General features: G+C 46.6%; 77 protein-coding genes and 1 tRNA gene (1 of these 78 running past the window's edge). 43 read left to right on the top strand and 35 right to left on the bottom strand.

All coding sequences use genetic code 11. The annotated features are described in order from the left end of the window. The 7 genes in view from HXW94_RS01605 to HXW94_RS01575 are tightly spaced (at most 59 nt apart) and all read left to right on the top strand, a layout consistent with a single transcriptional unit that may run on beyond the window. Window positions 1-204, top strand: partial view of a glycosyltransferase family 4 protein gene (locus tag HXW94_RS01605; RefSeq protein WP_178365156.1) — the end only. The gene continues 756 nt to the left of window position 1, outside the view; 204 of the gene's 960 nt are visible here — the last part of the coding sequence; its start codon lies off the left edge, out of view; it ends in the stop codon at window positions 202-204. Next, window positions 201-1,040, top strand: a complete 840-nt coding sequence (locus HXW94_RS01600; RefSeq protein WP_178365155.1) for a sulfotransferase family 2 domain-containing protein — start codon at window positions 201-203, stop codon at window positions 1,038-1,040. Before HXW94_RS01605 ends, HXW94_RS01600 begins: the two co-directional genes overlap by 4 nt. Before the next feature lie 6 nt (window positions 1,041-1,046). After that, window positions 1,047-1,814, top strand: coding sequence for a WecB/TagA/CpsF family glycosyltransferase (locus HXW94_RS01595; protein ID WP_178365154.1), 768 nt, complete (start codon window positions 1,047-1,049; stop codon window positions 1,812-1,814). Further along, window positions 1,814-3,397 carry a VPLPA-CTERM-specific exosortase XrtD gene (gene xrtD / locus HXW94_RS01590; protein WP_178365153.1) on the top strand — a complete coding sequence of 528 codons (1,584 nt, stop codon included), beginning with the start codon at window positions 1,814-1,816 and terminating at the stop codon, window positions 3,395-3,397. Before HXW94_RS01595 ends, xrtD (HXW94_RS01590) begins: the two co-directional genes overlap by 1 nt. Before the next feature lie 59 nt (window positions 3,398-3,456). Beyond that, on the top strand, window positions 3,457-4,989 hold the full coding sequence (gene xrtD / locus HXW94_RS01585; protein WP_178365152.1) for a VPLPA-CTERM-specific exosortase XrtD: 1,533 nt from the start codon (window positions 3,457-3,459) through the stop codon (window positions 4,987-4,989). Window positions 4,990-4,992: 3 nt separating this feature from the next. Then, entirely contained in the window at window positions 4,993-6,633 is a 1,641-nt protein-coding gene (locus HXW94_RS01580) for a glycosyltransferase family 4 protein (protein WP_178365151.1), read from the top strand. Further along, window positions 6,630-8,840 (top strand): tetratricopeptide repeat protein, encoded by a 2,211-nt coding sequence (locus HXW94_RS01575; RefSeq protein ID WP_178365150.1) that lies wholly within the window; start codon window positions 6,630-6,632, stop codon window positions 8,838-8,840. Before HXW94_RS01580 ends, HXW94_RS01575 begins: the two co-directional genes overlap by 4 nt. Window positions 8,841-8,933: 93 nt before the next feature. Here HXW94_RS01575 and HXW94_RS01570 read toward each other — a convergent pair whose 3' ends face one another. The 4 genes from HXW94_RS01570 to surE all read right to left on the bottom strand — a co-directional run bounded on the left by HXW94_RS01570 (window position 8,934) and on the right by surE (window position 12,664). Beyond that, a complete protein-coding gene (locus HXW94_RS01570; protein WP_178365149.1) occupies window positions 8,934-9,725 on the bottom strand; it encodes a hypothetical protein in 792 nt (263 codons plus the stop codon). Window positions 9,726-9,825: 100 nt separating this feature from the next. Beyond that, the gene (locus HXW94_RS01565) at window positions 9,826-10,731 is read right to left on the bottom strand and encodes a DUF4438 domain-containing protein (protein ID WP_178365148.1); all 906 of its coding nucleotides are present in this window, start codon (window positions 10,729-10,731) and stop codon (window positions 9,826-9,828) included. 10 nt (window positions 10,732-10,741) lie between these two features. Next, window positions 10,742-11,911 carry an MFS transporter gene (locus tag HXW94_RS01560; protein WP_178365147.1) on the bottom strand — a complete coding sequence of 390 codons (1,170 nt, stop codon included), beginning with the start codon at window positions 11,909-11,911 and terminating at the stop codon, window positions 10,742-10,744. Then, window positions 11,912-12,664 carry a 5'/3'-nucleotidase SurE gene (gene surE, locus HXW94_RS01555; protein ID WP_178365146.1) on the bottom strand — a complete coding sequence of 251 codons (753 nt, stop codon included), beginning with the start codon at window positions 12,662-12,664 and terminating at the stop codon, window positions 11,912-11,914. 164 nt (window positions 12,665-12,828) lie between these two features. On the opposite strand from surE, the gene HXW94_RS01550 reads away from it, so the two are divergent. Further along, window positions 12,829-13,449, top strand: coding sequence for a TetR/AcrR family transcriptional regulator (locus HXW94_RS01550; RefSeq protein ID WP_178365145.1), 621 nt, complete (start codon window positions 12,829-12,831; stop codon window positions 13,447-13,449). A gap of 54 nt (window positions 13,450-13,503) precedes the next feature. Here the strand turns inward: HXW94_RS01550 and HXW94_RS01545 are convergent, their stop codons facing one another. Further along, window positions 13,504-14,418 carry an AEC family transporter gene (locus HXW94_RS01545; RefSeq protein ID WP_178365144.1) on the bottom strand — a complete coding sequence of 305 codons (915 nt, stop codon included), beginning with the start codon at window positions 14,416-14,418 and terminating at the stop codon, window positions 13,504-13,506. Window positions 14,419-14,528: 110 nt separating this feature from the next. On the opposite strand from HXW94_RS01545, the gene HXW94_RS01540 reads away from it, so the two are divergent. Together HXW94_RS01540 and HXW94_RS01535 are read left to right on the top strand one after the other, a co-directional pair. Then, complete coding sequence (locus HXW94_RS01540) at window positions 14,529-16,664, top strand: HDOD domain-containing protein (RefSeq protein WP_178365143.1); 2,136 nt, start codon at window positions 14,529-14,531, stop codon at window positions 16,662-16,664. After that, a complete protein-coding gene (locus HXW94_RS01535; RefSeq protein ID WP_178365142.1) occupies window positions 16,661-18,472 on the top strand; it encodes a nucleotide-binding protein in 1,812 nt (603 codons plus the stop codon). The genes HXW94_RS01540 and HXW94_RS01535 overlap by 4 nt, the downstream gene beginning before the upstream one ends. Before the next feature lie 172 nt (window positions 18,473-18,644). Here HXW94_RS01535 and HXW94_RS01530 read toward each other — a convergent pair whose 3' ends face one another. Beyond that, the gene (locus HXW94_RS01530; RefSeq protein WP_178365141.1) at window positions 18,645-19,196 is read right to left on the bottom strand and encodes a hypothetical protein; all 552 of its coding nucleotides are present in this window, start codon (window positions 19,194-19,196) and stop codon (window positions 18,645-18,647) included. A 336-nt stretch (window positions 19,197-19,532) separates the two neighbouring features. On the opposite strand from HXW94_RS01530, the gene HXW94_RS20050 reads away from it, so the two are divergent. Together HXW94_RS20050 and HXW94_RS01520 are read left to right on the top strand one after the other, a co-directional pair. Further along, window positions 19,533-23,765 carry a PEP/pyruvate-binding domain-containing protein gene (locus tag HXW94_RS20050; protein WP_178365140.1) on the top strand — a complete coding sequence of 1,411 codons (4,233 nt, stop codon included), beginning with the start codon at window positions 19,533-19,535 and terminating at the stop codon, window positions 23,763-23,765. A gap of 17 nt (window positions 23,766-23,782) precedes the next feature. Continuing rightward, on the top strand, window positions 23,783-25,033 hold the full coding sequence (locus HXW94_RS01520; RefSeq protein WP_178365139.1) for a type I glyceraldehyde-3-phosphate dehydrogenase: 1,251 nt from the start codon (window positions 23,783-23,785) through the stop codon (window positions 25,031-25,033). Window positions 25,034-25,048: 15 nt separating this feature from the next. Here HXW94_RS01520 and HXW94_RS01515 read toward each other — a convergent pair whose 3' ends face one another. Continuing rightward, window positions 25,049-26,569, bottom strand: a complete 1,521-nt coding sequence (locus tag HXW94_RS01515) for a sigma-54 interaction domain-containing protein (RefSeq protein WP_178365138.1) — start codon at window positions 26,567-26,569, stop codon at window positions 25,049-25,051. Window positions 26,570-26,911: 342 nt separating this feature from the next. On the opposite strand from HXW94_RS01515, the gene cobU reads away from it, so the two are divergent. From cobU to cbiR, 9 genes are all read left to right on the top strand, one after another. Next, the gene (gene cobU, locus HXW94_RS01510) at window positions 26,912-27,487 is read left to right on the top strand and encodes a bifunctional adenosylcobinamide kinase/adenosylcobinamide-phosphate guanylyltransferase (protein WP_178365137.1); all 576 of its coding nucleotides are present in this window, start codon (window positions 26,912-26,914) and stop codon (window positions 27,485-27,487) included. Continuing rightward, entirely contained in the window at window positions 27,484-28,251 is a 768-nt protein-coding gene (locus HXW94_RS01505; protein WP_178365136.1) for an adenosylcobinamide-GDP ribazoletransferase, read from the top strand. The genes cobU and HXW94_RS01505 overlap by 4 nt, the downstream gene beginning before the upstream one ends. A 90-nt stretch (window positions 28,252-28,341) precedes the next feature. Continuing rightward, the gene (locus tag HXW94_RS01500; RefSeq protein WP_178365135.1) at window positions 28,342-29,943 is read left to right on the top strand and encodes a type I restriction-modification system subunit M; all 1,602 of its coding nucleotides are present in this window, start codon (window positions 28,342-28,344) and stop codon (window positions 29,941-29,943) included. Beyond that, window positions 29,933-31,333, top strand: a complete 1,401-nt coding sequence (locus HXW94_RS01495; protein ID WP_178365134.1) for a restriction endonuclease subunit S — start codon at window positions 29,933-29,935, stop codon at window positions 31,331-31,333. Before HXW94_RS01500 ends, HXW94_RS01495 begins: the two co-directional genes overlap by 11 nt. Beyond that, complete coding sequence (locus HXW94_RS01490) at window positions 31,330-32,460, top strand: PDDEXK nuclease domain-containing protein (protein ID WP_178365133.1); 1,131 nt, start codon at window positions 31,330-31,332, stop codon at window positions 32,458-32,460. Before HXW94_RS01495 ends, HXW94_RS01490 begins: the two co-directional genes overlap by 4 nt. Before the next feature lies 1 nt (window position 32,461). Continuing rightward, window positions 32,462-35,680 carry a type I restriction endonuclease subunit R gene (locus tag HXW94_RS01485; RefSeq protein WP_178365132.1) on the top strand — a complete coding sequence of 1,073 codons (3,219 nt, stop codon included), beginning with the start codon at window positions 32,462-32,464 and terminating at the stop codon, window positions 35,678-35,680. Then, complete coding sequence (locus HXW94_RS01480) at window positions 35,677-36,765, top strand: threonine-phosphate decarboxylase (protein ID WP_178365131.1); 1,089 nt, start codon at window positions 35,677-35,679, stop codon at window positions 36,763-36,765. The genes HXW94_RS01485 and HXW94_RS01480 overlap by 4 nt, the downstream gene beginning before the upstream one ends. Before the next feature lie 2 nt (window positions 36,766-36,767). Further along, on the top strand, window positions 36,768-37,727 hold the full coding sequence (cbiB, locus tag HXW94_RS01475; RefSeq protein ID WP_178365130.1) for an adenosylcobinamide-phosphate synthase CbiB: 960 nt from the start codon (window positions 36,768-36,770) through the stop codon (window positions 37,725-37,727). A gap of 1 nt (window position 37,728) precedes the next feature. Further along, window positions 37,729-38,547: a cobamide remodeling phosphodiesterase CbiR gene (gene cbiR, locus HXW94_RS01470; protein WP_178365129.1), complete on the top strand. Its 819-nt coding sequence runs from the start codon at window positions 37,729-37,731 to the stop codon at window positions 38,545-38,547. A 76-nt stretch (window positions 38,548-38,623) separates the two neighbouring features. On the opposite strand, the gene HXW94_RS01465 is transcribed toward cbiR, so the two are convergent. Together HXW94_RS01465 and HXW94_RS01460 are read right to left on the bottom strand one after the other, a co-directional pair. After that, a complete protein-coding gene (locus HXW94_RS01465; RefSeq protein ID WP_178365128.1) occupies window positions 38,624-39,850 on the bottom strand; it encodes an FprA family A-type flavoprotein in 1,227 nt (408 codons plus the stop codon). Window positions 39,851-39,931: 81 nt separating this feature from the next. Next, window positions 39,932-40,771 (bottom strand): glycosyltransferase family 2 protein, encoded by an 840-nt coding sequence (locus HXW94_RS01460; RefSeq protein ID WP_178365127.1) that lies wholly within the window; start codon window positions 40,769-40,771, stop codon window positions 39,932-39,934. 240 nt (window positions 40,772-41,011) lie between these two features. Here HXW94_RS01460 and HXW94_RS01455 point away from each other — a divergent pair, with 240 nt between their 5' ends. From HXW94_RS01455 to HXW94_RS01440, 4 genes are read left to right on the top strand one after another with little or no spacing between them, the layout of a single operon-like run. Beyond that, complete coding sequence (locus HXW94_RS01455) at window positions 41,012-41,224, top strand: 4Fe-4S binding protein (protein WP_178365126.1); 213 nt, start codon at window positions 41,012-41,014, stop codon at window positions 41,222-41,224. A gap of 3 nt (window positions 41,225-41,227) precedes the next feature. After that, a complete protein-coding gene (locus HXW94_RS01450) occupies window positions 41,228-42,379 on the top strand; it encodes a 2-oxoacid:acceptor oxidoreductase subunit alpha (protein WP_178365125.1) in 1,152 nt (383 codons plus the stop codon). A 1-nt stretch (window position 42,380) separates the two neighbouring features. Next, window positions 42,381-43,205, top strand: coding sequence for a 2-oxoacid:ferredoxin oxidoreductase subunit beta (locus HXW94_RS01445; protein ID WP_178365124.1), 825 nt, complete (start codon window positions 42,381-42,383; stop codon window positions 43,203-43,205). Between the two features lie 5 nt (window positions 43,206-43,210). Continuing rightward, complete coding sequence (locus tag HXW94_RS01440; protein ID WP_178365123.1) at window positions 43,211-43,750, top strand: 2-oxoacid:acceptor oxidoreductase family protein; 540 nt, start codon at window positions 43,211-43,213, stop codon at window positions 43,748-43,750. Window positions 43,751-43,862: 112 nt separating this feature from the next. On the opposite strand, the gene HXW94_RS01435 is transcribed toward HXW94_RS01440, so the two are convergent. The 3 genes from HXW94_RS01435 to HXW94_RS01425 all read right to left on the bottom strand — a co-directional run bounded on the left by HXW94_RS01435 (window position 43,863) and on the right by HXW94_RS01425 (window position 52,765). Next, window positions 43,863-44,678 carry a response regulator gene (locus HXW94_RS01435; RefSeq protein WP_178365122.1) on the bottom strand — a complete coding sequence of 272 codons (816 nt, stop codon included), beginning with the start codon at window positions 44,676-44,678 and terminating at the stop codon, window positions 43,863-43,865. Window positions 44,679-44,699: 21 nt separating this feature from the next. Beyond that, window positions 44,700-49,211, bottom strand: a complete 4,512-nt coding sequence (locus HXW94_RS01430) for an ABC transporter substrate binding protein (protein ID WP_178365121.1) — start codon at window positions 49,209-49,211, stop codon at window positions 44,700-44,702. Window positions 49,212-49,297: 86 nt separating this feature from the next. Beyond that, the gene (locus tag HXW94_RS01425) at window positions 49,298-52,765 is read right to left on the bottom strand and encodes a pyruvate carboxylase (RefSeq protein WP_178365120.1); all 3,468 of its coding nucleotides are present in this window, start codon (window positions 52,763-52,765) and stop codon (window positions 49,298-49,300) included. Window positions 52,766-53,124: 359 nt separating this feature from the next. Between HXW94_RS01425 and HXW94_RS01420 the strand changes: the two genes are divergently transcribed. The 3 genes from HXW94_RS01420 to HXW94_RS01410 are packed head-to-tail and all read left to right on the top strand — an operon-like array spanning window position 53,125 to window position 58,725. Beyond that, a complete protein-coding gene (locus tag HXW94_RS01420) occupies window positions 53,125-54,330 on the top strand; it encodes a THUMP domain-containing class I SAM-dependent RNA methyltransferase (RefSeq protein ID WP_178365119.1) in 1,206 nt (401 codons plus the stop codon). Between the two features lie 37 nt (window positions 54,331-54,367). Then, window positions 54,368-57,388: a PEP/pyruvate-binding domain-containing protein gene (locus tag HXW94_RS01415; RefSeq protein WP_178365118.1), complete on the top strand. Its 3,021-nt coding sequence runs from the start codon at window positions 54,368-54,370 to the stop codon at window positions 57,386-57,388. Next, window positions 57,385-58,725: an HDOD domain-containing protein gene (locus tag HXW94_RS01410; RefSeq protein WP_178365117.1), complete on the top strand. Its 1,341-nt coding sequence runs from the start codon at window positions 57,385-57,387 to the stop codon at window positions 58,723-58,725. The genes HXW94_RS01415 and HXW94_RS01410 overlap by 4 nt, the downstream gene beginning before the upstream one ends. 107 nt (window positions 58,726-58,832) lie before the next feature. Here HXW94_RS01410 and HXW94_RS01405 read toward each other — a convergent pair whose 3' ends face one another. Continuing rightward, window positions 58,833-61,049: an NADP-dependent isocitrate dehydrogenase gene (locus HXW94_RS01405; protein ID WP_178365116.1), complete on the bottom strand. Its 2,217-nt coding sequence runs from the start codon at window positions 61,047-61,049 to the stop codon at window positions 58,833-58,835. 421 nt (window positions 61,050-61,470) lie between these two features. Between HXW94_RS01405 and HXW94_RS01400 the strand changes: the two genes are divergently transcribed. From HXW94_RS01400 to HXW94_RS01385, 4 genes are all read left to right on the top strand, one after another. After that, window positions 61,471-62,430, top strand: a complete 960-nt coding sequence (locus HXW94_RS01400) for a D-2-hydroxyacid dehydrogenase (protein ID WP_178365115.1) — start codon at window positions 61,471-61,473, stop codon at window positions 62,428-62,430. A 233-nt stretch (window positions 62,431-62,663) separates the two neighbouring features. After that, entirely contained in the window at window positions 62,664-64,862 is a 2,199-nt protein-coding gene (locus tag HXW94_RS01395) for an acetate--CoA ligase family protein (protein WP_178365114.1), read from the top strand. Between the two features lie 29 nt (window positions 64,863-64,891). After that, complete coding sequence (gene panB, locus HXW94_RS01390) at window positions 64,892-65,683, top strand: 3-methyl-2-oxobutanoate hydroxymethyltransferase (RefSeq protein WP_178365113.1); 792 nt, start codon at window positions 64,892-64,894, stop codon at window positions 65,681-65,683. 2 nt (window positions 65,684-65,685) lie between these two features. Continuing rightward, window positions 65,686-66,573, top strand: a complete 888-nt coding sequence (locus HXW94_RS01385) for a Rossmann-like and DUF2520 domain-containing protein (RefSeq protein ID WP_246293686.1) — start codon at window positions 65,686-65,688, stop codon at window positions 66,571-66,573. A 154-nt stretch (window positions 66,574-66,727) separates the two neighbouring features. Here the strand turns inward: HXW94_RS01385 and HXW94_RS01380 are convergent, their stop codons facing one another. Next, window positions 66,728-69,709, bottom strand: a complete 2,982-nt coding sequence (locus HXW94_RS01380) for an insulinase family protein (protein ID WP_178365112.1) — start codon at window positions 69,707-69,709, stop codon at window positions 66,728-66,730. A gap of 41 nt (window positions 69,710-69,750) precedes the next feature. Further along, entirely contained in the window at window positions 69,751-70,116 is a 366-nt protein-coding gene (locus tag HXW94_RS01375; protein WP_178365111.1) for a hypothetical protein, read from the bottom strand. Window positions 70,117-70,561: 445 nt separating this feature from the next. On the opposite strand from HXW94_RS01375, the gene rsmA reads away from it, so the two are divergent. Beyond that, a complete protein-coding gene (rsmA, locus tag HXW94_RS01370; protein ID WP_178365110.1) occupies window positions 70,562-71,413 on the top strand; it encodes a 16S rRNA (adenine(1518)-N(6)/adenine(1519)-N(6))-dimethyltransferase RsmA in 852 nt (283 codons plus the stop codon). Here rsmA and HXW94_RS01365 read toward each other — a convergent pair whose 3' ends face one another. Beyond that, the gene (locus HXW94_RS01365; RefSeq protein ID WP_178365109.1) at window positions 71,414-72,352 is read right to left on the bottom strand and encodes a ribose-phosphate diphosphokinase; all 939 of its coding nucleotides are present in this window, start codon (window positions 72,350-72,352) and stop codon (window positions 71,414-71,416) included. 466 nt (window positions 72,353-72,818) lie between these two features. Between HXW94_RS01365 and HXW94_RS01360 the strand changes: the two genes are divergently transcribed. Together HXW94_RS01360 and HXW94_RS01355 are read left to right on the top strand one after the other, a co-directional pair. Further along, window positions 72,819-73,385 (top strand): YeeE/YedE thiosulfate transporter family protein, encoded by a 567-nt coding sequence (locus tag HXW94_RS01360; protein ID WP_178365108.1) that lies wholly within the window; start codon window positions 72,819-72,821, stop codon window positions 73,383-73,385. Between the two features lie 10 nt (window positions 73,386-73,395). Further along, window positions 73,396-73,950, top strand: a complete 555-nt coding sequence (locus HXW94_RS01355) for a DUF6691 family protein (RefSeq protein ID WP_178365107.1) — start codon at window positions 73,396-73,398, stop codon at window positions 73,948-73,950. A gap of 181 nt (window positions 73,951-74,131) precedes the next feature. Here HXW94_RS01355 and HXW94_RS01350 read toward each other — a convergent pair whose 3' ends face one another. From HXW94_RS01350 to HXW94_RS01335, 4 genes are all read right to left on the bottom strand, one after another. Next, window positions 74,132-74,686 carry a hypothetical protein gene (locus HXW94_RS01350; RefSeq protein WP_343054531.1) on the bottom strand — a complete coding sequence of 185 codons (555 nt, stop codon included), beginning with the start codon at window positions 74,684-74,686 and terminating at the stop codon, window positions 74,132-74,134. Next, window positions 74,683-75,303 (bottom strand): recombination-associated protein RdgC, encoded by a 621-nt coding sequence (gene rdgC / locus HXW94_RS01345; protein WP_178365106.1) that lies wholly within the window; start codon window positions 75,301-75,303, stop codon window positions 74,683-74,685. Before rdgC ends, HXW94_RS01350 begins: the two co-directional genes overlap by 4 nt. Before the next feature lie 265 nt (window positions 75,304-75,568). Then, a complete protein-coding gene (locus HXW94_RS01340) occupies window positions 75,569-76,438 on the bottom strand; it encodes a nucleotidyl transferase AbiEii/AbiGii toxin family protein (protein WP_178365105.1) in 870 nt (289 codons plus the stop codon). After that, complete coding sequence (locus HXW94_RS01335) at window positions 76,431-76,925, bottom strand: hypothetical protein (RefSeq protein WP_178365104.1); 495 nt, start codon at window positions 76,923-76,925, stop codon at window positions 76,431-76,433. Before HXW94_RS01335 ends, HXW94_RS01340 begins: the two co-directional genes overlap by 8 nt. 414 nt (window positions 76,926-77,339) lie before the next feature. Between HXW94_RS01335 and HXW94_RS01330 the strand changes: the two genes are divergently transcribed. From HXW94_RS01330 to HXW94_RS01310, 5 genes are all read left to right on the top strand, one after another. After that, a complete protein-coding gene (locus HXW94_RS01330) occupies window positions 77,340-80,618 on the top strand; it encodes a PAS domain S-box protein (protein WP_178365103.1) in 3,279 nt (1,092 codons plus the stop codon). Further along, the gene (locus tag HXW94_RS01325; protein WP_178365102.1) at window positions 80,596-81,999 is read left to right on the top strand and encodes a sigma-54-dependent transcriptional regulator; all 1,404 of its coding nucleotides are present in this window, start codon (window positions 80,596-80,598) and stop codon (window positions 81,997-81,999) included. Before HXW94_RS01330 ends, HXW94_RS01325 begins: the two co-directional genes overlap by 23 nt. A gap of 249 nt (window positions 82,000-82,248) precedes the next feature. Next, window positions 82,249-84,339: a hybrid sensor histidine kinase/response regulator gene (locus tag HXW94_RS01320; RefSeq protein WP_178365101.1), complete on the top strand. Its 2,091-nt coding sequence runs from the start codon at window positions 82,249-82,251 to the stop codon at window positions 84,337-84,339. 116 nt (window positions 84,340-84,455) lie between these two features. Next, window positions 84,456-86,453 (top strand): methyl-accepting chemotaxis protein, encoded by a 1,998-nt coding sequence (locus tag HXW94_RS01315; RefSeq protein WP_178365100.1) that lies wholly within the window; start codon window positions 84,456-84,458, stop codon window positions 86,451-86,453. 398 nt (window positions 86,454-86,851) lie between these two features. Further along, window positions 86,852-88,561: an AAA family ATPase gene (locus tag HXW94_RS01310; RefSeq protein ID WP_178365099.1), complete on the top strand. Its 1,710-nt coding sequence runs from the start codon at window positions 86,852-86,854 to the stop codon at window positions 88,559-88,561. 35 nt (window positions 88,562-88,596) lie between these two features. Here the strand turns inward: HXW94_RS01310 and HXW94_RS01305 are convergent, their stop codons facing one another. Together HXW94_RS01305 and HXW94_RS01300 are read right to left on the bottom strand one after the other, a co-directional pair. Further along, a complete protein-coding gene (locus HXW94_RS01305; protein WP_178365098.1) occupies window positions 88,597-88,764 on the bottom strand; it encodes a hypothetical protein in 168 nt (55 codons plus the stop codon). A 27-nt stretch (window positions 88,765-88,791) separates the two neighbouring features. Beyond that, on the bottom strand, window positions 88,792-88,980 hold the full coding sequence (locus HXW94_RS01300; protein ID WP_178365097.1) for a hypothetical protein: 189 nt from the start codon (window positions 88,978-88,980) through the stop codon (window positions 88,792-88,794). 270 nt (window positions 88,981-89,250) lie between these two features. Here HXW94_RS01300 and HXW94_RS01295 point away from each other — a divergent pair, with 270 nt between their 5' ends. Then, window positions 89,251-90,678: a sigma-54 interaction domain-containing protein gene (locus HXW94_RS01295; RefSeq protein ID WP_178365096.1), complete on the top strand. Its 1,428-nt coding sequence runs from the start codon at window positions 89,251-89,253 to the stop codon at window positions 90,676-90,678. Window positions 90,679-91,027: 349 nt separating this feature from the next. Continuing rightward, on the top strand, window positions 91,028-91,591 hold the full coding sequence (gene satP, locus HXW94_RS01290) for an acetate uptake transporter (RefSeq protein ID WP_178365095.1): 564 nt from the start codon (window positions 91,028-91,030) through the stop codon (window positions 91,589-91,591). Between the two features lie 718 nt (window positions 91,592-92,309). Here satP and HXW94_RS01285 read toward each other — a convergent pair. The 13 genes from HXW94_RS01285 to carA all read right to left on the bottom strand — a co-directional run bounded on the left by HXW94_RS01285 (window position 92,310) and on the right by carA (window position 114,672). Then, a tRNA-Asp gene (locus HXW94_RS01285) sits at window positions 92,310-92,386 on the bottom strand. A 228-nt stretch (window positions 92,387-92,614) separates the two neighbouring features. Continuing rightward, a complete protein-coding gene (brxL, locus tag HXW94_RS01280; protein ID WP_178365094.1) occupies window positions 92,615-94,666 on the bottom strand; it encodes a BREX system Lon protease-like protein BrxL in 2,052 nt (683 codons plus the stop codon). An 11-nt stretch (window positions 94,667-94,677) separates the two neighbouring features. Next, entirely contained in the window at window positions 94,678-97,173 is a 2,496-nt protein-coding gene (pglZ, locus tag HXW94_RS01275) for a BREX-1 system phosphatase PglZ type A (protein ID WP_218576520.1), read from the bottom strand. A 19-nt stretch (window positions 97,174-97,192) separates the two neighbouring features. After that, a complete protein-coding gene (locus tag HXW94_RS01270; protein ID WP_178365092.1) occupies window positions 97,193-97,828 on the bottom strand; it encodes a retron system putative HNH endonuclease in 636 nt (211 codons plus the stop codon). Beyond that, a complete protein-coding gene (locus tag HXW94_RS01265) occupies window positions 97,825-99,102 on the bottom strand; it encodes an AAA family ATPase (protein WP_178365091.1) in 1,278 nt (425 codons plus the stop codon). Before HXW94_RS01265 ends, HXW94_RS01270 begins: the two co-directional genes overlap by 4 nt. 19 nt (window positions 99,103-99,121) lie before the next feature. Further along, entirely contained in the window at window positions 99,122-102,718 is a 3,597-nt protein-coding gene (gene pglX / locus HXW94_RS01260; RefSeq protein ID WP_178365090.1) for a BREX-1 system adenine-specific DNA-methyltransferase PglX, read from the bottom strand. A 41-nt stretch (window positions 102,719-102,759) separates the two neighbouring features. After that, entirely contained in the window at window positions 102,760-106,329 is a 3,570-nt protein-coding gene (gene brxC, locus HXW94_RS01255; RefSeq protein WP_178365089.1) for a BREX system P-loop protein BrxC, read from the bottom strand. Window positions 106,330-106,350: 21 nt separating this feature from the next. Further along, window positions 106,351-106,962, bottom strand: a complete 612-nt coding sequence (locus tag HXW94_RS01250; protein ID WP_178365088.1) for a DUF1788 domain-containing protein — start codon at window positions 106,960-106,962, stop codon at window positions 106,351-106,353. After that, window positions 106,959-107,561: a DUF1819 family protein gene (locus tag HXW94_RS01245; protein ID WP_178365087.1), complete on the bottom strand. Its 603-nt coding sequence runs from the start codon at window positions 107,559-107,561 to the stop codon at window positions 106,959-106,961. Before HXW94_RS01245 ends, HXW94_RS01250 begins: the two co-directional genes overlap by 4 nt. Window positions 107,562-107,762: 201 nt before the next feature. Next, a complete protein-coding gene (locus HXW94_RS01240) occupies window positions 107,763-108,758 on the bottom strand; it encodes a radical SAM protein (RefSeq protein WP_178365086.1) in 996 nt (331 codons plus the stop codon). 90 nt (window positions 108,759-108,848) lie between these two features. After that, window positions 108,849-110,300, bottom strand: a complete 1,452-nt coding sequence (gene purF, locus HXW94_RS01235) for an amidophosphoribosyltransferase (protein ID WP_178365085.1) — start codon at window positions 110,298-110,300, stop codon at window positions 108,849-108,851. 18 nt (window positions 110,301-110,318) lie between these two features. After that, window positions 110,319-113,543: a carbamoyl-phosphate synthase large subunit gene (gene carB, locus HXW94_RS01230; protein ID WP_178365084.1), complete on the bottom strand. Its 3,225-nt coding sequence runs from the start codon at window positions 113,541-113,543 to the stop codon at window positions 110,319-110,321. Then, complete coding sequence (gene carA, locus HXW94_RS01225) at window positions 113,530-114,672, bottom strand: glutamine-hydrolyzing carbamoyl-phosphate synthase small subunit (protein ID WP_178365083.1); 1,143 nt, start codon at window positions 114,670-114,672, stop codon at window positions 113,530-113,532. The genes carB and carA overlap by 14 nt, the downstream gene beginning before the upstream one ends. Window positions 114,673-115,042: 370 nt before the next feature. On the opposite strand from carA, the gene HXW94_RS01220 reads away from it, so the two are divergent. Continuing rightward, the coding region (locus HXW94_RS01220; protein WP_218576519.1) for a transposase at window positions 115,043-115,343 on the top strand (301 nt) is incomplete at its 3' end.

Here is a 115,343-nt window from a genome sequence, read left to right as displayed (position 1 = left end):
GGAAAAAACGGGCACATTTCAGAAAAGCAGACTGTAGAAAGCCTGTCTGCTGCGATTTTAGACTGCTTGAAAAATTCATCCAATTACAGTGAAAAAAAATGTTGTCAAGCAGTTACTCATTATACGCCACAAAAAGTGTTGGCACCAGTTTACGAATTTTACAGAATACATGCAAAAGCTCAAGTTACTGGAACTTTAAAATGAATGATTCACTATTTGCTTTTGTTCATATAGAAAAAGCTGCCGGTACAACATTAAATCACATTCTAAGAAAAAATTTTTTCTTTAAATTTATTGATGTAAGACCGCTTGATAAGGAATCTAACAGAGTATTTACTAAAGAAGATTACAAAAAATATAAAAAAATTAATCCTTTTTTACAATGCATCTCCGGCCATTCCGTTGTTCCCTATTCCGATATTCAGGGGATGCCAAATATCAAATTCATTACAGTTTTAAGAAATCCTGTAAACCGTTATCTATCCCAGTTTTTTTACCTGGTGAAAACCAAAAAAATGGTGGATGATTTTGAGGAATTTCTAAAATTAAGTGAACTGAACAATTTTCAGACCAAAAAACTTGCAGGAAGTGAAGATGTTGATCTGGCAAAGAGAACTTTATCGGAAAAAATGTTTCAGATTGGTCTGGTGGAAGAATTTGATACTTTTTTGTTAAGATTTAGAAAGGCTGTCTCTCCATTAAAATTTGACCCTGTATACAAAAAGAAGAATACGGCTAAAAAATCAGAAACAAAAGATATTAAAACCGAACTTTTTTCAAAATACAAAGATCAAATACTCGAAAAAAACTACCTGGATATTGATTTATATGAATATGCCGCTAATTCAATTATTCCTAGGTTAAATCAAAAATATGGTATGGAACAGCCTGACAATTTAGAAAAATTTGTTAAAATGAATCAATCATCCAGGACGTCACTGAAAAGTTATCTTGATTACATGGTTAGAAAAATTTATTACGAGCATCTCACCGGATCCATTCGGAAGAAAAATGGATTACCTGCAAAGGGTTCATATTAGGAAAAAATGAATAAAATCAATATTTTTGATTACGAAATCAGTTCAAAAGGCTGTTTTGGCGACATAGAGGCAGTCTTTGACGCAATATATTCAGGTAAAAATGGGGCCTACATGGCCTGTGCCAATCCCCACTCCCTGGTCAAGGCAGGCAGAGATCCTGTTTTCAAATCAGCACTGCACAATGCCGATGTGCTTTTACCCGATGGTAGCGGTATAGTCTTGGCGGCAAAATTGCTTAACTTGCCGTTGACCGAAAAAGTGGCCGGTAGTGATTTTTTCCGGGAGTGTAACAAAAAGGCTGATGCTACCGGTAATATCCGGTATTTTTTTTTGGGATCGAGTGAAAAGGTGTTGAGTTTAATGACGGAACGGCTCAACAGGGAATGCCCTAATGTAACAGTTTGCGGAACATATTCCCCGCCTTTCAAACCTGATTTTTCGGATAAGGACAACACAGAAATGATCAAGGCCGTCAATGAAGCCAAACCTGATATCTTATGGGTAGGCATGACTGCCCCCAAGCAGGAAAAATGGATCTATGAGAACCGGCACCGGCTTAATGTCCCGTTTTCCGGAGCCATTGGCGCGGTTTTTGATTTTTATGCCGGAACCAAGGAACGTTCCTCCCAATTTTGGATAAACCTGGGGCTGGAATGGCTGCCCCGGTTTTTAAAAGAACCCCGCCGGCTGTGGGAAAGGAATATCAAATCAACACCGATATTTCTCTGGTGGGTGCTGCTGGAGATGCTTAAACCAAAGAGGAATAAGAACTAATGTCTTCTTCTGAAAATTTGTCGATCCGTCCGTTTTACCTGAAGACGGATTTTTTAATTTTAACAGGACTTTATGGTCTGCTTCTTCTGGCCCTTTATTATTCTTCTCTGCAGTGGCTTGTCCTGAGGGACTGGGTTAAAGATGATTATTCCCACTGCATTCTCATTCCATTTATCATCGGGTACCTTGTCTGGGAAAAGCACCGATTGATCGACACGGCCGTTTCCCGGCCGAGCAAAAAAGGGTTCTACCTGTTTATTCCCGGCCTTTGTCTGTTCTGGCTGGGGGAACTGGCCGGGGAGTATTTTACTTCCTATTTTTCTTTGTGGATGCTGGTATTTGGTTTGTGCTGGATTCACCTTGGATGGAAAAAATTGAAAATTGTTTTGTTTCCCATGATTTTTTCCCTTTCCATGTTTCCTTTGCCCAATTTTATCAATAACCGGATCACGTTGGAGTTGAAACTGCTTTCCTCCAAAATCGGGGTCATGATGATGCAGGTGTACGGCATGAGCGCTTATAGAGAAGGTAATGTTATTGACCTTGGATTCACCCGGCTCCAGGTCGTGGACGCCTGCTCGGGCCTGCGGTATCTTTTTCCCATGATTGTACTGAGCATTCTGGTGGTCTATTTTTATCCGGCAAAATTCTGGAAACGGGCCATCGTGGTGGCTTCTTCCATTCCCCTGACCATATTCAGCAACAGTTTGAGAATTGCACTGACCGGGATCCTTTCCCAACGATTTGGAGCCAAAGTTACAGAAGGCTTTTTCCACGATTTTGAGGGACTCATGATTTTTATGTTCACCCTTGGGGTGCTTCTGTTTGAAATCTGGATCTTAAAGCTGATTTTTCCGGAACCAAAGCACAGGAAGTCAGATAAGGTTGAGGGTGAAGAACAGGAAAAGGTTGAAGAGGAGGCGGCTCAAGGAAAAGTCTCTTTCCTGAGAACTCCCCAGTTTATCGTTTCTATTGTTCTGCTAGTAATTACTCTTGGCCTGTCCCAGGGAATTGAATTCAGGGAAGCCATACCCATGACCAAATCTTTTGACAAGTTTCCGAAAAAGATAAAAGAATGGGAAGGGGATCGGCAGCTCATGGAACTTCGGTTTATCGAAGAACTAGACCTTACCGACTATTTTATGGCGGATTATAAAAACGACTCAGGCAAAGCCGTGAATTTTTATGTTGCCTATTACGAAAGTCAAAGAAAAGGGGAATCCATTCACTCGCCAGCGTCCTGCCTTCCCGGGGGTGGCTGGAGATTCAAACAGGCAGGGGTTAAAAAAATCAGTCTTGAAGATGGAACCGTTTTCCCCGCAAAAAGGGCATTGATCGAAAAAGCACCGGTCACGCAACTCTCCTATTACTGGTTCCCGTTCCGGGGACGGATTTTGACCAATGCATATCAGATGAAGATTTACAATTTCTGGGATGCTTTGACACGGCAGCGGACAGATGGCGCTTTGGTGCGGGTGATTACCCTGATCTATGGTAATGAAACAATTGAGGATGCTGAAAGACGGATACAGGATTTTATTTCTGATGTTCAGCCTGTGTTGAGGACTTATTTGCCGGAGTGATCCGGCTTGACCGAACGAAATGAACAGAAACTTGCAGCAGATGCCGGACCGATCAAAATATGTTAAATTTTTTTAAAATTGGTATTTATGGTTTAATTCTGATTGCTATTTATTTTTCAACTTTTACATGGTTGTTAAAAGTAGACTGGGCAAAAGGAGAATACTCTTACTGTATCCTTATTCCTTTTATCGTGGCATATCTAATATGGGAAAAAAGGAATCTGTTTAATTATACCTGTTCCAGGATTTCCTGGGCAGGCTTTTTATTATTGATACCGGGTATTATGCTGTATTGGCTGGGTGAGCTGGCCGGCGAATTTTTCATGCTCTACTTATCTTCCTGGGTGATTGTAGTCAGTCTTTTATGGATCAATGTAGGCATTAATAAGGTAAAAACAATTGCCTTTCCCCTGTTTTTTACATTAACGATGTTCCCTCTTCCCAATTTTATCAGTAGTCGAATAACCTTGTCTCTAAAAATTCTTTCAACAAAGATAGGCGTACTGATGATGCAGACATATGGCATGAGCGCCTATAGAGAAGGCAATGTTATTGATCTTGGTTTCACTCAACTTCAGGTGGTAGACGCCTGTTCCGGGCTGCGTTATTTGTTTTCAATGATTGTGTTAAGTCTTTTGGTGGTTTACTTTTATCCTGCCCGCCTTTGGAAAAGATTTATTGTTGTTTTTTCTTCTATTCCTTTGACCATCTTCAGCAACAGCCTTAGAATTGCGCTCACCGGTATCTTGTCTGAAAAATTTGGTTCTAAAATAGTAGAAGGGGTTTTCCACGATTTTGAAGGATTGCTGATCTTTATGTTCACGCTGGGAATTTTGCTGATTGAAATTAGGATTCTGAAATTGATTTTTCCCGAGCCTAAGAGAGAAAAAAGAGACGTCGGCATTGCTCAGAAGGCATCCCAGGAAAAGGCGGGCGAAGATAAAGGCGGGTCTTTGAAATCTCCCCAGTTTATTGTTTCCGTCGTTTTGTTAGGGGTGACACTTGGCTTATCTCAGGGAATTGAGTTCAGGGAAGCGATCCCCATGGCCCAGCCTTTTGATAGGTTTCCTGTAAGCTTTGGGCAGTGGAACGGAGATCAGCAATCCATGGAGCAAAAATTTATTGATACGCTGGATTTGAGTGATTATTTCATGGCTGATTATCACAAGGGGGATGGGAAGGCTGTTAATTTTTATGTGGCCTATTACGAAAGTCAGAGAAAAGGGGAGTCTATCCATTCTCCGGCTACCTGCCTCAGGGGAGGGGGATGGAACTTTAAACAGGCCGGAAGCAGTACTCTTACCCTTAAAGATGGGACACTCATGCCGGTGAACCGGGCATTGATCGAGAAGGGGCCTGTCAAACAACTTTCATACTATTGGTTCCCGAGCCGGGGACGGATTTTGACCAATGCATATCAGATGAAGATTTACAATTTCTGGGATGCTTTGACACGGCAGCGAACAGATGGCGCTTTGGTACGGGTGATTACCCTGGTATATGAGGATGAAACAATTGAGAATGCTGAGACGCGGGTTCAGGGATTTATTTCTGATGTTCAGCCTGTTTTGAAGACTTTTTTGCCTCAGTAAAATATGCATCTTTTTACCACATTTATTTTGTCAGTGTTTGTGACCATCGGGCTTGTGCCGATTTTTAAGCGAATGGCGTTCCGCATGCACCTGGTGGATGAACCGGATGCAAGAAAAGTTCATCTGTTGCCCATGCCAAGGAGCGGGGGGATTTCCATGGCCATTGGGGCTTTTCTGCCTGTGCTGATTTGGGTGCCTATGGATAATATGGTTCGGGCCATCCATCTGGGGTGCGCTATTATTGTGATCTTCGGGATTATAGATGACATCAGGACCCTCAAATACAGTCAGAAGTTGATGGCCCAGATTGCCGCAAGCCTCGTGGTGATGTTGTACGGCGGGGTAGGGATCTGTTCTCTGGGAGAAATGCTGCCGGATGGCATGGATCTGCCCCAGTTGATCTCCTTTCCCCTGACCCTGGTGTTTATTGTCGGGGTCACCAATGCCATCAACCTGTCTGACGGACTGGACGGGCTGGCAGGCGGAATCTCCATGCTCAGTTTTGTGGCTATTGGTTTTTTTGCTTTCAGGGTCGATAATATGACGATTGCGGTTATGTCCGTCGCCGTAGCCGGTGCAATTCTTGGATTTCTACGGTACAATACCCATCCGGCGGTGGTGTTTATGGGGGATACAGGCAGCCAGATGCTGGGATTCTTGTGTGTGGTGTTTACCCTGGTGCTGACCCAGGCCAACACCCCCTACAGCCAGATTACCCCTTTGTTTCTAATTGGTTTTCCTATCCTGGATACGTTAACGGTGATGGTTGAACGTATTGCCAAGGGCGGGTCGCCGTTCAAACCGGATAAGAATCATTTTCATCACAGGCTGATGAAGCTGGGCTTGTATCATTCAGAGGCGGTTCTGACGATATATCTGATTCAGGCTTTATTCATCAGTTGTGCTTTTTTCTTTAGATTTTACTCAAATTGGACAAACCTTGCGCTTTTTTCTGGACTGGCTTTCTTTATCATCCTGTTATTTCACTTGGCCAGGCAGACAGGCTTCAAGTTCAGAAGCGAAGTAACTGCCAAAGGGAAGAAGCAACTCAGTGTACTGGCCCTCTTGGCAGGTGAGCGGTTTTCCATTAGATTTTTTTTCAAAATGTTGAAATGGGGGCTGAGCGGAATGATGATATTGCAGTGCCTGATGCCGTCGCAGATGCCCTTTTATCTGTCAGCAAGCGGGGCCGTGTTTGCCGCCTTGATTGCGGTAACACGGTTTTTCCGGATTAAAAATCGCGGCATGCTGTTAAGGACGATGATCTATTTGACCATTCCTTTTTTGATATATATATCAAATAAGAATGTGGCGGACTGGGTGACGGAACAAGTGGCCATGCTGAATGTCATAGGATTTGTCGGGCTGGTGTTCTGCGTGATTGGCGTGCTGAATTTGACCAAGCGAACCAAGGGCTTTAAGTTCAATCCTCTGGATTTTCTTATTTTTGTAGTGATTATTGTATTCCCCAATTTGCCCAGTATACATTTGGGAAATTTAGGGCTTAAGGCTATGATTGCCAAGTCCTTGATTTTGTTTTTCAGTTATGATGTGCTTATGGGGGAGTTGAGAAAAGAATATAATTTTATCGATGTCAGCCTGATGGCTGTTTTTTTAACTATTGCAGCAAGGGGATTTCTATGATGGCAGCTAAGTCTTTCAAAACGCGATTTGGTCTTTTGGCGCTTGGGTTGGCATTTGTGTTGGTTGCATGCGGTACGCCGGAAGAAAAGAAGACAGCCTTTTATGAAAAAGGCAAAGCCTTTTTTGAACAGGGTGATTTTGTCAAGGCCAGGCTGGAGCTGAAAAACGCGCTCCAGATTGATCCTGAATTTGCCCAGGCCCATCATATGCTGGGGCGAACTGCCCTGGGGTTAAAAAATCCGAAAGCTGCGTTTCAGCAGTTTGCCACGGCAGTCAAACTAGACCCGGATCATATTGACGCCCGGTTGGAGATGGCCAGGATGTTTGCCGGGGCAAAGATGTATGATCAGTCCCTGGCCCAGGTGGCTGAGGTGCTGGGCCGGGATCCTGAGAATACGGAGGCGTTGTATTTGCAAGCCACCGTTTACCTGCAGCAAAAGGATACGGTTCAAGTAAAAAAAGTGCTGGACAGCTTGGGAGGGCCGGCTGGAAAAGCAGATAAATACTTTTTGCTGACCGCCGCTTACCAACAACTGAGTGGAGCGGTTAAGGCATCGGCGAAAACCCTTGAGCAAGGGCTTGAAAGCCATCCTGAATCCATGCCTTTGATTCTGGCTTTGGCCAAATACTACGGCAGCATGAAAGACCTTGAGCGGGTAGAGGAATATTTACAAAAAGCCGTTTCGGTGGCTCCGGATACTGACGGGATTAAGCTCAACCTGGCCTGGCTTTATCTGGTAAAAAAAGAGCCGGAAAAGGCCCTGTCCCAGGTGAACAATTTAGTCACTACGAATATTGAAAATGACAGGCTCAGGATTGCCGGCGCTGTGCTGCTCATGAAGGGCGGACTTAAAGATGAAGGCCTGAAGCTGATCAAAGAAGGATTGGCCATGCATCCCAAGGTGTATACCTATTACGCGGTACTCAGTGAGATCAATTTGAAAAGTAAAAAGATCAAAGACGCCGAGGCCATGCTCGAAAAATTTATTGCACTGGGCGAAGAGGCGGCCCGAAACGATATGATCAAGGCCAAGTTGAGCCTGGGTAAGCTTAAACTGCTCCAGAAACAGGTGGATGAGGCCGAGGTGCTGATTGACCAGGTGCTGGCCGATGATACCGAGAATGCAGATGCCCGCTACCTCAAAGGCAGAATCTTTCTTGCCAAAGGAGACGGCCCCGGGGCTGTGACCAAGTTCCGGTCGGTCATTAATGATTATCCGGAGCATATTGACGGGTATCTGGGATTGGCCAATGCCCATGCAATAAACAAGGATTTCGATCTGGCCCTGGATGTGCTGCAGACTGCGTTGAAAAAAAAGCCCGACGCCACGGGTATTCTCCAGGCCATGGTCCGGATAAATCTGGCCAAAAAAGATACGGCGGCGGCCGAGGAGAATTTGAAAGAGATCGTCTCCCTGGATCCATACAACCTGGGTGCCATTGCCGGGCTGGGGGATTTTTATCTGGCCATGAACCGGTATGATGATGCCCTGGCCCAGTATGATAAGCTCAAGATCCGGAAAAAGGGCGAGGCCTTAGGGATGCTTAAGACAGCCAATGCCCTGGCTCGCCAGAACAAGCTGGACCAGGCCATTGAAGAGATGACCGCCGGGTATGAGGCCAACAGCAAGTCATCGGTTTTTATCACCTCCCTTGCCCGGCTGTATATGAAGGAAGGGCGGTATAAGGCCGCCATTGAGAAATTCAAAGAAGCGGTGGAAGTTTCCCCGGACAACCGGTTTGCCTGGTTCGGTCTGGCCCAGGCCCATGAGCTGCTCAAAGATTATGCCGGCGCCATGGCGGTTTATGAGCAGATTCTTACGGTTCATCCCAAATCCTGGATGGCGGCGAACAATCTGGCATCTTATCTGACTGATTTTAACCCGACAGATGAAAGTTTGGACCGGGCCGTGAAGCTGGCTGAAGAGGCGAACAAGCTTAACCCCGGGTCTCCCCTGGTGGCGGACACGCTGGGATGGGCGTTGTTTAAAAAAGGCGACGTAAAACAGGCTGAAACGTATATCAGTAAAGCCTACGAAAAAATGCCGGACAATGGTATCGTTGCCTATCATATGGGCGCTGTCAGCCATCAACTGGGAAATCGTAAGGCGGCTGCCGCGGCCTTGAAAAAGGTGATGGCAAACGATTCGGACTTTCCGGGCCGGGATGAGGCGGTCAGCATTTATCAGCAGTTTTACGCCAATTAGAACACCTTAAAACCTGTAAAAAAAATAAAACCGGTGTGGCGTCTGCGCGTTGCAGACGCCACAGCGGTTTTTTTGCGTCCTGGTGAGTTCTTGTCATATTTTCATAAAGGCAAACACGACCATAAATGAGCCGATCAGGGCGCTTACAAGAATCATGGCCCGGATCTCGTCCGGCCTAAGTTTTCGGACCGCAGGATATTTTGCCGCCATAACGCCAAGAAACCCGATAACAATAAAAGGCAGGGCCGGCAGGTACAGATGCATGGATCTTGCCGCCACAATGGAGATGATCAGGCCAATGCCTGCCACGGGGAAAAATGCCCGGGATTTGTTCTGCGCCCGTGTTGATCCGGCAAGGCTGAATAGATTGTCGTTCATGCGGAACCGAAGCGCGCCTGCGGACAACAGGGCCACCACGACCCAGTCGGTGATGCCGAACACGGGCATAAAATAATCATTGCCGGACATGGGCATTTTGACCAGGAAAAAATCTACCAGAGGTGCTGCACCGGTCATGCCTTCCCGGTAATAATCGGAAATATTTGCTGCAAAGGTGCGGGTGGGGCCTGAAACAACACTGAATATATCGGACAGGGCGACAGCCACGCCGATGGGAATAAATTCAGAGGGGCGCTTCAGGTGGCCGGCCAGCCAGTGGCCGGCCACACAGGCTAAAAGCACCAGGGTTGCTGTGGACAGGGCTGTAATGATATTGCTTTTCAGGCCCGCCCGGCTCTCCAGCAGACAGAGAACTATAAAGATCAGCGTGCCCCCGCCTATCCAGGACAGACGCCGGGTTGCGTTTGTGCCGATGGCCGGTTCAATCCGTCTTTGATAAATCCGGGTCATCCAGGCCAGGCAGGCAATGAGCCCCACAATAATCATATAATCAAATCCGGTTCGAATTGTTTCAGGCCATATTCGTCCCAGGGCCTGGAATCCAAGTGTTCCCAGCCCCCAGACCAGATATATGCGGATTACAGCCCTAATGATGATTATTCACATTCACAGCCGCACTGCCGATTCCGAGAAGATCGGCAATATTGGCAGACGGGTCAAGTTTAGGTTCAATCTGTGGGGTTGCACAGGTCAGAAGGGTGGCGACGCCGGGACCATGACCGGCCAGCAGACAGTCAGAGTGTACCACAATACCGATGGTGACCGCCCCCTGGACATAGGCCCTGCCATAGGAATTGTCATGATCCATCAGGGCCACAAAATCCCCGAACCGGATTTTGTCCAGATGGTATTTTTTTACGGTTTCGGGGTCCGAAGTCATGACATCATAATCACCAGCCCCCACATGGGCCCGTCCGACACCTGATCCCATACAAGGTGCAGGCACGATGGTGGTTACCGGCACCTGGAGGCTTCCTGCACCGGTCTCAATAAGATTCATTTTTTCCAGCAGGTCCGGGTCCAGGTTGAACAGTTTGATCCCGGGATAATCAATCAGGGCCAGGCCCTGGCCTTTGGCCCATATTAAAATTTTGTCGTCATAACTCATCTTTTCCTTGGTTACCCGGGGGAATTCCACAATTACATGTTCGGAACCGCCGTGATGCCCCATGACCACGCCGGTTTCTCCCTGGGCGTCTCCGGAAATAATTTTAGCCTGATTGCCCACACAGGAGAACAGCTGCAGGGTGTTGTTGGGAAACTCATTGGGTTTTTCCATGTTGGCCGTGCAGGAGACCCCGGGTTCGATATGGTCACCGGCCAGGCCGAATGCCGGATCCCCGGCCTGGACATTAATGGTGATGCCGCCGATGCCGGGCAGAAGAAAAGGATTTCCTTTATGGTCCACGTTCCAGCCGGCCCCTGCCCGGGGCATGCCGGGTTTGCAGGCCAGCAACATTTCAACCACCTTATCTTTATTTGTTTTTAACATGATATCATCCTTATTTTTTTAATTTAATGAGAAACGGAATTGCCGTGAACCCTACCATAGCCGAGATGATAAACATCATGTTCATTCCGAATACATCCGCAATGGCTCCCGCCGCCACAACAGCCAGGGATCTTACGGCAAAAGAGAGCATCATGAAAAGACCGTTGGCGGCCGCGGGACTTTTCCTGGCGTTCTCCTGTACCAGGGCCAGCATTACAGGGGTCGTTGACAATACGGTAAACCCTGTTATCAGAAGTGAAAGTATCTGGATGACCCCTGTGGTTTTGGCAAACAATAAGATGGTTACAGGGGCTATGGCCAAGGCCCAGAACAGCACACGTTTCCGCCCTAATCGGTCGGACAGGATACCTGCGGAAAGGATGCCGGCAACACCTGTGGCCTCATACAGGGTCAGTGCCGTGCCCCCCAGCCATAAAGAGCCCGTGGCCTGTTCCACATACACCGTTAAAAACATGCCCATGGAGCCGTGCATCATGGCCCGGGCCACAAGCACCCCTGCCAGGGGATTGAGTACATGACGCACCTCTTTGTAAGCCTGGGCTAAAGATCCCCGCGGCTTTGCTTTTGTCGACGCCTGGGTGGGCTCCAGGGTGATGAACAGCAGCACCGAGGTGGCCAGGGCCAGAACCACAACAAAATGGAAATGGGCCAGTCCCAGAACAGATACCCCAGCCACGGCAACGATGGGCCCCAATGTCCGTGAAAGCTCGCCGCCGACCATGAAAAAACTCATGCCCCGGCCTTTGTAGTTGCCTGAATACCTTGCCACGGTTACCGGGGCAGGGACATGAAAAAGAGATACCGAGATGCCGGCAACAAATACCAGAACCAGCAGCATACCATAGGACGGGGCAATACCAATGACGCTCATGGGAATGGCGGTCAGGGTCGGGGCCAGGATTACCAGCCAGCGTGCCAGGCCTTTGTTGTCGGCAAACAGACCAATGAACGGGTTGGCCAGGGATGGGATCTGCATGACTGTGGATAAAAGACCGGCCTGGCTCAGGGTCAGGGAGAGCTTTTCAATAATCAGGGGCAGCAGGGGAGCCAGAAAGCTTGTATAAAGATCATGGACAAAGTGGGCAAATGCGATCATGGAGACCCTGGACGCTTGAAACTCGGAAGCCTGTGGTGCCGTGTTGTGATCTGATATTGTCATTTAAAGGCCGGCCTTTGCAACCACATCCATGGCTGCATGGGCGGTCATATCGCACTGCAGTGGCGTAATGGAGATAAAATTTTCAAGCAATGCACTGTTATCAGACCCTTCATCACATGGCACCTTCTGCTCCATGCCGGCGTACCAGTAATATGTCAGATCCCTGGGGTTCATGCGGCGATCAAACATATTGATCAAATTATTATCTGCCTGGGACGTTACCTTTGTACCGGCGATCCGGTCAAAGGCAATGGCGGGGGCATTGATGTTCAGAAAAACGCCCGGGGGAAGATCCAGGGTCATGGCTTTATCCAGAATGGAAGCGGCATAGGCGGCCATGCCTTTAAAGTCCATGGTATCACCGTACTGAATGGATACGGCAATGGCGGGAATTTTGTTAATGGCTGCTTCCCGGGCCGCGCCCACGGTTCCGGAGTAGTTGATGTTTAACCCGGTGTTGGAGCCGGCATTGATTCCTGAAATCACAAGATCCGGGGGGTGGTCGCAGATGTCAAACAGGGCCAGTTTGACGCAGTCGGCCGGGTTGCCGGCAACTGCATGGCCAAAGTCGTCGCGTCCCAAACGCACTTTCTGGTGTTTCAGCGGGGTGTGCAGGGTGATACCATGACCTACAGCACTTTTTTCCCTGTCCGGGGCGGCCAAAGTCACGTCATGATCTGATTTTAAGGCATTGAACAAAGCCCGGATGCCCGGAGCCTGGTAGCCGTCGTCATTTGTTATTAATATTTTCATATTTTTTTTCCTGTTGCAGATTTGCGTGCCTAAAAAATTTTTACGCTTATGTTGATAAAACATAAAAGGGGCGTCAACTGCAATAAAAATTGACAAAAAAGGCTTCACCCTTATATATTATAAATTGATTAGCGTATAAACAATAAAAATAGGCAAAATAATTTATGGGAAGAAAAAGCATATCTCATATCAGAAAACCTGAAATACTGAGACATACCTATAAGGTTGTGGAAGAAGAAGGCTTCAAGGGTATGACCATCGGTAAAATCGCAAAACGCATGGGCGTCAATTCAGGGCTGCTTATTCATTATTTCAAAAGCAAAGAAGGCCTGATCATGGAAATGGTAGATTTCCTTTATGAAATGTCCATGAACAACTATCTCAAGGAGTTGGAGACGCTCACCAGCGCCAGGGAACGCATGGAGACCCTGCTGGAAATTCTTTTTGACGCCGGTGGCACCTGGCCCCAGCGGGATGCGGTGTTCTGGTCCTGCTATGCCATGGGATTCAGGGATGAGAAAATCAGGGAAAAAATCAGGGATATGATGCTTAAATTCATTGAATTCGGCATTGAAGAGATCGCAGGCTGGGAAGAGACAGGTCTTGCCAGTGTGGAAAATAAAAAAAGAGCCTCCGCCAAAATCTTTGCTCTGTCAGAGGGCTTTGGTATTGTTAAAAATTCATTGGATGATCCGGAGCTTATTAAGGAGGTTGCCGACTTCTTTAAGAATACAACCTTGAAAATCTTAAATTGCGAACCAGCATCAACTCAAGCACAGCCCTGAATATCTTCCTGCTTTGCTGTTCCCGGCAAAGCTGTTTTACATCTTTTTTGATTTCTATAAAATAAGCGCCACAGACAGTGAAATAAAAGAGAGTAATGTTGATATCATCACTGCAGTGGATGCCAGTTCCACATCTGAATTCAACTGGGCCGACAATACGGCAATCGCCGTGGAGGTGGGCAGGCAAAAATAAATCATGCCTGTTTTGAATGCTGTATCAGACACGGAAAATAGTGTCAGCATGATATATCCTGTGATCGGAATGATAAACAGTTTGATGGCCGCAGCAGCCAGGGCATTGGGCCAATGCCTTGAAATGCCTGCAAAACTGAGGGTGCCGCCCATGGAAATCAGGGCAAGGGGCAGCGTCATGGAGGCCACCAGGGCAAGAAAATTATTGATACATGCGGGCAGACGATATCCGGAACCGGATAAAAGCAAGCCCAGGGCACATCCAATGATCAGTGGATTGGAGATCAGTGCCCGCAACAAAAGCCACAGGCGTTGACCCACGGACGGGGTGCGGCCGGAGTGCCAGATCAGCACGGCAACCGAAAGCACATTGATAACAGGAATCAGGCATCCGATAAGGATGCTGAAAAGCCTTACGCCTTCTTCGCCAAGAACGGTAAGGACGGTGGCCATGCCGATATAGGTGTTGAATCGGAACGAAGCCTGGAAAAACGATCCAGCAGACTTATCGGGCATTCTTGTTTTGCGTATGTAAAAATAAGAGAAGAGCGAAGCCAGAAATACAGTCACAAGTACGGCCGGAATAAGCGCAACTCCGGATGATTCCGTGCCGGTAGACTTGGCTGTTTTCCAGAAAAGCATAACCGGAAAAAAAATATAGTACACCAGTGTATCAAGGGTCTTTAAAAATTCGTCCGAGGTCATGCCTTGACGCTTGAGCATATAGCCCAATGCCATCATGGCCAGCAGGGGCAACAGGGTGTTGATGATTATCATTTCAGAATGGCCCTTATTAATTAAGCTTAAACTTGATTTATCCAGCCGGAATCCATATACAAAACAAATGACTGTCGCTACGTTACCGAATCCATCAACATAAATGTACCATGAAACATATTTTTGAAAAGATAAAAAGATCCGGGGCCCTGCCCCAGCTGCCCCAGGTCATGCTGCAGTTGATCCGGGCCTGCGGCAGAGAAAAGACAGATATTGACGAAGTCACGCAAATCATCTGCCGGGATGCCGCCCTTACGGCAAAACTGCTGACCATTATTGCCTCTCCCCACGTAAACCTGTCAAAACAGGTGACCACCATCAAATCAGCGGTGGTATATCTGGGAATGGATACGGTGCGTAATATCGCCATCAGTTCTTCGGCCATGCAGTTTTTTAAATTTCCCAACGTCACAGACAATTTCAACATCAACAGATTCTGGTATCATTCTTACAAATGTGCGGTGCTGGCCCAGCGCATCGCCTGTGAAGAAAACCAGGTCAATCCGGACCAATATTTCCTGGCAGGTCTTCTCCATGATATCGGCACGCTGGTTCTCATGGCAACCTTTCCCAAGGCATACAAAGAGATTGAAGCCAGGGTAAACCAGGGACAAAACGAATTTGACGCCCAGGCCGATATACTCAAGCTAGATGGGCCAACGGTCAGTGCCTGGCTGTTTAACCAGTGGCACCTGAATCCCATGGCATCGGATGCCGTGCAGTTTTTAAGTCAGCCGTTGGCACGCATTGCCGAAGAGCTTACCCATGTTAAAATTCTTTTCATGGCCAACCTCATGGCAGAACCGGAAAGCACGGATGTGGCACAGGATAGCCGCGTTCTGACGGACATGCCGGACGCCGTACTGGATGAGATTGCGATCCAGGCTGAAAACGAAGTCCATCAAATGGCCCAAAGCCTGAACCTTGTTATGGGTGCGCCGGAACAAGGATATAATCTTCTGGCAGAGGATGTTAAGGATCTTTCACTATGTTTTGGTACCCTTGACAACCTGCTCAAGGCAAAAGATGTGAAAACGGTGCTGGAGACAATCCAGCGGGGGCTGGAGATCATTTTCCATATCCCCCGGATCTTCTTTTTTCTTAAGGACAAGGAAAAAAATCTGCTCACTGGAACCTGCGCAAAAGAAGACCGCCATTACAACATCGTCACAAGCATTGCCCTTGCCATGGACAACAGTGACAGCCTGGTTGCCAAATCCGTCAAAACAGGCAAAATCACCGCCAGTATGGGCCAAGAAAATCCGGCCGTATCCGATACCCAGATTATCCGCATTCTTGAAACACCGGCTCTTTATGCCATTCCTATTCTCGGCCGCAATGGCTGTTCAGGCACCATGGTTATCGGCGTGGACAGCGATCTTACCCAAATCCTGGACAAAAACAACCCCCTGCTGGCACTTTTTTCCCGCCAGACCGGTATCTGTCTTGAAAATCTTAATTTCCATGGGACGTATGCCAAGGATATCAGTGATAAAAAAATGGTGGCGTATGCCACCCTGACAGACAAGGTTGTACATGAGATCAACAACCCTGTTACCATCATTAAAAATTACCTTGAAACCCTGAAACTCAAACTGCCGGAAAAACATCCTGCCCAGGAAGAGCTCACCGTTATCAAAGAAGAAATGAGCCGGGTGTCATCCCTGCTTGAAGGGCTCACCTCGTTTTCAAAACCCAGGGTGGGAGGGACGCTGGAAACCATTGATCTCAATCAGATGTGCCGTCGCGTGCTGGCTGTGTTGCAAAAATCCATTTTGCTGCCCAGACAGATCCGGATTCAAACGGATCTTGATGACACCATGCCAAAGGCGACCCTGGACACCAACGGATTGAAACAGGTGATTATCAATCTGGTTAAAAATGCTGCCGAAGCCCTTGAAAAGGGAAGCGAAATTCAATTTAAAACAAGGCTTGTTCCCGGCTCAGCCAAGGTATTGATAGATGAAAAAAGAAAACTTCCCGGTTTGGCGGAAATCACCATCGAGGACAATGGCCCGGGCATGCCTTCACATATCAGGGAACGGCTTTTTGAGCCCTATAATTCAAGCAAGGCCGGCGCGTCTAATTCAGGACTGGGCCTTTCCATTGTTCATGCCATTATCAAAAAAATGCAGGGGCGCATTACCTGTGACAGCAGCCGGGGCAGGGGGACCTGTTTCACCATCCTCATTCCCCTTGCCCCTGATACCGGTCCAAGGCCCCCTAAGAATGGAATCATGTCATGATAAAAACCGGGCAGATTATGATACAGGAAGGCCTGGTCGCTCCCGGAGACGTGGCGCGGGCCCTGGATATCCAGAAGAAAAACAAAGACAACGGATTTAAGGGCAGTTCCCCCCTTTTGGGCATGATACTATGCGAACTGAACCTGATCACCCCTCTGGACAATTTTTATGTACTAAAGAAACATCAAAAGTTGATGTCCGTTATGGAACGGCTCTGCGAAACAAAAACGGCGCCCCGGTCCCGGCTGGAAAAAATCAAAGCCGAGGCAGAGCGCCAGGCGATCCCGTTTATCTCTTTTCTGCTTGAAAAACAGATCATATCCAAGGCCCGGCTTCAACAGGTGCTTTTTGACCTTTTCGGCATTCCATTAAGATCCGTATCAGACATTATTTTTGACCAATCCTGCCGCAATGATCTGACCGCCGTGATAGACAGGGATATTGCCCGAACACTTGGCATCATTCCGTTACATTTGTCAGGCAACCTTCTGACCCTTGGCCTGATGGACCCGGATAGTCTGCTTTTTATACGCAAACTGGATTTAAAATTTCCCCGGTACCGATTTTTGCCGGTTTTTATTCCGTTTTCCGGGTTTAAATGGTTTTATTCCATCCTTTACCCCAACGCGCCGGCAAACGTCACCGCCCCAATTCCCATGCAAGACCCGTCCACGGAAAAAAAAGTATGTACGCCAACAAAAGGACCGACGCATGGTCATGGCAACGCCGGCCGACAAAGACCGGAAGGGAAAGAAGATAAAAAAATGACAAAGCTGCTTACCATTGCATCGGGAAAAGGGGGCGCGGGAAAAACCAGTATCAGCCTGAATCTGGCCCTGGCCCTGGCCGATGCCGATTACCGGGTCTGTCTGTTTGATGCGGATTTAGGCCTGGCCAATGTGAATATCCTGACCGGCCTTTATCCACAATCCGGCCTTGCCCAGGTGATGGAAGGCAGCCATACGCTGTCGGACATCATGATCCGTGATTTCAACGGCATTGATATCATACCCGGAAGCTCCGGTGTTGAAAAACTGGCAGACCTGACCAGTCATGAGGCCGGGCTTCTGATCCGGTCATTTCTGGAACTGCCGGATTATGACTATTTTCTGATAGATACCTCTGCGGGCATATCCGCCCAGGTACTCTCCTTTTGCAGGGCCTGTCAGGAGATGATTCTGGTGGTCACACCGGAACCCACATCCCTGACAGACGCCTATTCGTTGCTTAAGGTCCTGTCAAAAAAAGATGCCATGCCCAAAATCCGGGTGGTGGTCAACCGGGTCGGAACAGCACAGGAGGCCAAAGCAGCCTATGCAAAACTGAAAAAAACGGTTTTTAATTTTTTATCGACTCGAATTTCACCATTAGGCATTGTGGCCCGGGACACCAATGTATCCAACGCAGTTATCTCCCAGGTACCGTTTTTCATAAAATATCCGGACACCCAGGCCACCAGATGTATCAGGGCACTGATGCTTAAACTGATCAAAGATCCGGGCAAAGAGATCTCCCTTGAGGCGTTCTGGGATCAATGCCTGGCAATTCTGGGCGGAATACCGCCCCGTGCCCGGGAAGATACAGGAACGCCTTTAGTTCAAAACCATGATGGGGTAAATGATCTTAAGTCCGGCAGTGAGGCCCCGCCAAAACTCGCCGCAGCTCCGACAGACCAAGACGACGGGTACACAGCCCGGCGCCTTGCCGATATTGAAGAAAAGATGTCGCAATTACTGAGGGAAGTGACGGATTTAAAAAATTCTCTTAAGGCCCATGATCGGAATAAAATCTTCCAAAATATGGTTTAGAATTTTCATTCGTATTCAAGGCATGGCAATGGGAGCATATTGAAATATGTACCCATTGTCACAACGAAGAAGAGGGATGAAAATTTTAACCACAGGCATATACAAAATACCGAGGATTAAAATTTTCATCCAACGAAGAAATTGGACAAAAAGGCTATTTCTGGATGGAACGCTATTTGAAACTGCGCTCGAATAAATCCTGCATCGCAGCCGCAGCATCATCGGTGAGATTCCGGGTGCCTGTGCCTGCAAAGGATTTATGGTGAATCACGGGGGTGGCCATTTTCCAGTCATTGTCCACCCAGGAAAACCAGGCTTTCCTGTCCTGCTCATAGACAAATACGGGACGGTTGAACAGTTTGCCTAACTCCACAGCCCAGCCGGTGCCGCCCTTAACGGTCTTGTCCGGCAGTATCCACCCTACAACAAAAATCTGGTATCCATTATTGACCATATGGAAAATGGACTGGATAACTTTTCTGATTCTATTGCCTTTGGAAAAGGACCTGCCCAGACGCGTCGAGACAATATCCATTGAGATATTCCCCTTTTCAAGCTCTTCCTGGTTCAGCACCCGCATGCCTGTATCCCTGTCAAGCATATTTCCGTCAAAGGTAAAATTAACTTCTTTAACGCCGTATTTCGCTGCAAGTTTTCCAAATTCGGCTTCAGCGCCTCTGTGACCGCCACTATAGAGTGTAAATTGAGACGGATCATTATTCATAGTTCTTACTCCTCACATTAAATGTTCACCAAATTAAAAAAACCGGATAAATTTTAATTTCTAATTGGAGACTGTTTCGATAGATCAAAAATTTATCTTATAAAAATCGGTTAAGATAAGCAAGCAGGAACCTGTGTCAACCAGCAATTCTAAAACCTAGGTTACAAACCGGTGTAGTCATGATAAACTAAGGTGTTTTAATTTAAGAGTATAGGAATTTCCAGCACCCAGCACCCAGTACCCAGTACCCAGTACCCAGTACCCAGCACCCAGCACCCAGCACCTAACAGCCCGCCCAAAGGGCGCTAATTTAAAAAGAATAAAGAGGTTTTTTCTGTGAAATCAAAAGCCCTTGAAGTCAACCTTTCAGATACCCGCGCAGACGTCTCCATTGATGACCGGTATCTTCTGCTTCTTGAATTTTTTGAAGGATATGTCGGTATTGTCAATCGCCTGGAAATTTTTTTAAAGGAATTATCCCATCCGTACCGGAACTGGACCTTTATTGTCAATGAATCCCGGCATTTCTCCCTTCAATATTTTCATTTGTACATCAGCGAACCCGATGGGCGAAAGGTCCTTGATCTGCTCTGTGACATTTTTAATTCAGCATTTGAATCCGTATCTGATTCTGAAATCAAATCCAATGTTGCGGATAATCTTATGCAGATTCTGCATTATATCGCCAAATCCGGCACACAAGGCGTTGACGTATTCTATGCCACACTGATCCATGAAATCGAACGTATTTCAGCGTTTCGGGATTCTGATTTTTTCTTTTTTGTCTGCGCCTATTACCAGCCCGACGCCTTAGTCAAGCGGATGATACAAACAGATGCGCTCCCGGACCACCCCAATTTACGATCCGCCTTAAATAAATTTTTAATTCGCTTTTTTGACGCCTCTTTTGCATTCTGGCTTCGTCAGGATGATCCTGTGGTCTGGATGAAAAACAATATAGATGAGTGGCGGGGCGGGCCGGATATACTCACGCTTTTAGAGCCGGTAACCCGGGAGCGAATTGAAGAACAGAAACAGGCGTTAGCGCGGATAAAAGCGATGCCGTCCGATGACATGAACGCCTTATCCGCCCTCATGGAACTGACCGGACACAGAGATTATGTCAAACGGTTCAGGGACATACCCCGGCGGATTTTTTCCCAGGCCCCGGAAAAGACCTATGGAAAATATGTGAAGCTGACGTTTCTATTTTATATTATTCATTCACCCGGGCTTTCGATCATACACCGGGAAGCATTGGGTGATATTCACCGCACCCTGATCACCCTGATCGGGGAACGGGGGGATTATAAAAAAGATATGGTCATTGTTGACCAGACCTTTGCCCTGCTCAAAGAACACAAAGGCCGGTACCCGGAAACCGTGCTGGAATGCATCCATAAAATCGGGGATGCCGTATACAATACCGATGAAATCGAGCTGATCAATCATTTCATTGACCGATCCGTGGACCATGGGTTTCAGTTCCCGGATATCTCAGGAACCGGAGAAGACTGGCAGATCAAATGCAATGTGGCTCATGTGAAAAATATCCGGGTATTCCTAACCCTGGTGGCCAAACATCCGAAAAAATCCAAACGCCTGCTGTCCGCGCTGATCAGTTCATTGGCCATAGGCGGCGTGTTTATCCGGGACACGGATCTGTTTCCCCGGGACATTACCACATTTCTCAACGCGGACATCGCACCGGTATATAATCTGGTCAAACAACTGGCCCGGCTCCTGCCCACCTTTTTCAATGAGATCGGCGCAGAAGGAGAGCTTCGGGATATCTCCACCCGCCTGGATGAGTTGGTCTTCCGCAGGGACCGGCTGATCCACTTCTTACGCAAACAAAGCCACGTGGAAAGCTCATCAAGAATCTTGGACTTTATCCGGGAAGTGATGGTGTTCTGGAAAACCCTGGATAAAACACCCCTTAAAACGTATCTGCCGCCGTCCATCTATGAGAATATCCCAACCAGCGGAAAATACATAGACGGGCCCCATGCCGTTTTCCGCACCCTGGCAATGAACAAGCTGAAAACGCCGGCTGATTTTCTTGCCGTCCCCAAAGCCGACATTGAAGCCGTTATTGACAAGGCGGAAGAGACAACAGACCTGGACAGAGAACGGGTTAAACTGCTGATTCGTTTCCATGCCCTGCTCAATGAAAAATACGGCATTGAAAACCTGGATCTTGAAAGTTATGTCAACACCCATATATCCCAGGGTCTGCCCGACCCCCGAAACATCCTCCATGCCCTTGGCGAAACCGATCTGGAAAACCGAATCGGCGGACTTTTGGGCTATATGGCAGAACTTAAAAATATTATTTTGTCCAAGGAAAAATTTGCTGTAAACGAAACCATTTACCATAAGCGTCATATTGCCGTTGACATCCCGTCCATGTACGGGTCATACAGTGAGGCCAAATTTGATGCCCTGGGCATGACCTTAAGACTTGAAAGCGTCATCAATGTACTGTTCGAGGATTTGATCAACAGCATTGACCTGCGATTGATCACCAAACCCACGTTTGTAAAAATATTTTCCGTTCTGAAACTTTTCCGCCAGGCCCTGGCCCTGGACGGCATTATATCCAACAAGCTGGATACCCAGCTTGAATTCTTAAAATACGCCATTAATATCACCACCTGCTCCTTTACCCAGTACCTGGACATTTTCAAGGGATTTAACAGGGCGGTTGCCGATGCGGTAAACGACCATTTCCACAACCTGCACAGTCTGAATCTGAGCAACCTGGACAACCGCATCGGCCGGGAAAACATACTTGAAAAATACCTGCCGGAAGGGTTTGATTCCGCCACCAATATTCCCAACACACCGGCTGCCGTCAAAATGGCCAAAAAAATGGATCAGCGGATGGCGGATATTTTTTTCCGGGACCGGATTGCCACATCCCTTGGACTCCAGCAGCTGGATGTATTTTTAAACCGGATTTTAAACACCCTGTTCCGCCAGTCTGAGCGCCTGAGCCAGGATGAACTGTCAGCCCTTCTCAACTACGATCCAAAGGCAGCCATCTGCTCCATTGATGCCGGGGGGCTGTTCAGCAACAATATCATTTATCTGGGCAACAAAGGGTTGAATCTCATAGAACTTAAGCGTCTGGGGATTCAGGTACCCAACGGGTTCATCATCACAACCGAGGTGTTCAAGTGTCTGGATCTGATTGATAACTATATTCCGGCATCCAACAATTTCCGGCGGTTGGTGACCCATATGCTTACCCAGCTTGAAAAAACCGAGGGTAAAAAATTCGGGGACCCGGACAATCCTTTGCTGCTGTCTATCCGGTCGGGATCGTCCATTTCACAGCCGGGCATGCTGGATTCATTTTTAAACGTAGGCATTAATGAACAGATCGCTGAAAAGCTGGCGAAAAAATCGGGAAATCCCTGGTTTGCATGGGACTCATACCGCAGATTTATCCAGGCCTACGGCATGGTTTACGGCATCCAGAGGGACCGGTTTGATGACATTATCAAACGCCATAAGGAAACGGCCGCCATCAAATTCAAACGCTATTTTACAGGTGCGCAGATGCGCGACGTGGCCCTGGCGTACAAGCAACATTTGCTGGACCAGGGTATAAAAATCGTGGAATCTCCCATGGACCAGTTATTTTTATCCATTAAAAAGGTATTTTCGTCCTGGAACTCCAAGCGGGCCAAAAGCTACCGCAATATCATGGGGATTTCCAATGACTGGGGCACGGCCGCGACCGTTCAGGCCATGGTGTTCGGCAACCGGTCCAGGGAATCCGGGTCCGGGGTAGTGTTCACCCACAGTCCCAAACTGCCCGGCGACGCCATCCGGCTGTGGGGAGATTTTACCATTGGCAACCAGGGGGAAGATGTGGTATCCGGGTTAGTGAAAACCCTGCCCATATCCGAACTTCAACGGGAGTTGGAAGGCAGGGACGTCAAGATCAGTCTGGAAGAGCGGTTTCCTCTTGTTTATGAAAAATTGAAAACCATTGTCCTGCAGTTGATTTACGAGGAAGGGTGGAATCCCCAGGAAATGGAATTTGCCTTTCAGGGACCAAAGGGCGAAGATGTGTTTATTCTCCAGGCCAGGGACCTGTCTTTACGGGACAGAAAAAAAGTCAAACGGTTTGATGCGCCACCGGACAAGCTTGAAAAAATCCGGTTGGGCCAGGGCGTCGGTGTATCCGGCGGCGCCATGAGCGGCAGAATCGTATTCTCCCTGGAAGAGATCGACAGCTTCAGGCGGCTGGATCCGGATACCAGCCTGATTTTGCTTCGCAATGACACCGTGCCCGATGATATTCTGGAAATTGATGCGGCAGACGGTATTTTAACGGCCAGAGGGGGACTGACCTCCCACGCCGCCGTGGTGACATACAATCTTGACAAAACCTGTGTGGTGGGGTGTAAAAATCTGATCTGCAACGAAGAACAAGGCGTTTGTGAGCTCAATGGTGTGAAAATGAATACAGGGGATTTCATCAGCCTGGACGGCCAGAAAGGCATCGTCTACCAGGGACAGATGAAAATCAGCAACCATTTAACCTCAATCTAATAAAGGGCAAAGCAAATATGAATACAGACACATCAAAGATCCTGGGCATCAATGGACTTGGAAGAATTGGAAAGCTGACGTTATGGCACCATGTCGGCAGAAAATTTTTCGATGAAATCGTCATCAATGTGGGCAGAGAGGTCGGTACCGGTATGGATGATCTCGTCCATTACATTGAACGGGATTCCACATACGGCCGCCTGGAGGCATTTTTACACGGCTCCAGGGCAGAATCTGTTATAACGGATGTTGATCCCGAGTCCGGTACCCTTGTGGTGAATGGGGTAAAAATAAAGATACTGTCCACAGACCGCAATCCAAAAGATATCGCATGGGCGGATAATAATGTGGAACTGGTGGTGGATACCACGGGCCAGTTTCTTGACCCGAATCTCGAATCAGACGCGCCCAAGGGTTCCATCCGGGGACACCTTGAGGCAGGTGTCAGGAAAGTCATTGCCTCGGCACCCTTTAAATTGAAACAAGGTGCCGTGATTCCTGATGATGCCGTTACCACGGTCATGGGCATAAACGATAAAGACTATGACCCTGTGCGCCACTGTCTGATTTCCAATGCATCCTGCACCACCACCTGTCTTGCCCACATGATCAAGCCGTTGCTGGATGCCTTTGGTGTAAATCGTCTGCTGTCCGCATCCATGGCCACGGTTCATGCGGCCACCGGCTCACAGCAAGTGCTGGACCGGCTGCCCCAAGCCGGAAAAACCGATCTGAGAAAAAACCGGTCCATCATGAATAACATCATCTTGACCACCACCGGTGCGGCCAAGGCCTTGCAACAGGTTATCCCGGAAATGGCCAATATCGGTTTCATTGCCGAGTCCGTGCGTATCCCCACCGCCACCGGATCTTTGATTATTCTGGTGATCAACCTGCAGGAAGAACTGGACAAACCGCCGGTCAAAAGGGAGCTGATCAACCGGATATATGAAGACACGGCCAAGAAACAGGCCGACGGTTATCTGATCTTCACGGACAAACAGAATGTCTCGTCGGATATCATTGGTACCCCCAGGGCGGCCGCGGTCATCGAAGGCCATGAAACCCATACCCGCACGGCGTGTCTTTCCATTGACCTGGCGCACATGCAGGGCCTTGACAAAGAAATGCTGGAAAATATCAACGATCGTGTCTGCGCCATCCAGGTCACCCAGGCCGTTATTTATGGCTGGTATGACAATGAAATGGCATCTTACGTAAACATGCTGGGAGACAGAACCGTAACCGTGGCCGAGTCCATGGGATAAGGAACTCGGAAAAATCTATCGGTAATCTTTATAATTGATATTGTACCGGGCTGCCTTATAGGAAAATTTTCTGACTGTGATGTTGATCAGTTTGGCAGCCTTGTTAATATTGCCCCGGGTATTTTTCAGGGCATCCATGAGGATTTCCTTTTCAAGGCTTGCCACGGCATCCTCAAGGGACAAGGGAAGGGTCTTGGATTTGGTACCGGTCTGAAGGGTTGCCGGCAGGTGGTAGGAGTGAATGGCGCCTTCATTGCACAGAATCACGGCCCGTTCAATGCAGTTTTCAAGCTCCCGGACATTGCCCGGCCAATGGTATTCCATCATCATGTCAATGGCCGGTGTGGTGATGCGCTTAATCTCCTTGCCATGCTCTTTTCTGTATTTTTCCAGAAAATGATCGGCCAGAAGAATAATGTCTGTTTTGCGCATGCGAAGGCTGGGGATGTAAATGGGAAATACATTGAGCCGGAAATAGAGATCATCCCTGAATTTGCCTTGCTGGACCTCCTCCTCCAGGTTGGCGTTGGTGGCGGCCACGATTCTGACATCCGTTTTGATGGGCTTGTACCCGCCCACCCGCTCAAATTCCTTTTCCTGGAGTACCCGTAAAAGTTTGACCTGGGCTCCCAGTTCCATGTTACCGATCTCGTCCAGAAAAATGGTGCCCGTATTGGCGATCTCAAATTTACCTTTTTTGGTGGCGGATGCCCCGGTAAATGCCCCTTTTTCATGGCCGAACAGCTCACTTTCAATGAGATTGTCGGGAATGGCCGCGCAGTTGATCTTGATAAAGGGATTCTGGTTGCGTTCTGAGTTGTAATGGATGGAATTGGCCACCAGTTCCTTGCCTGTACCGCTTTCACCGCGGATCAACACGGTTGCGGAAGAGGATGATACCTGGGAGATCATCTGGAGCACTTCACGCATTTTATTGGAATTACCAATGATATTGGAAAAACTGTACTTGTTCTCCAGCTCTGATTTCAGCCGCAGGTTTTCGGTTTTCAGCTGCTCTTTTTCCACCCGGATGGTTTCAATGTTGATGACGTGATGGGCAACCATGGTTGCCACCACGGAGAGCAGTTTTTCACCATTTTCAAGGGAACGTTTGCCTTCATAGGGCCGGTCCGCACTGATGGCACCCACCACGCGGCTCTCTTTTTTTATGGGTACGCAGATAAAGGAATAGTCTTGCCCCTGGGTCAGATTCCTGGAATGGGTTTTATCCAGGAATAAAGGCTCTTCGCTGATTCTCGGCACCACGGCAGGTTTACCGGTCTGGATCACTTGACCGATGATGCCTTCTCCGGGCAGGTATTTGATCTGTTTGGTTTTATCTTTGGAAATGCCGTGGGCCATTTCAATGCGGATTTCCCCGGTTTCAGTATTTGTTAGAAAAATAATACCCCTTACAAGGTTCAGGGATTCAGACAGCACACTTAACACCTTGAACAGGGATTTTTTCATGTCCATGTGCTTGTTTAATGATTGGCTGATTTCGTATAACAGAGATGTTTCTTCAATGGACTTCATAAGGGGGGTTTCCGCATCAATATTTTTGCTTTTATTTTCATTAAAACTATTGTTTCTGCAGTAACTAAAATTACTTAATGCAAATACCGCTTTATGGCGTAAAAATCAAATAAAAAAATACAATTTTGAATTTTTTAATGTTTTATAAATGATACCCACACCTGACAAATTTGAGATTATTCATCTTGATTTTCTAATATGCTGATGGAATAATGCCCAATGCAATTTTAAGGTACTTTCAAATTAAAACCACGAAGTTCACGAAGAACACGAAGTTTAGAACGCTAATATCTTCGTGAACTTCGTGTTCTTCGTGGTAAAATAAAAGACACCAATAATATTATGACCGGCATAAAGCATATTCTGGTGCTTGGCGGCTGCAGGAGCGGCAAAAGCGGTTTTGCCAAGCAGGCCGCAGATCATATGGCCCGGGACAAAAAAATTTATCTGGCCACCTCTGTACCCACGGACAGGGAAATGAAAGAACGGGTTAAACACCACCAGGAGGATCGCGGCCCTGACTGGGCAACCATTGAAGAACCCATACGCATCCATGAGACCATTGACCGGGCCTGTGTCCAGGCAAAGGTGATTCTGGTGGACTGCCTGACCCTTTGGGTCTCCAACCTTTTGCTCCAGGAAACAAATGAGGCCGGTATCATGGCGGCGGTGGACCGGCTTATGGACGCGTTAAACCGGTCAACCTGCCCTGTGATTCTGGTTTCCAATGAAGTGGGCTATGGGATCGTTCCTGAAAACAGCCTGGCACGACAGTTCAGGGATATGGCAGGGCTTGTCAACCAGCGGGTGGCCCGGGCCGTTGACGAGGTTGTTGTGAGCATGGCCGGTATCCCGGTCCGGATCAAACCGAACCCAATCCAGCCGGGCCGGATTTCAGGGAACGGCGAACCTCAATGACCCGGACGGATCCCCCCGGTTTTTTTGCAGACTTACGGGCTTGCATGGCCTTTATTACCATTCTGCCCACGGGAAAACACCCGGTATATTCTCCTGTGGGCATGATCCGCTTCTTCCCCGTGGTGGGGCTGATCATCGGCGCCCTTCTGGTGATCACCGATGTTCCGGCCTCCATGCTCTGGCCGGCACCGGCCGCAGCCCTTGTTGATCTCATTTTCCTGGTGGCCGTGACCGGGGCCTTTCACCTGGACGGGCTTGGGGATACTGCAGACGGAATGTTCAGCCATCGGGGCCGGGAGCGGGCCCTTGAAATCATGAAAGATTCCAGAACCGGCATGATGGGACTGGTTGCCGTTGTTCTGGGTCTGGCTTTAAAACTTGCCGGAATCTGGTCGGTGAAAACCAATTGTTCTCCGGTTCAGGCCATGGCCATATTTTTCCTGGTGCCCTCTTTTTCCAGAGCCTCCATGATATTCGGCGTAAAATACCTCAATTACGGCAGAAAAGGCAAAGGTACGGGCAAGGATCTATTCGACCGCCCGCTTAATTCAAAAGATTTTTACCTGTGCCTGATCCCGTTGGGGTTTTCGCTGTTTCTGGGGTATAAGGGCCTCTTATTGATTTCAGGCTTTGCCCTGGGCTGTGTTGCGATTTTAAAATTTTACAAACAGAAAATGAACTGCATCACCGGAGATATGCTGGGTGCCATGACCGAAGTGATGGAAGCCTGGTTGTTCATGGTTGCCGGCATGAATATTTTATAAGAAACTAGAGACAAGATACAAGAAACAAGAAGGTGAAGCGCCTGCGGCGCCCATTTAAGGCCCATGTGCGTTTTAAAAAAAGGATTATGAATGGCCAAGAAAAAAACAGTGCCGAAAAATAATAAAAATTTTGAAGAGTCCCTGTGGGATTCGGCAAACCGTCTGCGGGGAAGCGTCGAATCTGCCGAATACAAGCACGTTGTCCTGAGTTTGATTTTCCTCAAGTTCGTTTCCGATAAATTTGAAGCGCGCCGGGCGGATCTCATTGCAGAGGGTCAGGAAAAATACATCGACATGGTGGAGTTCTACACCATGAAGAATGTCTTTTATCTGCCGGAAACCTCCCGCTGGCGTTATATCCAGCAGCACGCCAAGCAGGACGACATCGCCATCAAGATCGATTCCGCCCTGGCAGCGGTGGAAAAAAGCAACGCCTCCCTCAAAGGGGCGCTGCCGGACAACTACTTCTCCCGCCTGGGGCTGGACGGCAGCAAGCTCTCCGCCCTCATTGATGCCATCAACAACATAGATACCGTGCAGGACAAACAAGAGGACGTGGTGGGGCGGGTCTATGAGTATTTCTTAGGCAAGTTTGCCGCAGCCGAAGGTAAACTGGGGGGCGAGTTTTACACCCCCAAATGTGTGGTCAATCTCATTGCCGAGATGATCGAGCCCTATAAAGGCAAAATCTACGACCCCTGCTGCGGTTCCGGCGGTATGTTTGTCCAGTCCCTCAAGTTTGTGAAAAGCCACCACGGCAACACCAAAAACATCTCGGTCTACGGGCAGGAATACACCTCCACCACCTACAAGCTGGCCAAAATGAATCTGGCGGTACGCGGGATTTCGGCAAATTTAGGGGAAGTCCCTGCCGACACCTTTTTCAAGGATCAGCATCCTGATTTAAAGGCGGACTACATCATGGCCAATCCGCCCTTTAACATGAAGAAATGGCGGGCAGCCAACGAGCTCACCGACGATTCAAGGTGGGATGGGTATGAAACCCCGCCCGTGGGCAATGCCAATTACGCCTGGATTCTCCACATGGTCTCCAAACTGTCGGATCGTGGTGTGGCAGGCTTTGTCCTGGCCAATGGGTCCATGTCCACCAACACCAAAGGCGAAGGATTGATCCGTCAGAAACTGGTGGAGAATGACCTGGTGGACTGCATGGTGGCCCTGCCGGGTCAGCTCTTCTACACCACCCAGATTCCTGTTTGTCTCTGGTTTCTCACCAAAGCCAAAAAAGCCGACAGCGAGCGGGGGTTCCGCAGCCGTGAGGGGGAGACGCTCTTCATTGATGCCCGGAAGATCGGCGAGATGATCAGCCGAAAGCAAAAAGAGCTTACCCATGAAGATATTGACACCATCGCCGGGACCTATCACTCATGGCGGCATGATCCCGGGAACGCGGGCGTCCCGCCCGCCAATGCAGGCGAGACGCCTGCGCTCCCAGGTTACGAAGACCAGGCCGGATATTGCAAATCCGCCACCCTGGAAGAGATCCGGAAGAACGATTATGTACTCACCCCCGGACGCTATGTCGGCGCACCGCCCCTGGAAGATGACGGCATACCCTTTGAAACCAAGATGACCGAGATGAGCCGAACCCTCTATGCACAGATGGCAGAATCTGCAAAGCTGGATGCGGTGATTCGGGAGAATTTGGAGGTGTTGGGGTATGGAGAATGAATGGATTATCACAAAAATTGATGATCTAAAAGCTGACTCGAAAGGTTCAATTGCAATCGGGCCATTTGGGTCACGCATGAAAAGTGATTGTTATGTTGATAGTGGTATTCCAGTGATTCGCGGTACGAATATTACGGGTGGACCGAACTTTGAAGGAGAGTTTGTTTACATAACAGAAGAGAAAGCCGATACATTAGGTTCGAGTAATGTTTATCAAGATGACTTGATTTTTCCTCATAGGGGTGCAATTGGAGAAGTCGGTATTCTATTGTATGATAAACGCTTTGTTTTATCATCAAGTTTGATGAAAATAACATGCGATCCCCAAAAAGCATTTCCAAAATATCTTTACTATTTTTTTAAAAGTCATATTGGTAAGCATGAATTGCTAAAAAACGCTTCCCAGGTTGGAACCCCTGGAATTGGACAGCCTCTTACATCATTAAGAAATATTGAACTCAATTTACCGCCTCTCTCAGAACAAAAAACAATAGCCCACACCCTTGGCTCATTAGACAACAAAATCGAACTAAACCGCCAGATGAACGCCACCCTGGAAGGCATGGCCCAAGCCCTCTTCAAAAGCTGGTTTGTAGACTTCGATCCGGTGATCGACAATGCCCTCGCCGCCGGAAACCCGATCCCCGAAGCGTTCGCCGCCCGTGCGGAAACCCGCCGCAAAGCCCTTGCCCACGGGAGTGCCAATCGTGAGGTTGCCAAGCAGTTTCCCGCAGCGTTTCAATTCACGGAAGAGATGGGGTGGATTCCAGAGGGATGGGAGATTTCTCAGCTTCACACCTTAATTGATTTAATCGGAGGTGGAACGCCTAAGACCTCAGTTGATGAATATTGGAATGGGAGTATTCCATGGTTTTCTGTTGTTGATGCCCCAAACAACTCGGATGTTTTCGTGATTGACACAGACAAAAAGATAACCGAGTTGGGGTTAGAACAATCATCAACAAAAATATTACGTGAAGGTTCAACAATTATAAGTGCAAGAGGCACCGTCGGTAAATGTGCTTTAGTCGGTAAAGAAATGGCAATGAATCAATCTTGCTACGGTATTCATGGAGCAAACGGCATTGCTGATATATACACTTACTATACAATTCGGCAGTTTGTGTCAGATTTGCAACATCGGGGACACGGATCAGTTTTCAATACCATTACGAGAGATACCTTTCAAAGTATATATGTGCCATTTGGAAAAGTAGAATTGACACGTAAGTTTGACCAAGACGTAAATCCATTGCTGAAGCGTATTCGTTTCAATTTATGTCACAACACAGAATTAACCAATCTCCGCGACACCCTACTCCCCAAACTCATCTCCGGCGAGATCCGCATTCCCGAAGCTGAAAAAATCACAGAGGAAGCCTTGGCATGAAACCTACCGACATCCAACCCAATGCAACACCTGAATACACCCACTGGCTCCAGGAAATTAAAGCCAAAATCAAACAGGCACAGGTTCGTGCAGCTCTTGCAGCCAGTCGGGAATTGATTTTGTTTTATTGGGATCTGGGAAAATCCATCTCCAAGACGCTTCAGGAAAACACCTGGGGAAATAAGGTGATTGATCAGCTGTCAAAGGACTTGGCTTCAGAATTTCCCGCCATCAAGGGATTTTCCAGACGCAATCTTTACTATGTGAAGAAATTTTATGAATTCTTTTCAAGTTTTTCAGATTCAGAAGTAATTGTGCCCCGAGACGGGGCACAATTGGAAAATGACATCGAGCCGCAGCCCAAGGAACAAATGGCTCCCCTGATCATTAACCTGATTGGAAGTCATTTGCCATGGAGTCATATCAAAATCATCCTGGATAAAGTCAAAGATCATCGGGAAACCCTCTTCTATATCCATGAAACCATTGAAAACGGCTGGAGCCGGGATACCCTGGCATTGCAGATCAAGTCAAATCTCTACTCCCGGCAGGGTATGGCGATTACCAACTTCAAAACGACCCTTCCGGAACCTCAGTCCGATCTGGCTCAGCAGAGCATGAAAGATCCTTACTGCTTTGATTTTCTGACTCTCACAACGCCCTACAACGAACGTGATATCGAAAACCAGCTGATCAGCCACATCACAAAATTCTTACTGGAACTGGGAAAAGGATTTGCCTTTGTCGGACGGCAGTATCACCTGGAAGTCGGAGAGAGTGATTACTATCTGGATCTACTGTTTTATCATATCAAATTAAAGTGTTACGTCGTTGTTGAGCTGAAAAACACAAAGTTTATTCCTGAGTATGCCGGGAAACTTAATTTTTATCTGTCTGCGGTGGACAGCTTACTCAAATCAGAAGCAGATAATCCAACCATCGGGATACTGCTCTGCCGGGACAAAAACAAAATCGAAACGGAATTTGCTCTGCGAGATATCAACAAACCCATGGGGGTGAGTGAATTCACCTTGACCGAAACGCTACCGGAGAACCTAAAAGGCAGCCTACCTACCATAGAAGAAATTGAATCTGATCTACAAGGCCTTGAACCAGAGAGTGAGTGATATGAAATTCACCGAAGCGAAATTAGAATCAGCTATTATCGAACTTTTCGGAGAAATGGGGTATCCTCATCTGTTGGGAGAAAATATTGATCGGCAGCCGGACGAGGTGTTGATCAAGAATGATCTACGGGCGTTTCTCTCCCGGCAGTATGCAGCGGACGGCATCACACCCGGTGAAATCGAGTCGGTGATTCGACAGTTGGAGGCGTATTCATCATCAGATCTCTACGAGAGCAACAAGGCCATCATGAAGCTGGTCTCGGATGGCTTTCTGCTCAAGCGGGAAGACCGTGACCAAAAAGATCTCTATGTGCAGTTGATCGACTATGCCGCCTTGATTGCATTCCGAAAACCAAAGGCGGGTGAGGTGCCCGAAATCGTGGCGGAGGAACACGCAGCATATGATACGGACACCAGGGCCAACATCTTCAAAATGGTGAATCAGCTGGAGATCACCGGCCATGAAAAACGGATACCGGACGGGATTCTCTACATCAACGGGCTGCCTCTGGTGGTGTTTGAGTTCAAGAGCGCCATCCGGGAAGACGCCACCATTCACGATGCCTTCACTCAATTGACGGTGCGCTACCGGCGCGACATTCCGGAACTCTTCAAATACAATGCCTTCTGCGTCATCAGCGACGGCGTGAACAACAAGGCCGGGTCATTTTTTGCCGCATATGAATTTTTCTACGCATGGCGCAAAACCGACGGAAGCGACCTCATCGAGAAAGACGGTATTGACTCCCTTTACTCCATGATCCATGGCCTGTTCCACCCCGTCCGCCTTTGTGATGTGATCCGCAACTTTATCTTTCTGCCGGACACCTCCCGGAGAGAAGAGAAGATTCTTTGCCGCTATCCCCAATACTACGCCGCCACCAAGCTCTATCAAAACATCCTCAATCACATCAGGCCCGAAGGCGACGGTAAGGGCGGCACCTACTTCGGGGCTACAGGCTGCGGGAAAAGCTATACCATGCTCTTTTTGACGCGCCTCTTGATGAAGAGTGTGGCCCTGTCCAGTCCCACCATTGTGCTGATCACCGATCGCACTGATTTGGATGATCAGCTTTCAGGGCTCTTCACTGGGGCCAAGGGCTATATCGGGGATGAAACCGTGATCAGCGTGGAGCGCCGGGACCATCTGCGGGCGTTGCTCAAAGGGCGCAACAGCGGCGGGGTGTTTCTCACCACCATTCACAAGTTTACCGAGAGCATTTCGCTTTTGACCGAGCGAAGCAACGTGATCTGTATTTCAGACGAAGCCCACCGCAGCCAGATCAACCTTGATCAAAAGGTGAGGGTCACGGCACAAGGGGTAAAGCGCACCTTCGGGTTTGCCAAGTACCTCCACGACGCCCTGCCCAATGCCACCTATGTGGGGTTCACCGGAACACCTGTGGATGCCACACTGGATGTCTTCGGCGAGGTGGTGGATGCCTACACCATGACCGAATCGGTGGCAGATGAGATCACAGTGCGCATTGTTTACGAGGGACGGGCAGCCAAGGTGGTGCTGGACAACAGCAAACTGGAAGAGATTGAAGCCTACTACGCCCAGTGTGAGGAAGAAGGGGCTGGCGACTACGCCATTGATGCCAGCAAGCGGGCCAACCTCCACATGAACGCCATCCTGGGAGATCCCGACCGCCTGAAAGTATTGGCAGCCGATTTTGTCAATCACTACGAGGCCCGGATTGAAGAGGGCGCCACCGTTGCCGGAAAGGCCATGTTTGTCTGCAAAAACCGCCCCATTGCCTATGCCTTGTACAAGGAAGTGATCGCCCTTGGTCCGGAATGGGCTAAAGTGAAGTTATGCGCCCATGGCGAGACCCTGACCCAAAGAGAGCAAAAAGAGATCATGCCCATGGCGCGCATCAAACTGGTGATGACCCGTGGAAAAGATGACGACCCCGACCTCTACAAAATGCTGGGAACCAAAGCAGACAGAAAAGCGCTGGACCGACAGTTCAAAAAAGCCAAGTCCAATTTCAAGATTGCCATTGTGGTGGATATGTGGCTTACCGGCTTTGATGTTCCCTTCCTGGATACCATGTATATCGACAAACCGGTTCAGCGCCACAGCCTGATTCAGACCATCTCCAGGGTAAACCGAAAATACCTTCACAAGGAAAAAGGGCTGATCGTCGATTATATCGGCATCAAGAAGCAGATGAACCTGGCCCTGGCCCACTATGCCAAGACAGATACCACCAATTTCGAAGACATCAGGCAGTCCGTTGGCGTGGTAAAGGATCATCTCGATTTGATGCAGGCAATTTTTTATAAATTCGATACCACGCCCTATTTCTCCGGCGAGCCCAGCCAACAACTCCACTGCCTCAATATGGCGGCTGAGTTGATCCAGCAGACCGACAAGCTGGAAAAACGCTTTATGGCCCTGTCCAAGCGAATGAAAGCCGCCTACGACATCTGCGTGGGAAGTGATCAGTTCACCCGGAACGAACGGGACCGATTCCACTTCTACATGGCGCTGCGGTCCATCATCTTCAAGCTCACCAAAGGCAATGCACCGGATCTCTCCCGGATGAACGTCAGGGTGCGGCAGATGATCTCCGATGCGTTAAAAAGTGATGGCGTGGAAGAGATTTTCAAAATGGGGCAGGGAGACACCACAACGGTGGATATCTTTAATCCGGATTACCTGGAGAAAATCGACAAGATCAAACTGCCCAACACCAAATTCAAGATGCTTCAGAAGCTGCTTTCCAAGGCCATTGATGAATTCAAGAAAGTGAATAAGCTCAAGGGGGTGGATTTTGCTGAAAAGTTCAAATCCCTGGTGGAGCGATACAACGACCGGAGCGAACAGGATGTCCTCAGAAGTGAGGTTTTGGAAGATTTCACCGATGAGATCATTGACCTCTACCACGCCATCAGAAAAGAGCGGGAATCCTTCGCCGGTATGGGCATTGATTTTGAAGAAAAAGCCTTTTATGACATCCTGAAAGCCCTCACCATCAAGTACGATTTTGAATACCCGGCGGATCAGCTCATCACGCTTGCCCAAGCGGTGAAGGTCATTGTCGATGACAAGGCCAAATATACCGACTGGAGCCAACGCGATGATATCAAGGCGGAGCTGAAGGTGGATCTCATTATTTTGCTGGCAAAGCATGGATATCCGCCGGTGGATCGGGATGAGGTGTATAAAGAGATCTTTGAGCAGGCGGAAAATTTTAAGAGGAATAAATGATTCAAGGCCACGGCGGAAATAAGCAGCAGCTTGCAGACCGTATCGGATGCAGGATTGAGGATATCATTGACATGAGTGCCAACCTCAATCCCCTGGGGCCGCCGAAACGAATCCACACTTTTATCCGGGAAAACATTCACCTGATTCATGCCCTTCCCGAACCGGATGCCGCCGGTATGTCAAAAGGGTTTGCAGACTATTACGGTATTGATCCCGGCTGTGTGATCGCCGGCAACGGCACCACCTTTTTCATCTATACCCTGCCCCTGGCCCTGGGGGCAAAAAAGGCCCTGATCCTGGGTCCGGCCTACGCCGACTATGAAGATGCCTGTGCAGCCCATCATGTAAAGACCCGTCACTGTTTGACCCTTGCCGAAAACAATTTTGTTCCGGATCTGGATCAGTTATCCGATAAAGCCGAACAGGCAGACCTGGTGTTTATCTGCAACCCGAACAATCCCACAGGCGCCCTGATTACCAAACAGGATCTGGAAACACTGATTCGCCGCCACACGAACACCTGTTTTGTGGTGGATGAATCCTATCTGCCCTTTGTACCGGATGCAGAAGCGTTTTCCCTTGTAACGCAGACCCACCTGCCCAACCTTGTGGTACTCTCCTCCATGTCTAAAATTTTCAGGATTCCGGGATTGCGCACAGGTTTCTTAAGCGGGGCCAAGGTCTTGATCCGAAAGGTCATGGCCCATTACCAGCCCTGGAGCGTCAATGCCCTGGCCCAGGCCGTGATCAAAAATATTTACGATCACCCGGGTGACATTTTGCCCTTTTACCGGCAGACCCGGGAATTCATTATTAAGGAACGCCGGGCTTTTGTCCATGCCCTGGCTGAAATAGACGGCATCCGGCTTTTTGATACACCGGTTTATTTTGTATTGGCCCGGCTGGACCGGATCTTAGCCCCAGAGCTGTGCCGCCGGGTGGGAAATGAGGGATTCCTGATCCGGGACTGCGCCAATTTCAAAGGGCTGTCCGACCGGTTTGTCCGGTTTTCTCTGAAAACAAATAAAATCAATCTGGCCCTGGCCCAAAGCATCAAAACCGCCCTGGCCCGGGAACAGGAATAGCCATGCTTTTTGATGTAACCTGGCAAATTATAGCGGCTGCCTTTATCCTGGATATCCTGGCCGGAGATCCGGCATGGCTGCCCCATCCCATCATCTGGATGGGCCGGGCCATTTCATTTTTTGAACCTGAATTTCGAAAACGGATTGAAACCCCATTCCGGGCAGGCCTTTTCTTTGCCCTTTGCTTGATTGCCACAGCCTTTGGCCTGACCTGGGCTGTTGTTTTTATAGTGGGCCGGATTCATCCGGGTGCGGCCGCCGGTATCCAGGCCATACTGATTTTTTACAGTTTTTCCAATAAAAGCCTGTACCAGGCCGCCATGGCGGTATTTAAGCCCCTGGCCAGGGGCGACCTGACCCAGGCCAAGATCAAGGTGGGGTATATTGTGGGACGCCAAACCAAAGACCTGGATGCGGCGGGCGTCACCCGGGCCGCCTGTGAAAGCGTGGCGGAAAATTTCGTGGACGGATTTCTGTCGCCTTTGTGTTTTGCCCTGGTGCTCGGTGCCCCGGGTGCCATGATGTATAAGATGATCAACACCCTGGATTCCATGGTGGGGTATAAAAACAACACCTATATCCTGTTCGGCAGGGCGGCGGCCCGCATTGATGATGTGGCCAACTATATCCCGGCCCGGCTCTCCATCGCCATGATTGCGTCGGCCGCAGCCATGCTTTCCCTGTCCCGGGGCAGGCAGGCGCTTTCCACGGCACTGACCCAGGGCCGCAATCACAAAAGCCCCAACGCCGGATTCCCCGAGGCCGCCTTTGCGGGAGCACTGGGCGTCCGGTTCGGCGGTTCCAATATCTATCATGGCAAGCGGGTGGACAAACCCTATATCGGCGGTGCGTTCAATAACCCCAAACCTGCCCACATTCAAAAGGCCTGTGAGTTAATGATGCTGTCGGCCCTTGTTTCCGTGGTATTGGGGTCTCTTTTGGCCTGGGGGCTGTTTTATTAATATGATGCAAAGACCTTTCAGACTAGGCACGACCTCTTTTATCTATCCGGATCACATTATTCCCAATGTCCAAAAAATCGGGGCCTTTTTTGACGAGATTGAACTGCTGGTATTTGAAAGTAAACCCGAAGCGGTGATTCCCTCCCGGAACAATGTAAAGGAATTGGCGGAACTGTCCCGGGACCTGGACCTGACCTATAATGTCCACCTGCCCACGGATATCAATTTAAGCGCACCGGAGCTGCGGCTGCGCCGGGACGCCGCAGACACCCTGAAACGGGTGATTGAACGATTTTCCATTGCGCCTGTCACACGCTTCACCCTTCATCTGGAAATGGATAAACCCATGCCGTCACAGGCCGGCATTGAGGCCTGGCAAAACAATACTCGACAGGGACTTGAATTGCTGTTGCCGGCCTTGGAAGATCCGGCAATGGTGGGCGTAGAAACCCTGTGGTATCCCCCATATCTTTTCAAAGATCTGGTGAACGAATTCGGCCTGTCCGTCTGTGCCGACCTTGGCCACCATATCAAATACGGGTATGACATACACCGTACCTTTGAACTGTTCGGCCCAAAAATCAATTTGATCCACCTCCACGGCGTGGATACACGCCTTAAGCCCCCCAAAGACCACATCGGCCTTGATAAAACGGCACCCGGCGAGTTCAGGAAAATCATGGACCCCTTAAAACACTACACAGGAACCGTCTGTCTGGAGGTTTTTAACCTTGCCGACCTGCAAGCGTCCCTGGCGGCACTGGCCCAAACGTTTAAAAACATTGTAATAGGTGTTGAAAAACCCGCACAAAGACACTAAAACACAAAGCGTTTATTCGGTTGACCCTTTGTGCCTTTGAGGCTTTGTGCGAGAATATAATTTTTTTCCGAGTCCCTTACTCCGTAAACTTAATCAGTTCCTGACAAAAGGTGTCGATCTCCTTGATCAGGGTCTCTTCATCCTCACTGGTGGGCGCCCCCTGCCATTCGTAAAAACCGAGCAGATCCCAACCGGACTTTTCAATTTTGGATTCAAAATCCCGCTGGGCCCCGCCAACCCATCCATAGGAGCCGTACCTGAAAACCTTTTTGTTGGTCACCTTTTTGACAAGCAGTTCATCAATCACATGGGCCATGGGCGGAAAGACCTTGTACTCGTAAGTGGGCATACCGAAGATAAGCCCGGCGGACTTCCAGGCACTGGCCAGGATATAGCCGACGTCATCGCCCGGAGCCTGGTAAACATGCACCGGAATCTTATGTTTTCTTATGGTCTCAACCACAAGGTTCAGCATGGATTTTGTATTGCCGTACATGCTGGAGCAAACCAGGGTAATTTCCCGTTCTGCCGGCCCCTTGCTGTACTCTGCATAGCGTTTATAATGGTCAATGATCACGCCGGGGTTTTGCCGCCAGATAATGCCGTGGGAGGGGCAGATAATCTTGATATCCAGTCCGGACAATTTGGTCAGCCCTTTAAGTACAAAGCTGGAAAATGTGGAAACAATATTGGCGTAATAACGTAATGCCTCATTTTCAAAAAAAGCGTGTTTTTCCTCGGAGAGCTGGTCGTCAAAAACAGCGTCGTCCGCTACTTTGCCGTAGGAACCAAAGGCATCGCAGGCAAACAGAATTTTTCGTTTTTTCTCATAGGTCATCATGGTTTCGGGCCAGTGGATGTTGGGCGTTTCAAAAAACTGGAGTTCATAATCCCCGACTTCCAGGGTCATGCCGTCCGTGATGGCCACGGCCCGGTCCGCCGGCACCCCGCCAAAGGCGTCAAGCAGGGGAACCGCTTTTTTGGTACAGTAAATCACGCCCTTGGTATTTTTTTTACAAAACTCCCGAAGCCACCCGGAGTGATCCGGTTCCATGTGATTCATGATGATGATATCAATGTCTTCCACACTTAGGGAGATCTCTTCCATCTGTCCGCTAATGGCCTTGGGAAAGTCCATGGTGTCCTGGGTCAGATCAATGAGTACGTTCTTTTCACCCTTGATCAGATACGAATTTATGGAAATGCCGTGGGGAATAGGCCAGATTCCCTCAAAAAGGTAATTTTCGTCTTCAATGTTAACCGCAAGACGGTAAACATCATCTACTATTTTTTGAAATTTCATCCTGGAATTCTCCTTTGCTAAAACCAATTTTCAATTTATAAAAAAATGACTGTCCCTTAACAGTCTGTCAACCCCGAGCGTTCACGGCTGCCCCTTGCCGCCGGCAAGCATCAGGTAATGCGCCGCTTCTTTTTCCCTGCCCCGTTTCATGCACCCGTTGGCAAAAATCCGGCACTTTTCTTTAAATACCTTTAAAGCGGCCTGTTCCTGATCCAAAGAAAGAACATTGGAGTCAATTAAATTCAGGATGGACTCAATCCGGTATTTATCCTGGGAGTGGGCGGCGGACAACTGATCCCCATGCCCGCCGGTTTTAACGGTTAACGGGGTGTCAATCAGATACACGGGCGTATCATGGGAAATACGCAGCCACAGATCGTAATCCTCGCATACCGGAAACGCCTCGTTAAACATCCCCTTTTGCTCAAAAAGTTGTCGTCTCATCATCACAGCCGACGGGCTGACCAGGCAGAGGTTTAACGAAGGCTCAAAAATCATGCCCGACGGTTTTTTATGTTTTTTTTTGGGATTGACCCGTTTGCCCTTTCTGATCCAGATTTCTTCGGTCTGGCAGATCATTGCGCCGGGATTGGATTGAAAAAAGGCCACCTGGCAGGACAGTTTATTCTTTTCCCAGGCATCATCGGAGTCCAGCAGGGCAATGAAACTGCCTTGGCTTTCTTGAATCCCAAGGTTCCGGGCGGCACTTACCCCTTTATTTTCCTGGACCAGGACCCGGATGTTATCGCCATACCCTGCCAGCAGTTCCCGGGTTGGGTCTGTTGATCCGTCATCTATCACAATGATTTCCCTGTGCCGGTAGTCCTGGGCAAGGGCTGAATCAATGGCTCTTTTCAGGGTCCACGCCCGGTTGAATGTGGGAATAATCACACTGACCGTATTTTCTTTCTGCACTATCATGATTAGAAAAGGTAACCTATCAAAAGACAGGTGACAAGAAACAAAAAATATCAGATACGCTTTATTAGAACCTGATTAAAAAAAACAATAAAAAAAGTTGTAAATAAATTTTTTTTTTGATAGAGCATGATAGATTTTTAATAAACCATGGTTGAGAATGGAAAACATAGACAAGCACGTTTAGATCTATTAACTACATGCCCAATTTTAATCCGGTTAGAAACCGAGGATGAGGAAATTATGGCAAAAGGAAAATCCGTCACACACGTTATTAACAGAGACTGGTGCAAGGGGTGCGGTATTTGCGTTCACTTCTGCCCCAAACAGGTTCTGGAACTGGACAGCGATGAAAAAGCTGTGGCAGCCCGCCCTGAAGACTGCATTGGATGTAAACTTTGCGAACTTCGGTGCCCTGATCTGGCAATTCAAATTTTAATTGAGGAAGGGGAATAAATAATGGCTGAAAATATACAATTTATTCCAGGAAGCGATGCTTGCATTGAAGGCGCCCTTTATGCCGGGTGTGAGTTTTTTGCAGGTTATCCGATCACGCCGTCTTCAGAAGTTGCGGAAGGTCTGTCTAAAGAGCTTCCCAAAAGAGGTGGTAAATTTATCCAGATGGAAGACGAAATCGCCTCCATGGCTTGTGTTATCGGCGCATCCCTTGCCGGTAAAAAGTCCATGACCGCAACCTCCGGCCCGGGATTTTCCCTTAAGCAGGAAGGTATCGGATACGCCTGTATGACTGAAACGCCCTGTGTCATTGCAAATGTCCAGAGAGGCGGGCCATCCACAGGTAACCCCACCCATGTTGCCCAGGGCGACACGATGCAGGCCAGATGGGGGGCTCATGGGGATCACAGCATCATTGCCATGACCGCTTCCAACCTCCAGGATGTATTTAAAATGACGGTTGAAGCGTTTAATTTAGCCGAGACCTACCGGACACCTGTTGTTCTTATGTTTGATGAGGCCACCCAGCACCTGAGAGAAAAAGTGGTCATTCCCGAACCCGGCGAGATCGAAGTTATCGACAGAATCAGAACCGATATTCCCGTCGGTGAACAATACTATCCCTATCTTACCGATGCAAACGGCCAGCGTCCCATGTCCGATTTCGGTGCAGGCCATCGTTTCCACGTAACCGGCCTCCATCATAACCTTTTGGGCTTTCCCGATGTCAGTCCTGAAAATGTCAACGAATTGATCCACCACCTGGTCGATAAAATTGATAGCAAAGCCAACGAGATTGCCAGGTACAAAGAATACTACATGGATGATGCCGACTATGTCATCGTCTGCTATGGTACGACAACCAGATCCGCCCTCCAGGCTGCCGAAGACTATCGCAATCAGTTAGGCATCAAGGTCGGCGTTTTAGAACTTCAGGTCGTCTGGCCCTTCGCAGATGAGATTGTCAGGGAAAAATGTGCCAATGCCAAGGCCGTGATTGTATCTGAAATGAATATGGGCCAGATCGTGCGCGAGGTTAGACGTGTTGTGGATCAGCCTGAAAAGGTTTACTTCTCTAACCGGGTTGACAACCAGATCATCAAACCGGCTGATATTAAAGCTGCTTTGCGAATGATCACAGGAAAGGGGGTATAGCATGAGCGATACACAATTTGATGTTAATAAATATATCCGGGCTCAATTTTTCCCCCAGATGTGGTGTCCGGGTTGTGGACACGGCACTGTCATGGGCGCACTGCTTAGAGCGATTCATGATCTGGGATTAGAAAACGACGATGTTTCAGTAGTTTCAGGTATCGGGTGTTCTTCGAGAATATCCGGGTATCTGGATTTCAACACGGCGCATACCATGCACGGCAGGGCACTTCCCACTGCCACAGGCATTAAGCTTGCCAATCCCAACCTGAAAGTTATTGTTCCCTTTGGCGACGGCGACTCCACAGCCATCGGCGGCAACCACTTTATCCATGCGTGCAGAAGAAATATAGATATAACTGCCATCGTCATGAACAACCGGATCTACGGCATGACCGGCGGACAGTATTCACCCATGTCCGGTCGGGGCGTAAAAGCAAGTACAGCCCCTTATGGTGTTCCTGATGAGTCCTTTGATCTGGTGGAACTGGCCAAAGGCGCAGGTGCCTCTTTTGTGGCAAGAACAACCGTCTACCACGCCAAAGAAGCCCAGAATACAATCAAAAAAGCCATTGAACACAAAGGGTTTTCCGTGGTTGAAATTCTGTCCATGTGCCCCACCCAGTTCGGCAGAAAAAACAAGGCCGGTGAGGCGCCCCAGATGATGGAATGGTACAAGGATAATACCGTACCCATGGGTTCCAAAAAACTGGCAGATAATCCGGACCTGATTCAACGCGGCGTTTTTGTTGATGATAATGAAAGACTCGAATACTGCACAGCTTACCAAGAACTCGTCATAGATAAGGTAATGAAGAAAGGATAGGCATAATGGAATCAACAGGAATTGTTTTTACAGCTTCTGGCGGACAAGGGGTCATCACTACAGCCATTATCCTTGCCAGAGCAGCAACAATCTTTGAGGGCAAGAATGCAATTCAGTCCCAGAGCTACGGCGCTGCTGCCCGCGGCGGCGCTACCCGTGCCGACATTTTAATTTCAGAAGGCAATCTTTATTACCCCAAGGTTGAAAAGGCTGATGTTTTTGTCGCCCTGATGCAGGAAGGCTATGATAAATATGCCTCAGTGATTAAACCGGGCGGTCTCATGATTGTTGACCCAAGGTATGTTACACCGGGAAACATGAATGCCAAGATCGTAGAATTGCCCATGTATGACACAGTTGTTAAAGAAATCGGAAAACCGATTGTTTACAGTGTTTGTGTCGTTGGGGCGCTGATCGGTATGACAGGCATCTGTAAGCCTGAATCAGCTATAAGTGTTATTGAGGATGCCATGCCCCCCGCTTTCTTTGACTTGAACAAGAAAGCGCTTGAAGTTGGCATAACTCTGGGAAAAGATGCTGCTTAAAATCAGATTGACCGATTGAACCGAAATTAAGCAAACTCCAGTAGAGAAAAGGTCGATCCACCCAATAGGGTAGGGTCGGCCTTTTTTTATGCTACGGTGTGTTAGGGGGTCATCAGGAAAAATCCCCCGCCAATACCTGCCTGACACATTCTATAATCTTATGGCACTCATCATTTAATGTTTGAACAGTAATATCTGCGTTTGCCGCAATGTTCCCGGAAACGCCCATTGATTCGAGTTGCCCGGCAAGCGTGGCGGCTTTATGCGCGGCCAGATATTTCAGCATACCCTTCAGACGATGGGCACTATTTTTTAATTCATCATAGTCATTTTTTTCAATACAGGTCGTCATTTTTGAAAGAAGAGACAGATAGGTGGATTCAAAGGCCTGCAAGCAATTTTTTAAAAGAGATTTCTTACCTCTCATGATCCGTTTGAGTTCTTGCAGATCTAGGGGGTCTTCTAAATCTCGACCGATTTCATCTTTTGCATCAACCTCCCCACCGGATAGTGCATCAGAACGTCTCCCCTGGATAACTCTCTGAACTGCTTTGGTTAACGCTTCCGGACTCAGGGGTTTTTTCAAAAATTCATCCATACCGCTCTTTAGAAAAACCGCCCTGTCCTGTGCCGTGGCATGGGCTGTCAGGGCAATGATCGGTGTTCGCAACAGATTTTTGTCCTTTTCAATGGCTCTGATTTCCAGGGTGGCATCAATGCCGTTCATTTCCGGCATCTCCCCATCCATTAAAATAAGATCAAAGCGATGGGAGCAAAACATCTTTACCGCCTCTTTGCCGTTTTCTACAATTTTAACCCGGCCTAAATTCAATTTTTTAATAAACCCTGTGACAACCACCTGATTTATTTTATCATCCTCAGCCAGTAAAATATTATACCCACCTGGAAACGCTCTTTTATCATTCATTATTCCACCTGACGATTCAATTCATATTAATAAATCCGATGCCGTAAGACCGGCCAAATAATCTTCCAGATCACTCTTAAGTCTGGAAAACTGCTCACCGATTTCCGGTAAAAGCTGCTCAAGGCCTCTTAGATCCCCAGCTTTGCCCGCCTGTTCCATTTTCAAAGCGGTTTCCTGAAAGGCGCCTGCGGCCACATAACCGGAGGCCCCCTTTATTTTATGGGCCTGGGCAGCGCCTTCTTGTGTTTGGCCCTGTTTGATCAGTTCTGTAAGCATATCAATTTGCCCCGGCATGTCATCAAGAAAGGTATTGATGGCCGATGCAATCAACTGCCTGTCTTCCATGAGATTGGCCGCCAATTCCTCTGAATTGAAGGTACCCTCCCCATGCGTTGCATCTTTTTTCTGATCCACGGTTGACAATTCCGGGTTCCGGGGCCGGGTGCGATTGAGCCACTTTTCAATTTTTTCAACCAGGATAATCGGATCAACGGGTTTGCTGATGTAATCATTCATGCCTGCATTCAGGCATTTTTCCCGGTCACCGGCCATGGCATTGGCCGTCATGGCGATCACCGGTATATCCGGATGAATCACTTTGGATACCGCATTGCGGATCATCCGGGTGGCCTCAAATCCGTCAAGTTCCGGCATCTGCAAATCCATCAGCACCAGGTCATATGGAATTTTTTCAAGGGAGCGGACCGCTTCAATACCGTTTGCCACAGCATCCACATAATACCCTGATTTTTCCAAAATAGCCTTTGCAACGATCTGGTTTGTGATATTGTCTTCTGCCAGAAGTATCCTCCCATGGGGCTGCTTGATGTCATCACCTAAATGGCGAATCCTGGCATTTGTCAATCGATCCGGTATGATTTTCTGATGATGGCCGGTTTCAGATACCGTTTGCTTTTTAAATTGGGCCGTAAACCAGAACAGGCTGCCTGAATGACGGCGACCGGATGGGTGGCTTTCGAGTCCGGGGCTTTCCGGCCCGATGTTTTCAGGAACCGGAGAGATAACGCCGATCTCTCCGCCCATCAGGTGTGCCAGTTTTTTAGATATGGCAAGGCCCAACCCTGTGCCGCCGTACTTGCGTGTGATGGAGGTATCGACCTGGGTAAACTGTTCAAACAGATGATCCTGCTTGTCCGCGGCGATACCTACACCGGTATCCTTCACGGAAAAGTAAATGAGGACCTCTTCCTTGTTTTCATGCTTGAGATGGGCCTGTATCACCACCTCACCGGTTTCGGTAAACTTAATGGCATTATCGGTCAGATTGATCAGGATCTGGCGAAGGCGGCCCGGATCTCCCTGGAGCAGTTCCGGTACTTCAGGCGATGCCGCGCAGATCAGCTCCAGATCTTTTTCATGGGCTTTCATGGCCATCATCTGGGCAAAATCATCCAGAAAAGATGACAATTCAAAATCCAGAATTTCCATATCCAATTTGCCGGCCTCAATTTTTGAAAAATCCAGGATATCATTAATCAAGGTCAAAAGCGCGTCAGCACTGGTTTTAATATTTCTCATAAAAAGATGCTGTTCATCGGAGAGATTCGTATCCAGCAGCAGGCCTGTCATACCAATGATGCCGTTCATGGGTGTCCGAATTTCATGGCTCATGTTGGCCAGAAACTCGCTTTTTGCCCGGGTTGCCTTCTCAGCTCTGGTCGCCATCTGTGTTGCCAGTTCTGTCTGGTTCTTCAGGTGTTCATTCACGGTCATTAATTTGTTTCTGGCTTTTTTAAGCGCTGTGTTGGCCTGCTCGGTTTCCATTAAAGACTGGTGCAGCTTCTTCTGGGCCTGTTTACGTTCGGTGATATCAGCATGGGTGCCAAACATCATCATTGGTTTACCATCATGGGTTCTGGAAATCACCCGGCCTTTATCCTCCACCCAGACCCAGTGTCCGTTTTTGTGCTTCATCCGGCATTCAGCATCAAAAAATGCCAGTTCCCCTGAAAAATGCCGATTTAAAAAGTTTTTTGCCTTTTTTAAATCATCCGGGTGTACCAGATGCATCCAGGTGTCAATGGAAACAGGCAATAGCTCGGAAAGGCGATAACCGCAGATCCGGGCCCATTGTTCGTTAAATACTGTTTCTCCGGTCTGAACATTCCATTCCCAGGTCCCGACACCCGTTCCCCGAATTACATTGGCCAGGCGTTCACGCTCCCGGCGAAGGGCATCTTCAGCTTTCTGCTGTTCCGTAATATCCACAAAAGTTTCCAGGAAAGCCGCTTGTCCGTTGTAAGTAAACGGCCGGACGGTTTTGATAATCGGAATTTCATCCCCGGCTGTATTGAAAAGCATGCGACGGCTGTTGTCCATTGTCCGGCCAAGATCCGTGATCGGGCAGGCGCCTTTTTCCGTCGGGCGGATATATTGCGTGCAGTCGTGACCGACGATCTTGTCCCGATCTATACCGATGAGTTTTGCGGCTGTCGGATTGACATAAAGGATTATATGATCCGCCTGGCTGATGATAACCACACCGGCATCCAGGTGTTCAAGAATTTCACGCTGCCGGGATTCTGCTTCCATCAGGGATGCCTGGGTCCGGGTCAGCTCTTTAAAACTGTCATTGGCCATTGCTGCGATGGCTTTAAATTCATGAAAGCTATAATCATCTGCATTGACATCATGGTCTGCAATGGCTTCCTGGAGCAGGGAAAGCTCTTGATCAACGCTTGTGGTCAAACGGCGGGAGGCCATTCTTAAAAGAAAAATCACGCTCAATGTCAGGCTGAAAATGATTAACAATTCCAGAATAAATTTGTTGCGCAGCTGTTTTCCAAAAAATTGAATTTTTTTTTCAATATCATCCAGGTACAGGCCGCTGCCGATCACCCAGCCCCATTCATTGATTTTTCGTGCAAACGAAATTTTCGATACCACACGGCCAAGACTGGGCTTGTTCCATTTATATTGAACAAATCCACCGTCAATTTTAGCAGCTGCGCCAATCAAGGTCTGTACGATTTTTATACCGTTGGGATCCGTGGTGTCCCACAGATCTTTGCCGACCAGTTCCGGCTGGGAGCGATTAAGCAGTCCAATCCCCTGATCCGTGACAACAAAAAGATACCCCTCCCCGTGGGCGTAACTGTAGGATGCCAGACCCTTAATTACTTGTTTTTTAATATCTTCGATGGATGCCCCTTTTTGGGCCAGACGGTGACGCTCATAGTTGATATAATTCATGGCCCGATTAACCATGGTGCGGATCAAATCTTTTCTTTCATTGAAAATAATGTCACGTATCTGTGCCATCTCATTTTTAGCAGCAAACCAGGATTGAACCGCCAGGCCTGTCACCAAAACAACGCTTAAAAGAATAAGCGCCTGGCGCAAATTGCTGCGAAATACCTCAGGCATTGACCGGGATAAAGAAATCTGTGTTTTTGAAAACAACCTGATCAGACTGTACCCCGCCAGCGCCAAAAGCAGCATCCCTAAACCGGCGGCAATGGAAAGAAGCCATATTTTTGAATCCGGACGGTTGTGAATTTGGGTATCCTGTGGCAGTAAATCCGGATTTAAACCATGGGAACGAAGCTGGTCCCATAAAAAAATCGGGGCATTGGGACTGCTTGTAATCACCGGGGGGATATTTTTCCCCTGAAGTATATGACGGGCAAGTTCTCCGGCGGTTTGTCCCTGATCCCGGGAACTGGCCAGCATGCCGCCGACAATGCCATGGTCCAGATAAAAATCCCACATGCCGTATACCGGCGCAAACGTGGCGCGGTCCACCAGCTCTGCCGCTGTCTCATAGCTATAGTACATACCATTTTTATCCCGGTTGAACAGCACCAGAAAAACGGCATCGTCCGGTGACACCGCTGCCAGCTTCTGCTGAAGTTCAGCCGTGGACAATCCGCGAAGCCACACCGGTGTAAATCCAAAGTTGTCGGCCATCAAAGCCGCTTTCACCTCTTTTTCGACGGCTGCGCCGGTGGGCGTCGTCCCGGTGATAAGATAAACCTTTTTTGCTTTTGGCTGGAGCAGGCGGATCAGTTGAAGGGTGCGAACCGGATCGACCTTTTCCACCACACCGGTGATGCGATTCTCAAAGCCGTCAAGCAGCGTTGGCTGGAAGTTGTTGATACCGCAGAAAACCACCGGAACGTCAGGGAAAAGAGTTTCTTTGTAATTTTGAAGGAACGTAAGGGCATTGTTGTCGGAAAGGATCAGCAGATCAATGGGAAGAATTTTGTATTTCCGATTCAGATATTCAAAGATGTGAGCGCCTGCCGCTTCCAGCGGTTGGCGCTTGCTGTCCAGATACTCGCTGAAAATTTCAACGGACGTATCTTTCAGCGCCGTTCTAATACCTGCTTCGATATTATCGGTCCAGGAGAATCCTTTGTGGTAAGAATGTAAAATTAATATGCGTTTTGTGGTGGACGGCAGCGCAAAATTTAGATTAGAGGCTGAGGCAACCCCGGTAAAAACGGCTGAAAACAAAACACAACACGCAATTAAAAATACGTAGAAGGGATGAGCCAATCGCAATTGCATGCAATATCTTATTTGAAAATAAAACCGATCCACCCAATATGTGAGGGTGAGATCGGCTTTTTTTATAATAAGGCAAGAAGTTTGAATTAATCGTCTACCTGTTTAATGACAACCAACAGATCCTTTGCATCAACTTGTGTGCCCACGGATGTGACGATGCGTTCAACAATACCAGGGATATCAGAAACCACATTGGTCTGCATTTTCATTGCTTCGATGGTCAGCAGAACATCTCCGCGTTCAATTTCCTGGTTCTCAGAAACGCAAACCGCAGAGATCAGCCCCGGCATGGGTGATCCAACTTCACCAAGAACACCTGGATCGGCTTTTTCTCGCGGCGCTCTTTCCGGCACTTTGGAACGGTCAGGCACTTTAACAATCCGGGATTGGCCGTTCAGTTCAAAATAAACCTCTCTGTTTCCTTCGTCATCAGCCTTTCCCTTTGCCATGAAACGAATAATAAGTGTTTTTCCCGACGCAATATCAACGTATAGCTCCTCTTCCCGTTTCATGCCATAGAAAAAATTGAGGGTCGGCAGAACACTTACATTTCCATATTTCCTGCGATGTTCGGCGTAATCAATGAATACATCCGGATACATTAAATAGGACGCAAGTTCAACGTCGGAAATTTTTCTTTGTATCTCCTTTTCGACTTCCGCTCGCGTTTCATCCATATCAACAGGATCAAGCAGCAGTCCCGGACGCACCGTAATGGGTTCTTCACCTTTCAATATCTTTTTCTGCAATTCAACCGGAAAGCCTCCCGGCGGTTGCCCCATCATGCCTTTAAAAAAGGAGACAACGGATTCGGGGAACGAGACTTCTTTTTCAGGATTCAAAACGTCTTCTTTGGTCAGGCCGCTGGTAATCATAGACAACGCCATGTCTCCAACCACTTTGGAGCTTGGCGTCACTTTTATAACATCACCAAACATGTCGTTGACATCTTTATAAACCTTTGCCACTTCAGGCCATCTTTCTTCAATGCCCAGTGCTCTGGCTTGTTGTCTCAGATTGGTATATTGCCCCCCCGGCATTTCATGCAGATAAACTTCAGAGGTTCCGCTATGAAATTCACTTTCAAACCCGATATACATCTGTCTTACTTTTTCCCAGTAGTTGGAAACAATACCCAGGGAATTTGAATCCATGCCCGTATCCCGCGGCGTATGCTTCAGTGCGGCAACAATGGAACCTAAATTGGGATGGGAGGTCAAACCGCTCATGGAATCTATTGCCGCATCAACGGCATCAACGCCTGCGTCTGCTGCCGAGAGCAGTGTTGCCCCGGCAATGCCGCTGGTATCATGGCTGTGAAGATGAATCGGCAGACCAACTTCAGCCTTTAAGGCTTCAATCAGCACTTTTGCAGCAGGTGGCTTTAACACGCCTGCCATATCCTTAATCGCCAGAATGTGAGCCCCGGCTTTTTCCAGCTCTTTTGCCATATCAACATAATATTTCAGGCTGTATTTGGTTCTGTTGGGATCAAGAATATCACCGGTATAACATATGGCGGCTTCACAAATTTTATTGTTTTCCAAAACCGCATCCATGGCCAGTCGCATGTTCTCGACCCAGTTCAGGGAATCAAAAACACGGAAAAGATCCATTCCGTTTTCAGCTGCCTGTTTAACAAAGTATTTGATAACGTTGTCCGGATAATTGGTATATCCCACACCGTTGGAAGCCCTCAACAACATCTGCGTCAAAATGTTCGGCATGGCCTCACGCAATTTTTGAAGTCGTTCCCAGGGACACTCTTTCAAAAACCGCATGGCCACATCAAAGGTGGCCCCGCCCCAGCACTCTACCGAAAACAGTTCAGGCAAAAGCGCGGCATAGGTTGGTGCAATGTTCACAAGATCAAAATTTCTCACTCTGGTTGCAAGAAGGGACTGATGGGCATCACGCATGGTCTTATCAGTAATCAGCAGCTTTTTCTGATCTTTCATCCATTGTGCAACGGCCTGGGGACCGTCACTGTCCAGCAATTGTTTAAGTCCCGGCTGGACCTGATCTGCGGAATATTTTGGTACGGTGGGTTGATGCACGTGTGATGCCGGAACAGGGCGATCTTTAACGTCCTCATTTCCGTTAATAATGACATCGCCAAGAAAAGAAAGGAGCCTGGTGGCCCGGTCCCGTCTTTTACTAAAAGAAAAAAGTTCTTTGGTTTCATCAATAAACTTCGTACTATATTCGGCATTTACGAAGGTTGGATGACAAATCAGCCCCTCTAAAAACTGCAAATTTGTGGCAACGCCCAGAATCCTGATTTCCCTCAAGGCACGATTCATTCTCAAGCGTGCTTCTTCAGGGTTCGATCCCCATGCGGTTACTTTTGACAAAAGAGAATCAAAATGGCGGGTAACGATTGCGCCGGCATAAGCCGTTCCCCCATCCAGACGAATGCCAAACCCCGCTGCGGCCCGATAGGCTGTAATTCTTCCGTAATCAGGAATAAAATTATTTTCAGGATCTTCTGTTGTAATACGGCACTGAATTGCATGGCCGCTGAGTGTGATATTCTCCTGGGTGGGGATATTGCTTTCAGCAGACCCGATCGCCATTCCCTGGGCAATTCTTAATTGTGACTTGACAATGTCAATCCCGGTGACTTCCTCTGTTACCGTATGTTCTACCTGTATTCTTGGATTAACTTCCATGAAGTAGAGTTCTTCACTGTCCATATCCATGAGGAACTCAACGGTTCCGGCATTTTCATATCCGACCGTTTTAGCAATTGCCAGGCCCGCATTGCACAACTCTTCCCGTTTTTCCTCTGAAAGAAAGGTAGCCGGTGCCCGTTCAACAACCTTTTGATTCCTTCTTTGAACCGAACAATCCCGCTCGAACAGATGAATGATATTGCCCTGTGAATCCCCCAGAACTTGGACCTCAAGGTGTCTGGCTTTTCTTACAAGTTTTTCAATATAAACTTCATCACTGCCAAACGCAGCACTGGATTCCTTGCGAGCGGCATCAACCTGCTCCAAAAGCTCATTGGTGCTTTCCACAGCGCGCATGCCCCTGCCGCCACCGCCCCAGCTGGCCTTTAACATAATCGGATAGCCGATCTCTTCCGCGATCTCAATGACTTTTTTATCATCATAAGGCAATGGATCACTTGCCGGAACAACAGGCGCGCCCGCTTCTACAGCCACCTTCCGGGCAGAAACTTTATTTCCCAGTTTTCGCATAACATCCGGTGAGGGTCCCACAAATATAATACCCGCCTGGGCACAGGCCTCAGCAAATTCCGGTTTTTCCGCAAGAAATCCGTATCCGGGGTGAATCGCGTCTGCATTGGTTTCCTTTGCAATCCGGATAATCGCTTCAATATCCAGATAGGCTTCGATAGGGCCTTTTCCTTCTCCGATCAAATAACTTTCACCGGCTTTAAACCGGTGAAGTGCAAATCGGTCCTCCTGGGAGTAGATAGCAATCGTATTTATCCCAAGCTCATGAGCAGCACGTGTTACACGGATAGCTATTTCACTGCGGTTGGCAATCAAGAGACGCTTGATTTTTTTTTCCATAACATCCATTTTCCATATCCTTTAAATTTCTATAACAACCGTAATTTGCACCCTAATATTAAGAATAAAAGAGAAATTTAATAAAATAGGAAACGCTTGTCAATCTATATTTTAGGAAACGCTTATCAATTTATTTTTTTGCTTCGAGGTTTGATGACCTATCAATAACGCTTTGGATTAAAAGCAATTTCCATCGCGCCAGGCAATATTTAAAAAAAATGTGTGGGAATCCGGAGCCAGGAGATCACAACCGATTATATCCAAGGCGTTATCGACCTTGCCGGATAGCAAAGAAATTTGATATAAAATCTCGACAGGTTGTAACAGTCTGTCGAATTTTAATTTACCAGGAGGCATAGAAACCCAAGTTGAACATACCCCAAAAGGCCATTCTCCAGAAAGGGCAGGGCAAAACCCGCAAAATGGCCAAACTTAAATATATTTACGAGCGGGAATCCCGCTATTTTGCCCAGGTGGCTGAAAGTGTCAAGAATCCGGCGTTGAAAGAGATCCAGGACCTTGGTGGGAAAAATACCCAACGTGTGTTCCGGGGCATCTGGTTTGAAGCGGATAAATCCACATTTTATAAAATAGTCTACCTTTCCCGCCTGGTGTCACGGGTGCTTATCCCCCTGGTCGAGTTTGAATGCAAGGACAAGGATGCACTGTATAAAGGCGCCAAAACAATTCGATGGGAAGAATTTTTAACGCCTAAAAAAACCTTTTCCATCTCGGCCAACGTGTCTGAGTCACAGATCACCCATTCCAATTTTGCAGGATTGCGGGTCAAGGACGCCATTGCCGATTATTTCAGGGACAGGACCAACCGTCGGCCTTCTGTAAATACCCAGGCGCCCTGGATCATGATCAATGTTCATGTGCATAAAGATCGGGCCACCATCTCCATTGACGCCGGTTCAGGGCCGTTACACAAGCGGGGATACAGGGAAGCCAGGGTCTCCGCCCCCATGCAGGAAACCGTGGCCGCGGCCATTATCGCCCTGAGCGGATGGCATGGAGAAGTACCGTTACTTGATCCCATGTGCGGATCCGGAACCCTTCTATGCGAGGCGTTGATGCATTACAGTCGAATTCCGGCCCAGATTTTTCGTGAACAGTTTGGATTTGAACGTCTGCCGGATTTCAATGCCCGGGAATGGGAGGCGGTGAAAGCGGCGGCAGACGAAGGCATCCGGCCACTACCCAGGGGGCTTATCCGGGGCAGTGACATCGCCGAAGCTTCGGTTGACGCAACCAGAACCAATCTGATGGGAATGCACCATGGCGGAGAAATTGACGTGGATCTATCAGATTTCAGAGAGCTTAAACCAGTAGAAAATGCCGTCATTGTAACCAATCCCCCATACGGCATCCGTATGGGCAAGGAGCAGAACATGAAGTTATTTTACAACGACTTTGGCCGCTTTTTAAAAGAACAATGCAAAAGCTGTACGGCCTATATCTATTTCGGCGATCCAAGCTTTATCAAACACATGCCCTTGGCACCATCCTGGAAAAAAGACCTGGAAATCGGGGGGTTGGATGGAAAGCTTGTAAAATACCAACTATACTGAATTTCAGGACCATAGAAAGAATAATTCGGGAAAAATTATGAAAACAGACGAAACAGGCGATGATGGATATTCTATAAAAATTTATCATGAAATTATGGCCTACAGGGTGGCGGATATTCTTCTGGTATCCAGTCCCTATGATGCGTTTATTATGGAAGAAGAGGGCCGACTGTCAAACCGGATCATCAATGAATATGAAGGGCTGAATCTGTCCAATCCCCCGAAATTGACCTTTGCGTTCTCAGTCACGGAAGCCTTTGAGCAACTTGAACGCAAACAGTTTGACCTGATCCTTGCCATGCCGGGACTGACCGGAATGGACGTCCATGCCTTTGGCAGACAGATTAAGGCGCAATATTCACAGATCCCCTTTTACCCGATGTTCCACAAAACCAGTGATATTAAACAGTATGCGAATGAAAACCGGAAAGGCGTTGTTGACCGGAGCTATATCTGGGGCGGAAATGCCCACCTGTTGCTGGCCATTATAAAAAATTTTGAAGATGAGAAAAATGTGGCCTTTGATACGCAAAATGCAAAGGTCCGGGTTATTATAATGGTAGAGGATTCCCCGTATCATTACTCTTCTTTGCTGCCTCTCCTGTACAAGCACATCGTCATCCAGACCCAGTTGGTCATGGATGATTCCATTAATGAAGAGCACAGGATTTTAAAAAGAAAGGGGCGGCCCAAAATTCTGCTCGCCCACGATTATGAGCAGGCCATGGCATTGTTTGAGCGTTACAGGCCCTATGTCCTCAGCGTTTTCACGGATATGCGCTATCCCGTTAACGGGGAGGAAGACCCCCATGCCGGCCGCAAACTTTTGACCCGGATTAAATCGGAACACCCGGATCTGCCCGTGCTGATCCTGAGTACGGAGGAAAAAAATAGAAGTATTGCAGAAGCCATAGAAGCCCGGTTTATCAATAAAAAGTCAAACAACCGCCATGATCAGATCAAAAGTTTTTTTGTCACACATCTGGGATTCGGGGCGTTTGTGTTCCGCATGCCGGACAGTAGTGAAATTGCCCGGGCTTCCAATTTAAGGGAAGTTGAAAAGCTGCTGCCGGATATCCCCGACGCATCCGTGATCCACCATGCCAGGCACAATGATTTTTCCCGATGGCTGCTTGCCCGCAATGAAGTCGATTTTGCCTTAAGCCTCAAACCCTACACCATTGATGATTTTCTTGATGCATCAGAAATTAAGCGGTTTCTCATTGAACGCATCCGCTCCCGGCGCAGAGACACCCGTCAAGGGCTTGTCATTCAATTTGACCCGAAAAAATTTGACGCGGATACGGATTTCATGAAAATCGGAACCGGTTCTTTAGGCGGCAAGGCAAGGGGGCTTGCGTTCATGTCCTATCAGCTGGGCATCGACACGTCTTTAAGCCGAAAGTTCCCGGATGTTGATATCACCATCCCCCAGACCTTTGTCATTGCCACGGACGAATTCAACATGTTTGTGGAAAAGAACAAACTTTCCCGGCTTTTAGAGCAGGACAACGCGCCGGATGACACCCAGGTGGTAGCGCATTTTCTTAAAGCGGAACTGCCCGACCGGCTGAAAATAAATTTAAGGGCCTATATTCAACATGTGCATTATCCCATTGCCGTCAGATCTTCGTCCCTGTTTGAGGACTCCCATGACCAACCCTTTGCAGGGCTTTATAAAACCTATATGCTGCCCAATACCGATACAAGCACTGAAAAACGCCTGGAACACCTGATCACGGCCGTAAAGCTGGTATATGCCTCAACCTATCTGAAAGCCCCGAGATCCTATGCCCGCTCCACCATGCACCGAACCCAGGACGAAGCGATGGCCGTGGTACTCCAGGAGATCACCGGTACCCGGCACAAAAACTATTTTTATCCTTCTATTTCAGGGGTGGCCAAGTCCTATAATTTTTATCCCATTGCCCATCTCAAAGCGGAAGAGGGCATTTCTTACATTGCGCTGGGGCTTGGAAAAATTGTCGTGGACGGCGGAAAAACCCTTCGCTTCTGCCCGAAATATCCACAATTTTTACCCCAGTTCTCCATGATTGATGATATCATGGAAAATTCACAAAAATATTTCTACGCCCTGAAAATGGACGGATTACCGAGCCCTGAAAAGTTTTTCGGCATTGGTGAAGATCCCAGTCTGGCCAAACTTGACATTGCCGATGCCAAGGACCATCCAGCCGTCCGGGTGCTTTGCTCTACCTTTAATATGCAGGATGACCGTATCCGAGACCGGTTTTCCGACAAGGATTTTCCCGTGCTCACCTTTGCCGGCATTCTCAAATACAACAGCTTTCCCCTGGCAGATATCCTGGCCGAAGCCACAGCCTTAGGGGCCCGTTGGATGGGCACATCCGTTGAAATGGAATTTGCCGTGGACCTGCCCGTTGAAGGTGTCCGGTCACGGCCGCGCTTCTCCCTGCTGCAGATCCGGCCCATGGGCCAATATAAACAGAACCTCGGCGTTACAATTACGGAAAAGGATATTAAAAACGCATTCTGCCATTCCACCCTTTCCCTTGGCAACGGCGAATACAATGATATCCGGGATATCGTGTATGTGGAGCCCAAAACATTTGAACCGAATAAAATGCCGTTGGTGGCAGGGGAAATTAACAAAATGAATGCCATGTTCAATGATACCGGAACAAAATATATGCTCATCGGACCCGGGCGCTGGGGATCTTCGGAGCGCTGGCTGGGTATTCCCGTGGTATGGAACGATATTTCCAACGTGGGATGCATGGTGGAGACCACGATTGAAAGCATCAAGGCGGATTTTTCCCAGGGATCTCATTTTTTTCAGAACATCACATCCCTTGGCATTCCCTATATAACCGTACAGGACAAGGGTAATGATTTTATTGATTATGATTTTCTCTCCAGCCGGGAACCTGCCACGACCACCCGGTATTTGAAACACATCCGGTTTGACAGGCCTATAAGAATTCTTGTGGATGGAACAACCTCCCAAGCCGTAATCATGGAGAGCCCTGACGAATCCGGAACACCGATTATGGCTGACATTCCGGTAATAACATGAAAATCCTCATTGTAGATGACGAAGAAATCTCCAGAACCATTCTGCTCTCAAAAATGGCGCATATAGGTACCTGTGTGGCCGTGAACAGCGCCAAAACCGCCTTGGCAGAACTTGACAAGGCACAGGCGGAAAAACACCCATTTGATATCATCACCCTTGATGTATCCATGCCCGGCATGAGCGGCCAGGAACTTCTTGAACACATCCGGAAAAAAGAGGCACTGAACAAAATTCCCCAAAATGACCGGGTAAAAATTCTAATGGTAACCGCCCGGATGAATTTGAGCACAATCAATGCCTGCATCAAACGCGGGTGCAACGGTTATCTCACAAAACCGGTGAGCCGGATCCAGTTGATCCAAAGTTTATCTCAAATGGGCTTTGAGTCTGCCATCCCAGAAAAAAACGACCAAGAAGGCATATCTTACAGTGCCGGTGTGGCTGAAATTATCAAACGATTTTACTCCGGCAAAATCATACTGCCGGTGTTTCCGAGCATTGTCAAAGAGATAGAGGCGTTATTGGCCGGCAAAGACCCTTGTATTGATGACCTGGCAAGAATTGTGGAAAAAGATCTGGTGATCTCAGGCAAGCTTGTCACCATTGCCAACTCCTCGCTTTACAAGGGCCTGGACCATATAAACAGCCTTCATGGTGCGCTGGTGAGACTTGGCCTTAAACACACCCTGGGCATATGTTCAGCCCTTGCAACAAGAAACCTTTTTGATTCAGAAAATAAAACGCTTAAAACCGAAATGGACAGATTATGGGTTCACTCTTTTGCCGTGGCCACCCTGGCAAGACGCCTGGCCGAAGAAAAAGGGTTTGAGAACCTGGAAACTATTTTTCTGATGGGCCTGGTCCATGATATCGGCAAAATGCTTTTGATGAAGGTATTTGTGGATATGTATCCGGATATCTGTATCAGTGATAGGGAGCTGCAGCTTGTTATTCACGAAATCCACACCACCTTTGGCGGCGTCCTGCTTAAAAAAATGCACTTTTCCAAACAGTTCATAAAAATTGCCGAATTTCACCACTGGGAGCAATTTGAAGAAGAGACGGACAAGGAACTGCTTGTGGTCAGTCTTGCCGATTTCCTGGCCAGGGAAATGGGGTTCGGCTTTTTTTTAAAAAAGAATGAAAACGATACTAAATTTGAAGAAGGCGATCTTTATCTGGAAATCAACGATGAATTTGAGTTGGATCACGATAAAATCATGGCGAACCTGTCCGGCCTGTCTGCGCTGAACATTCTGGGCCTGGATCCTGAAACAGTTTTTTCAATCATTGAGCAGATCCATCCCATGATCAAGGAGACCTCCCGTACCTTCTGATGCTCGTTCAAATGCATCAGATGTCCTATTTATATGAAAACCCAGCCACCGAAATCATTTCGGTGGCTGGGCTTGAGAACGTCAGTTGATTGACTTAAGCGTTATGCTTAAGCATTATCAACAATCTGGTTCAGTGTTGCGCTAGGTCTCATTGCAGCAGTTGTCTTATCGAAATCGATTACGTAGTAACCACCGATTTCAACAGGGCTTCCCTGTGCAGCCAAAAGCTCATCATTGATTTTTTGCTCGTTTTCTTCCATGGCTGCAGCAACTTTTGCAAATCTTTCTTTCAAGGCTGCATCGTCATCTTGTGCGGCAAGGGCCTGTGCCCAGTACATTGCCAGATAGAAATGGCTGCCTCTGTTGTCAATTTCATTTACTTTACGAGACGGATTCTTTCTTTCTTCCAGGAACTTGGTATTGGCTTCGCCCAATGCCTTGGCATAGACTTTAGCCTTAGCATTGCCTTTGTTTCCAATATATTCCAGAGATTCGGCAAATGCCAGGAATTCACCCAGAGAATCCCATCTTAAATGACCTTCTTCCAGGAATTGCTGGATGTGTTTCGGGGCAGATCCGCCGGCGCCGGTTTCAAAAAGTCCACCACCTGCCATCAAAGGAACGATGGAAAGCATTTTTGCACTGGTGCCAAGCTCAAGAATGGGGAACAAGTCTGTCAGATAATCCCTTAAAACGTTACCAGTGACAGCAATGGTGTCCTTGCCTTTTCTTATAAGTTCGCAAGAATAAGTACACGCTTCAGTGGGTGCCATAATATTAATTTCCAAACCGGAGGTGTCATGATTCGGCAGGTATTTTTCGACTTTTTTAATCAGTTCAGCATCGTGGGCTCTGTTGCTGTCCAGCCAGAAAACAACCGGTAAACCGGTCAGTCGGCCACGATTAACAGCCAGTTTGACCCAGTCCTGAATGGGGGCATCTTTCACCTGGCACATTCTGAAAACATCGCCTTCTTCAACAGCCTGCTCAAGCAGAACGTTGCCGGCAGTATCCACAACTTTAACGGTTCCGGCAGCCGGTACTTCAAATGTTTTGTCATGTGAGCCGTATTCTTCGGCTTTCTTTGCCATCAAACCAACGTTTTGTACGGTTCCCATGGTTGAAGGATCAAAGGCGCCGTTTTTCTTGCAGTCCTCAATGGCTGCCTGGAAAACACCGGCATAAGCTCTGTCAGGTATCATGGCGACGGTATCAGCAAGTTCGCCATCCGGACCCCACATTTTTCCGCCATTACGGATCATTGCAGGCATGGAAGCATCAATGATCACATCACTTGACACATGCAGGTTGGTAATGCCTTTATCGGAATTTACCATTGCCAGAGGCGGTCTTTTTTCGTAGCAAGCCTGGATATCCGCTTCAATTTCAGCTTTCTTGTCTGCGGGCAAGGTTTCAATTCTGGCGTAAAGATCACCAAGACCCATGTTCGGATTCACACCGATTTCTTTGAACGTGTCGGCATGTTTGTCAAAAACATCCTGGAAGAACACATAAACAATATGTCCGAAAAAGATCGGGTCAGACACTTTCATCATGGTTGCTTTAAGATGGGCTGACAGCAGAACCCCCCGATCTTTGGCTTCTTGAATCGATTTGGCAACATATTCACGCAACTCTTTTTTGCTCATCACGCATGCATCAATAACTTCATCAGCTTCCAGTGCAAGCTTTTCTTTGAGAACCGTTGTTGATCCGTCTGCACCAGCCAGTTCGATTTTAACATCACATGCGTTTTCAACAGTTGTTGCAACTTCACTGCCGTAATAGTCGCCTTTGGTCATGGAAGCAACGTCGGTTTTGGAGTCAGCAGACCAGGCACCCATGCTATGGGGGTTTTTCTTGGCAAACTCTTTAACCGCGACAGCGGATCTACGATCGGAGTTTCCTTCCCTTAAGACAGGGTTAACCGCAGAGCCCAGATTTTTTGAATACTGTTCTTTGATGGCCGCTTCTTCGTCGTTTTTGGGTTCATCAGGATAATCGGGAACATCATATCCTGCGTCCTGTAATTCTTTGATGGCGCCTTTCAATTGAGGAACGGAAGCACTGATATTCGGAAGTTTGATAATATTTCCGTCCGGGGATAGGGCAAGCTCGCCCAAAAATGCCAGATCATCGGAGTGCTTTTGATCATCTTTCAGGCGGTCAGACCAGTTCGCTGCGACTCTGCCCGCCAGAGAGATATCTCTGAGTTCGATTTCAATATCGGATCCTTTAAGATACGATTGAATAATGGGAAGCAAAGAATGCGTTGCTAATAAAGGGGCTTCATCAGTTCTTGTCCATCTAATTGTTTCAGTCATGTTGATTCCTCTGTTGAAGTTTAGGTTTAAGACATCTAACACTATTATGTTAAGATAAAAGCCCGATCAAATAATTCATTTTGAACTTAAGGGCCTCCATCTTGCAAACACAAACGTCGAATTTACCGGCCATGTGCAGTTTACCCTTAACATACAAACAATACTAAAGTTTTAATGGTCTGAATCAGTTTGGTATTAAACAAAGAACAAACCAAAACTTTAATAACATTCAACAAGATGCAAATCAAGACTGTTGTAAAAATTACTTCAAAATTTTGTATACAACACAAAGTTAGCATGTTAAGAGACTATATAGCCCTATTCGTGGTGATATGGGTGCTGGGTGCTGGGTACTGGGTACTGGGTGCTGGGAAATGGGAAATTCTTATACTCTGGACATAATAAGAAAGGACGGTGAAAAATGAAAATAGTTGTTCTTGATGGACACACCTTAAACCCTGGAGATCTCAGCTGGGAAAAATTTTCGGAAATTGGTGATCTGCAGGTTTACGACAGGACAGCCCCCGAAGAGATCCTGGAACGAACGACTGACGCAAATATTGTGTTGACAAACAAAACCGTGCTGACAGCTGAAAACATTGCAGCAATGAACAAGGTTGAGTATATCGGGGTTTTGGCAACAGGGGTGAATGTGGTCGACCTTGAATACACAAAAACAACCGGTATTACGGTTACCAACGTTCCCGGCTATTCCGGTTCTTCGTCAGCGCAAATGGTTTTTGCCCTGATCCTGGAATTGACAAACAGGGTGGGACACCACAGCCAGACGGTAACGGACGGAAAATGGTCGGAATCAAAAGATTTCTGCTATTGGGATTATCCTTTGGTGGAATTGGAAGGCATTACGTTAGGCATTGTCGGTTATGGGGGTATCGGTAAAGCCGTGGCGCGAATCGCTTTGGCCTTCGGGATGAATATTCTGATCTACAACCGTTCTGTTCCCCCGGATCTTCCCGAAGGCATCACCTATTCGGATCTGGATAATTTGATCCAACGCAGCGATATCATATCTCTGCATTGTCCGTTGACACCCCAGACAAAGGGAATGATTAATAAGGACACCCTGGCCCAAATGAAACAAACGGCCTATTTAATCAACACCTCCCGGGGACCGCTGATTGTGGAAAACGATCTGGCGGATGCATTAAATGAAGGTCGGATTGCCGGGGCCGCAATGGATGTCCTTGAGAAAGAACCCCCGGAGAAGTCCTGCCCGTTGCTGACGGCTGAAAATTGCTACATTACGCCTCATTTTGCCTGGGCAACCCTTGCATCACGGCAAAGGCTGATGTCTATAGCCGTTGAAAACATAAAAAGCTACCTGGCAGGAAACCCTCAAAATGTCGTGCCCAGAAAATAACTCCCTGTTTTTTTGTTTTTACCCGTATTCTTCGTTGCGCCTCAGGACATAATATTTAAATATTCTCCCTGAGGCGCGCTTCAAATATGAATAAAAATTCGCCGCAAAATCTATCGCATTCGATCGGGATAGTATTAAAAACCGATTTCATATTGACAGAACATAAGTTTGTAAATAAGTATCACTCACCTTATTTCCTGAGGAATAATTGACAAATTCAACGGAGTGAAAGCATGACCCAACTCAAAGAGATCACAGCAACCATTGACAATTACATCAAAAGCGGGATCAAAAGTCTCAACGAGGACCGGGCAAAAAAAATTTTCAAACAAATAGGACTGCCCGTTGTACAGGAAATACGGCTGGAATCCATTGAAGATATCCATGGGGCGGCTCAAACCGTGGGGTATCCTGTTGTGCTGAAGGGTCTTGCAAAGCAGATGCTGCATAAAACCGAAGCCGGCATGGTGGAAGTCGGCATCACCAGTGAGGTGCGTTTAAAGGAAGCGGCGCAAAGGATGAAGGCCCGGGCCGGGAAAAATTTTGAAGCCTTTCTGGTCCAGCCCCGGATTCAGGGTCAAAGGGAATTTACCGCCGGCATGTTTAAGGACCCCCAGTTTGGCCCGGTGATCATGTTCGGGGTGGGCGGTGTACTCACCGAAGCGTTGAAGGATATGGTTTTGCGGCTTGCCCCATTGTCTGATGCAGACCTTGATGACATGCTGGACAACCTGAAAGCCAAGGCCCTTCTGGGGGCATTCAGGGGAGAGGCGGCTGTAAACCGCACTGAACTTAAATCCGTACTCCAGGGGCTGTCTGATCTGGCCATGGCCTGCCCGGAAATCCGCGAAATCGACATCAACCCTTTGATTATCAGCCCGGACGGCTCACCCGTGGCCGTTGACGGACTGATGATTCTTGAAACCCCCGGAAGCTGTGACACCCATGTGCATCAAAAGATTGACTTAAACGACTTATACGCCACTTTTTATCCAAAAACCATTGCATTCGTGGGGGCCTCTGCAGTCCCGGGTAAATGGGGTCATATCCTGCCTACAAACGCCTATGCCGGAGGGTTCAAAGGTGACATTTTTCTGATCAATCCCAAGGGCGGCAAGATTATGGGCCGGGATGTTTACAAAACCATTGATGACATAGAAGGCAATGTGGATCTGGCTGTGGTAACCATACCGGCACGCCGGGTATTGGACCTGATCCCTGCCCTGAAAAAAAAGCATGTCAAAGGCATGGTGCTGATCACCAGCGGGTTCAGGGAAGTGGGAGACCAGGGCAGACAGCTTGAGGATGAGGTTATGGCCGCAGCCGGCAAAGCCGGTATCCTGGTCATCGGCCCCAACACCATGGGCATGTGCAATCCCCATGCATCGCTTTATTTTTCCGGCGCAAATACCTTTCCGCTTCCCGGCTCCACCACCCTTGTGTCCCAGTCGGGTAATCTGGGCACCCAGCTTCTCTCCTTTGCCGAACAGCAGGGCATCGGCATCCGGGGATTTGTAGGCTCAGGCAACGAAGCCATGATCACCATTGAAGATTACATGCAGGCCCTTGAACGTGATGACCTAACCCGTACCGTGGTCCTGTATATTGAAAGCGTGAAAGACGGGCGCCGGTTTTTTGAATCCGCCGGCCGGCTGTCAAAAATAAAACCCGTGGTGGTGCTCAAGGGCGGAAGAACCCAAGTAGGGGAAAAGGCGGCCTCCAGCCATACCGGTGCCATGGCCTCGGATGCAGGGGTGTTTAATGCGGCCTGCGCCCAGGCCGGAATGATCCAGGTGGAGCAACCCATGGAACTTTTAGATATGGCCACCGTATTTTCATCTTTGCCCATGCCCACAGGACGGCGTGTGGCCATCATGACCCTGGGCGGGGGATGGGGCGTGGTCACCACCGACCTTTGTGCCGAATACGGACTTGAAGTACCCAAACTGTCCCCGGAAATCATTGAACGGCTTGGCAACTGCCTGCCGGACTATTGGAGTCATGACAACCCCGTGGATATTGTGGGCGAAGGAGACCCGAAAATACCCAGAATCTGCTTGGAGGAACTTTTAAAATGGGATGGGTGCGATGCGGTCATTCACCTGGGCATCCACGGCAGACGCATCCTGGTTAATGCCATGGCAAACGCTGTACTGAAAACAGATCCGGCTATAACAAAGGAAACCGCAGATATGTTTATGGCAGGCAGTCTCAAGGAAGAGGCGGATTACACCCGATTTACCGTTAAAATGACACAAAAATACAACAAGCCGGTTGTTGGGGTCAGCCTTTTAACCGATGAATTGAGCCGCACCCTTTACCGCTATGATGATCTGGACTATAAAGGGGTATTTTTCCCGTCGCCGGAACGTGCCGTCAAGGCACTGGCCGGAATGATCCGGTATAGAACATGGCTTGATTCGGGAAAATAGAATAATAAACTTAAACTCAGGAGAAATTCATGAGCAAAAAAATAACCACTTCCAGCCTGATGAAAATGAAACAAGAGGGCAAAAAAATCACCGCCCTCACTGCCTATGACTATCCCTTTGCCGCCATGGTGGACCGTGCCGGAATTGATCTTATCCTTGTGGGCGATTCCGTTGCCATGACGGTCCAGGGCCGTGACACCACCCTGCCCGTGACCATGGATGAGATGATTTATCATACAAAACTTGTGACCCGGGCCTGCACAAGATCCCTGGTGGTGGGTGATATGCCCTTCATGTCCTACCAGAGCAGTCTGGATAAGGCCGTTGAAAACGCCGGGCGGTTTTTAAAGGAAGCCGATGCCACCGCTGTAAAACTTGAAGGCGGTGCTGCTGTATGTCCTGCCATTTCAGCCATGACAAAGGCGGGGATACCTGTCCAGGCCCACATTGGCCTGACCCCCCAGTCCGTACATCAGATGGGGGGATTCAAGGTGCAGCGGGATGAAGAGCGTCTGCTCAAAGACGCCAGGGACGTTGAGGCAGCCGGGGCGTTTTCCGTGGTTCTGGAAGGTATTCCCTCTGCCATTGCTGAAAAAATTACCCAGACCCTGTCCATTCCCACCATCGGCATCGGCGCCGGTCCCTTATGCGACGGCCAGATCCTGGTGTTCCACGACATGCTGGGGATCAATGACGGGTTCATGCCCAAGTTCGTGAAAAAGTACGTGAACATCGCTGCGCTGGCTGCCCAGGGGCTCAATGAATATATTAAAGAGGTTCAGGAGGGCCGTTTTCCCTCCCCTGAACATGAATACAAATAAGAATGATGAATACGCCCAAACGTAAATTTTCCGTGATCGGCTGTGGACGGGTGGGTATCTGTCTGGCCGCATTCCTCTTTAAAAGAGGGTATGAACCTGCAGGTTTTTTCAGCAGGCGCAGGACGTCGGCCCAGGCCGCCAGAACAGCTGCCGGGTGCGGCAGGGTGTTTGATACGGCTGTTGACTGTGCCCGGGCCGGGGATATTGTGTTTATCACCACCCCTGACGGCATAATAGAACGTATCTGCGGTGATCTTGCCCAGCAAAACGCCCTGGGACCGGAAACCATGGTTTTTCACATGTCAGGGGCCCATTCTTCAGAAATTCTTACCCAGGCAAAACAGGCCGGGGCAGTTGTGGGCTCCATTCATCCCCTGCAGTCCTTTACCCTTTATGAACCGGGACAGGCAAGCCCCTTTGAAGGAATCAACATATCTGTTGAAGGGGACCCCGATGCCGTTTCCCAGGGCAAGGACATTGCTGCAGCCCTTGGTGCTCAGGCCTTTGCCATCCCAACGGAATCCAAAACCCTTTACCATGCCTCGGCTGTGGTTGCGTCCAACTACCTTGTAACCCTGGTGCGGTTTGCCCTGACTCTTTTAATGGAAACAGGGCTTCGGGAAGATGTGGCATTTGAAATTCTTTCGCCTTTGATCCAGGGCACCCTTTCCAATATCAGCGCCAAGGGTTGCACCCGTGCCCTGACAGGCCCTGTGGTTCGGGGGGATCATGAAACAGTGTCCCGGCACATAGTTGACATTGACGAAAAAACACCTGAATTTTCAAACCTTTACCGCCTGCTGGGGGCTCATACCCTGGATATTGCCAAAGCCGGGCAAGGACTGTCTGAAGAAGCGGAACAAATATTATCCAAACTTTTTAACATGTAAAACGATCGTTCCATCTTATTTTTATAACCACGGAAGGCACGGAAAACACTGAAATTTAGAGCGCAAAGCGCTCAATATATACTTTTGGTGACTGCCGGACTTGATGATCAGTAATCAAACTTTTTCCGTGCTTTTCCGTGGTTCATCCAACGATCTATATTTTATAAAGGGTCAGCGGTTTACGCCCTTCTGCCTCCAGTTCCTGGTTGGCCTGTTCCAGCAACGATTTTGAAGAAATCACGGAAATACCCTTGGCAGCATCATCCCGGAAAAAATACCGGCCTGCCGTTTCCGCAACCTTTTGCTTGTCCATACCCAGCAGGGCATCCTTGAATGCCTTACGGATCTCATCGGATAATTTGGTGATTTGGCGATAAAACGCTTTCATGGCAGAAGGTGCCGGTGTTTCCGGCTTATCAATGTCAGAGCAGACCTGAAGTATGGCTTCTTTTACGTCTGTTTCAGTGAACTGTCCCTGGGTGATAAAATCACAGGCATCTGCGTAAACATCCAGGGTTCGTTTGATATGGGGATCACGATAGGAGCCAAATGAAAAAATACCCTCTTCCATGTTGTACAGGGCAAATCCGCCGTAAGCCCCGCCTTTTTCCCTGATTTCCCGGTGCAGAAACAGGGCGCGCAAAAGCTTGGCAATAACGGACAGGGCCGGTGCGTCTTCATGGGATATACGCACCGCTTTAAAGGATTGTCCCACAAAGGAGACAGTTGTATTGGTCATCCAGCCATCATAGGGCTGCAGGGTATCGGTTTTTATCCGGGGGGTATAAAAGGCCTGACTGCTGCCGTTGGGCAGGTTATCGTAAATATTTTCAATACGCTTATCGGCCTGGACCATGGAGGTAACAGACCCGATAACAGCCGGTTTAAAATTATCTTTCCTCATGACGGCGGCAGCCATGGCAGAAAGGTCTTTCTCCAATTCTGCCAGGGCCTGGGCACCTGTTTTTTCATTATTCACCCTGGCGGTAAGCGCTTTGATCCGGGTGTACTGGGCGATGCCATGCCACAGTTCATCAATGCCGGCAACCGTTGACAGGTGTCTGGCAGACAGGGTGATGGCATACCTGTGTCCGGATCCGACAATGGCGGCTTCAAGACCGGCCTGATATTGTAAAATCAGGCTTTTGAGCCGGTCGTGGTCTTTGAATCCACTGTCATTAATATATTCATCCACCATATCAAAGAGATGGTCAATATTCCGATCCAACGCTTTTCCCTGCAACGCCAGAAAGGAATGGCCGTCACCCGCCTGGTTAAAGTGGGTACCGGAAAAAGGCGCCATGGAAATACCGCCGGTATAAAGGTCCATTCGTTCGGCCATCTGCACATAGGACGATTTTTTTGTGCCGGCATTTGGAAAGGCCCGTGCGAAAAACGGCACCAGAGGAAAAAGATCCGGCGCAATGTTTCCGGCACCTACCGGGCAGGTAAAATAAAGGATGCCCGAAGTGGCCTTGTCAAAAGCGGTGGCGCAGGTAATGCCCTTAATGGTATCAGGATGAACGATTTCAATTTCAGGGGGAACGTCTTCAAGGACCAGGGTAGGCAAAACATCCAGGTTTTCCTCTGTTTCCTGACGTTTTTTCAGGGCTTCTGCATCTTTATTGATCTGCGCCAGTTCTGCGTCACTTAGGGATTTTCGTATTTTCTGAAGTTCAAGGCGTACATTTTCCGCCTGGCGGGTTTCAATATCTTTATCCGGGGCAAGGGTAAAGACCAGTCTGTGGGGATTATCCAAAAAATACCGGCGAATTCGGCCTTCCAGGAAAGGGCCTTTAGCCAGTTCTGCCTGCAGTTTTTCCAAATCATCGTCAATATTGATGGCGGTTACGGGATCACCTTCATGAACAATAACCGACGCAACCCCCACAAGCAGTTTTATGCCGTACGGGTATGGTGTATTGGTGATCTCCTTGCGGGAAAATTCGATCTGGTGGATGGCGGAATCTATTAAATGTTGATCAATTCCTTTACCGACAAGGGTTTCAAGGGTGTTAAAAATTATTTTCTCCACTTCGGGGACTGCAGAGACTTCAATATCTTTCAACCCGCAGACAAACATGGTATCCCGGTTATCCGAATCAAATCCTGTACCATCGCACAGGGCAGAACCCAGGGTGCTGTCAATGAGCGCTTTTCTCAAGGGTGATGCGGAATTTCCAAGGAGAATCTGTTCAAGCACCGCCATCACCAGCACTTCAAAATGATCTGCAATATCAGGCGTCAGCCAGGCCAGGCACCCCTGATATTTAGCGGCGATATTATCCGTATCAGCGTAAGCATATGCCTGGGTCATGGCTTTAGGGGCCTGCCACCGGGGCTGGGAAGGCACCCGGGTGTCCATTTCAAGAAAATCAAACCTGGAGAGTACCTTTTTTTCAATGAAGCTTAAGCTCTCTGCCAGGGGCAAATTTCCATAGGTATAAAAATAACTGTTGGACGGATGATAATACCTTGCGTGAAACGTCTTAAGTTCCTCGTGGGTGAGTTTGGGAATGTCGGCGGGGTCTCCGCCGGAATTATTGGCATAAGTGGTGTCCGGGTAGAGCCCTTTAAGCAGCGCCCGGGACATGACCTGGCCGGGCGAGGACATGGCACCTTTCATTTCATTGTAAACCACCCCTTTATATACCAGTTCCGGTTCACCCTTTTCCCCTGGTTCCAATTCAAGCCGATGGCCTTCCTGCTTGAAGCTTAAATGATCAATCTCCGGAAAAAACGCCGCATCCAGATAAACATCCATCAGGTTATAGTAATCTTTTTTATTCTGGGTGGAAAAGGGATACATGGTCCAATCTGATGCGGTGAATGCGTTCATGAAGGTGGACAGACTTCGTTTGAGCATGGAAAAAAAAGGATCCCGGACCTTGTATTTTTCAGACCCGCACAGCACGGTATGCTCAAGAATATGGGCAACCCCTGTGGAATCCGTGGGCACGGTCCTGAAAAATACCCCAAACGTATTTTCCTTATCTTCATTGGCAATGTGAATGTGGACGGCTTTTGTCTTCTCGTGGACCAGTTGGATAAGATGGGCGTTAATTGCAGGCAGGGGCGATACCTGTTGAATTCTGTAGCCGCAGATGGCCTGCCCGGGTGTAAATGTCTGATTCATATATTTTTAAATTTTTCCCTTAACGATCTTAGGGCATGGCCCTAAATTCTTTTGTAAATTCCACGGCTGATCCGTTCGATCTTGTCTGTTTTATCCAGCCTGAAAATGATATTTCTCAATTTTTTATCGTTAAAACCTGTGGCCGCCTTAATGGTTTTAAAATCAGTGCCTTCCGGATGGTTGTCGATGATATTCAGCACAATGGATGATGCACTCTTTTTCCTTGGTGTCCGGCTTTTATTTTTCTGTTTCTGTTTGGTCGACGGATGATTCTGATAAATGAATTGTTCTAGCTTGTCAAGCCTTTTATGAATATTAGCAATATCTTCTTTCGTTGGAATATCCAGTTGGCGGAGAAGCATTTTAATAAAGTTCTCCCAATTATTGCTGAATTCTGTAGGTTCCATGTATTAATCCTTCCTGAAACTAAATTTTTACCGTGACTTAAGGCCCATAATCAAAATAAACGCTCCCAAAATTCTAAACCATATTTTGGGAGCGTTTATTCCGATCATGGGCCTAAAAAATATCGGTATATCCCGTTCAATGCGTATTTATTATATAGTTATAGTAATTTTTTAAGGGCTGTTTTCTGTCTCAACCCGCTTTTTTAATATGATATTTTAGAAATTACTTCTTACGTCTATCAAAGTCAAGTAGACCACATCTAAATAAGTAAAAAAATATTTGGCAGCAACGTGTTGGGACCATAATTTTTTTTAAAATTTATGGAAATTAATACAAGACTATGATTTACTTAAAAATTTAACTATAACCTGTTTAGAAAATTCAAAGAAAAACTACCGGTGTTTTGGTGATAAACAGCCCAAAAAAGGGAGAACAAGAGCAAAAATGACACATCCTGGGGAGTTATTAAAGAAAAACGGGTTATATGCGGGAAAGGAGTTGGGACAAAATTTTTTGTCCAATCCAGCGACAGCCTGCATGATTGTAGATAGAACCGGGGTTGATAAAGAAACGACCGTACTTGAAATCGGTCCGGGGTTGGGGGCAATCACCCTGCCTTTGGCAAGGGCCTGCAAGCAGGTTGTGGCCGTTGAAAAAGACAGCCGTATAATTCCTCTGCTTGAAAGGGAACTGGCCGATGAAGGAATCTGCAATGTTACGATTATCAATCAGAATATTTTAAAAACAAATATAGCGCAGATCGCAGGAACAGAAAAACTTGTGGTGATTGGTAATCTGCCGTACAATATTTCATCTCAGATCCTGTTTCAGTTGATTACAATCCGCCAGGTTATAACACATGCGTTTTTGATGTTTCAAAAGGAACTGGCCGAACGTCTTCTTTCGCCACCCGGCACCAAAAACTATTCAAGACTTTCTGCTGTGGTTCAGTATGCATCAAAAATCAGCCGGGTGACAGACATCCGTCCCAATAACTTTTTTCCCAGGCCGGAAGTGGACTCCACGGTCTTACGCTTTGATTTTTTTAAAACCAACGGCATGGGAAAAGAAGATGAAATACTGCTATTCAGCGTAATCAAGGCCGCATTTTCCAAACGAAGAAAAACGCTTCACAATGCCATGTCCGGTGGAGAACTGGGTTTAACGAAAAAAATTGTGGGTATTGCCCTTAAAAACGCCGGCATTGACTCTTCACGTCGGGCTGAAACCCTAACTGTACAGGAATTTATAGACCTTTCAAGGGCAGTAGGAAAGCTTATCACTCAAAGAATATGACTAAAAAAGCGCTGATACACTTTCTCCGGTATGTATGTGCTTAACGGCCCGGGCAAAAAGCGGAGCCACAGACAAGGTTTTAAGCTGTGAAAACCGCTTTTTCGAAGGAATATGCACTGTGTTGGTGACGACAATTTCAGATATAAACATTTGACTTAAATTTTCTACGGCCCGGCCGCAAAGCACCGGATGGGTCGCACCAACATAAACCTTGGCCGCACCTGCCCGCTCCAAGGTTTCAACGGTACTCACCAGGGTTCCCCCTGTGGATATTTCATCGTCAAAAATAATGGCATCCAACCCTTTTACATTCCCCACAACCAGCCCTTGCTCAACATTAGAATCGCTGATTCGACGCTTATCAATAATGGCAAGGGAAGTGTCCAGACGTTGGGCAAACCGGCCGGCTCTTTTAGCCCCGCCGGCATCCGTGGCCACCACCACCACCTTTGACAGATCCAGGAGTGCTGCAAAATAATCACAGATTGTGGGCATGGCTGTTAAATGATCCACTGGAATGCTGAAAAATCCGTGTACGGCATCGGCATGCAGATCCATAGTCAGTACCCGGTCAGCCCCGGCTGTTTTTAAAAGATCCGCCACCAGACGGGCAGCAATGGAAATTCTTGGCGCATCTTTTTTATCAGACCGAGCATATGAATAATAGGGAATAACAGCTGTAATCCGTTTGGCAGAAGCACTGCGCAGGGCATCCAGGGTAAGCATCAATTCCATGAGGTGATCACTGACAGGCGTGGTTAAAGACTGGACCACGAATACATCGTCTTCCCTGACACTTTCCTTAATTTGAACAAATAAATTGTCATTTGAAAACCGGGATACTTTCATAGCGCTTAAAGGAATTCCGATATGTTTACAGATTTCCATTGCCAGATTTAAATTGGATCCACCGGAAAATATTTTTAAATCATCTGCCATTTTAGTTTTCCTGAAAGAAATTTTAATTCGCAATTAATATCAGTTTACCAGACAAGAAACAAGAGACTGGAAATTGGGAATGACGGTATATTTTTTATTCCAAAATAAATATTTTAAATATTATTTTAAAAAAATATAATCATAATAATAATCAATGTTAAAATGTTTATAACTAAGTTAATATGATGATATCATTTATTATTTTATTATTTTTTTATGTTAAAAACTTGAATAAAAAAAGTTTAAAAACATCAGGTATTGAAAGGTTATTTTTTAAGTATCTATAAAACAGGTTTTTTAAACACGTTTTTGTCAAAACTGAATATATGCCCTGATCCCCTTTAAATGCGTTGTTTGGGGCCATCTGAAATTTTTTTTTGATAAGTTTTAAAAAATGATGTCAATAACGTTGATAACCTTTATGATTAAATAGGTTTTTTAAAACTAAAAATAAGGAGGTAAAATTATGAAAGGACAATTGAACTGGTTTAAAGGCGGCTTTTTACTGGCAGCCGCATTTCTTCTGGCAGTGGCCTTCGTGAAACCCATCGGGGTGTCCACCCAGTTTGTCATTGCCGACGGTATTGTTTGGAATCTATTTTCCGACACTGTGGTTAAAAAGGATACAGCAAGCAAATCAGGATATACCAGCCCCAATGCCTATTTGAATAAAAGCGGCGGAAAATACGCCAAAAATGTTGCAAAGCCTTTGAACTACAGTTTTGTATTTGTCATTGCCATGCTTATTGGTGCTTTTATATCGGCACAACTGGGCGGACCAAAACCAGCGGCCCAGGACCGTATTGCCCCTGAGCCCTGGCGGAACCGTTTCGGACAAAAACCTGTGCTGCGCTATATAACGGTATTTTTAGCCGGTGTGCTGGTTCTTTTCGGTGCACGTCTGGCCGGCGGGTGCACCAGCGGGCATATGATGAGCGGCATGATGCAGACATCGTTAAGCGGATATCTGTTTGCCCTTGGAACATTTGCCGTTGCCGTTCCCGTAGCTGTTCTTGTTTATAAAAGAAATTAGGAGGTGACCCATGACTATTTTTCTTGCCGTAATACTCGGTATTTTTTTTGGATTTGCTTTACAACGGGTGGGTGCCACCAATCCGGCAAATATTATCAACATGCTGCGGCTGACCGATCTACATTTAATGAAAGCCATCTTTTTTGCCATCGGCCTCAGTTCAACCCTGTTATTTGTACTTATGAACATTGGTGTCATTAATCCGGGACACCTTTCCGTTAAAAGCAGTTACGTTGGTGTGATTATCGGCGGGGCTATTATGGGCGTCGGTTTTGCCGTGGCCGGTTACTGCCCGGGTACGGGCCTGACAGCGATAGCGGACGGGCGTAAAGACGCCTTGTTTTTCCTGGGTGGCGGGCTTTTAGGCGCCCTGATTTATACGTTGGTATACGGCAGCATTCAAAACACCTGGCTGTTTAATAAAATCGCAGGCGGCAAAGTGATGCTGGCCACAGGCTCGGATACATATCAGGCACTTTTACCCGCCATTCCCGGCACCCTGTTGGCGGCCGGTATCGGGATTGCCTTTATGGTTATTGCATGGATTCTGCCTAAAAAAGTATAGGAATTTCCATTTCCCAGCACCCAGCACCCAGCACCTAACAACCCGCCCAAAGGGCGCTAATTGAATATTGAATATTGGGCTCTTGATCACGCTTTCGGCCACATATTGGGTAGGGGCGGATTCCATATCCGCCCCTACAGTTTGGATCAAGCAATGATTAAGCCCAACATCGGCGAATCGTTCAGGAATAGGACTCCTTGGCGGGGAGCTGAATCCACGCCCTGATATCCTCTAAATCCGATGTATTCCAGTCATCTGAAATTCTTCTTTCAATAAATTTTAAAAACAGGGTGTCAATAACGTTAATAACCTTCATGATTAAAAAGGTTTTTTCAATGATTAAACCCTCTATTTCGTCTTCTGATGAAGATGTGTCAATGGTGGGTGTTTTCAAACCGGTGACGTTGAAATTTTCACCTTTGATGGAAAATTTATATTCCTCTTCACCTATCCTGCAGATCAGATTGATATCCGTTACCCATGCCCCTTTTTTAAGGGCTGTGGTTCCTTCTTCAAGCCCTGCCTGGTCACCTTTAATGGTTATTTTTTCCTTTGATTTATCACCAAGATTGTTCTCCAGACTGATGGAATTTCCAATTTCAAAGGTTACCGGATCTTTTGAGCCTGAAAGCGTTGTAATATCCTGGTCTGTTTCAACGAGGTACCAGATCCAGGTTAAAAATTCGTTGCCTAGAAAGCCGTATTTATTATAAGCGGTAGCAATATCCAGCATCATTGCCCCCCTTTCATATTTAACGGCGCCAGCGCCAGCACCCTGTCTTTTTCATCACTTGAAAAACTGCCCTGGGTTTCCACGATTGTATAGGGAAATATCCGGATGGGTTTATGGTCAAAGGATTTGAAAAACAGGGTTTCAAACAGTTCATTGGCCGCCTTCTGGGTGGAAAATAAGAGTACGGTTTTATCTTCATAATCCCATAACACATCATACATATTTGGAATAAATGGGGTTTTATGCATCAAAATATCAATGACCATCTCCTTTATTTCAGCTTTTTCATTTTTTGAAATAAAGGGTCTGCCGCTCTCTTTCTTTTTTTTCTCCATTTCAATGGCCATATGTTTCTGGACCAGTTTGGCCGGGATTGATTTTTTATCAATGCGCAGGGAAAAGGCAAAATAGGTGCCGAATAGAAAAGACGCTGATTCAAAGTCTGGTTTATAGGGGGTTTCAAGGGGGGTCCATCCGGCTGAAATTTCATCGTATTCGCTTTCAATTTCAGGGATGGCGTTTTCAATCAGTCCCCGGCGGACACCTTCTGCAGCACCGTCAGGAAATTCACCGTCAATATAATAACGGCTGATGGCATGGGTCGATGAGATTAATCCCATATTATATATACTCTCCTTAATTTATGTTAAGCGGCTGTTTAGAAACGGCTTAAGTCTCTGTCAACAGACATTGTTGTGTTATGTGAAAATATTAATATCAGGCATTGATCATATATCAGGCCATACGAATTTCCGGTAGGTTGGGTTGAGGAACGAAACCCAACGCCGATAAGTTGTTGGGTTTCACTTCGTTCAACCCAACCTACGCTGTGGCCGATGTTATGACCAAGCCCTAATATCATTATAGGAACAGTTAACACACGAGTCAGGTGCAAGGGGCTTTTATTTTTTGTATAATATAATCTGTAAAAAACGTATTTGACCACAAGGTTAGCTCTTCCCTCTGGATTGCACTTTTAAGAAAAGGCTCGACATCTTTTTTAGCCAAATTAAAGTCAATTTGGTCGGCTTTATCACATAATAATTGATGGAGCATCTCTTCGGACAGCCTTTGACCGGCCTCAAGGTGACCCGTCTGAACCATTTTGTTTTCAAGATAATGCAGATCACAGGGGATTCCTGCCTTGACATACCAGATCAGATCATACCAATCGCGACCTTTGATATTATTTCTTTTTGATCTACATAAAAGTGCATGTGCCTTGCCGCCAAACAAACTGGATAATGACATGGTTCTAATACTGAACGCCACAGGGTTAAGATAATAATTTGTCTGTGTTGTAAATCCAATCGCCGGATTCTGATCAATTTCTAATTTGATCTTTATTGTGGCGTTCTTTTGGGTCTTAAGATCCGCTTTTATTTTCAGTAAATGTATAAGCGTATTGGCTTTTATAAAAGCCGATTTGATTGGACTTTCTTTTTTTCTACTGGTTATTGACACTTCAAAACCCCAGGACTCTAATTCCGTGGTAATAGCATTTAGGTATTTTTTTATATCAAATCCGGGATCGGGTTTAATTAACGAAAAATCCAAATCCTCAGAGAATCTGTCCAGGCCATATAAAATCCGTAAGGCACTCCCGCCGTAAAAAACAGCTTTTTCATAAAATTTAGACCGCCATAAGCCAAGCAGCGCAACTTCCTGTATAATTTCTTTTAATGCATTTTCATGGTCTTGAACTGTATTTAATTGGTACCTGGAAAGCATTTGCTTTATCTTGTCGTCAAACATAGCTATCCTTCAGAAAAGCAGTTAATTGGCTTACGCTTGGTTTGCCATAGACCAAGTTTATCTCTTCAAGCAGGAAATGGTTATAACTTTCAAAAAAACCATCATCTAATCGTAATAATGTAATAAATTCCTTCACATCTTGCCGGGTGTGAAGATGGTGTTGAAAAGCGAACAGGTCGCATAACGCCTTTTCCGGAGATGCAATCAAAATTTTTTTGTCATCCCCTACACTTTCAAGCTTTACTCCGATATTATATGCCTGCTTCTTACAGTACAGGTATGAAAAATTACCAACCGGCGTAGAAAAGAATTTTTTTCTCTTAAAGGTTATACTGATCATCAACTCAACCCTTTCCGGGATCAACCCCCAGTATGAAAGCGCTGTCTGTGATGTAATATAAGAAGGACCATATATCATATTTGCCAGAACATACTTATTGTAGGGCTTGCCATACTCAGCACCTAGAACATAAATTCCTTTTTTCACCCGGATAATATCCTGGGTTTTGATCAGATTTCGAATTTTATCCCTGGGTTTTCGATAGTCTCTTAACGCATATATCAAAAGGTTATAATCGAATTCTGCTGGAAGATGTATTAAATTTTTCACTTTAAAACCAATAGGTCTATTAAATTGGACTTATTGGTTGATATATTGCAGTGTAAAAAGAATATTGTCAAGATATGGTTATAATCCCATAATAGGGGAAGAACAAAAAGCTGAGTTTTGACACCCTATATGTGACGTGTTAAATCTTTGTTAAAAATACGGATAAAAAACTATGCAAAATGAATAAGTTATTTTCTTTTTTCCTTTTTTTAATATTGATTCCAGATTGTACTGCCTTTTTTGTTGTTATAAACTATAGCTTTATCTCCTTTATTTATTTATGGAAACAACATGAAAAGAGAAACTATTCTGTTTCCCAAAAAACCACACAGTCTTTTAACCTTAATCACCGGGTCGGTGGTTATCACGATAAGCCTATTACTGTTTCCGGGTGCCTGGTTCATCCAAAAATCATTTGAAAATCAGCTCGAAATCGAAAAGCTGAAGGAACTCAATCAAATCAACTTATCTTGGACATCAGACCTTGACCGCTGGTTAGCCGATGCCAAGCACAGCATTCTCCGTTTTTCAACGCTGGTGTCAAACCTGCCGGAATCAGATACCCCTGACAATGTTGCCTTGTTTGATAGCCTTGTTGCACCGGGTGCGGATGAGTCGTTCAGGTCGAACCGCGCATCATTTTCTCCCGCAAGCGAGGCCGGCATCTGGATTCCTAACGGGGCATCCCTAACCCCCGGGACCAAAAGTTTTTTTGTTGAGGCAAAAAAGGTGACTCAACATTTCGGACAGGGCGCATTAAGCAACTTTGAAAATATCTGGATACTCCCTAAACAGGGGGGAATCATAATATTTTGGCCAAACGAACCTGAATTTATTTACGAAGCAACTAATGACCTGGATTACACCGCTTCCCAATGGGTGACCCTGACCCGGCCGGACAGGAATCCAAAAGGCCTCCCTCAATTGACAAAAGTATCCTATGACCCTGCCACCGGTGCCTGGATGGTCAGTATTGTTGCCCCGTATTACCGGCAGGGAAAATGGGCGGGCGCTGTTGGGCACGATTTCCCCATATCAAAACTGGCAAGACAGATGAAGGGGGTAAAACTGCATCACGAAGCCGCCCAGTTATTGATCAGGCATGATGGGACGCTTTTACTGTCAGATCAATTTTCAGAAAAGATAGAGGCATCCAATGGTCATTTTCAGATAGAAGATACCCATGATGACGCCTTAAAAAAAATTTTTGACGCCAATATAAACACTTCTCCCCTGACATTTCCCGATAATATTGTCCGTGACGGACATCGGATTTTCATGCTCCATCACATTAACGAAGCGGACGGTTTATTTATTACCATCACCCCTGAAGACGCTCTTTTAACGCTTGCAAAAAAATCCTACCGGGCAATATGGATGTTGGGTGGCTTGGCGCTGTTTCTGCTTACTTTAATTCCGGTTGTCGTTATCTGCCGCATGGTGCTCCCGCCTGTCAATCGGCTTGTCTCGGGCATAAAAAAGGTAAGCCGGGGAAACCTGGAGTACCGGTTTGTCCAGTCCGGTTCAAAAGAATTCTGTTATATCTCAGAGGCCTTGGATAAAATGGTCCAGGGCATCTTATCTTCAAAAAAGGAGGACAAACAAAAGGAAGCGTCCTTAAAGAAGATAAAAAATGTCATTGATTTTGAACGCAAGAAACTGAAATCTATTTTCGAAGCAATGAACGACATCATTTTGATTTGTGACACCTCTGGACGCCTTATAGAGACGGCATCCTCAAAATCAAAATTTTTTTACCGCCCCCCGGATGAAATCATCGGAAAGCATTTAGATGACATATTTACACCTGAAAAAGCGACATTTTTCATGGATGCAATCACAACGTCTGTTTCCCGGAAGGCGCCGGTGAAAATAGATTATGAACTGACAATCGACGGACACCCCCTCTGGTTTTCGGCCAGCATATCGCCGATGCCGCCGGATCAGGTTGTCTGCGTGATCCGGGACATTACCAATAGAAAAAAGACAGAAGAACAACTGCGGCAATCCGAAGAAAAATTTTCAAAAATTTTTTCAATGACCCCGTCCATTGTTACCATTACCCGTTTGGAAGACGGTTGCTTTATTGAAGCCAACAAAGGCTTTGAAGATGTAACAGGATGGAAAAGGGACGAGGTTATCGGACGAACCTCTACCGAAATCGGTTTCTGGGGATCACCAACTTCCCGGCCGGACATGGTCGCATCCTTGAAAGCCGGTAACGACCTGTTTAATAAAGACGTAAGTTTCAGGCGTAAGGACGGCAGTCTGCGGATGGGGCTCTATTCAGCCCGACTCATACACCTGTCAGGGGTGGTATTGATTTTGTCCGTTGTCCAGGACATTACGGAAATCAAAAAAATGGAAGACGATCAACAAAAATTGCAAAACCAGCTCTTTCAAGCGCAGAAAATGGAAGCTATCGGGGTGCTGGCCGGTGGCATTGCCCATGATTTCAACAATATTCTTTCAGCGCTGTTTGGGTTTACCGAGCTTGCCAAAATGGAAGCAGGTGATAATGAACTTATGAAAAAATATCTGGATTCAGTGTCTACAGCCGGTCTGAGGGCAAGGGATCTTGTGGGTCATATCCTTACGTTCAGCAGAAAATCCGATGTCAAAAGGCAAGAAATATTTATCGACCCGATCATCAAGGAGACCTTGAAATTCATCCAGGCATCTTTGCCGTCCAATATCCGGATTCACCAGGACTTGAGGGTGAAACATGCCAGGATCATGGGAGATGCGATCCAAATCCATCAGGTTTTAATGAACCTGTTCACCAATGCGGGTCACGCCATGAAAAACAAGGGCGGAAAGCTTGAGGTGGTGCTTGACATGATCGCCATCGACCAGACCGACACCAGGCAATTTAATAAGATTAAACCGGGACTGTATTACTGCCTGATGATTTCCGATACCGGCTGCGGCATTCCACAAGCCATTATTGACCGGATATTTGAACCGTTTTTTACCACAAAAAACAGGGAAGAAGGTACCGGTATGGGGCTTTCCACTGTTTTCGGCATACTTAAAGAAATGGCGGGCGGTATTTCCGTATATAGTGAGGAAGGGATCGGTACCACCTTTAAGCTGTTCATACCGGCCCATGCGCAGAGCAGCGGCCTGGACACAACGCCTTTGGAAAGTAAACCGATATCCGGAGAGGGTAACATCCTGATCGTGGATGATGAGGAACCCATCGTACAGAGCAGTCAGGCGATCTTATCCAGTCTTGGATATTCGGTTACCGGCACCACCAGCAGCCGGGAGGCGCTGGAAGAGATTGAAAAAAAACCAAAATTTTATGATCTGGTTTTAACAGATATGACGATGCCTGAAATGGACGGCCTTACACTCGCCCGCCGGATCAAAGCAATCAGCCCTGAAATCCCCATTGTCCTGTGCACGGGCTTCAGTCATGTATTGACAAAAGAGATGTGCCGATCCGTCGGCATCTGTGATCTGATCATGAAACCCATGATTGCCGGTGAACTATCCAAAGCCGTAAATAGCGCCTTGAACAAGAGGCCTGGAAAGGAAACCCATGATGCGCGTTCTGATCATTGATGATGACCCGGAGATCTGTCTGTTTTTTGAAACCATTTTTGAAAAAACAGGGTGTGAAACCGTCACGGCCAAAAGAATCAATGAAGCCAAAAAGCTGAGCACCAGCAGCAATTATGACATTGTTCTGCTTGATCTTGAACTGCCTGACGGAAACGGGCTTGACATTATGCCGGACCTGGTGAATTTACCGTCTTCCCCGGAAATCATTATCATTACCGGCACCGGAGATGCCAGGGGTGCTGAAATCGCATTTAAAAACGGGGCATGGGATTTTGTACAAAAACCCTTTTGCTATGACGACGTCTATCTTCCGATTCAACGGGCGCTGCATTATCGAAAGGAAAAAATTGCGTCCCAGCAGTTTATTTCCTTGAAACGGGCCAAGATAATCGGAGAGTCCCCTGTTCTTCGGCAATGTCTGGATGAAGTGGGGAAGGCGGCCTCAACCGACGCCGGTGTCCTGATAACCGGAGAAACCGGTACAGGCAAGGAATTGTTTGCAAGAGCCGTACATGAAAACAGCAAAAGAGCAGACCGGCCTTTTGTGGCGGTTGATTGTGGTGCACTCACAGAGAGCCTTATTGAAAGCACCTTGTTCGGGCATGAAAAAGGCGCCTTCACAGGAGCCGCATCAAAACAGACAGGCCTTATTTTAGAGGCAGATGGCGGAACATTGATGCTGGATGAAATTGGAGATATGCCGTTATCCGTTCAAAAAAAACTGCTGCGGACGCTCCAGGAAAAAACAGTGCGCTCTGTTGGGGGAAATAAAGAGATTCATGTTGATATCCGGCTGATTTCCGCCACAAACCTTGATCTGGAAAAAATGGTGAAAAACAATCAGTTCAGGGAAGACCTTTTTTATCGGATACATGCCATGAGAATCAATTTACCCCCTTTGCGAGAGCGGGGGACGGATATTGATGACATTATCATCAAAAAAATTCATGAACTGTCTGTCCATTATAACGTTCGCGCAAAAGGGATTTCCAATGAATTTTTTGAAACACTTCGGCAAAACCCATGGCCGGGTAATGTTCGGCAACTCATTAATGTGCTGGAATACGCCCTGGCATCTGCCGGCAGTGATCCGACACTGGTGCCTAAGCATCTTCCCCCGGAGTACAGGCTGGTCGGGATTGATTTTGACATGCCCGAAGAGAACGATACGACCCAAATGATTGACGACGTCTTAAACGTTAATGGCGATTTCCCGCGGCTGAATGTCTTCAGACAGACTTTGGAAAAAAAATATCTGGAAAAACTGCTTGAAAAAGCCGACGGCAACCGTAAAACCGCATCCAGCTTATCAGGTATTTCCCAGTCTCGACTCTATACCCTGCTGGGCAAATATAACCTCCCCGGCTTTGGTTCCCAATAAAGAGCCCCTTTTCTCAATTTTTTTTTAATTCTGTTCCTCTATTCCGGAAAACTGGAATTGCATCATTTTAAAATACAGGAATATCCGTTTTTTTGCCCGTATCAATAATTGCAAATTATTTAGATAACTACCTATTATTATAAATAATATTTTTCATTCTGTTTATTGGTATGCTTTCTGCATTTAACGCCATGAAATATATAATTTTTACTCCAATAATTTTGCATCGGAATGAGGATATGACCAACCATGAAGGATATTATATTCTGTTCAAGTCCGTCCGAATTGAGCACGGCCGTTATCCTGGTTGCGGCGGGAATTTTCCTGATACTGCTGCTCCTGGGACTGGTTGCCATCTCCTTTTTTTTAAAACGCCGGTTAAATGAAAAAATAATCCGTCTGGATCAAAGCATGCAGCGCGTCGTCCAGAGCGAAGCCAGATTCCAGGCGCTTTTTGATTTATTACCTTTTTCCTGCACACTGAATGACATGAGCGGACGGATTATTCTGGCCAATGACTATTTTTGCAACACTGCCCAAAAACCGCTGGAGGAAATTATCGGTTCTACCATGGAAGCGTTGGGCAGAACCGTGGATCCTGAGGCAAAAAAAAGAATCGAAGCCGACATAAAAAAGAACGGTTCTGTTAGTAATGTTGAAATCGATGTCGTGCAAAACGGCAACACTTACCACATTTTATTTTCAAGCTGCTTGATTGACTGGAAAAATGAAAAGGCCATACTCTCCTCTACGGTCGATATTACAAAGCGGAAACGTGCCGAAGAAGCCGTGAAACAAGGTGAGGAAAATCTTCGTGTCACCTTGAATTCCATTGGCGATGCGGTGATTGTCACCGATATTAACGGACGGATTACGATCATGAACCCTGTGGCCCAGCAGTTGACGGGATGGAATGAAAAAGAGGCGGCTGAACAGCCGTTTAAAACCGTTTTTAACATTGTCAATTCAAAGAGCCGTGATCCTGTTGAAAGTCCGGTACAAAAAGTGCTTTCAACAGGTAAAGTCGTCGGCCTTGCCAACCACACCATGCTGCTGGCCCGGGATGGGTCTGAATACCACATTGCGGACTCCGGTTCCCCCATCCGCAATGATCATGGTGAGATCAAAGGTGTGGTGCTGGTCTTCAGGGATGTAACCGAGGCGTATAAAATGGCGGCGCGGCTGCGGCAGGCAGAGAAGATGGAGGCCATCGGCATACTGGCCGGAGGGATTGCCCATGATTTCAACAATATTTTATCCTCGCTTCTGGGATTTACCCAGCTTGCCAAAATGGAAGCAGGCGATAATGAAACCCTGAAAAAATATCTGGATTCCGTGTCTACATCCGGTCTGAGAGCAAGGGATCTTGTCAGCCACATTCTTACGTTCAGCAGAAAATCCGATGTCAAAAGGCAAAAAATATTAATTGATCCGATCATCAAGGAGACCTTGAAATTCATCCGGGCATCCTTGCCGTCCAATATCCGGATTCACCAGGACCTGAGGGTGAAACGTGCCAGGGTAATGGGAGATACGACCCAAATCCATCAGGTTTTGATGAATCTGTTTGCCAATGCGGGTTACGCCATGAAAAACAAGGGCGGGAAGCTTGAGGTGGTGCTTGACATGATCGCCATCGACCGGACCGACACCATGCAATTTAATAAGATCAAACCGGGACTGTATTACAGCCTGATGATTTCCGATACCGGCTGCGGCATTCCACAAGCCATTATTGACCGGATATTTGAACCGTTTTTTACCACAAAAAACAGGGGCGAAGGCACAGGTATGGGACTTCCCACTGTTTTCGGCATACTTAAAGAAATGGCGGGCGGTATTTCCGTATATAGTGAGGAAGGGATCGGCACCACCTTCAAAGTGCTCATACCGGCTCATGCGCAGAGCGGCCGGTTGGACACACCACCTTTGGAAAGTAAAATGATATCCGGCGAAGGGAACATCCTGATCGTTGATGATGAGGAGCCCATCGTACAAAGCAGTCAAGGGATTTTAACCAGTCTTGGATATTCGGTTACCGGCACCACCAGCAGCCGGGAGGTGCTGGAAGAGATTGAAAAAAAACCAAAATTTTATGATCTGGTTTTAACAGATATGACGATGCCTGAAATGGACGGCCTTACACTCGCCCGCCGGATCAAAGCAATCAGCCCTGAAATCCCCATTGTCCTGTGTACGGGCTTCAGTGAAGGATTGACAAAAGAGATGTGCCGATCCGTCGGCATCTGTGATCTGATCATGAAACCCATGATTGCCGGCGAATTATCCAACGCCGTAAATAGCGCCTTGAACAAGAGGCCTGGAAAGCAAACAAATTAAATAAAGGAAATATCATGAAAAAACTGGCATCCTTCATAACTACTTTACACTTTTTGAAGCCAAACCCCGGTTTTCAAGACCCTTTCCAAAAAAGTGTAAAGTACTTTTATGGGGATATGAAGGATGCCAAAAAACTTACTTTAAAATGGAAACTTATTGTCAGCGGTATCCTTATCGCCCTGATTCCCTTATCTGTTGTGGGAATTTTCGCCATTGTCAAATCTTCCCAGGCCATCCGTGAACTGGCGGAAAATCGAAGCCTGATGGCGGCTCAAAATTTTTCCACCATGGCAGACAATTATGTGAAACAGGAAATCAAACTGGCCCAAAGCATGGCCGCAGCCCCCGTTATTACCGACGCCATGGCAAATGCAGCGCTGGGGCGGATGGATGCCCTAACAGCCTTGGATAACTATTTATTCTTACAATTTCAAAAAATAGGCAACGGGTATGATATGTTTTTTATCACCGATTCAAAGGGTGTACTCATATCCGATACAGATCATGGTAATTCGAGAATAAAGAAAGTATCCTTTTCAGACCGGGACTATTTTCAAGAAGCCCGGTCCGAGAAAATCTCTATCGGCACTCCCGTGCTGTCCAAAATTACTGGGAACCCTGTCTTTGTTGTTGCCGTGCCCCTTAAAACCGATTCCGACAAATTTGCCGGGATTTTTGCCCTGGTGGTTCAGCTGAGCGCCTTGTCCGATGAAATAACCCGGACCCAAATCGGTAAAACAGGATATCCGACCTTAGTGGATAACGCCGGCAATGCCATTGCCCACCCGAACAAGGATTTGATTTTAAAGGTCAATATCGGTGTTCTTGAGGGGATGGAAACGGTTTCAAAGCGGGTGCTGAACAAAGAAAGCGGTGTGGAAAAATACCAGTTTAAGGGAACTAAGAAAATAGCTGGATTCGCCCATGCAGGTATCACTGAGTGGTCTATTCTCGTGACCCAGAACGAGGCGGAGTTTATGGCATCGGTTTATATGATCCGCAATATGGTCCTTGCAGCCGCAGGCTTGTTTCTGGTACTCACCGTCATCGGGGTACTCTTCTTTGTCAGAGGCGTGATGGCCCAGCTTGGACACGATCCGGCAGAGATTGTAAGGATTACCGACAGCATTGCCAAAGGGGATCTGACAGTACGGTTCAACACGGGCGGGAAAAAAATTACAGGGGTGTATGAGAACATGAAAAACATGACCCAAAATTTAACCCGGATGTTCAAGGATATCTCGGAAGGGATCCACACGCTGAGTTCCTCTTCCACGGAGTTGTCCGCCATTTCCCAGCAGATGGCGTCAGGCTCTGAGCAGACATCGGAAAAAGCCGGCAATGTATCTGCTGCCGCCGAGGAGATGTCCACCAGTATGAACAGCGTGGCCACAGCAACCGAGCAGACCGCAACCAATCTGCAGATGATCGTGGCTGCCGCAGAAGAAATGTCCGCCACCATCAATGAAATTGCCGAGAATATCGCAACAGGAAACCAGACCACGTCACAGGCGGTTCATAAAGCCGAAGAGATTTCCAAAAAGGTCTCTGAACTTGGCCGGGCTGCCGCAGATATCAGCAAAGTGACAGAGACCATTACAGACATATCCGAGCAGACCAATCTGCTGGCCCTGAACGCGACCATAGAAGCGGCAAGGGCGGGACAAGCCGGAAAAGGGTTCGCCGTGGTTGCAGGAGAGATCAAAGCCCTGGCCCTGCAGACAGCGGAAGCCACCAAAGAGATCAATTCCAGAATCGGCAATGTTCAGACCGCTACCGGGGAATCTGTTTCAGCCATCCAGGAAATCGTAACGATTATTAATGAAATCAATAAAATTGTCACATCGGTCGCAGCCGCCATTGAAGAGCAGTCCGCCACCACCCAGGAAATTTCAACCAATGTCAGCCAGGCGGCGGAAGGCGTTCAGGAAGTCAACCAGAATGTCAATCAGGTATCGACCGTTGCAGGTGAAGTAACTCAGGATATTCATGGGGTCAATCAGTCGGCCGAAGAGATCAGGGGCGGAAGTATCCATGTGAATAACAGTGCGTCTGAGCTGTCAAAACTGGCTGAAAGTCTGAACGAAATGGTCAACCGGTTTAAATTGGAATAACGGGTGAAATTTTTCCTTGAGCATACAATAGGCTCTTAAATAACTTGCCCCTTTTTATATCTCCGGGAGCGCGGGCGTCCCGCCCGCAGTAACGATGCAGGCGGGACGCCTGCGCTCCCGGGTTAAGTTATTTCGGTCTCATTCCTTACTGGTCACCGGATCCATGGTCACCACTTTTGTTTAATATGATCAATACAATTACAATAAATATGATTTTTGTCTTATACAATCAATATAAAATGGGATCGGACCAAAGAAAATAATACAACCCATTGTTAATAAAAAGTATTCCAGATGCAATAGGATTTGTTATTCAGAAATGTTGGACAAAATTGCCAAAACGGTTTGTAATGCATATAACAAAGGCATATTAAAAACTGAATCAAAAGGCAGACACCATGATAAAAATACCTTATGCCGTAGGAAGTTATGAAGAAATACAGGAACAAGGGTATTACTATGTCGATAAAACCCGGTATATCGCAGCGCTTGAGCAATGGAAAGTGCCGGTCTTCTTAAGACCACGCAGATTCGGCAAAAGTCTTTGGTGTTCCACGCTTGAATGTTTCTATGACATTAACCGCAAAGATAAATTTGACGCGTTATTTGGCAATACCTGGATAGGAAAGAATCCAACGCCGTTAAAAAACAGTTTTATGGTACTGCGACTGAATTTCAGCGTAGTCTCGGTAAAACCGGATATGGTCTGTATCGAAGACAGTTTTAATTTTACCCAGTCCGCCCGGATAAAAACCTTTGTATCCTATTATAAAAATTTATTCGGCAAATTCCCTGATATCTCTGATCGCTCCATTGCGGATCAATTGCAGTTTATAATTGAACAGGTCACAAATAATACCCTTCCACCCCTCTATATTATCATAGATGAGTACGACAACTTCTCCAATCAGTTGATCACCTCCCGCAACGATGACCTTTATAAAGCATTGACGTCAGGTGATTCTTTTTTACGGTCATTTTTCAAGGTCATAAAATCAGGCGTTGAACAGCAAAGTATCGGCAAGGTATTTATTACAGGGGTGCTGCCGATTACCATTGATGACCTGACTTCCAGGTTCAATATTGCACAAATTGTTACCCTGCAGAAAAAGCTTGTAAACATGATGGGATTTACCCACCGGGAAACAAGTCAGTATCTTGCCAGGGTGTTTGAATCCCTGGACAATGATCCTGAACAAATACCTCAAATACAGGAGATCATGAACAACCACTATGATGGTTACCGTTTCCTGCCGGAAGCAGAAGAGACCCTGTATAATTCCGCCATTGTGACCTATTTTTTTAAACACCTGGTGATCAATGATGGAGAAATCCCAAGAGAACTTATCGACGACAACCTGAAAACCGATGTCTCCTGGATTGAACGTCTTACCACAGTAAGGGAAAACACCGACGCCATGATGGATGCCCTGGTTTTTGACAACCAGCTGGAATATGACCTCAAGCAGCTTGTTTCCAAATTCAATATGCGCCGGTTTTTTGAAAAAGATTATTATCCCGTCTCTCTTTTTTATCTTGGCATGGTCACCTGCAAGGATGATTTTACCATGTGCCTTCCAAACAACACCTTAAGGGAAATTTTTGTTGATTATTATAACGAACTCAACGATTACGAGGTTTCAAAAGGATACACTGACTATTTTCGTCAATATCTTGCAAATCAGGATATGGAAACGCTGTTTGCAGGTTTTTATGAAACCTATTTAGGCCAGTTCCCGGCCCAGGCCTGGGATAAAATTAATGAAAATTTTATCAGATGCACATTTTATGAGCTTTGCACCCGTTATCTGTCACGCTATTTTACCCTTTCCATGGAAGTCAACTACCCGTCAGGTAGAAGCGACTGGGAAATGACCGGCAAATACCACACCAAGTACAAGAACACCAGAACTATCATTGAGTTCAAATACGCCCCATCAAAAGCGGCCAGCCATATATTATCCCTTGAAGCCCCCCTTGAAGCCGACACAAACCAGGTGTTGGGGTATAAAAATGATGCCCTGAAAAAATTTGCCCATTTTACCATTAACGCCTGCGTCATCTATGTAGCAGGAAATAAAGGATTTCGGTATTTTAAGGCGGATTGATTAGAAGTGATGCAGGTCGGACCAAACTTGACGTTTTAACCAATCCCGGCCAGGCCGATGTCGTTGCCAAGGCTGGTATAATTGATAATCTGGCCTGTTCTTCCTGCAAGAAGCATCAGAAATCTTTGAAACCGGCTTAACTCTTTGATGTTAATGATGGTTCTGACATCGCATTCATCAACAATTCCCTGGATATATGACATCAATTATCGCACCGGCGGGGATATCATTTAAAAAACCCCTGGGGTCTTGTTCGGCCGCCAGCCTGATATCCGGATCTTCATTGAAAAATAGGGCTTGTCCGGATAGGTCATTTTTACCAGGGATGTTTTTCCGGACTGGCGGGGCCCGAGTATCGTCACAACCGGATACTCTTTTGCAGATTCAAGCAGTTCTTCTGTAATTTCACGAATAATCATGGGGGACATCATATATAATTCTTATGAGAATTACAAATTACACTTCATAAATTATCTATTGTCAATAACAGCGCCTGCCCGGGTGAAAAAAAAATAATACGCCAATTCTGGTTTTTTCAGGTTCGATTCTTGCTTACAGATTTTTGGGTGGTCTTTTTGGGTGGTCATTGATCAAAAATAATGCCTGGCAAGACCATGATTTGGATGATTTTACGTTGAACTTATCCCAGAGGTTTTAGAACAGCTAAAGACCCGGGACCGGATTTTATTATGTTGGAATATACACCGATAGCTCAGTTTGCCATAGGAAACGACCACAAGGTAAAGGTCTGGAACAGAGCTTTTGAAGTTCTTAGCGGCGTTTCCGCTGAAGATATTATCGACACAGACCATCAGTGGAAGATTTTTTATTCCAGCAAACGGCCCGTGCTGGCCGATCTGGTTGTCGAGCAGGATTATGAAAAATTCCTTGAAATATACGGCACAAAAAATCCGGCACAGTCCAGCATTGTGCCCAATGCCTGGGAGGCAACAGACTATTTTGAAAATATTAACGGAAGGCCAAGATATATAAATTTTCTGGCGGCTCCTGTTTTTGACCATGCAGGCAACATTACAGGCGCAGTCACAACGCTTCAGGATATTACCCACGGCAAAATTCAGGAAGACGCCGTAAGGCGTGAATCCGAACAGCTCCAGCAACAGTATTCATTGTTTCAGTCCTCAATGGGTGAGCGCTTCACGTTCTGCAATATCATCGGTAAAAGCCGAAAAATGCGGGAGGTCTATGATATGATTGCACGGGCGGCAGCCGTTGCCGACAGTGTTGTTATCCACGGCGAATCAGGGGTAGGAAAGGAACTGGTCGCAAGAACTATACACAATCTCAGCCAAAGAAAAAACGCACCGTTTCTCTCTGTCAATTGTGATGCACCGTCTGAATCCCTTCTGGAAATTGAGTTCTTTGGTCATGTCAAAGGCGCCTTTCGCGGTGCCTGTAATGACAAAAAAGGCGTTCTTTGCCATGTACAGGGCGGTACCCTGTTTCTTCATGACGTTGGAAAACTTTCCCTGAATCTGCAGGTTAAGCTCCTGCGGGTAATGGAAGGGGGGGGGTATTCACCGGTCGGGAGTAACGAGGTACTTTATTCCGATTTCAGGATTGTTGCCGCCAGCACCTGGAATCTATGGGAAGAGGTTCAAAAAGGCAGGCTCCGCAGTGATTTTTTTTATCGCTTGTATGTGATACCCATAGATATCCCGCCCCTTCGTGAACGGAAGGAAGACCTTGCGCTGCTTGCCGATTATTTTTTAAGCCGGATGAAATCATCCCTTCACTTTTATGCCTTGCCCGAAAAAGACATACAAGCGCTATACAATTACCACTGGCCCGGAAATGTCAGGGAACTTCAAAATGTTCTCCGCAGGTACATCGGCTTACAGGGCCTTGATGCTATTGCGCCCCCGAATATTCCCCTCCCTGAGATTCCACCGGCCCGCCCCTCAGGAGTCATTGCCGTTTCGGATTCAGGCACAGATCTTCCGTTGACCGATGCCGTTGCCCGGTTTGAGAAACAATTTATTCTTTCCGCCCTTGAGCTCTCCCGGTGGCACAGAGGAAAAGCCGCTGAAAAACTGGGTATTTCCCGCAAGACACTTTATCGCAAAATGGGGGCCTATGGGATAGATCTGCCCTAAAATAAGACAAAGAAGTCCTGTTTTGGGTCATATTCGCCCCAAATGTTGTATTTCCCCGTTTTAATCCTCCCCTCCCCATCTTTTTTTTCATCAGAATTAAGTCGCCATTTATTTGTAATTCAGTCTGCACGTTGCGTTTTAAATAATTATTCGGCAGCCCTCAAAACCTTTATAATATGGTCTTTCGGGCTTTCAAAAACGATCCGACGTATTGTGACGAATGATCGTGGGCATATGGGCTGCCAATAAACCGACTCGAAACCCGAAATAGGACGATGGCACAATGTTTGCTAATTTCTGATGAAAGTATTTTACAATTTTTAATAACTTAATAAAGAGGAGTATGAAGATGAGAAACGAAACATTGGCAAACCCGGGACCGCTCGGATTAATGGGCTTTGGAATGACAACCGTGCTTTTGAATATTCATAATGCCGGTTTTTTTGAAATCAGTGCCATGATTCTGGCGATGGGACTTTTTTATGGCGGTCTGGCCCAGATTATCGCCGGTATTCTTGAATTTAGAAAAGGTAATACGTTTGGCGTTACGGCATTCATATCCTATGGCCACTTCTGGCTGACTCTGGTGGCGCTTATTCTATTGCCCAAACTCGGCTGGGCAGATCCGACGCCTGCAAAATTCATGGCCTGCTATCTGTTCATGTGGGGCATCTTTACACTGTTCATGTTTTTCGGGACATTAAAATCGAACAGAGGGCTTCAGTTTGTTTTTGCATCGCTGACGGTATTATTTTTTCTTCTTGCAATCAAAGACTGGACAGGTTCACATCTTATCGGGGTAATTGCCGGCTTTGAAGGCATTATCTGCGGACTGAGCGCTATTTATCTTGCTATGGCCGAAGTTCTCAATGAACAATATCACAAAACAATTCTTCCGGTAGGCACACTCTAACCAAAACTATCTTCGATGGTTAGACCTTGATCATTCTTTCGGCCATGTATTGGGTAGGGGCAGATTCCATATCTGCCCCTACTGGTGGCGGCAAACACTTTTCCTTCTTCAATCAGCCAACCGCAGCAGAAGCCAATTACCACATATTTTAGACTGCAGTGAGACCGCTACTTGCAGAAGATACTGACGCTTTGGAACAATTGGATCAAATACGTCATGGCTTTGCAGAGGCAATGGAAAAACAAATCCAAAAAATGTGGGCAGCCAAGCTTGGCTTGACGGACTATCACCCAAAGCTGGTGCAAAAAAAGGCCGCCCTATGCCACAACCCAAAGGGCCGACTCTGAAGCATGGTTGAGGATCTGTTTAGAAGTAGGTCCCATAAAAAAAGCCCGCTCAGTTCCGGTGCCGGCCCATTACCAGGGTATCAAATCCTTTGTCCTTAGCATAGGAGACAATGCTATTGCCTATACGCCTTGACCTGGGGTGTCTAAATCTGCCATTTTCGTTTGCGCACTTTTTGGCCCCCTTTTGAGTTTTGAGTTGTTGAAATGCCTTTCAGAAGAGGTCGTTCAACAGATTTTGGGTATACCCAAAAAGCGGGCAAAAATAATCATCCGAAAAGCGGGTTTTTAGACAGCCCAGCCTTGACCCCTTATAAACACCGGGGAGCAAAAAAAAAGGTTTTCAGCAGTGCACTGAAAACCTTTTCATATTGTGGCGGGAGTGACGAGACTCGAACTCGCGGCCTCTAGCGTGACAGGCTAGCGTTCTAACCAACTGAACTACACCCCCGTGATTATTTATAGTGGACAATGCAGTGCTTGAACCTTGCAAAGGTTACACTCTACCACTGAGTTATCTCATTCTAAGGAACAATCTTCTACCGGATGGCTGTGTCATTGTCAACTAAAAAAAATTGTGATGGCCATGTATGGGTCAGTAAATTGAGGCAGTTCTTTTAGGACTTGTAGGTTGGCCTAATAAAATAATAGAAATCCCTTCTATCCTCAACTAATTTGATTAGCCTTTCGTTTTTAAATAAGTGATCTCAAAGGCCTTACAGGACCGATACTGCTGCAGCCGGTTACTCAGGGAAAACGAATCGTTTATTTCATAGTGCTGAAAGATATCCAACCCCCGGTCCAATAGAATCTTCCAACCGTGGTCGGTTACAATATGGCGTGCATGAAGGGTTTTGGTTTCGTCAAACTCCCATGTAAAATGAACGCCGGCTATGGCACAGTTCTCCTGGATCTTTATAAAGCTGTCTATCTGCTGCGGCCCTTTAAAGTCATCTTGAACCGTTATCAGATGGACGTCAACTTCATCGTCTTTGGGTTTGATTCTTACTATGGTTTCAATAAATTCCATGAAGTTTCTGATCTGGTAATAAATACGGATGTATGAATCCGTCACCGTTATTTTTCCGGCATCCTGGAGATAATCGCTGAAGAGCTTGTCAAATGTTACGCCTCGCTGGTTCTCTTTTACAATGACCTGTCTTTTTTTAAGTTCGGGTGGTTTGTCACTAACGACAGCTGGCTCCTGAGACTGTTCGGGTGCCTGACCTCCTGTTTCCGATTCAGGTTCCTGGTCTTCAACAGAACCAAAATACTGGGGATATTCTTCCTCCTCAAGGCTCTTTACATGGACGGTTGTTTCGTCGTCATTTTTTGTGTAAGCAAACCTGACCGCAGCATAGGTGGAATCAATTTTCATCAACTGGTCTTTAACCCTTTTACGGCCTTCTATGGCAAATTGCAGGACATCCTCTATCTCCTGTTCCGTAGCTTCCTGGTGGGGATACAGGATTTTCATTAAACCGGAAAAGGTCTTGTTGATACCGTCTTTATCCCTGGTGGAGATGTCACTGACAAGATCAAAATACTGAGAATAATGACCTGAATGGTCATGGTTTCTTAAAAATCTTAAAATCTCAGCCAGGTAATCCACCACAAAGCCATATCCTTCAGAGAACAGCTCTCCTCTGATGATGTCCACCTCCCAGCCTGGGAGATAGAAATGGATTCGATCCAGAAATGCTGAATCGTAATACTGTTTGGGCAGTTCATCAAAAAGATCCGTATGCTTGAGCATATAGGGCAGATTGTGTCTGGTGTTACCGACAAAAACCATGGATGCTTCAGCGCCGATGGTTTCCACTCCACGGGAAAAGGACTTGTTCGCCATGTAGTTTTTCATGATATCCACAAGCGCCTGCTGTATTCTCTTTTCCTTTCCGGCAAATTCATCAAAGGCAACGGTATCCCAGTATCCGACAAGGCCGATTTTACCTGAACTGTTGTTTACAAATAGTTTGGGTACGGTAATCTCCCCACCTGATATCAGGATGCCATGGGGTGAGAAGTCGGAAAAGATATGCGACTTTCCAGTTCCCTTGGGACCAAGCTCAATCAGGTTGTAATTGCGTTCACAGAACGGGATCAGCCGGACCAGCTGCAACAGTTTGCTTCGTTTGCCCAGTTTTTCAGGATTAAAACCAATGCTCTGGATCAGAAGGTCAATCCATTCATCCGTGGTAAACTGCCTTCTTGCATCGATATATTTTTCATAATCAAAAGATGACAGCTGAATGGGTTTCAGTTTGTTAATGATCCAGGGGGAAACGGATTTGTCTTCAAAATGCTCATACTCCATATCCACAATGCTCCAGACACCGCTCACCAGGAGTTTGGGATGTTTTTTCACCGTGTCCGCATCAACCAGGATCTGTTTAACTCCCAGGTTGGCGAAAGATGCTTCATACACATCTTTCTTGTCATTGAGGGCAACACTGACTTTATCAATGACCTTATGACGGCCTTTCTCCCTGATAACAGACTTGATCAATCCGGCTTCGTTCCGATGGACATAATGTTTCCGTAAAATCTCTTTGACGGTTTCAATACCGGTTTTGATGCTCTCTTCATCTGCGGTCGCACAATACTGGCCCAGCAGGAATTCAAGAACATAGGAAGGAACAATGGCATTCCCTTTAACAATTTTAACCAGGTCCTTGCGGACAACGAGTCCGGAAAAGTGCTCATTTATTTTGTCATCAAGTGCTGTCATAACTATCTTTCCTAAAAATCAAAATCACTGGTAAATGATCTTCGTATCACATACCGGGCTGATTTATATTCTTTAAAATAGGTGGTTCCAGACTCCTGTTCTTCCAAACGCAGATAAACTTCCTGTTCATTGAGATCATCCGCTTTCTTGGTCAGGACAAACCGTATTTTCAGTTCCCTTTCCCTTGGATTATCGGAAGCAAATTCAAAGTTCAGATTATGGCTGTCAGAGACAAGTTCGTTGTCTTTTGAATAGATTCCCGCTCTCAAAGACCTTGCTTGAACTTTATCCGTAACAGGCTGGGTCTGATAAAAAGTGACGGAGAATTGACCGGTGGTGATAAAGGATGTCGAACCACTGAGGATATTAACTCCAACCTTGGAGATATCACTTTGCCGTTTCTTATGAATTTTAATGACCGGGATGACCACTTCCTGTAACGATGCCCCACCATGGACAAACCTGGACCCTGAACCTTTTAACCGTAATCTATTAATGGATTTCGGAATCTGGATCTCCATGTCTCCTTCTATGCCTGCTTCTTTTGCGGTAAAGGATTTCATACCGGTGTTCTGTGGCAACCCTTTACCCAGCAGGAAACGCCTGTCTTTATGGAGTGCATCAATCCCGGTAATATCAGCGCCAAGGAAATCACTGTCTTCAAGAACACGGTCCTGATAGATAAACCCATGATCAGATGTCACCAAAAGGTTGGTCGCATTGGCAGCTACCAGTTTCTTAATTATTTTAATCAAAGCTTCAAGGGTATCTTCAACCGCATCAAAAACCCGGCCCTCGGATTCTTTTTTATCACCGGTCGCATCAATCTGATTGTGGTAAACATAGACCAGATCATGGTCCCTGAATAGTTCCCGGCATTCTGTTTTGTTCATCTCCATGAGATCCTCGGCCCTCATGGCCTTGGCTGCACCACTTACTGCATCCTGGAGAATCTTTGACCTGTTTTCCGTACCCTGGCTGCGCTTTCCATCCACCAATACGGTGGTCGAATGATTATCCGAAAAGGTTATCTCTTTGTTCGGCAATAAAGAAGCCATACCGAGCTGAGTGAAACTGGGAAGTGTGGTCAGCATCGGGGATATCTCTGCATCAAACCGATCCTCCTGGCGAATACGGCTGTGCAATTCATCGCCGATCTCAAACCGCATGGCATCTGATATAATAACAAACACCTTCTTTTTGTCCCGGAGGAATGAAGAAACGTTTCTTTGAAAGAAGTGTCTTTGAAACACGATATCGGTTTTACCCCAGGCTTCACATTGATCCACCTGTTTCTGCCATTCATTGTTGACGGTCAGCAGGTAATTATTGGAATACAGATTCTCGATTTTATCTGACAGGGCCTTGAGTACGGACACCTGGCCTGATCTCTTTGTATGGAAAACATATTGACGGTAAAGCTGATCGATCAGATACCAATAGTTGGTATACTTGCTCAGGCCGTCACCCATGGATTCAATGTTGATTTCCGTTTCTTCCAGAAGCCGGATGAACCGTGCGCCATGATCAATGGCCTGGTACAGATCCTCATATTGTTTGTACCAGTATCCTATTTTTCTCTGCCGGATCATGCTCTCACGGTTTCCGGCTGTAATGGTCCGGTCAACCACCTGCTTAACCAGATCGCTTATGATCTTTCGATCCACCAGTTCAAAATAATCAATCTCTTCAAGGGATGAGATATCTCTTTTTTGAAGGTCCTTTTCGATGGCCAGGATGTCCGCGCATTCTTTGGATAATGTTTCAAATGCACTCTGGTGTCTGACACTATCCTTCCACCGTTTAAGGAATACCAATGCATCGGGATTCAGTTTTGAGTCTTCACCCAGGCTCATGTCATAGCAGGACTTGAACAATTGAATGGTGAAATCCTTAATCCCTGGCGAATCGGACGTATAACCGTAAGTGATCTCCAACCGATTCCACAAAAATGAGTCAAGGGTGCAGTTTTCGATGAGTTTGAATTTATCATCCTTTTTAACGGCTGATTCTGAAAGCAGGTTTTCAAGAATATTGTCTATCCGGGGATCTGACGCTGCACATACAGCCAGCATTTTTGTTCTGACAGCATTTTGCGTATCATCGGAGGCAAGTATCTTTTTCAGGCCCTCTCTTCTTTTGGCGGCGTTGAAGAAAACAGCATGTTCGTTCACAACATCTGTAAACTCTATCCCCAGTCCAAGCTCATTGAGCCATATTGCAGACTGATCCGTTCTGAACTCACCATACGCCAGTTGAACATCCAGCAACCAGTTGTCCAGATCAGCAGGGGCTTCACCTTCATGATATAGAAGAAACTTCTTGTCCGGTTCCTCCCGAAGGATTCTGTGCTTGACCCTGAACTCGTTATTGTTCAGTTCGACTTTTTCAATGTCAGGTAAATCAAGCTTTTCATAGTCACTTCTCAGTTCTTTTTTGGCGTCGTACCAAAAAACGATTCGGTGTTTTTTAAAAACGGGTTTTAGTGCCTCTGCTATTTTTGTCATCAATGACCTGCTTCATGCTTTATAATTCTGAAAAGTTCCCAAAAAGGGATTTAATTGTCATATAAAATTCGCCCAAAACGCCGTCAGGATCAGGCTGAAGATATGCGGTCACAAAGGTTTGAAATTCTTGTTCGGTCAACACATCATCGATAAATGGCTCAATGGCCTTTTGTCTCAGATCATTGAGTTTTGGGATACCTAAGCCAAGTTTTTCAATGGTGGTTTTTGCTGCCGGATCTCCTGGTTCTAATGGCTTGATGCGTCCATCTGCCAAAAATAAGAATTTGTTTTCACAATCCGGGGCAAGGGGTGAGACCAATAAAGCCGCATCAAACCAGTCTCCCTTAAGATTGCCACAGTGACGGGGCTCGCCTTTTTTCACTCTATTCTGGCAGGAACAAAGCATATTGGAATAATCAAGCGGATCTATCGCTTCATTGCTTTGGGGGATGAAATGCTCAATATGGGAATCATCAAGTCTGAGCCGCCGCTCGCAATAGCAGCAAAGATATCCCTGTTCCTGCATGAGTGAGTTTTTGACACCATTTTTCAGTTGGTTTCCCATTGACCTGTACTCCGGTTTCCAATCCTCACTCTCAAGGGCTTTCCACTCGGTCAGTTGAACAGGCTCCGATCCTTTTTGAATGTATTTCATTTGCCCAGCACTTCTTTTCGTTTAATCAGCACAGCCGCTTTGACTATTTCAGGATCTTCTCCTATCATGGCCCTGAGATTTGAAATTTGCTCTTTTGCTTTGTCTGTTTCGCCCTCATTAATGGTTTCGTATAGTTCCTTTAAGAGGGTGTTTACTTCATCAGGACGGGTTGTGTTAAGTCCCATTAAATCTTCAAGCACCCGGTCTGCATTCTTGCCGTAGGATTCTACAGGTTTGGTGTATTGAATCCCTTCATCCGAGTCGTTTAACAGGAAAATGTTTTCCGGTTGTACATGGGTGATCACATGGGGCGAATGGGTGGATATGATAAACTGAAGGTTTGAAAAAACCCTTGTGAGGGTGGGAATAATCTTGCGCTGCCACCTGGGATGCAGATGAAGATCTATTTCGTCAATAATGACAACACCACTTCCTTTCAGCGGCTCGTCTCTTTCAGGATTTGCAATGGCAAGCCTTCTGGCAAGATCCCCAACCATGGCAATCAGGCATTTTTCACCGTCTGATAACTGGGAAACAGACAATGTCTTTCCGTTTTTTTCGACCTCCATTCTCAGGGGATTCCGGCGCACACTGAAGTTTTTAAATTCCGGCAAAAATTCATCCAGGGCTTTTCTAACGGTTTCCAACTGAGAATCCGGAAATTGAAAGTCATCCGGTTTGATCAGCGCATTTCTATATCGTCTATTTTCGTTTTCAAGATCTTCCCGTTCCCGAAACCACTCAAAAAACGTTCTAAAATTGGCACCGCTGGTTAATGCATCATCATAGGCAGCAAAAAGATTGAACTTATGTTTTTTTCTAATCCGAAGGGGAATATCAACAACAGCCCTGTTAACAGGATAATAGACGCATAAAGGAAGATTTAATTTTTCCTCGCGTTCTTCAATCATTGCCTGCAACGCCTCTGTGAAATTTTTCAGCCCGGAGAAGTCGCTTTTCTTTAAGACTTTCATGTAACTTGTTCTGCGTTTGGCTAAGCTCCAGTAAAATGGTTGTTCGTTATCAACGCAATGGAGCGTAACAAAAGCGGCGGATGTCCCGTTGGAAATATCATCTTCTGCGATTGGACGTCCTGACGCTCCGGACCGCTTCAAACGGCTCACAAACCATGACAGCATGACGGCTACGGCATCGAGCAGCGTTGATTTCCCGGCACCGTTAACGCCTAAAAAAACGTTCAGGTCATTTTTCAGGTCAAAGTCGAGATTTTTGACGCCCCGATAGTTGGATAAAGATATGGATTTAATTTTCATATTATAGACACCTCCGGTTCTATTGTTCGCTCAATCCGATAACCTTCTTCAGGGCTTTTCCAAATTTTGGATAGTTTTCTTTCACACCATCGTCAAGGTCGATCTCTATTTGTTTCGTTGCCAAAGGATAAAGAATATCACGCTCATATTCATCCACTTCATCCAGCACCTTTTTGATTTGCTCAATCTCTTTCAATGCCTTGGTTTTTTCGCCTTGGGATGCAGAGGTGCTGATACTGATCTTTTCAAGATTGTCTTTTCGGGCGCTCAGTTTGGTTCTGAATTCACGGAGATAATCGTTTAAAACAATGGATACCGTATCCGGTCTATATCGGTGCATATAAATCAGGGCATTGAAACTGCCCTTTGGTGATGAGAACATCCAGTATATGGGCCGTTTCTTATACATCTTTACATGGTAGGTATAAAAATCTTTGAGGAAAAATTTACGAATGTCCTTGCCAATTGCCTTTTCAATGAATTCAAGATTTTCTGCGTAATGCTCTTCGCCAAATGTCACCCTTAAGAATTTTTTAAACCGTTCAGCTATATCATCTGAGAACCAGTCGACCTCCATAATCGGAATTACATTATCGTCGTCTGGTTTAAAAATTGCTTGAGGTATCTTTGCAAGATAGTTTTCTATAGTTTCTCCTTGATTCTTTAGAATTAAGCCTTCTTTATCCAAGGAATAACGTCCAAACATACAACCAACAGAGTATGATAAAAATTCCTTGATTGTATCTCCTAAAAAAACATTTTCTAATTCTTTTTCACTTTTGTTTCCTCCATAGCGATAATATGGATTACAAGTTAAAGTTATTTCTGACATGGATAATTCTGGTTTAAATTCATCTACAAGACCATATGATTCCATAAAATGGATATTATTCTTTTCTTCTAACTCCTTCATTTTCATAACATCTTCATTAAAACAGCTTTTCAGGGTCGAGTACGTCTTTTTTAACGTTGATTGCTTTAAGTTAGAAGTCAGCAAGGGGGAACGAGTAAAATCCCAGGATGTTTCATAAGAATTCCAATCTCGAACTCCTATTTTTATCAATTGTTGAATATTACTCTGTGTAGCGGAATTATATAGCTTATTAGAGTAGGGGATGTCCCTATAATTACCCGCCTGAAAATGAATCGTAGGGTTCAAGACCTTCGCTATATTAAATACGAATGTACTGTTTATTACAGATAGTCCTATTTCGAAAGGAACGTCTTTTGTAAAAAAAGCAGAGTGTCCAGACACATCCGAAATGAAGCCTGGTGGTAGATATCTACCAGACAAACGCCCTGAAGTTACATCTGACCATGTTATTCCCTCATGAAACAGCCACTCTAAATTCTGAATATACCTAGACCAATGTTTACCCTTATTACGTTGAACAGCGTATTTTTTTATCTCTTCAGCATCATTTTCCCAATTAACTACATATATAAGATTTCCATACCATTTTCTATACCCGCCTCCTTTATTGTAAGGATACCACTTGAAACTATCATTGTAGGTATCTTCTCGGATTTTACAGCCATAATTAATCTTTGATTTAGAGATTTCATACCAAAACTTTAGAAATCTATCGTTATCACCGGTGTTCTGGCCTACAGCAGAGGTCGATATATCTGAAAGATTTGGGAGTTTCTTAAATATATTTCTTACATTATCACTTAGCCAATATGTTATGGGTGTTCCTGGTATTGATTTAAAATTGCTCGAAGAACTTCGATAACGAATTCTTTGGCCTGAATCGTCCGACTCACTCGGGATTTCATTCACTCCTGTTTCATCTCGATATAAATCAAAGTTATATTTATATTCAGTGTTATTTTTAGAGTTTAAATATATTTTTGCTATGTCGTTATAATATATATGTTGGAAATTTCTTTTATGTAATCTGTAATAAAACCCTAACTTATTCGGTTCTTTAGCTGTTTTAATGACGAATGCAGTTGATCCCCAGTCAATACCGAATATCCCTCTCCCCATGTGAAGCATTGAGTCGATTACATAGTTGTCTAATATGAATTTTCGTAATTTGGCAAAGGAGGATAAAAATAACCAAGAAGGAAGATTAATCATTCCCATATATCCCTTCTTTAAAGATAACTGAATACATCTTTCCAAAAACATTGTAAAAAGATCCAGCTTACTATTTGGATAATTGTCTTTCACCCACTTTCCTAAACGACTATTCATCCCTTTTCTGCCCATATAAGGAGGATTAGCTACGACAACATGATACTTAGGGCTTAAATAATCAGCCTGTTTCAAAACTTTCAGGACTCTCTGATGAATACCTTGAAGAAACATATCATCAGCCACTTTCTTCTCATCTATAAGCCGCAGTACATCTGATACATTGGTTAGCTCTGGCCGAATCAACGAACCAAAATTATCTGCTTCCTTGAACTGATAAAGCAGAGTTGAAAGATCCATGGAAAACAAATCTGGGCCGACTGCATCCATATAACTTTTAACCTCATGAGCCTCAAAATTAATATTTTCAAGAACACAAATATTGGGATGAACCTTCTTTTTAAAGAAACGACGATACTTCTCTCTGGCTTTCATACAGAGTGCAAATGCAGCCAACTCTCCTGCCCGTTCATCGATCTCAATGCCATAAAGATTATTTTCAAGGATGAGTTGTGGGATCTTGGGAGCATCATATCCTTGTTCTTCGTAGATAGTATAGAGGATCTCAAACGCATACACCAGCATGTGACCGGAACCACAGGCGGGATCACAGATCTTTATCTCTTCTGGCGATTTGATTACCAGAAAGTCCTTCTCCTCCTGTTCCGGTTTTATATAATAGTCCATCCTGTCAATAAGTTTGGAGCCAGGGTTATTCAGCATCCACAATCGCCCAAGTGAATTTTCTACCAGATAACGAACGATCCAGTTAGGTGTAAACAACTGCGTGGCTGCTGGTATATTCTCCGGTGTCACCTTTTTATTCTTCTTTAGCCCGGCAAAGACCTCATCCTTTTTCTCAGAGATATAGAATTGGTATAGCCAACCGATAACCTCAACATCCGAACAGGCTTCTTCAGAAAGAGCTTCCCGGGTGGTGGTCAGAATTGAACTGTCTGACAACAAATCATCCGGCATCAATAGTTCGGTATAGTCTGCGATCCTTTCAAACAGAAACGGCATAGTGCTATAGTAGTCGTTACATACGGCAACCAACAGTATCCGGTAAGCCTCCTGCTGTGGTTCAGGACTTGGAATGGTTTCATTCAGAAGACCAAATACCCGATTTTTATCGATCCTTAATCCTTCATCAATATGACCTTGTTTGGCTTCCATCAAAATTTCCGGCTGGGAGAGTCCTTGTGCAGGTGACACAACTCCTATACTGGTGTATCGATTTACATCCATGAATCTCAACGCACAGAATCTGTTGAACCAGATGTAAGCAACCTTCTCGACGACTTGATCTTCGGATGTCCGAGAGATTTCCTTTTCAAGTTCCTTAACAGCTTTCTCATTTTCTCTTCTGGCAGCACTGTTGGTATCCAGCACTATGGACAGTTTTGTGGATACCAGTTCTATCAATTGTCTTCGGGCATTCTGTGCAAATGGTTTCAGTTGGGATGTATTCAATTGTTTATGCTCCGTATAAAGTTTCTAATATTCGACGCCGGCTATACCTGTATCCGCTTGCCATCATAGATTTCTTTAAGAATGGCCTTTTTCAGTTTGGATAAATAGTCCTCAACTTCGAATTCACTTTCGATCCAGGCCTTGGAATAATTCACTTCGATTGTTTTGATGCCAACGACTTCCTTAGCCGAATTTTTCTTCTCCGGTTTCTTCCCACCGTCTTTTACTTCCCCTTTTCCAAAATCGCTGTCTTCCACATCATTGTCGTATTCGGTTTGGCCTGAATCAGATGGTTTGGGTTTCGGGGGTGTCGATTTCGGTTTACTGAGAGAACTCAATCTATTGAGGATTTTACTGTATTCTTCCTCTTCAAACATGCGAAGGGTGTCACTGATTACAGCAATCAAATCCTGATCCTGTATTTTATCAAGCTGGCTCTCAAACGGTTTTTTCAACTCATCCTTATGGTCAGAAGTTAATTTTTGAAAATCATCCATGCCGGTCATTTTACTCAACAATGCACTGATCTTGTCAGATGCATTCTGCTTGGTTGTTTTCAGTTTCTCATCAACTTTGCCGGAAACCGTTTCAATAAGTCTTTTCACCTCCTGCATCTTATTATTTTTATAGCAGGTGCTGTCCTTCAGGATTTCAAATATCCGGTCGGACTCATCTCCATCAATATAGAAAAAATTATGCTCCTGACGTTTTAAAAAACTTACCGCATCATCATAGATGGTTTTCAAAGAACCGTTCATGAATCTTTGAATGGGGTCAACAACCTCTTCTTTCAGATCCAGCAGGCTGTCTTCAATCTTATGCAGGTCAGTCAAAAAGAAAGTATAGGGTTTGCCTTTGAGTTCATTGAGTGTCTCAATGATTTTATCCAACTCAGCCAGGAATGGATACCTCGATTTATCTGCAACGAGGGCTGACAAGGTGTCAATCTTTTCTTTGATGGCTTCGGTTGTCTCTTTACCAAGGGCTTTGGCCTCTGCTGTAGATGTGGGGTGGTCAAAGAACTCTTCATAGAACTGTTTCAGGCCTCGGATCTGGCCGGCGGTGAAGTCACTTAAAGGCTCTACAACCAGATTTGAATGGCCATGGGTATTTAACAATGCTTTTTCAAGCTGGTCATCTTCCAGGATATTGCTGTCGGAATTCAACTCGACCTTTCCTGCTGCACAGAGTTTGGCCAGGATGCACAATATGGCTGCGTAGTACCAACCATATGATTTCTTCTCGAATCGTTCAATCAGGCTTTTAACCGTGGTTCTGATACCGTTGGTTTTATTGCCTTTAACAAATGAAAGCATCTCCTGTTCTGCTTCACTGAGAAGGGAAACGTCTCCACCAAAAAGGTTGCCGCCGTCCTTCAGGCATTTGGATACATAGCTCTCGGTATATGTAAAATCCTTGAGCATCTTCAGGTTGGGATAGGTTCTTATAATAAGGTCATGGAATCCCTTTATGACTCTTGCCTGGGGATCTGATCCTCCGATATCTACCAGACCGGCATTGATGAACATTTTTGATAACCCAAGAAGTTTTTCAATATGTTGTTTCAGATCCGTATACCGCTCCTGATTCTGATGGGTCTTGTCCGCCAATATCCTTTTAATGGATTCCTGCTGCGTGGTGGAGATGTTCTGCCGGATATATTTATTGGTCCTTTCATACATCAACAGATCCCGCATCATCCGTTCATCCGGCGGCATGATCACCAGAAGTTCATCCCTTCCTGCTGACTGCATGGTCAAGACCTGTTCATTATCGGCATGCTCGTTAAAAGGGCTGATAACATGGATGGTCAACTCATACTCCCGGCCAAACAGCTTGTCATCCAGTTTCCTGGAGAATGGATAGTCCTGTCCATTTTCGTCGTATCGTATTTTTCGCAGTTTTATGATGGTATCGAAGACTATCTTATACAGATTTTCATCAACGGCAGAGGTTTCGATATCGGTATTTTTAATTTCCTCTTCAACATCCTTTTCTTCGTCCGTAAGGAATTCGAATATTTCACCGTTTCTTTGAATGTATGTCTGCTGCTCAAGAAGGTTCAGGGCTTCGGTCAGGTCCTTATTCAGCTGATCCATGTTTTTGTTGAATTCATCCAGCATCAGCACCGAGAGGTTCCTCTTTGTTGCCTTGAATTCTTTAATATATTTTACAAGGAACAGGGCCTTGAGTACCTGCACGGCGAATTTATTGTCCAGGTGTCTTTCTGCAAGCTGGATGGATTTCTGGATCTGAGATTTCAATGCACTCCTGATCCCTTCAAACATCAGATCAAATGTGGCAAGCTGCCCGAGATCATGGTCTGAAATTTGAACTGCTACCTGCTGGAATACGCCCAGCATGGATCTTTCTCCAACAGACCTGTGCTTTCCTTCAAATGCATTGTGCATGGACAGATTCTGGATGGCAGCCTGGAACAGAATGAACTGGTACGGGATAAACGGATAGGTATGAATGAAGTGATCCTGATCTTTGAAATTTCGGTATAATTGTGAGCCGTCTGCAAAATCAAACAGGGTTTTAAAATTATTGACCTGGTCTTTGTAGACTTTGGACAGCTTGTTGATCCCGGTATCATTTTTCTGCAGTAACCGTTTCTGGATCACTTCGGCAACATCCGCACTGGTCAGCTTCATCCGGTTCTTGAATCTATCCTGAATTTTTGAAAAGTCATTGCTCTGCTGCTTGTTCATCTCACCGACAACCGTGTTCATATCCTCCTGGGCTGTCACAATGATCCAGACCCTGCCGCGGCTTTTAGTGGCAAGGCTTTCTGCAATAGTCTGAAGATTGGTCATCAGCTTGACATTATCCGCAACATATTGACCGACCTCATCAACAAAGAAATTTAACCGGAAGTCCTTTCCCTGGTTTTCAATATAGGTGTTAACCTGTTCTGCAAAATCTTCAATGGACAGACGGTAATCGCTTCTATATTTATCAAGAATGCCTGTAACCTGTTGGCCCGTGACGGTCTGGTATGCTTCATCAATATGGGATGCTACCCGTTTGGCCCTCATCCGACCCCATTCCCAGTCTTTTTTAGATGCTGCTTGAAACGCTTCCTTGAACTTGTCAAACAGGCTATCCTGATCAAGCTCCCTTTCAAACTGGGCGATATAAGCCTGCTTCCCGAAATATCCGCAGGACTCGTCAAATACTTTCACAAACACGGCGACCAGTGCATCGATCTGGGTTTTGCTGATCACATCGGCCTTCTGGTCTATGTTGAACAGGATACTTTGCGAAGGGATGTCAACCGCTCTTTTCAGATCCCCTTTGAGAAGTTCATTATCTCCGCACTTGGGAAGCATAATATCAAGGACTTTTGCCCCCTCAACTTCACGGTTCTCCATCAAAAGGGCCAGTATCTTCAAAAGATGAGATTTACCAGATCCGAAAAAGCCGGAGATCCATACGCCATTAGCACCGTCATAGTTGTTATAGGCATCCAGAAAGTTTTCCAGACGCTTTTCAACTTCATTGGTCAGCACATATTCTTCAGCTTCAAGACGGAGGCCGGCGTCATCATCAGCTTTGATGACACCCTCTATGGATCGGTCTACCGGTTTTTCAAATATGGTTTTCATAAGTCTTTTCAGTTCCTTAAATTAAATCTCACAGTGGTATATATTGAATGCTCTATAGTATTTGTCATCATGCAGCCTGCCGAACAGATCCAGTGACGCACCGGACTCCAGAGAATGGGTATACTGTCCGGGAAAAAACATGACCATGGGGTGTTCTTTAGCGGTGCTCTGCAAATTGTTCAAAACATTATGGGACCGGATGTAGGGATAGACTTCCCCGACACCGGCCATGAAAATAACATCATGGTCTTCTTCGGTGATCCTGTTGGCAATGGCAGGTACTAAAACCGTTTCGATATCCAGAATGGACTGGAGTTCCTCTTTCAACTCTTCTTTGGTCATCTTGGGTTCTTCTTCCAGATACCAGTCCCAGTCATCATTTTCTTTTAAAATTTCAACGGATATATCATACAGGTTGATCTCCAGAACCTGGATGCCGGTTTGAGTCAATTTGTTTTTTAACTGTTTTTGCATCCGTTCCATTTCTATTGCCTCAGATGGCCGGTATGGACAAATAAAAAAAGGAACTTCATTTCCAAGTCCCTGTTTTTTTAAGAACCGTTCACTGCTGATCAGCTTATACAGATGATCGAACCTTTCCGGTATGGGTTGAGTTTCAGTATCCACAGTCATTTTATCCACTCCTTAAAATCTGTATCTGAGACCGGCAGTACCATGTATATCCCTGACTCGTCTGATTTCTTCGGGATCAAAGCTTTTGCAACTCTCTTAGTCAATATGGCAGGCAATATGATGTTGGCTTCTGATGTAATTTCGGCTTCTCTGAGTATTCTGAACAAAACTTGTTTGAGCTTCTTTTTTGTTGAATCCTTTAGTCTTTCCAGTTCTTCATGCCATTCGGCCTTGGTGTCAAAGAAGATGGTGTAGTTCTCTTCGGATAGAGAATAGTCCATGAGTAAAAACTTTTCCCGGATGACTTCAACGGCAAAATCACGGATAAAGCTATACCGCTTACAGACAGCCACCCACAGGATCTGGAGTTGTTCCTGCCTTGACCCGTCCTGAATTATTTTTAATTGTTCTATAGAAAGAAGTTTAAGCCTGGATAGAACTTCACGACAGACCCTTTCCAAGGCGGTGCTGGTCCTGGACTGAAAAAGATTGGTTTTAAAGATTTCTTCCCTGACTTTTGTCCAGTCTTGATTTTTTACGTATAGATCTGCGGCTATGACGGTTTCCTGATAAAACAGTCCCCCGACTGTAAATGACATTCGATATTTAGGTAATGGCCCGTTTTTATTATGTAACTCCATTACTGGAAATTTTTGTTTTCCTTTTCATAAGTTTTCAAAGCGAATGATTCTTACGGTCGTCTTGACTGGCCCGGGCGTCCTGTCCGCATATACACAAGTATGGTAAAGATGCGGGCAGGACGCCCGCGCTCCCAGCTTAAGTTATTTCGGATTCGTTCCCTAAGGCTGCAGTTCTTCCTTGAGCATACAACAGGCGATTTTATAGCGGGGAAATCCATTATCATCGTAGGACAGATTCCCCGGTTGTATTAATTTGTTCATGACACACCCTTCGGGAATCTGCAAAGAGAAAAAATTAGTTTCATTGATTTTTGGACGGGGGGTAAGCACATTGTCTATTATCTCATAGGAATGAAAAGGAAAATCTTCGCATAACGGACATTGATATACCCGTCCGTTGGGAAAGATAAAATAGTTATTCGCTACATTGGCCGCACATTCAAAGGGGTCTTCATGGGTGAGGAACACCTTGGGGTAGGTAACGATAATTCCCTGTTCTGCAATCTGTTCGGCGGTTTTGGGGATAATATCCTGCCAGATTGATTTTGATACCTGGTGTTTGGCATCGGTGATTTCCGATTCGCCCCTGAGCCCCACGACCTGGATAAAAAAACGGGAAATCCCAAGATCTTTTACCAATTCAGGCAGTTTTGACACCTCATGAATATTCTTTTCAGAGACCGTATAGATCATTGAGCAGGAAAACCCTTTTTTCACGGCATTGCCTATACCGGACATGACAGCATCGAAACATCCCTCTCCCCGGATCGCATCATTGATTCCTTTGCTGACACCGTCCAGTGAAAATGAAAAAAAGTCAATCTGATCGGGTGTGATATTGTCCAGGATATTGTGAAACAGAAAACCGTTGGTATCAATGGTGATGGATTTGAATCCCATGGATCCGGCCATGGATACGGCCGAAGCAAGATCCGGATGAAGGGTGGGTTCACCCCCTAAAAAAATAAGGTTGGTATCCTTTGCCTTTGAAGCAAATATACCAAGCCACTCCCGGATCGTCTCCAGGGAAAGGGTGTTGCTGCCGTGCTGGTCCCGGTTGATATAGCAGTGGGCACAGCGTAGATTGCAACGTGTCAGTATATGAAAAAAAAGATTGGTACTCTGTCTTGAAAATGCAACGGTTTGTTTTTTCACTTTTATTGTCTATTTTAGCTGATGGTTTATAAAATAAGCGCCAAAGGCGCTTCGTCTTCTTGTCTCTTGTTTCCAGTTTCTTGACACCTGTTACCCCATACACTGCTTGGTAAAATTAGGATCAAAGGGCACGGGATAGCTTCCGTCAAAACAGGCCTTGCAGAAATTGGCTTCGGGCTCATTCACCCCGGAGGCTTCCAGCATGCCTTCAATGGACAGGTAATGCAGGGAATCCAGTCCAAGGTATTCGGTGAGTTCATCTAAAGGTATCCGGGCCGCAATCAACTCTCCCTTGGATGAAAAATCAATGCCGTAGTAACAGGGGAATTTATGGGGCGGGCAGGAGACCCGCATGTGTATTTTTCCGGCGCCCAGCTCCTTCAGGGCTTTCACACGAGTTTTGGCCGTGGTGCCCCGGATAATTGAATCTTCGATAATGATAATATCTTTGCCTTTTATCAGTTCCCGTACCGGATTCAGCTTCACCCGCACGGCAAAATCCCGCATGGACTGGGTGGGCTGAATAAAACTCCTTCCCACATAATGATTGCGTATCATGCCCATTTCAAAGGGGATACCGGATTCTGCGGCATAGCCTATGGCCGCATAGTTGCCGGAGTCGGGAAAGGGCATGACCAGATCCGCATCTACAGGGGATTCCTGGGCCAGGCGCCTGCCATGTGCCTTTCTCATTTCATAGACGTTTTTGCCGTCAATTGTGGAGTCGGGCCGGGCAAAATAGATATATTCAAATATGCACAACGATTTTTTGGCAGACGCATTGGGGTGTTTGATACTCCTGATACCGTCTTCATTGATAATGACGATTTCACCGGGATCCAGTTCCCGGATGAATTCGGCCTGGACCAGGTCAAAGGCACAGGTTTCAGATGCCAATACATAGTGGCCGTTTAATTTTCCAAGGGCCAGGGGGCGGAATCCGTTGGGGTCTTTCATGCCGATGATTTCACCCTTACAGGTGAGCAGAACCATGGAATAGGCCCCTTCGACCTTTGAGGCCGCCTTTAAGATAGCGGATTCATAATCGCCCTTTATCAGATTTTTAATAAACAGATGCAAAAACACTTCCGAATCCATGGTGGTCTGGAAGATGGAGCCCTTTTCTTCAAGTTCTTCCCGGATGATGTGGGCATTGACCAGATTACCGTTGTGGGCCAGGGCATAGGAGCGGTGCCGGTGGTTGACCACAAAAGGCTGGGCATTGGCCAGAACGGAATCACCCGTGGTGGAATAACGGACATGACCGATGGCGGATCCGCCTTCAATACGGTCAAGGTCTTCCATATTGAAAATTTCCGGTACAAGCCCCATGCCTGTATGGGAGAAAATTTTGTCGTTGATCCCCCGGTTCACGGAGATGCCCGCGCTTTCCTGGCCCCTGTGTTGGAGTGCATAAAGTCCGAAATAGGTAATTTTGGCCGCTTCCGGGTGTTTATAAAGGCCAAAGACGCCACATTCATCTTTGGGGCGTTCGCTTGGCGTAAAAATGGGGCAAGGGCTGTCTGGTTGGGTGGTATTCATTTCTGGGGTTTCCAATATTTAATTCTCTTTGTGATAATCCTGGATGGGCTTAACCGTCAGCTTCTCTTTTTTCATGGCCTGGATGGCCAGGCTGATGGCCCGGGCCCCGTCCGTGGTGGTGGCATAGGGTATTTTATATTTAATGGCAGCCCTGCGAATTTTATATCCGTCTCGTTGGGTCTGGCTGGACGCGCCGGTGTTTAAAATAAGCTGGATTTCACCGTTTTTTACGGCATCCACCACATGGGGCCGGCCCGCAGATACTTTTTTCACCAATGTGGATGGAATGTTGTTTTCTTCCAGGAATGTGACGGTTCCCCGGGTGGCCATGATGGTGAATCCCATGTCATGGAAACGTTGGGCCACAGGCAGTGCCGCCTTTTTATCCTTGTCCTGGACAGAGATAAATACGGTGCCGTCCTTGGGCAGTTTCTGTCCGGCAGCAAACTGGGATTTGGCCACAGCGGCACCAAGATCCTTGTCAATACCCATGACTTCCCCCGTGGATTTCATCTCCGGCCCAAGGACAGGGTCCACGTTTTCAAAGCGGTCAAAGGGCATTACCGCTTCCTTGACACAATAATAGGACGGAATGATTTCCTTTGTCACGCCAAGTTCTTTCAGGGTTTTGCCCAGCATGACCTTGGTGGCCAGTTTGGCCAGCGGTACGCCGATGGCCTTGGAGACAAAGGGAATGGTCCGGGATGCCCTGGGATTAACCTCAATAATATAGACCGTGTCATTCATGATCCCGAACTGGATATTCATTAACCCCTTGACATTCAGTTCTTTGGCAATGGCTTTGGCTGCATCCGACATTTGCCTGATATGGTGTTCATCAATGGAATAGGGCGGCAATACACAGGCGGAATCACCGGAATGAATACCGGCCTCTTCAATATGCTCCATCATACCGCCGATGATGGTATCTTCACCATCGGAAATGGCGTCCACATCCAGCTCAAACGCTTCTTCCAGGAACTTGTCAATGAGTACAGGTTTGTCCGGTGAGGCCTGGACCGCCAGATCAAAATATTCTTCCAGGTCTTTTTCATCATAGACAATTTTCATGGCCCGGCCGCCCAGCACAAAAGAGGGACGCACCATGACCGGATATCCGATATCCCTTGCTACGCTCACGGCTTCTCCATAGGAATATGCAATACCGTTATCCGGCTGGCGCAGGTTCAGTTTTTTAAGCATGGCCGCAAACAGATCCCGGTCCTCAGCCCGGTCAATGCTTTCCGGACTTGTACCGATGATGGGAACCCCTGCTTTTTGAAGGTCCGTGGCCAGGTTCAACGGGGTCTGGCCGCCGAACTGGACAATCACGCCAAAGGGCTTTTCCTTTTCAACGATGTGGAGCACATCTTCCCTGGTCAGCGGTTCAAAGTAGAGCTTGTCCGATGTGTCATAGTCCGTGGAGACGGTTTCCGGGTTGGAGTTGACCATGATGGACTCCACCCCTTCTTCCCTTAACGCAAAGGAGGCATGCACACAGCAGTAGTCAAATTCAATGCCCTGACCGATGCGGTTGGGGCCGCCGCCCAGGATGATGACCTTTTTTCTGTTCGCCACCCGGGCCTCGCATTCGCTTTCATAGGTGGAGTAATAGTAAGGGGTAACCGCCCTGAATTCCGCGGCACAGGTATCCACCAGTTTATACACCGGAACAATACCCAGGGCTTTTCGCTTCTGTTCGATCTGCTTGTCTGTGAGTCCCCCGGACAGATAGGCCAGTTGCATGTCCGAGAACCCGTATTTTTTTGCCTTTTCAAACAGATCCTTCGGCAGGTTCATGCCGGCCAGCTTCAACTGCTTTTCAAGGTCCACGATCTGTTTCATCTGATACAGAAACCAGGGATCAATGGCTGTCAGTTCATGGATCATGGTGATGGGCATGCCGTGTTCAATGGCGTATTTGATGTAAAAAATCCGCTGGGAATTGGGGGTCGATAATTTGTATTCCAGATCCGTACCTGCCACAGATCCGGGCGCCGGGTCTTTTCCGTCGGCACCAAAACCGGCCCGGCCGATTTCAAGGGAGCGCAGACCCTTTTGAAGGGCTTCTTTAAATGTTCTGCCGATGGACATGGTTTCACCCACGGATTTCATGGCCGTGGTGAGAATGTCGTCGGTTTCGGGAAATTTTTCAAAGGTCCAGCGCGGAATTTTCACCACGCAGTAATCAATGGAGGGTTCAAAACAGGCCATGGTTTCGCCGGTGATATCATTGGGGATTTCATCCAGGGTATACCCGACTGCAAGCTTGGCGGCAATTTTGGCAATGGGAAAGCCCGTGGCCTTGGAGGCCAGGGCGGAAGACCGGGACACCCGGGGGTTCATTTCAACCACGATAATATCCCCGTTTTCCGGGTTCACGGCAAACTGCACATTGGAGCCGCCCGTGTCCACGCCGATTTCCCTGATGATGGCAATGGAGGCATCCCGCAGGGCCTGGTATTCTTTGTCCGACAGGGTCTGGGCCGGGGCCACGGTAATGGAATCCCCCGTGTGAATCCCCATGGCGTCAACGTTTTCAATGGAGCAGATGATCACCACGTTGTCCGCATGGTCCCGCATCACCTCAAGCTCAAATTCCTTCCATCCCAGAACAGATTCTTCAAGCATCACCTGGGTGATCAGGGAGGCGTCAAGGCCGGCCTTGGCAAGATCGGCCAGCTCTTCCATATTGTAGGCCACACCACCGCCGGTTCCCCCAAGGGTAAAGCTTGGCCGGACAATAATGGGAAATCCGATGCGCCGGGCCGTCTCTTCAACCTCCTGCATGTTGGTGGCAAAGCCGGATTTGGGAATTCTCAAACCGATCTTATTCATGGCATCCCGGAACAGTTCCCGGTCTTCGGCCTTGTTGATGGCGTCAATGGAGGCACCGATCAGTTCAATATTATAGCGTTCAAATATCCCTGTTTTGGCTGCGTCAATGGTGGTGTTAAGCGCCGTCTGGCCCCCAAGGGTGGGCAGCACGGCATCGGGACGCTCAATTTCAATCACCTTGCACAGGGTTTCAGGCGTTACCGGTTCAACATATACCCGGTCCGCGGTTTCAGGATCGGTCATGATGGTGGCCGGATTGGAGTTGATCAGGACAACTTCAAACCCTTCTTCCTTCAAGGCTTTGCAGGCCTGGGTGCCGGAATAGTCAAACTCGCAGGCCTGGCTGATGATGATCGGGCCGGCACCAATGATCAGAATTTTATGGATGTCGTTACGCTTTGGCATGTTCCATCACTTTTGCAAACTGGTTAAAAAGATAGGCCGCATCATGGGGACCTGGGGAGGCTTCGGGGTGGTACTGAACTGCAAACGCCCGGATGGTATCGTTCTTAAGCCCTTCCAGGGAGTCTTCGTTCAGGTTGATGTGGGTCAGGTGACACTTGCTTTTATCAAGGGTATTCAGATCCACTGCAAATCCGTGGTTCTGGGAGGTAATCTCCACCTTTCCGGTATCTATATTTTTTACCGGCTGATTGCCGCCCCTGTGGCCGAATTTAATTTTCATGGTTTTACCGCCCATGGCAAGGCCTAAAAGCTGCATACCAAGGCATATACCGAAAATCGGAAAATTATCAAGAAGCTCGCGTATGGTTTCCACAATATAGGTCAAGGGTTCCGGGTCGCCGGGGCCGTTGGAGAGGAAAATACCGTCCGGGTTCAGGCGTTTTATGGTCTGGACATCGGTTTTTGCCGGAACCACCAGCACCTCGCACCCCGCGTTTTCAAGGCAGCGGATGATATTGTATTTTATACCGAAATCCAGGGCCACCACAGAATGTTTTTTACCTTTATGGCGCCAGATAAAGGGATCTTCAAGGCTTTTGGCATCCACATAATCCGGTTGGTTGTATTTCCAGAAATAGGGTTTTCTGGTTGTGACATATTGCACCAGGTCCGACCCTTGCATGGCAGGGATCTGTCCGGCCCGTGCCACAAGGGATTCAGGGTCCAGGTCCGTGGTGGAGATCATGGCCCGCATGGCACCGGATTTCCGGATATGCCGGGTCAGGGCCCGGGTATCAAGGTCTTCAATACCCAGAATATGGGATTTTATCAGATAGTCGGCAAGGGTTCCCTTTGACCTGAAATTGCTTGGAAACTCCTGGTATTCTTTGACAATGAAGGCTGCCACATGAATACGGTCTGATTCAACATCTTCCGGACACACGCCGTAGTTGCCTATGAGCGGGTAGGTCATGGTGACCATCTGCCCGTAATAGGACGGATCAGTCAAAATTTCCTGGTATCCGGTCATACTGGTGTTGAACACCACCTCTCCCCGGGCTTCCCCCGGCCCTGTAAAACTTCTGCAGGAAAAGGTTCTTCCATCTTCCAGGGCTAACAATGCTTTCATATAAATAATACCTGTCCCTTAAATATTTATGGTAAAAAGCGTTCCGCAATTTATTTGGAACCTGTTTAAATATCATGAAAAAGCTTTAATGTTCAAGTCCCGGATGATTTAATCTTTTGAAGTTGCTTTACTTCCATCTTTAGTCTTGATACGGAATTCCAGAATCTTAAACAATTTTTAGATTATTAATTCCAAGGGGTTCGATTATTTTAGGTTCTAAACCCTCAAATTTCATTTTAAATTTTATTTGTTACTTAATTTTCTAACAATACCTTCGCCAAATTGATTGACCTATATGAATAAAATGATCACATTCTCTGATAAAATAATATTTGAGCAAACATCAACCATAGTCAGAGGGGTAGTCATCATGGGAATTAGTACTTTATTTTCAGTGATAAAACCAGTTTTAAACAACACTTTGATGAATCAGCTAATAATCATAACTGAAGCACTTTTTACTATGAAGGGTAGAGTTACAATGTTAGGCATAAGCCGTTGGAGTGGCAAAGGCGGCAGTTATCGTACTATTCAACGTTTTTTTCATAGTGTAATTCCCTGGCCTTCTCTTCAATGGGCATTAGTTCAAAATCATTTATTGGATTCGGATGACGTTATTTTGTTTGCTGGAGATGAAAGTACAGTAACAAAATCCGGTAAGATGACCTATG

It is taken from the genome of Desulfobacter latus, from assembly GCF_013389365.1.
GTDB lineage: Bacteria > Desulfobacterota > Desulfobacteria > Desulfobacterales > Desulfobacteraceae > Desulfobacter > Desulfobacter latus.
Note: the sequence above shows the minus strand (reverse complement) of the source record. Positions and strands in the feature narration are given on the sequence as shown.

What these genes read in the sequence shown, in the direction of transcription:
- HXW94_RS01245 (WP_178365087.1), bottom strand. Translation starts at nt 107,561, where the DNA reads ATGTCATTTACAGTCGGGGGACTGTTTTATCAGGAAACCGTCATAGCC.
- HXW94_RS01300 (WP_178365097.1), bottom strand. Translation starts at nt 88,980, where the DNA reads ATGATTATTCGTGAAATTACAGAAGAACTGCTTGAATCTGCAAAAGAG.
- HXW94_RS01445 (WP_178365124.1), top strand. Translation starts at nt 42,381, where the DNA reads ATGAGCGATACACAATTTGATGTTAATAAATATATCCGGGCTCAATTT.
- HXW94_RS01270 (WP_178365092.1), bottom strand. Translation starts at nt 97,828, where the DNA reads ATGAAATACATTCAAAAAGGATCGGAGCCTGTTCAACTGACCGAGTGG.
- HXW94_RS01375 (WP_178365111.1), bottom strand. Translation starts at nt 70,116, where the DNA reads ATGGAACCTACAGAATTCAGCAATAATTGGGAGAACTTTATTAAAATG.
- HXW94_RS01320 (WP_178365101.1), top strand. Translation starts at nt 82,249, where the DNA reads ATGAAGGATATTATATTCTGTTCAAGTCCGTCCGAATTGAGCACGGCC.
- xrtD (WP_178365152.1), top strand. Translation starts at nt 3,457, where the DNA reads ATGTTAAATTTTTTTAAAATTGGTATTTATGGTTTAATTCTGATTGCT.
- HXW94_RS01250 (WP_178365088.1), bottom strand. Translation starts at nt 106,962, where the DNA reads ATGACTGTGGATACTGAAACTCAACCCATACCGGAAAGGTTCGATCAT.
- HXW94_RS01425 (WP_178365120.1), bottom strand. Translation starts at nt 52,765, where the DNA reads ATGGATGTTATGGAAAAAAAAATCAAGCGTCTCTTGATTGCCAACCGC.
- HXW94_RS01440 (WP_178365123.1), top strand. Translation starts at nt 43,211, where the DNA reads ATGGAATCAACAGGAATTGTTTTTACAGCTTCTGGCGGACAAGGGGTC.
- HXW94_RS01485 (WP_178365132.1), top strand. Translation starts at nt 32,462, where the DNA reads ATGAAATTCACCGAAGCGAAATTAGAATCAGCTATTATCGAACTTTTC.
- rsmA (WP_178365110.1), top strand. Translation starts at nt 70,562, where the DNA reads ATGACACATCCTGGGGAGTTATTAAAGAAAAACGGGTTATATGCGGGA.
- brxC (WP_178365089.1), bottom strand. Translation starts at nt 106,329, where the DNA reads ATGAAAACCATATTTGAAAAACCGGTAGACCGATCCATAGAGGGTGTC.
- HXW94_RS01565 (WP_178365148.1), bottom strand. Translation starts at nt 10,731, where the DNA reads ATGTTAAAAACAAATAAAGATAAGGTGGTTGAAATGTTGCTGGCCTGC.
- HXW94_RS01450 (WP_178365125.1), top strand. Translation starts at nt 41,228, where the DNA reads ATGGCTGAAAATATACAATTTATTCCAGGAAGCGATGCTTGCATTGAA.
- HXW94_RS01405 (WP_178365116.1), bottom strand. Translation starts at nt 61,049, where the DNA reads ATGACTGAAACAATTAGATGGACAAGAACTGATGAAGCCCCTTTATTA.
- HXW94_RS01460 (WP_178365127.1), bottom strand. Translation starts at nt 40,771, where the DNA reads ATGATAGTGCAGAAAGAAAATACGGTCAGTGTGATTATTCCCACATTC.
- HXW94_RS01495 (WP_178365134.1), top strand. Translation starts at nt 29,933, where the DNA reads ATGGAGAATGAATGGATTATCACAAAAATTGATGATCTAAAAGCTGAC.
- HXW94_RS01395 (WP_178365114.1), top strand. Translation starts at nt 62,664, where the DNA reads ATGACCCAACTCAAAGAGATCACAGCAACCATTGACAATTACATCAAA.
- HXW94_RS01310 (WP_178365099.1), top strand. Translation starts at nt 86,852, where the DNA reads ATGATAAAAATACCTTATGCCGTAGGAAGTTATGAAGAAATACAGGAA.
- HXW94_RS01500 (WP_178365135.1), top strand. Translation starts at nt 28,342, where the DNA reads ATGGCCAAGAAAAAAACAGTGCCGAAAAATAATAAAAATTTTGAAGAG.
- HXW94_RS01515 (WP_178365138.1), bottom strand. Translation starts at nt 26,569, where the DNA reads ATGAAGTCCATTGAAGAAACATCTCTGTTATACGAAATCAGCCAATCA.
- HXW94_RS01545 (WP_178365144.1), bottom strand. Translation starts at nt 14,418, where the DNA reads ATGATAATCATCAACACCCTGTTGCCCCTGCTGGCCATGATGGCATTG.
- brxL (WP_178365094.1), bottom strand. Translation starts at nt 94,666, where the DNA reads ATGACAGCACTTGATGACAAAATAAATGAGCACTTTTCCGGACTCGTT.
- HXW94_RS01480 (WP_178365131.1), top strand. Translation starts at nt 35,677, where the DNA reads ATGATTCAAGGCCACGGCGGAAATAAGCAGCAGCTTGCAGACCGTATC.
- panB (WP_178365113.1), top strand. Translation starts at nt 64,892, where the DNA reads ATGAGCAAAAAAATAACCACTTCCAGCCTGATGAAAATGAAACAAGAG.
- xrtD (WP_178365153.1), top strand. Translation starts at nt 1,814, where the DNA reads ATGTCTTCTTCTGAAAATTTGTCGATCCGTCCGTTTTACCTGAAGACG.
- HXW94_RS01380 (WP_178365112.1), bottom strand. Translation starts at nt 69,709, where the DNA reads ATGAATCAGACATTTACACCCGGGCAGGCCATCTGCGGCTACAGAATT.
- HXW94_RS01530 (WP_178365141.1), bottom strand. Translation starts at nt 19,196, where the DNA reads ATGAATAATGATCCGTCTCAATTTACACTCTATAGTGGCGGTCACAGA.
- HXW94_RS01385 (WP_246293686.1), top strand. Translation starts at nt 65,686, where the DNA reads ATGATGAATACGCCCAAACGTAAATTTTCCGTGATCGGCTGTGGACGG.
- HXW94_RS01490 (WP_178365133.1), top strand. Translation starts at nt 31,330, where the DNA reads ATGAAACCTACCGACATCCAACCCAATGCAACACCTGAATACACCCAC.
- HXW94_RS01330 (WP_178365103.1), top strand. Translation starts at nt 77,340, where the DNA reads ATGAAAAGAGAAACTATTCTGTTTCCCAAAAAACCACACAGTCTTTTA.
- HXW94_RS01455 (WP_178365126.1), top strand. Translation starts at nt 41,012, where the DNA reads ATGGCAAAAGGAAAATCCGTCACACACGTTATTAACAGAGACTGGTGC.
- HXW94_RS01570 (WP_178365149.1), bottom strand. Translation starts at nt 9,725, where the DNA reads ATGATTATTGTGGGGCTCATTGCCTGCCTGGCCTGGATGACCCGGATT.
- HXW94_RS01315 (WP_178365100.1), top strand. Translation starts at nt 84,456, where the DNA reads ATGAAGGATGCCAAAAAACTTACTTTAAAATGGAAACTTATTGTCAGC.
- HXW94_RS01430 (WP_178365121.1), bottom strand. Translation starts at nt 49,211, where the DNA reads ATGCAATTGCGATTGGCTCATCCCTTCTACGTATTTTTAATTGCGTGT.
- carA (WP_178365083.1), bottom strand. Translation starts at nt 114,672, where the DNA reads ATGAAAGCATTGTTAGCCCTGGAAGATGGAAGAACCTTTTCCTGCAGA.
- HXW94_RS01540 (WP_178365143.1), top strand. Translation starts at nt 14,529, where the DNA reads ATGAAACATATTTTTGAAAAGATAAAAAGATCCGGGGCCCTGCCCCAG.
- HXW94_RS01325 (WP_178365102.1), top strand. Translation starts at nt 80,596, where the DNA reads ATGATGCGCGTTCTGATCATTGATGATGACCCGGAGATCTGTCTGTTT.
- HXW94_RS01340 (WP_178365105.1), bottom strand. Translation starts at nt 76,438, where the DNA reads ATGTTTGACGACAAGATAAAGCAAATGCTTTCCAGGTACCAATTAAAT.
- HXW94_RS01600 (WP_178365155.1), top strand. Translation starts at nt 201, where the DNA reads ATGAATGATTCACTATTTGCTTTTGTTCATATAGAAAAAGCTGCCGGT.
- HXW94_RS01365 (WP_178365109.1), bottom strand. Translation starts at nt 72,352, where the DNA reads ATGGCAGATGATTTAAAAATATTTTCCGGTGGATCCAATTTAAATCTG.
- rdgC (WP_178365106.1), bottom strand. Translation starts at nt 75,303, where the DNA reads ATGGGATTAATCTCATCGACCCATGCCATCAGCCGTTATTATATTGAC.
- HXW94_RS01360 (WP_178365108.1), top strand. Translation starts at nt 72,819, where the DNA reads ATGAAAGGACAATTGAACTGGTTTAAAGGCGGCTTTTTACTGGCAGCC.
- HXW94_RS01520 (WP_178365139.1), top strand. Translation starts at nt 23,783, where the DNA reads ATGAATACAGACACATCAAAGATCCTGGGCATCAATGGACTTGGAAGA.
- HXW94_RS01305 (WP_178365098.1), bottom strand. Translation starts at nt 88,764, where the DNA reads ATGTCATATATCCAGGGAATTGTTGATGAATGCGATGTCAGAACCATC.
- HXW94_RS01355 (WP_178365107.1), top strand. Translation starts at nt 73,396, where the DNA reads ATGACTATTTTTCTTGCCGTAATACTCGGTATTTTTTTTGGATTTGCT.
- HXW94_RS01410 (WP_178365117.1), top strand. Translation starts at nt 57,385, where the DNA reads ATGAAAATCCTCATTGTAGATGACGAAGAAATCTCCAGAACCATTCTG.
- HXW94_RS01535 (WP_178365142.1), top strand. Translation starts at nt 16,661, where the DNA reads ATGATAAAAACCGGGCAGATTATGATACAGGAAGGCCTGGTCGCTCCC.
- cobU (WP_178365137.1), top strand. Translation starts at nt 26,912, where the DNA reads ATGACCGGCATAAAGCATATTCTGGTGCTTGGCGGCTGCAGGAGCGGC.
- HXW94_RS01435 (WP_178365122.1), bottom strand. Translation starts at nt 44,678, where the DNA reads ATGAATGATAAAAGAGCGTTTCCAGGTGGGTATAATATTTTACTGGCT.
- HXW94_RS01400 (WP_178365115.1), top strand. Translation starts at nt 61,471, where the DNA reads ATGAAAATAGTTGTTCTTGATGGACACACCTTAAACCCTGGAGATCTC.
- HXW94_RS01560 (WP_178365147.1), bottom strand. Translation starts at nt 11,911, where the DNA reads ATGACAATATCAGATCACAACACGGCACCACAGGCTTCCGAGTTTCAA.
- purF (WP_178365085.1), bottom strand. Translation starts at nt 110,300, where the DNA reads ATGAATACCACCCAACCAGACAGCCCTTGCCCCATTTTTACGCCAAGC.
- HXW94_RS01550 (WP_178365145.1), top strand. Translation starts at nt 12,829, where the DNA reads ATGGGAAGAAAAAGCATATCTCATATCAGAAAACCTGAAATACTGAGA.
- surE (WP_178365146.1), bottom strand. Translation starts at nt 12,664, where the DNA reads ATGAAAATATTAATAACAAATGACGACGGCTACCAGGCTCCGGGCATC.
- HXW94_RS01580 (WP_178365151.1), top strand. Translation starts at nt 4,993, where the DNA reads ATGCATCTTTTTACCACATTTATTTTGTCAGTGTTTGTGACCATCGGG.
- pglZ (WP_218576520.1), bottom strand. Translation starts at nt 97,173, where the DNA reads ATGACAAAAATAGCAGAGGCACTAAAACCCGTTTTTAAAAAACACCGA.
- satP (WP_178365095.1), top strand. Translation starts at nt 91,028, where the DNA reads ATGAGAAACGAAACATTGGCAAACCCGGGACCGCTCGGATTAATGGGC.
- cbiR (WP_178365129.1), top strand. Translation starts at nt 37,729, where the DNA reads ATGATGCAAAGACCTTTCAGACTAGGCACGACCTCTTTTATCTATCCG.
- HXW94_RS01265 (WP_178365091.1), bottom strand. Translation starts at nt 99,102, where the DNA reads ATGAAAATTAAATCCATATCTTTATCCAACTATCGGGGCGTCAAAAAT.
- HXW94_RS01295 (WP_178365096.1), top strand. Translation starts at nt 89,251, where the DNA reads ATGTTGGAATATACACCGATAGCTCAGTTTGCCATAGGAAACGACCAC.
- HXW94_RS01575 (WP_178365150.1), top strand. Translation starts at nt 6,630, where the DNA reads ATGATGGCAGCTAAGTCTTTCAAAACGCGATTTGGTCTTTTGGCGCTT.
- carB (WP_178365084.1), bottom strand. Translation starts at nt 113,543, where the DNA reads ATGCCAAAGCGTAACGACATCCATAAAATTCTGATCATTGGTGCCGGC.
- HXW94_RS01350 (WP_343054531.1), bottom strand. Translation starts at nt 74,686, where the DNA reads ATGATGCTGGATATTGCTACCGCTTATAATAAATACGGCTTTCTAGGC.
- HXW94_RS01595 (WP_178365154.1), top strand. Translation starts at nt 1,047, where the DNA reads ATGAATAAAATCAATATTTTTGATTACGAAATCAGTTCAAAAGGCTGT.
- HXW94_RS01465 (WP_178365128.1), bottom strand. Translation starts at nt 39,850, where the DNA reads ATGAAATTTCAAAAAATAGTAGATGATGTTTACCGTCTTGCGGTTAAC.
- HXW94_RS01415 (WP_178365118.1), top strand. Translation starts at nt 54,368, where the DNA reads ATGAAAACAGACGAAACAGGCGATGATGGATATTCTATAAAAATTTAT.
- cbiB (WP_178365130.1), top strand. Translation starts at nt 36,768, where the DNA reads ATGCTTTTTGATGTAACCTGGCAAATTATAGCGGCTGCCTTTATCCTG.
- HXW94_RS01505 (WP_178365136.1), top strand. Translation starts at nt 27,484, where the DNA reads ATGACCCGGACGGATCCCCCCGGTTTTTTTGCAGACTTACGGGCTTGC.